At 66.1% G+C, this 91,385-nt stretch carries 87 protein-coding genes and 1 pseudogene; 48 read left to right on the top strand and 40 right to left on the bottom strand.

Annotated elements, in window-relative coordinates:
* Positions 1-284 precede the first annotated feature (284 nt).
* From gcvA to AC1DGP_RS28625, 7 genes are all read left to right on the top strand, one after another.
* Entirely contained in the window at positions 285-1,220 is a 936-nt protein-coding gene (gene gcvA / locus AC1DGP_RS28655; protein WP_476770911.1) for a transcriptional regulator GcvA, read from the top strand.
* Between the two features lie 148 nt (positions 1,221-1,368).
* The gene (locus AC1DGP_RS28650) at positions 1,369-2,961 is read left to right on the top strand and encodes an ABC transporter substrate-binding protein (RefSeq protein WP_476832796.1); all 1,593 of its coding nucleotides are present in this window, start codon (positions 1,369-1,371) and stop codon (positions 2,959-2,961) included.
* A 103-nt stretch (positions 2,962-3,064) separates the two neighbouring features.
* The gene (locus tag AC1DGP_RS28645) at positions 3,065-4,012 is read left to right on the top strand and encodes an ABC transporter permease (protein ID WP_476823848.1); all 948 of its coding nucleotides are present in this window, start codon (positions 3,065-3,067) and stop codon (positions 4,010-4,012) included.
* A complete protein-coding gene (locus tag AC1DGP_RS28640) occupies positions 4,009-4,884 on the top strand; it encodes an ABC transporter permease (RefSeq protein ID WP_476832795.1) in 876 nt (291 codons plus the stop codon). The genes AC1DGP_RS28645 and AC1DGP_RS28640 overlap by 4 nt, the downstream gene beginning before the upstream one ends.
* Positions 4,881-5,885: an ABC transporter ATP-binding protein gene (locus AC1DGP_RS28635; protein WP_476823850.1), complete on the top strand. Its 1,005-nt coding sequence runs from the start codon at positions 4,881-4,883 to the stop codon at positions 5,883-5,885. The genes AC1DGP_RS28640 and AC1DGP_RS28635 overlap by 4 nt, the downstream gene beginning before the upstream one ends.
* Positions 5,882-6,982, top strand: a complete 1,101-nt coding sequence (locus tag AC1DGP_RS28630; RefSeq protein ID WP_476832794.1) for an ABC transporter ATP-binding protein — start codon at positions 5,882-5,884, stop codon at positions 6,980-6,982. Before AC1DGP_RS28635 ends, AC1DGP_RS28630 begins: the two co-directional genes overlap by 4 nt.
* Positions 6,983-6,984: 2 nt before the next feature.
* Positions 6,985-8,055: a peptidase C39 family protein gene (locus AC1DGP_RS28625; protein ID WP_476832793.1), complete on the top strand. Its 1,071-nt coding sequence runs from the start codon at positions 6,985-6,987 to the stop codon at positions 8,053-8,055.
* Positions 8,056-8,079: 24 nt separating this feature from the next.
* On the opposite strand, the gene AC1DGP_RS28620 is transcribed toward AC1DGP_RS28625, so the two are convergent.
* From AC1DGP_RS28620 to AC1DGP_RS28610, 3 genes are all read right to left on the bottom strand, one after another.
* On the bottom strand, positions 8,080-8,955 hold the full coding sequence (locus tag AC1DGP_RS28620) for a DUF4118 domain-containing protein (RefSeq protein WP_476832792.1): 876 nt from the start codon (positions 8,953-8,955) through the stop codon (positions 8,080-8,082).
* A gap of 100 nt (positions 8,956-9,055) precedes the next feature.
* The gene (locus tag AC1DGP_RS28615; RefSeq protein ID WP_476832791.1) at positions 9,056-9,226 is read right to left on the bottom strand and encodes a hypothetical protein; all 171 of its coding nucleotides are present in this window, start codon (positions 9,224-9,226) and stop codon (positions 9,056-9,058) included.
* A 243-nt stretch (positions 9,227-9,469) separates the two neighbouring features.
* Complete coding sequence (locus AC1DGP_RS28610; protein WP_441492367.1) at positions 9,470-10,390, bottom strand: dihydrodipicolinate synthase family protein; 921 nt, start codon at positions 10,388-10,390, stop codon at positions 9,470-9,472.
* A gap of 367 nt (positions 10,391-10,757) precedes the next feature.
* Here AC1DGP_RS28610 and AC1DGP_RS28605 point away from each other — a divergent pair, with 367 nt between their 5' ends.
* Positions 10,758-10,979, top strand: a complete 222-nt coding sequence (locus AC1DGP_RS28605) for a hypothetical protein (protein WP_476832790.1) — start codon at positions 10,758-10,760, stop codon at positions 10,977-10,979.
* Between the two features lie 22 nt (positions 10,980-11,001).
* On the opposite strand, the gene AC1DGP_RS28600 is transcribed toward AC1DGP_RS28605, so the two are convergent.
* Complete coding sequence (locus tag AC1DGP_RS28600) at positions 11,002-11,760, bottom strand: IclR family transcriptional regulator (protein WP_441508138.1); 759 nt, start codon at positions 11,758-11,760, stop codon at positions 11,002-11,004.
* A gap of 107 nt (positions 11,761-11,867) precedes the next feature.
* Here AC1DGP_RS28600 and AC1DGP_RS28595 point away from each other — a divergent pair, with 107 nt between their 5' ends.
* The 5 genes from AC1DGP_RS28595 (at position 11,868) to AC1DGP_RS28575 (ending at position 16,678) form a co-directional block, all read left to right on the top strand.
* The gene (locus AC1DGP_RS28595) at positions 11,868-12,839 is read left to right on the top strand and encodes a succinylglutamate desuccinylase/aspartoacylase family protein (protein ID WP_441508139.1); all 972 of its coding nucleotides are present in this window, start codon (positions 11,868-11,870) and stop codon (positions 12,837-12,839) included.
* Positions 12,840-12,907: 68 nt separating this feature from the next.
* Complete coding sequence (locus tag AC1DGP_RS28590) at positions 12,908-13,945, top strand: extracellular solute-binding protein (protein WP_441508140.1); 1,038 nt, start codon at positions 12,908-12,910, stop codon at positions 13,943-13,945.
* Positions 13,942-14,811 carry an ABC transporter permease gene (locus AC1DGP_RS28585; protein WP_441492362.1) on the top strand — a complete coding sequence of 290 codons (870 nt, stop codon included), beginning with the start codon at positions 13,942-13,944 and terminating at the stop codon, positions 14,809-14,811. Before AC1DGP_RS28590 ends, AC1DGP_RS28585 begins: the two co-directional genes overlap by 4 nt.
* Positions 14,808-15,608, top strand: coding sequence for an ABC transporter permease (locus AC1DGP_RS28580; RefSeq protein ID WP_441508141.1), 801 nt, complete (start codon positions 14,808-14,810; stop codon positions 15,606-15,608). Before AC1DGP_RS28585 ends, AC1DGP_RS28580 begins: the two co-directional genes overlap by 4 nt.
* A 2-nt stretch (positions 15,609-15,610) precedes the next feature.
* On the top strand, positions 15,611-16,678 hold the full coding sequence (locus AC1DGP_RS28575; protein WP_476832789.1) for an ABC transporter ATP-binding protein: 1,068 nt from the start codon (positions 15,611-15,613) through the stop codon (positions 16,676-16,678).
* 102 nt (positions 16,679-16,780) lie between these two features.
* Here the strand turns inward: AC1DGP_RS28575 and AC1DGP_RS28570 are convergent, their stop codons facing one another.
* Positions 16,781-17,134 carry a hypothetical protein gene (locus AC1DGP_RS28570; protein WP_441492359.1) on the bottom strand — a complete coding sequence of 118 codons (354 nt, stop codon included), beginning with the start codon at positions 17,132-17,134 and terminating at the stop codon, positions 16,781-16,783.
* 564 nt (positions 17,135-17,698) lie between these two features.
* On the opposite strand from AC1DGP_RS28570, the gene AC1DGP_RS28565 reads away from it, so the two are divergent.
* From AC1DGP_RS28565 to AC1DGP_RS28555, 3 genes are all read left to right on the top strand, one after another.
* Positions 17,699-17,908 carry a cold-shock protein gene (locus AC1DGP_RS28565; RefSeq protein WP_113518820.1) on the top strand — a complete coding sequence of 70 codons (210 nt, stop codon included), beginning with the start codon at positions 17,699-17,701 and terminating at the stop codon, positions 17,906-17,908.
* Positions 17,909-18,248: 340 nt separating this feature from the next.
* Complete coding sequence (locus AC1DGP_RS28560) at positions 18,249-19,847, top strand: alpha-amylase family glycosyl hydrolase (RefSeq protein ID WP_476832788.1); 1,599 nt, start codon at positions 18,249-18,251, stop codon at positions 19,845-19,847.
* A gap of 25 nt (positions 19,848-19,872) precedes the next feature.
* Positions 19,873-20,883: a glycosyltransferase family 4 protein gene (locus AC1DGP_RS28555; protein ID WP_476832787.1), complete on the top strand. Its 1,011-nt coding sequence runs from the start codon at positions 19,873-19,875 to the stop codon at positions 20,881-20,883.
* Between the two features lie 218 nt (positions 20,884-21,101).
* Here the strand turns inward: AC1DGP_RS28555 and AC1DGP_RS28550 are convergent, their stop codons facing one another.
* Entirely contained in the window at positions 21,102-21,740 is a 639-nt protein-coding gene (locus AC1DGP_RS28550; RefSeq protein ID WP_441492356.1) for a CGNR zinc finger domain-containing protein, read from the bottom strand.
* Between the two features lie 88 nt (positions 21,741-21,828).
* Here AC1DGP_RS28550 and AC1DGP_RS28545 point away from each other — a divergent pair, with 88 nt between their 5' ends.
* From AC1DGP_RS28545 to AC1DGP_RS28530, 4 genes are all read left to right on the top strand, one after another.
* The gene (locus AC1DGP_RS28545; protein WP_441492355.1) at positions 21,829-22,551 is read left to right on the top strand and encodes an AzlC family ABC transporter permease; all 723 of its coding nucleotides are present in this window, start codon (positions 21,829-21,831) and stop codon (positions 22,549-22,551) included.
* Positions 22,548-22,850, top strand: a complete 303-nt coding sequence (locus AC1DGP_RS28540) for an AzlD family protein (protein WP_476826956.1) — start codon at positions 22,548-22,550, stop codon at positions 22,848-22,850. Before AC1DGP_RS28545 ends, AC1DGP_RS28540 begins: the two co-directional genes overlap by 4 nt.
* A gap of 211 nt (positions 22,851-23,061) precedes the next feature.
* A complete protein-coding gene (locus tag AC1DGP_RS28535) occupies positions 23,062-24,069 on the top strand; it encodes an SDR family NAD(P)-dependent oxidoreductase (RefSeq protein WP_441508146.1) in 1,008 nt (335 codons plus the stop codon).
* 62 nt (positions 24,070-24,131) lie between these two features.
* On the top strand, positions 24,132-24,758 hold the full coding sequence (locus AC1DGP_RS28530; RefSeq protein WP_441492352.1) for an HAD family hydrolase: 627 nt from the start codon (positions 24,132-24,134) through the stop codon (positions 24,756-24,758).
* A 135-nt stretch (positions 24,759-24,893) separates the two neighbouring features.
* Here the strand turns inward: AC1DGP_RS28530 and AC1DGP_RS28525 are convergent, their stop codons facing one another.
* On the bottom strand, positions 24,894-25,340 hold the full coding sequence (locus tag AC1DGP_RS28525) for a CBS domain-containing protein (protein ID WP_441508147.1): 447 nt from the start codon (positions 25,338-25,340) through the stop codon (positions 24,894-24,896).
* Between the two features lie 350 nt (positions 25,341-25,690).
* Here AC1DGP_RS28525 and AC1DGP_RS28520 point away from each other — a divergent pair, with 350 nt between their 5' ends.
* Positions 25,691-26,023, top strand: coding sequence for a hypothetical protein (locus AC1DGP_RS28520; protein ID WP_441508148.1), 333 nt, complete (start codon positions 25,691-25,693; stop codon positions 26,021-26,023).
* Between the two features lie 60 nt (positions 26,024-26,083).
* Here AC1DGP_RS28520 and AC1DGP_RS28515 read toward each other — a convergent pair whose 3' ends face one another.
* Positions 26,084-26,728, bottom strand: a complete 645-nt coding sequence (locus AC1DGP_RS28515; RefSeq protein WP_476832786.1) for a hypothetical protein — start codon at positions 26,726-26,728, stop codon at positions 26,084-26,086.
* Positions 26,729-27,128: 400 nt separating this feature from the next.
* Between AC1DGP_RS28515 and AC1DGP_RS28510 the strand changes: the two genes are divergently transcribed.
* On the top strand, positions 27,129-28,472 hold the full coding sequence (locus AC1DGP_RS28510) for a DUF1214 domain-containing protein (RefSeq protein ID WP_476832785.1): 1,344 nt from the start codon (positions 27,129-27,131) through the stop codon (positions 28,470-28,472).
* 180 nt (positions 28,473-28,652) lie between these two features.
* The gene (locus AC1DGP_RS28505; RefSeq protein ID WP_441508151.1) at positions 28,653-28,871 is read left to right on the top strand and encodes a hypothetical protein; all 219 of its coding nucleotides are present in this window, start codon (positions 28,653-28,655) and stop codon (positions 28,869-28,871) included.
* A 43-nt stretch (positions 28,872-28,914) separates the two neighbouring features.
* On the opposite strand, the gene AC1DGP_RS28500 is transcribed toward AC1DGP_RS28505, so the two are convergent.
* Positions 28,915-29,127 carry a hypothetical protein gene (locus AC1DGP_RS28500; protein WP_441492347.1) on the bottom strand — a complete coding sequence of 71 codons (213 nt, stop codon included), beginning with the start codon at positions 29,125-29,127 and terminating at the stop codon, positions 28,915-28,917.
* Positions 29,128-29,674: 547 nt separating this feature from the next.
* On the opposite strand from AC1DGP_RS28500, the gene ccoN reads away from it, so the two are divergent.
* The 8 genes from ccoN to ccoS are packed head-to-tail and all read left to right on the top strand — an operon-like array spanning position 29,675 to position 36,637.
* Entirely contained in the window at positions 29,675-31,336 is a 1,662-nt protein-coding gene (ccoN, locus tag AC1DGP_RS28495; protein ID WP_476832784.1) for a cytochrome-c oxidase, cbb3-type subunit I, read from the top strand.
* Positions 31,337-31,340: 4 nt separating this feature from the next.
* Entirely contained in the window at positions 31,341-32,075 is a 735-nt protein-coding gene (ccoO, locus tag AC1DGP_RS28490; RefSeq protein ID WP_441508152.1) for a cytochrome-c oxidase, cbb3-type subunit II, read from the top strand.
* 4 nt (positions 32,076-32,079) lie between these two features.
* Positions 32,080-32,250 (top strand): cbb3-type cytochrome c oxidase subunit 3, encoded by a 171-nt coding sequence (locus tag AC1DGP_RS28485; RefSeq protein ID WP_441508153.1) that lies wholly within the window; start codon positions 32,080-32,082, stop codon positions 32,248-32,250.
* A 3-nt stretch (positions 32,251-32,253) separates the two neighbouring features.
* A complete protein-coding gene (gene ccoP, locus AC1DGP_RS28480) occupies positions 32,254-33,132 on the top strand; it encodes a cytochrome-c oxidase, cbb3-type subunit III (protein ID WP_476832783.1) in 879 nt (292 codons plus the stop codon).
* Positions 33,129-33,335, top strand: a complete 207-nt coding sequence (locus tag AC1DGP_RS28475) for a hypothetical protein (RefSeq protein ID WP_441508155.1) — start codon at positions 33,129-33,131, stop codon at positions 33,333-33,335. The genes ccoP and AC1DGP_RS28475 overlap by 4 nt, the downstream gene beginning before the upstream one ends.
* 25 nt (positions 33,336-33,360) lie before the next feature.
* Entirely contained in the window at positions 33,361-34,152 is a 792-nt protein-coding gene (locus AC1DGP_RS28470) for a DUF2189 domain-containing protein (protein WP_476832797.1), read from the top strand.
* The gene (locus AC1DGP_RS28465; protein ID WP_476832782.1) at positions 34,149-36,404 is read left to right on the top strand and encodes a cation-translocating P-type ATPase; all 2,256 of its coding nucleotides are present in this window, start codon (positions 34,149-34,151) and stop codon (positions 36,402-36,404) included. The genes AC1DGP_RS28470 and AC1DGP_RS28465 overlap by 4 nt, the downstream gene beginning before the upstream one ends.
* Positions 36,401-36,637, top strand: a complete 237-nt coding sequence (ccoS, locus tag AC1DGP_RS28460) for a cbb3-type cytochrome oxidase assembly protein CcoS (protein ID WP_441508337.1) — start codon at positions 36,401-36,403, stop codon at positions 36,635-36,637. The genes AC1DGP_RS28465 and ccoS overlap by 4 nt, the downstream gene beginning before the upstream one ends.
* On the opposite strand, the gene AC1DGP_RS28455 is transcribed toward ccoS, so the two are convergent.
* The 3 genes from AC1DGP_RS28455 to AC1DGP_RS28445 are packed head-to-tail and all read right to left on the bottom strand — an operon-like array spanning position 36,634 to position 40,998.
* Positions 36,634-38,688 carry a DUF2809 domain-containing protein gene (locus tag AC1DGP_RS28455; protein WP_476832781.1) on the bottom strand — a complete coding sequence of 685 codons (2,055 nt, stop codon included), beginning with the start codon at positions 38,686-38,688 and terminating at the stop codon, positions 36,634-36,636. The two genes, ccoS and AC1DGP_RS28455, sit on opposite strands and share 4 nt — an antisense overlap.
* Positions 38,685-39,389 carry a response regulator gene (locus tag AC1DGP_RS28450; RefSeq protein ID WP_476768738.1) on the bottom strand — a complete coding sequence of 235 codons (705 nt, stop codon included), beginning with the start codon at positions 39,387-39,389 and terminating at the stop codon, positions 38,685-38,687. The genes AC1DGP_RS28455 and AC1DGP_RS28450 overlap by 4 nt, the downstream gene beginning before the upstream one ends.
* A gap of 13 nt (positions 39,390-39,402) precedes the next feature.
* Positions 39,403-40,998, bottom strand: a complete 1,596-nt coding sequence (locus AC1DGP_RS28445; protein ID WP_476768725.1) for a DUF4153 domain-containing protein — start codon at positions 40,996-40,998, stop codon at positions 39,403-39,405.
* 535 nt (positions 40,999-41,533) lie between these two features.
* Here AC1DGP_RS28445 and AC1DGP_RS28440 point away from each other — a divergent pair.
* The gene (locus AC1DGP_RS28440) at positions 41,534-42,268 is read left to right on the top strand and encodes an SDR family oxidoreductase (RefSeq protein WP_441508334.1); all 735 of its coding nucleotides are present in this window, start codon (positions 41,534-41,536) and stop codon (positions 42,266-42,268) included.
* Here the strand turns inward: AC1DGP_RS28440 and AC1DGP_RS28435 are convergent.
* The 7 genes from AC1DGP_RS28435 to AC1DGP_RS28405 all read right to left on the bottom strand — a co-directional run bounded on the left by AC1DGP_RS28435 (position 42,219) and on the right by AC1DGP_RS28405 (position 47,634).
* Positions 42,219-43,145, bottom strand: a complete 927-nt coding sequence (locus AC1DGP_RS28435; RefSeq protein WP_441508333.1) for a LysR family transcriptional regulator — start codon at positions 43,143-43,145, stop codon at positions 42,219-42,221. The two genes, AC1DGP_RS28440 and AC1DGP_RS28435, sit on opposite strands and share 50 nt — an antisense overlap.
* A gap of 168 nt (positions 43,146-43,313) precedes the next feature.
* Entirely contained in the window at positions 43,314-43,841 is a 528-nt protein-coding gene (locus AC1DGP_RS28430; protein ID WP_441508332.1) for a 2'-5' RNA ligase family protein, read from the bottom strand.
* Between the two features lie 314 nt (positions 43,842-44,155).
* A complete protein-coding gene (locus AC1DGP_RS28425) occupies positions 44,156-44,545 on the bottom strand; it encodes a c-type cytochrome (RefSeq protein WP_441508331.1) in 390 nt (129 codons plus the stop codon).
* Positions 44,546-44,557: 12 nt separating this feature from the next.
* Positions 44,558-44,905, bottom strand: a complete 348-nt coding sequence (locus AC1DGP_RS28420) for a hypothetical protein (RefSeq protein ID WP_441508330.1) — start codon at positions 44,903-44,905, stop codon at positions 44,558-44,560.
* 2 nt (positions 44,906-44,907) lie between these two features.
* Complete coding sequence (locus AC1DGP_RS28415) at positions 44,908-46,236, bottom strand: sulfite oxidase (protein WP_441508329.1); 1,329 nt, start codon at positions 46,234-46,236, stop codon at positions 44,908-44,910.
* Positions 46,237-46,337: 101 nt separating this feature from the next.
* Complete coding sequence (locus AC1DGP_RS28410) at positions 46,338-47,135, bottom strand: anti-sigma factor family protein (RefSeq protein WP_476832780.1); 798 nt, start codon at positions 47,133-47,135, stop codon at positions 46,338-46,340.
* A 1-nt stretch (position 47,136) separates the two neighbouring features.
* Positions 47,137-47,634, bottom strand: a complete 498-nt coding sequence (locus AC1DGP_RS28405) for an RNA polymerase sigma factor (RefSeq protein ID WP_441508339.1) — start codon at positions 47,632-47,634, stop codon at positions 47,137-47,139.
* Positions 47,635-48,393: 759 nt separating this feature from the next.
* On the opposite strand from AC1DGP_RS28405, the gene AC1DGP_RS28400 reads away from it, so the two are divergent.
* Positions 48,394-49,050 carry a GGDEF domain-containing protein gene (locus AC1DGP_RS28400; RefSeq protein ID WP_476832779.1) on the top strand — a complete coding sequence of 219 codons (657 nt, stop codon included), beginning with the start codon at positions 48,394-48,396 and terminating at the stop codon, positions 49,048-49,050.
* Between the two features lie 150 nt (positions 49,051-49,200).
* On the opposite strand, the gene AC1DGP_RS28395 is transcribed toward AC1DGP_RS28400, so the two are convergent.
* The 4 genes from AC1DGP_RS28395 to kynU form a co-directional block, all read right to left on the bottom strand.
* Complete coding sequence (locus AC1DGP_RS28395; RefSeq protein ID WP_441508326.1) at positions 49,201-50,247, bottom strand: amino acid ABC transporter permease; 1,047 nt, start codon at positions 50,245-50,247, stop codon at positions 49,201-49,203.
* On the bottom strand, positions 50,244-51,419 hold the full coding sequence (locus AC1DGP_RS28390; RefSeq protein WP_476832778.1) for an amino acid ABC transporter permease: 1,176 nt from the start codon (positions 51,417-51,419) through the stop codon (positions 50,244-50,246). The genes AC1DGP_RS28395 and AC1DGP_RS28390 overlap by 4 nt, the downstream gene beginning before the upstream one ends.
* Position 51,420: 1 nt before the next feature.
* Entirely contained in the window at positions 51,421-52,482 is a 1,062-nt protein-coding gene (locus AC1DGP_RS28385) for an amino acid ABC transporter substrate-binding protein (protein ID WP_476777321.1), read from the bottom strand.
* A 125-nt stretch (positions 52,483-52,607) separates the two neighbouring features.
* A complete protein-coding gene (kynU, locus tag AC1DGP_RS28380; RefSeq protein WP_476768730.1) occupies positions 52,608-53,870 on the bottom strand; it encodes a kynureninase in 1,263 nt (420 codons plus the stop codon).
* A gap of 71 nt (positions 53,871-53,941) precedes the next feature.
* Here kynU and AC1DGP_RS28375 point away from each other — a divergent pair, with 71 nt between their 5' ends.
* The 4 genes from AC1DGP_RS28375 to AC1DGP_RS28360 all read left to right on the top strand — a co-directional run bounded on the left by AC1DGP_RS28375 (position 53,942) and on the right by AC1DGP_RS28360 (position 58,375).
* Positions 53,942-54,760 (top strand): GntR family transcriptional regulator, encoded by an 819-nt coding sequence (locus AC1DGP_RS28375; RefSeq protein ID WP_476768731.1) that lies wholly within the window; start codon positions 53,942-53,944, stop codon positions 54,758-54,760.
* Between the two features lie 88 nt (positions 54,761-54,848).
* A complete protein-coding gene (locus AC1DGP_RS28370; protein ID WP_476768732.1) occupies positions 54,849-56,540 on the top strand; it encodes an amidohydrolase in 1,692 nt (563 codons plus the stop codon).
* Positions 56,541-56,551: 11 nt separating this feature from the next.
* Positions 56,552-57,412 carry an alpha/beta hydrolase gene (locus AC1DGP_RS28365; RefSeq protein ID WP_441508320.1) on the top strand — a complete coding sequence of 287 codons (861 nt, stop codon included), beginning with the start codon at positions 56,552-56,554 and terminating at the stop codon, positions 57,410-57,412.
* 357 nt (positions 57,413-57,769) lie between these two features.
* Positions 57,770-58,375 carry a GGDEF domain-containing protein gene (locus tag AC1DGP_RS28360; protein ID WP_476777324.1) on the top strand — a complete coding sequence of 202 codons (606 nt, stop codon included), beginning with the start codon at positions 57,770-57,772 and terminating at the stop codon, positions 58,373-58,375.
* Between the two features lie 96 nt (positions 58,376-58,471).
* Here the strand turns inward: AC1DGP_RS28360 and AC1DGP_RS28355 are convergent, their stop codons facing one another.
* The 5 genes from AC1DGP_RS28355 to AC1DGP_RS28335 all read right to left on the bottom strand — a co-directional run bounded on the left by AC1DGP_RS28355 (position 58,472) and on the right by AC1DGP_RS28335 (position 65,985).
* Positions 58,472-59,359 (bottom strand): hypothetical protein, encoded by an 888-nt coding sequence (locus AC1DGP_RS28355; protein WP_476832777.1) that lies wholly within the window; start codon positions 59,357-59,359, stop codon positions 58,472-58,474.
* 89 nt (positions 59,360-59,448) lie between these two features.
* A complete protein-coding gene (locus tag AC1DGP_RS28350; RefSeq protein WP_476832776.1) occupies positions 59,449-61,332 on the bottom strand; it encodes a UvrD-helicase domain-containing protein in 1,884 nt (627 codons plus the stop codon).
* On the bottom strand, positions 61,329-63,650 hold the full coding sequence (locus AC1DGP_RS28345; protein ID WP_476832775.1) for an AAA family ATPase: 2,322 nt from the start codon (positions 63,648-63,650) through the stop codon (positions 61,329-61,331). The genes AC1DGP_RS28350 and AC1DGP_RS28345 overlap by 4 nt, the downstream gene beginning before the upstream one ends.
* Positions 63,651-63,859: 209 nt before the next feature.
* Positions 63,860-64,567, bottom strand: a complete 708-nt coding sequence (locus AC1DGP_RS28340; protein ID WP_476777230.1) for a GntR family transcriptional regulator — start codon at positions 64,565-64,567, stop codon at positions 63,860-63,862.
* A gap of 89 nt (positions 64,568-64,656) precedes the next feature.
* The gene (locus tag AC1DGP_RS28335) at positions 64,657-65,985 is read right to left on the bottom strand and encodes an MFS transporter (RefSeq protein WP_476832774.1); all 1,329 of its coding nucleotides are present in this window, start codon (positions 65,983-65,985) and stop codon (positions 64,657-64,659) included.
* A gap of 232 nt (positions 65,986-66,217) precedes the next feature.
* Between AC1DGP_RS28335 and AC1DGP_RS28330 the strand changes: the two genes are divergently transcribed.
* Entirely contained in the window at positions 66,218-67,294 is a 1,077-nt protein-coding gene (locus AC1DGP_RS28330; RefSeq protein ID WP_476832773.1) for a CapA family protein, read from the top strand.
* Between the two features lie 24 nt (positions 67,295-67,318).
* On the opposite strand, the gene AC1DGP_RS28325 is transcribed toward AC1DGP_RS28330, so the two are convergent.
* A complete protein-coding gene (locus tag AC1DGP_RS28325; RefSeq protein ID WP_476832772.1) occupies positions 67,319-68,992 on the bottom strand; it encodes an ABC transporter permease in 1,674 nt (557 codons plus the stop codon).
* A complete protein-coding gene (locus tag AC1DGP_RS28320) occupies positions 68,989-70,044 on the bottom strand; it encodes an ABC transporter ATP-binding protein (protein WP_476832771.1) in 1,056 nt (351 codons plus the stop codon). The genes AC1DGP_RS28325 and AC1DGP_RS28320 overlap by 4 nt, the downstream gene beginning before the upstream one ends.
* 108 nt (positions 70,045-70,152) lie before the next feature.
* Between AC1DGP_RS28320 and AC1DGP_RS28315 the strand changes: the two genes are divergently transcribed.
* On the top strand, positions 70,153-71,154 hold the full coding sequence (locus AC1DGP_RS28315) for an extracellular solute-binding protein (RefSeq protein ID WP_476832770.1): 1,002 nt from the start codon (positions 70,153-70,155) through the stop codon (positions 71,152-71,154).
* Positions 71,155-71,199: 45 nt separating this feature from the next.
* Positions 71,200-72,210, top strand: a complete 1,011-nt coding sequence (locus AC1DGP_RS28310; protein WP_476832769.1) for a hypothetical protein — start codon at positions 71,200-71,202, stop codon at positions 72,208-72,210.
* Between the two features lie 19 nt (positions 72,211-72,229).
* On the opposite strand, the gene AC1DGP_RS28305 is transcribed toward AC1DGP_RS28310, so the two are convergent.
* Positions 72,230-72,925 carry a GntR family transcriptional regulator gene (locus AC1DGP_RS28305; protein ID WP_441508311.1) on the bottom strand — a complete coding sequence of 232 codons (696 nt, stop codon included), beginning with the start codon at positions 72,923-72,925 and terminating at the stop codon, positions 72,230-72,232.
* Positions 72,926-73,161: 236 nt separating this feature from the next.
* On the opposite strand from AC1DGP_RS28305, the gene AC1DGP_RS28300 reads away from it, so the two are divergent.
* The 5 genes from AC1DGP_RS28300 to minE all read left to right on the top strand — a co-directional run bounded on the left by AC1DGP_RS28300 (position 73,162) and on the right by minE (position 77,827).
* Positions 73,162-74,142, top strand: a complete 981-nt coding sequence (locus tag AC1DGP_RS28300) for a glycosylasparaginase (RefSeq protein ID WP_476832768.1) — start codon at positions 73,162-73,164, stop codon at positions 74,140-74,142.
* A gap of 143 nt (positions 74,143-74,285) precedes the next feature.
* The gene (locus tag AC1DGP_RS28295; protein WP_476832767.1) at positions 74,286-75,308 is read left to right on the top strand and encodes an amino acid ABC transporter substrate-binding protein; all 1,023 of its coding nucleotides are present in this window, start codon (positions 74,286-74,288) and stop codon (positions 75,306-75,308) included.
* A 655-nt stretch (positions 75,309-75,963) separates the two neighbouring features.
* On the top strand, positions 75,964-76,704 hold the full coding sequence (minC, locus tag AC1DGP_RS28290) for a septum site-determining protein MinC (RefSeq protein WP_069881279.1): 741 nt from the start codon (positions 75,964-75,966) through the stop codon (positions 76,702-76,704).
* Positions 76,705-76,739: 35 nt separating this feature from the next.
* Positions 76,740-77,555, top strand: coding sequence for a septum site-determining protein MinD (gene minD, locus AC1DGP_RS28285; protein WP_113516688.1), 816 nt, complete (start codon positions 76,740-76,742; stop codon positions 77,553-77,555).
* Positions 77,552-77,827, top strand: coding sequence for a cell division topological specificity factor MinE (minE, locus tag AC1DGP_RS28280; RefSeq protein WP_441492312.1), 276 nt, complete (start codon positions 77,552-77,554; stop codon positions 77,825-77,827). The genes minD and minE overlap by 4 nt, the downstream gene beginning before the upstream one ends.
* Positions 77,828-77,953: 126 nt before the next feature.
* Here minE and AC1DGP_RS28275 read toward each other — a convergent pair whose 3' ends face one another.
* From AC1DGP_RS28275 to AC1DGP_RS28245, 7 genes are all read right to left on the bottom strand, one after another.
* The gene (locus AC1DGP_RS28275; protein WP_476832766.1) at positions 77,954-79,252 is read right to left on the bottom strand and encodes an MGH1-like glycoside hydrolase domain-containing protein; all 1,299 of its coding nucleotides are present in this window, start codon (positions 79,250-79,252) and stop codon (positions 77,954-77,956) included.
* 3 nt (positions 79,253-79,255) lie between these two features.
* Positions 79,256-80,302 (bottom strand): ABC transporter ATP-binding protein, encoded by a 1,047-nt coding sequence (locus AC1DGP_RS28270; protein WP_476832765.1) that lies wholly within the window; start codon positions 80,300-80,302, stop codon positions 79,256-79,258.
* An 11-nt stretch (positions 80,303-80,313) separates the two neighbouring features.
* On the bottom strand, positions 80,314-81,120 hold the full coding sequence (locus AC1DGP_RS28265; RefSeq protein WP_476832764.1) for a carbohydrate ABC transporter permease: 807 nt from the start codon (positions 81,118-81,120) through the stop codon (positions 80,314-80,316).
* Entirely contained in the window at positions 81,117-81,965 is an 849-nt protein-coding gene (locus AC1DGP_RS28260) for a carbohydrate ABC transporter permease (protein WP_476777220.1), read from the bottom strand. Before AC1DGP_RS28260 ends, AC1DGP_RS28265 begins: the two co-directional genes overlap by 4 nt.
* 73 nt (positions 81,966-82,038) lie before the next feature.
* Positions 82,039-83,322: an extracellular solute-binding protein gene (locus AC1DGP_RS28255; RefSeq protein ID WP_476832763.1), complete on the bottom strand. Its 1,284-nt coding sequence runs from the start codon at positions 83,320-83,322 to the stop codon at positions 82,039-82,041.
* 79 nt (positions 83,323-83,401) lie between these two features.
* Positions 83,402-84,409: a LacI family DNA-binding transcriptional regulator gene (locus AC1DGP_RS28250; RefSeq protein WP_476832762.1), complete on the bottom strand. Its 1,008-nt coding sequence runs from the start codon at positions 84,407-84,409 to the stop codon at positions 83,402-83,404.
* A 143-nt stretch (positions 84,410-84,552) separates the two neighbouring features.
* A complete protein-coding gene (locus AC1DGP_RS28245; protein ID WP_441508301.1) occupies positions 84,553-85,458 on the bottom strand; it encodes a hydrogen peroxide-inducible genes activator in 906 nt (301 codons plus the stop codon).
* A gap of 91 nt (positions 85,459-85,549) precedes the next feature.
* Here AC1DGP_RS28245 and AC1DGP_RS28240 point away from each other — a divergent pair, with 91 nt between their 5' ends.
* The 3 genes from AC1DGP_RS28240 (at position 85,550) to htpG (ending at position 90,023) form a co-directional block, all read left to right on the top strand.
* Positions 85,550-85,684, top strand: coding sequence for a hypothetical protein (locus tag AC1DGP_RS28240; protein WP_441492304.1), 135 nt, complete (start codon positions 85,550-85,552; stop codon positions 85,682-85,684).
* A gap of 79 nt (positions 85,685-85,763) precedes the next feature.
* Positions 85,764-87,941, top strand: a complete 2,178-nt coding sequence (gene katG / locus AC1DGP_RS28235) for a catalase/peroxidase HPI (RefSeq protein ID WP_441508300.1) — start codon at positions 85,764-85,766, stop codon at positions 87,939-87,941.
* Between the two features lie 201 nt (positions 87,942-88,142).
* Positions 88,143-90,023: a molecular chaperone HtpG gene (gene htpG / locus AC1DGP_RS28230; protein WP_476832761.1), complete on the top strand. Its 1,881-nt coding sequence runs from the start codon at positions 88,143-88,145 to the stop codon at positions 90,021-90,023.
* A gap of 176 nt (positions 90,024-90,199) precedes the next feature.
* Here the strand turns inward: htpG and AC1DGP_RS28225 are convergent, their stop codons facing one another.
* The gene (locus AC1DGP_RS28225) at positions 90,200-90,832 is read right to left on the bottom strand and encodes an HAD-IA family hydrolase (RefSeq protein WP_441492301.1); all 633 of its coding nucleotides are present in this window, start codon (positions 90,830-90,832) and stop codon (positions 90,200-90,202) included.
* A gap of 260 nt (positions 90,833-91,092) precedes the next feature.
* A pseudogene (locus AC1DGP_RS28220) lies at positions 91,093-91,385 on the bottom strand (outer membrane protein); the annotation flags it as partial.

Genomic DNA, 91,385 nt, shown 5'->3' with positions numbered 1-91,385 from the left:
GCCTCGGTCGCCGCAATCACTCGCTCACGCAAATCCTGGCTGTAAGCCCGTGCCATCCCGGCCTCCCGCGTCAGACAAGGAAGGAATCGCACTGTTCGCGGCGCTTGGGAATCCCGGCAGAATCGGAAAACCATGAACCTGCTCTAGCAGCTGGCCCTTCGGAACGGAGGCTCGAACTGCCGGAGACGCAGGGCAAATGCGCTCTGTCCGCGGGCGAATTGCCGTATCCAACCCAACGGCCCATCGCTATTGAACGGTCCTTGTCGATCCGCCCGGAACCCATCGTGCGCCGCGTCCTGCCGTCTCTGCCTTCGTTGACGATCTTTGAGGCGTCGGCGCGCCATTCGAGCTTCACCCGCGCGGCCGAGGAACTGAATCTCTCGCAGAGCGCGGTCAGCAAACAGGTTCAGTCGCTGGAGGCCTTCCTGGGCCTGCGCCTGTTCGAGCGCGTGAGACAGCGCATTGTCCTGACCGAAGCGGGACAGCTCTATCTCGCCAGGGTGCGCGAGGCCCTCGAGATCATGGAATCGGCAACCATGGAAGCGCTCGCCTTCCAGGGCGGCGGCGGAATACTCAACATCGCCACCCTTCCCACCTTCGGTGCGCGCTGGCTTGCCCCGAGGATCGGCGGTTTCCGGGCTCTGCATCCGCGTTTCGCCCTCAGCCTGACCGTTCGGGCCTGGCCCTTCGACCTCGTCGAGGAGAACATCGATATCGCTGTCTATTTCGGCGAGAAGCCCTGGCCCGGCGGTCCATCCGACCTGCTGATGGAGGAAGAGATCATTCCTGTCTGCGCTCCGTCGCTGCTGGCTCCCCACGGGCCCGTCAGCACGGTCGCGGATCTCGATCGGCTCGCCCTGCTCCATCACCGCGCACGGCCGCGAGCCTGGAAGGACTGGCTGCAGCTGGCCGGCGCGAGCGAGGTCAACCCGTTCCACGGCGTTCGCTTCGAGCAGTTCGAAATGATCATCCAGGCTGCGATCAGCGGCATGGGAATGGCGATCGTGCCGCGCTTCATGATCGAAGCCGAACTGGCCGACGGAAGGCTGGTCGCACCATTCGCCCGCGCGATGAAGAGCGCGGAATCCTACTACCTCGTCTGCCCCGAGCGGAAACGAGATCTGCCGGCAGTCCAGGCGTTCCGACGCTGGGTCCTCGATGAGGTGAGCGTGTTCCGGCAGCGCCAGCGCGACGAAAACCGGCTCGCACCGAAGGGCTGAAACTTCATTCCCCGAAGGAATGAAGTGACGCGATCTTATCGTTATGGCCGGCGCTGGCAGCCACCTTACTATGCCGTTCGCGACCACCAGAACCGGGTTTCCGGGATCTGGCAGGGAGAGCGGCTCAATCGCACGGGAGCGGGTTTTGTTGGATTCTTTCGGGTCACGCGCGGCGAGCCTTGCTTTCGCGCTTCTTCTCGTCGCGCCGGCTGCTGCTCTGGCGCAAGAGAGCACGTTGACGGCCCTGCGAACGAGCGACGCCGATCGCTACGACCCCCAACGCACCACGACGCTCGCCGCAGCAGAAGTGCTGTACATGGTCGGCGAAACGCTGGTCACGCTCGACCGCGACCTGAAGACCGTTCGCCCCGGCCTGGCGGAACGCTGGGAGGTCAGCCCGGACGGCCGGACCTATACGTTCCATCTCCGCCGCGACGTGAGCTTCTGCGACGGCAAGCGCTTTACCGCTGCGGCTGTCGTGGGCACGGTCGAGCGCTGGCTCAATCCGGACTTCGCCGGCGTCAGCAAATGGAAGGCGGGCAAGGTCGAGAGCATCAAGGCGCTCGACGACTACACCGTGGAGTATCGTCTCAAGGAACCCTACTCCGAACTGCTCTATCAGATGACGCAGTTCAACTTCGTCATCATCGACCCGGAACAAGCTGCGGCGCTGAAGGATAATTTCGGCATTTCCGCATTCAATGGGACCGGTCCTTTCTGCTTCCGCTCCTGGAAGCCGAGGACGGAGACCGTGCTGACCCGGCACGACGCCTATCGCTGGGGGCCGGCCTTCATGGAGAATGCGGGGCCGGCAGGTGTCGCCCGCTTCGTCTGGAAGATCGTGCCGGAGGCCGCGACGCTCGTCGCCGCCCTGCAGACCGGCGAAGGCGACCTCTCCTATTCGGTTCCGGCCTGGGCCGTCGCCGAGGTGCAGGCGAACCCGAAGATCCGGCTCCTCAATCCCGACCTGGCCTTCCGCACCCATTATGTCGGCATGAAGATCACGCGCCCGCATCTGGCGGACAAGCGCATCCGCGAAGCCATCAGCCTCGCCATCGACGAAGGCGCGATCGCCGATGCCATCTTCTTCGGCGAAGCCGAGGCGGCGAACGCCTATTTCTCCAAGGCGACCCTCGACTTCAATCCCGGGATGAAGCTCGGCGCCTTCCGCTACGATCCGGTCCGGGCCAAGGCACTACTCGACGAGGCCGGCTGGGTCGCGGGCCCCAAGGGCGTCCGCATGAAGGACGGCAAGCCGCTCTCGCTGAATTTCTACGGTTTCACGGGCGACGCCAATCGCCAGATGGCCGAGGCCATCCAAGGGGATCTGCGCAAGATCGGCATCGATCTCAAGGTCGAGCTCTACGACGCGACAATCGTCTGGGGCAAATTGCGGACCCAGGATTTCGATCTCTACCAGATGAACTACCCCTATCTGAGCGCCGGCGAGGCGATGAACCTCTACTTCCTCTCCAGCAACATGCCGACGCCCAACCGGATGAACTGGAACGACCCGGATACCGATCGCCTGATCGAGGAGGGCAACCGCGCGACCTCGCCGGAAGCACGTTACAGCGCCTTCGCCCAGGCCGAGGCTATCGTCCATGAGGCCGTGCTCTGGAAACCGCTGGTGAACGAGAAACTGACCGTCGTCTCGCGGACCACCCTCAAGCCGTTCAAGCCGCACGGCATCAGCGGAGCGGCGCTCTACAACGGGTTGGACCTCATGCCGGCGAAGTAACGGCGAGCAAGCCGCCTGCGCCGCTCGGCGCGCCGGATGTGGAACAGGCGACGGCAAGGGGCACCTGGATGCCCGGAAGCCGTGCGCCCAGGGACGAATCGACGTGACGCGACAGCTGTTTTGGCGCCTCCTGAGCTCGCTACCGATCCTGCTGGGGGTGCTCTTCGCCGGGTTCCTGCTCTTGCAGGTCATTCCCACCGACCCGGCAACCATCATCGCTGGCCCCACGGGGACGGCGGCCGAAATCGATGCTATCCGGCGCCAGCTCGGTCTCGACGCCCCGATCCTGGTGCAGTTCTGGCTGTACATCCTGCGGGTCGCCCAGGGCGATCTTGGCCGCTCGATCATCAACAACGCCCCGGTGCTCGACGAGCTTGCATCGGCACTGGGCCCCACCGTCGAGCTCATGGTGGCGAGCCTGAGCTGGGCGGTGCCGCTCGGCATCCTGTTCGGCACGCTTGCCGCCACACGGCGCGGAAAAGCGTTCGATCGCGCGGTCATGGCGCTGTCGGTGGCCGGCGTGTCGGTACCGGCCTTCTGGGTCGGGCTGCTGCTGCTGCAATTTGCGGCCTATCGCTGGCAGCTGTTTCCGCTCCAGGGCCGTGGCGGACCGCTCTGGACATTGCGGGGCCTGCATCACGTCGCACTGCCGGCACTGATGCTCGGCGTCATTTTCATCGGCCCGGTCGCACGGATGACGCGGACGGCGGTGGTCGAGGTGCTGGGTGCCGATTTCATCCGTACCGCGCGGGCCAAGGGCGCGTCCGAGTTCCAGGTCGTCACGCGCCATGCGCTGCGGACGGCGCTGATCCCGGTCGTGACGCTGATCGGCCTTCAGATCGGATCGCTGCTCGGCGGCGCAGTCATCGCCGAGACGATCTTCTCCTGGCCGGGCGTCGGCCGGCTCGCGGTGGGCGCTATCGTGTCGAGCGATTTCCCGATGGCGCAAGGCGCCATTCTCGTGATCGCCTGCGGCTTCATCGTCGTGAACCTGATCGTCGATACGCTCTACGGCCTGCTCGATCCGCGCATCCGGAGTGCCCTGCGATGAGCGCCCAGGGTCCCGCATCGACCGTAACAGCTGCTCGCCCGTCCCGGCCGGGCATGTTCCAGCGCCTCAGGAGCGACAAGGTCGCGCTCGCTGCGCTGATCCTCCTTCTCGTCATCGTCGCGGCAGCCGTGTTTGCGCCACTTCTGACGCCGTTCGACCCCTATCATACCAATCTCCGGCTGCGGCTGCGTCCTCCCGGCGGCGCTCACCTCCTCGGAACGGATTCTCAGGGCCGCGACCTGTTGACCCGCTTGCTCTACGGCACGAGGACGACCCTGATCCTGGGCTTCGCCGGGGTCGCCATCGGCACCTTGATCGGTGGCAGCATCGGGCTCCTGGCGGCGTTCTATCGCCGGCTCGAAGGGCCGTTGATGCGCATCGTCGATGTCCTGCTCTCGTTTCCCTCGATCCTGTTCGGCCTCGCGCTCGCAGCGATGCTCGGCATCGGGATGGACAGTCTCGTGATCGCGCTGGGGCTATCGGCCTCGCCCCGGATTGCCCGCGTCACCCGCGCGGCGGCGGCCACGGTCATGCAGGCGGAGTATATGGAGGCCGGCCGCGTGATCGGGCTTTCCGACGCGACGCTGATCCATCGCTACCTCCTGCGCAATTGCGCGGCCTCGATCGTCGTCTACTGCACGCTGCAATTCGGCGAGACGATCCTGCTCGCAGCGGCTCTCGGCTTTCTCGGCCTCGGCCTGCAGCCGCCGACCGCGGAACTCGGCAGCATCGCGGCCGAGGGGCGGAGCTTCATCTTCCTGGCGCCGCATGTGTCGACCGCCGCCAGCCTGCTGATCTTCGTGATCGTGCTGTCCTGTAACGTTCTCGGGGACGCCTTCCGCGACCTCACGGATCCGAAATTGCGCCGATGACGACTGAGACACCCGTGATCGAGGTCCGCGGACTGCGCGTCTGCTTCAACACCGCTGCCGGCAAGGTGATGGCGGTCGACGCGGTCGACTTCGCCGTCGGCGCCGGCGAGACGCTCGCCATCGTCGGAGAATCCGGCTCGGGCAAGAGCATCATGTCGCTCTCGTTGCTGAGGCTCGTGCCTGCGCCGGGCGAGATCGCGGCGGGGCAAATCCTGTTTCGCGGCGAGGACCTCGTCGCCAAGCCCGCCCATGCCATGCGCGACATTCGCGGCGGCCAGATCGGCATGATCTTCCAGGAGCCCAACACGTCGCTCAATCCCGTTCAGACGATCGGCGACCAGATCATCGAAGCGATCCAACTGCATGAGCCGGCGAGCCGTGCCCAGGCGCATGCAAGGGCGATCGAAGTACTGCAGCTGACCGGCATTCCGTCACCGGAGACGCGGGTCAAGGCCTATCCGCATGAACTCAGCGGCGGCATGCGCCAGCGGGCGATGATCGCAATGGCGCTGGCCTGCCGTCCCAGGCTGCTCATCGCCGACGAGCCGACAACGGCGCTCGACGTGACCGTGCAGGCCCAGATTCTCGACCTGATGCGGGAGCTGAAGGCCACGACCGGAGCCGCCATCATCCTCATCACTCATGACCTCGGGGTCGTCGCGGAGATGGCCGACCGTGTCGCGGTGATGTATGCGGGGCGCATCGTCGAGACCGCTCCGGTCGGGGCTTTGTTCGACAGCCCCGAGCATCCCTATACCGTCGGCCTCCTCAGCTCGATGCCGGCGATCGATGGCGACGAGGAGCCCCTCACGCCGATCGAGGGCGGCCCGCCCGATCCATTGGCCCTGCCTCCCGGCTGCGGGTTCCAGCCCCGCTGCCCGTTCGCCATTGCGCGGTGCAGCACGCAGGTCCCACCACTCCGCACAGTCAGGCCGGGGCATTCCTCCGCCTGCTGGCGCACACCGCTTCTGGAAACCCTCATGCAGGAAGGGCAGGCATGATGCCGGCTGCGGATGCCGCCACCACGCTTCTCACCGTCGACGGGCTGAGCAAGCAGTTCAGCGTCGCAGGCACATGGCCGTGGCAAAGGCGCAGGCTGAGCGCCGTCAACGACATCAGCTTCTCGATCGCGCCGGGCGAAACCCTGTCGCTCGTCGGCGAAAGCGGCTGCGGAAAGTCCACGGCGGGGCGAATGCTGGTCGGGCTGACGGCCCCCAGCAGCGGACGCATCCTGTTCGAGGGGCGAGATATCGCGACCCTGTCGTCAAGCGAGCGGCGCGCCCTGCACCGCAATGTTCAGCTGATCTTCCAGGACCCTTACGGCTCGCTCAATCCCCGCATGACGGTCGGCGAGCTGATTGCCGAGCCTGCCCTGCTCTTCGGCCTCGCCGACAGGCACAGCGTTGCCGCCCGGGTCTCCGAGCTGCTCGGCCTGGTCGGCCTCGCCGACAGACATGCAGATCGCTACCCGCACGAGTTCTCCGGCGGACAGCGCCAGCGCATCGGGATCGCGCGTGCGCTGGCCGTCGAGCCGCGGCTGATCGTCTGCGACGAGCCGGTCTCTGCGCTCGACGTCTCGGTCCAGGCCCAGATCGTCAATCTGTTGCGGAGCCTGCAGGAACGGCTCGGACTGAGCTATCTCTTCATTTCGCACGGGCTGTCCGTCGTCCGGCACCTGAGCCACCGCGTCGCCGTGATGTATCTCGGCAATATCGTCGAGATCGGCCCGAAGGACGCGATCTTCGCCCACCCGGCGCATCCCTATACGCAGGCGCTTCTGGCCGCCGCGCCGGTTGCGCGACCTGGCGCACGCCGAAGCCGCGCCGTGCTGTCCGGAGACATGCCGAGCCCGCTCAATCCGCCGTCCGGCTGCCGCTTCCATCCGCGCTGCCCATTCGCCGTCGCGCTTTGTCAGCGCGAAGTGCCTGCGCTCACACCGGGCGATGACGGGCGCTCGGTTGCCTGCCACCGCTGGCGCGAGCTCGCATCGACTCCGGCCGCGGCGCAAACCCTGCGGCATGCGCCGCGCACCGCCCAGCTGCTGTCGCTCTATCGCAGTGCTGCGGCCCCCTCCGGCTCTCGCATCGGGACCAACTGACCATGCCAGCAATCGAGGTCACGCGCATTCCCGGCGGCCAGGACGCGCCGCACGGCTTGCCGGCGGAGGTCACCAGCCGCCTGGGCCCTCTTCTGTCCGCACCCGGGCAGCTCATTCTCGTCGCAAGACAACGGTCCGTGATTGTCGGAGTTCTCGCCGGGCTTCGCCGCCGGACGACCGCGATGCTGCGCATCGTCAGGTTCTGGGTCGATCCAGCGGACGCGAATGGCGCCGGCGAGGAGATTGGCCGCGCGCTGGTCGCCGCGCTTGAACTGATCTCGCTCGAGGCCGATATCCTGACCTGGCGGATTGCCAGTGCGACCGGAGATGACGAGCTGCCGCCGGCCCTGCGGAGGCTGACCGGTATTGCGGCTGCCGAACAGGGCTCCGTCTACACCGAGCGCAAGCTGCGCAACGCGCAGCGGCCGCCGAAGCCGGTCGCACCGCTCTACCCGCAATCGACCGGCTTCACCTGCGGCCCCGCTTCACTTGCCATGGCCTTTGCAGGCCTCGAGCCCGCGGTCGTTCCCGATCGCCAGCTCGAAATCGCCCTGTGGCGCGAAGCCACGACGGTCATCGGGCTGACGGGTCCGGGCGGCTGCGACCCGTATGGGCTCGCACTGGCCGTTGCCGCGCGCGGCTATGCGCTCCGGCTGTTCATGAGCGCTTCGGAGCCGGTCCTGCTTGACCGCGGCAACACGGAGGCCAAGCGCGAGCTGATGACCTTCGTCCAGGCCGACTTCAAGAGCCGGGTGCTCGCCTCCGGCATCGATGTCGAACATCGCGCCTTCGAGAGCTGGGAGCTGCGCGACGCCATCGCCGAGGGTGCCATTGCCGTCGTTCTGATCGACCAGATGGAAACGCACGGCCGGACAGCGCCCCACTGGGTTGTCGTCCACGCCGTCCATGACGACCTGTTCCTGCTGAATGATCCCTGGATCGAGACGGACGCACTGGAAACGGAGGCCGACGTGCTCGACCTTCCCATCCATATCTCAGTCCTGGAGCGCATGGCCCGGTATGGCGAACCGAGCTACCGGGCAGCGCTGCTGATCGGACGGAGTTCCTCGTAGGCGTCCACAACGGCAGGGGAAGGCCTAGGATGCCCCCTGCCCGTCCGCGACGCTGTCCGACCCGGTCCGGAGATGCTGACGATCGAGGGCCAGGGCGAGAAGGCTTGCGATGATTTCGACAAGGGTGCCGGGCTGCGGCGGGCGCTCTTCGGGATCGAACGCCAGCCCGATGACGGCGCGGCTTCCTACTGACGTCATCACCGGCCAGAAATCGAAGCGCGAGCCGTTGAAGGGATAGACGTCGGCCACCGAAACCGTGCCGGTGGTCAGCGACGAGCGCGCCGCGTCGATGTCGACCTCGCGAGGCTCGATGGCGCCGCGTCTCTCGACGAAATCGCCCAGGGGCTCGGACATCAGCATCACGATGACCGGGACCTGAAACAGGGTTTCGAGCGCATTGGCGGTGCGGGAGAAGACCGCCCTGGGTTCGCCGGCCGCGACGATGTCCCGGCTGTAGGACTGCACCAGCGCAGCCTGCCGCCGCGCCAGCGCCGCATCGTCTGCCCTGCGGCGGGCGGTCGAGGCCACGGCGCTTGTGATCAGTCCGACGACAAAGAGCAGCCCGATCGCCCAGATGCTGGCGGGGTCGTCGACGCGCAGCGTGAAACGCGGCTCGGTCAGGAAGAAATTATAGGACAGCGCCCCGAGGACAGCCGCGCAGAGCGAGGGTCCCAGCCCGAAGAAAACCGCCGCGATCACCACCGGGACGACAAAGACGAGCGACAGGTTCGGGATCGTCACCGCGTTGTCGAGCCCGACCGCCACCACGGTTGCGATGACGGTCATCGCGACCGCCAGGACATAGCGAACCACCATCGGAGCCTTGAAGAGCTGCAAGGCCGTCAGCGTATCGGGGTCCGGCAGAAGCTCGAACTCACCCGGAGACCTGAGGGTGCTCATGGCATCTCCCTGATGCCGGTGGGCATGCCCACCATATGGTGGGCATGCCCACCATATGGTGCGCCAATCCTGCATCGGCAGCCGCGCTTCCGGCCTGCGCCTAGTGCGGTGCCGTAAAATTGATCCGGACCGCCAGGATGCAGGCCAAGAGCAGCAGCAGGACAAGGGACTGCAACAGGTCGCGCGCGATCCCGCCAAACGGCTGATGGCGGCGAGCGGCGCGATAGACTGCTTCGCGTCGCCGCCTCAGGGATGTCTCATAGGTGACCATGTTCGCCTCCGTCATGCGAAAGGTGGATGATCGACCTTCTCCCCGTAATCTCGCTATGCGAGCTGTCATCCAGCGGCATAAGGCAGGCGTAAGGGGCATCACCGGCACGGTGGTCCCTTCAGAGGCAGGGCTGGGTTCCGCGCCCAAAGCATCGGCCCGAAAAGTGGATTGCGGTTTTCGGGAAAGGCGATGCAAACACAAAGGGTTAGATCATCGGGCCGGAAGCGATTTCGGGCCGATGATCTAGGCGGCGGAAAGCCGATGGACCGCGCGGCCGTTGATCGGCCGGGGCAGATCATCGAGCGCATACGTCAGGTCCTCGACGAGCGACGCGGCCGCCGTGACAAGGGGCAACCGACAGGCGGGGCTGATGCCGGGATGCTGGAGCGACAATGCCAGTTTGATGGCGACGGGGTCCGGCTCCCGGGCGGTGAGGCCGAGGAGCGGAACCAGGCGGCGCTGCAGGATCTGCGCCTGCTCGAAGGAGCCGATGCGGCAGGCCTCCCTGATCCGGCCCAGCAGACGCGGCGCAAGATTGCCGATGCTGGTGATCGCACCGCAGCCGCCGGAGGCAAGATAGGCTGGGATGGTGTCGCCGGCACCGGTCAGGCGCATGAAATGCCGGCTGCAGCTGCGCATGATCCGGTCGCAGCGCGCGACGTCGCCGCGACGCTCGAGCACGCCCATGATGGTCGGCGTCGCCGCCAGTTCGGCCAGGGTTTCGGGCGCGAGCTCGACCGCACAGCGCTCGGGATCATTGTCGATGATCAGCGGCAAGGGGGTCGCAGCGGCAACCGACAGGATGTGCTGGACGAGACCGGCCTGGGTCGGCCTGTTGTAATAGGGCAGACGCAGCAGGATCGCATTGGCTCCCGCCGCGGTGGCGTTGCGGACATCTGCGATGCTCTGCGCCGTCGCGTTCGACCCGGCCGCCGCGATGATGGGATAGACCGGCCCCGCGGCGGCCCGCGCCAGCCTGAGCAAGCGCATGCGCTCCTCGTCCGTGAGCGTCGAGCCTTCGCCGCTGGCAGAGCCGAGAACGATGCCGTCCGCCCCCTCCTGGATCTGCCAATCCACCAGCCGCAGGAAGGCTGGTTCGTCCAGGCTATTGCCGCTGAAGGGCGTCACCAACGGGGTGAACATCCCGCGAAGCCAGTGATCCATCGGAAACCTCACCCTGTCAGACCATCGATCGTGGCGCGTCGCTGCGGGCCATCGTCCCGGCAGGCATGTCCCGCTCGGGAGGATGGTCAGGCGCGACCACCGTCACAGTCTCGGCTGGTTCGGCATAAGGATTCGATGCGGATCGGCATGGGCCTCACGTAAGGGCGCCGCTTGTCCGGGAGCGCCCGGCCGGGCTCGCATCGACAAGCCCAAACCCTACTGACATGCCGGGCGCAGAACGGCCCGGCGGGTGGCTTATGGAGCGTTTATGGCGCGCTCTGCAGAAGCACATCGCAAGCAGAATGACGCGCAATATCTGTCAGGTACATCCCGTGAAGAGATGCGCACCGACAGAATGCGTGCCGTCATGTTGCAGCGTACCCTCAAACTCCTGGCCCTGCTCCATTCCCTCGCCAAACGCTTCGACGCTCATCTCACGCGCGGCGTGGAGCGGCATGGCCGCTTCCTGGCGGGCCTGACGCCCCCCAATCCGCCCCGCCATCGCGGTCGCGGTGCCTCGAAGCGCAGACCAGCCGCGCCCAATCCGGCCCGGACCATGCCCCCTCGCGCCCAGGGCGGGGCTCGCTGAAACGCCCCGCCGGCCGCTCCGGTCAGTCCCCCTGCAACCAGACCGGATCGCGCATGCGCAGGCCGATCGCCTGCGCATGCCTTGCGACGCTCAAAGCGATGCGGTCCTGGATCGCCGCATCGGCCGCAATCGTCGGAAACGACAGGCACAGGCCCATGATCTCGTTGCGGCCGGGATCGGCAATGGCTGCGCCGATCGAGGAGATGCCCGGCGTGATCAGGCTCGATGAGCGGGCGATCCGGTCCTTGCGGATGGCGGCGAACTCGGCCCTGACATCGTCGTCGCTCATGCTGGCGCGGATGCCGAGCTTGCCCTGGGCATCGAGCTGCGCCATCGCCTGCGCGTCATCGAGGCGAGCCAGGATCGCCCGTCCGATGATCGAATCGAAGGCTGGCTTGCGCTCGGCGACCGAGCCGGTGTGCTGCAGCGCATAGGTGCCCTGCTGCGCGACGAGCAGCACGCGCTCGTGACCCGCGACGATGCCGGCATGGCCGGTGAAGCCGAATTCGCGAACCAGATCGTCGATAGCGACCCGCACGAGATCGAGCAGGTTGTGCCGCGCGAGATAGAGCGCGGCCAGATCCAGCGCCTTTCCACCGACCACATAGCCCTGGTCACGCTCCTCGCGCTCCAGCAGGCCGGCCTCGGAGAGCGTCTTGAGCAGCCGCGAGACCGAGGCCTTCGGCATGTCGAGTTCGCGACAAACCTCGCCCACACGCAACACGGGTCGCTCCTCTCTGACGAGGGAGAGAATGCGCAGTCCATTTTCGAGCGAGCTCATTGCTGTTCCATTAGAGATAACAGTGTTGACATATATGGGACGACTCAGGATACATAACAACAGCGAGCACGTACTGCACAGCCGCGAACGAGAGAGCGGAGCCAATGATGATCGGGACAGCCAAACCGGCCAAGGGGGAGATCACCCGCGGCCATGTCGAGCTTGGCTCTTATCCGGATGGCGCGATCTACTCGCCGGTCCTGATCGCCGAAGGGCGCAAGGACGGCCCGACGCTCTGGCTCCAGGCCTGCATCCATGGCCCGGAAGTGGTTGGCCCGCTCGCGATCCAGCGCTTCCTGAAGACGGTGGACCTGAACGAGCTCTCCGGCCGGGTGGTCTGCCTGATGCTGGCCAATCCGCTCGGCTTCCGCGGCTACAACCGGCTCACCCCACAGGACGGCTACAACCTCAACCGCGTCTTCCCCGGCGATCCGCGCGGCCACCACACCTATCAGCTCGCCCACCGGCTGCTCGATCTGTCGCTGGCCCATTCCGACGCGATGCTGGACCTGCATTCGGGCGGCGATCTCACGATCACCTGCCATTACACGCTGTTCCACAATAACGGCACGCCCGAGGGCATCGAGTCCGAGCGGCTGGGACGCGCCTGCGGCGCGCCGAATGTCTGGAACTCGCTGGAAGAAGGCCTGTCGGGCTGCCATTTCACGCATTACACTAGGAGCGGCAAGCCCTCGCTCATCGTCGAGAGCGGCGGCGGCGCCCGCGTGACCGCCGAGGATCTCGATCGCCTCACCCTGGCGATCTTCAATGTCTGCAAGGCGCGCGGCATGCTGCCGGGCGCGCCGGTCCTGCCGGCGCAGTTCCGCCTCGGCGGCGACGCGATCCATCACAAGGCGATCAAGGGCGGCCTGTTCATTCCAAAGGTCGGGCCTGGCGACGACGTGGTGAAGGACCAGCATCTCGCCGATATCGTCGATCTCTTCGGAGATGTCGTCGAGGAGGTGCGCTGCCCGGTTGAGAAGGCCTGGGTCGGCTCGATCCGCCGCCCGCATATGCCGATCTACAATGGCGACCAGGTTTTCGAGCTGGTCGGGACCAAGGGATATGACGCGGCCTGAGCCTTGCACTTGAACTCGGTAATTCCAGACCGGGTTCGGATGCCCGGTCCAACAAACAGGGGATCGTGATGGGTACCAGCTCTCTTGACCGGCGCCAGCTTCTTGCAGCGCTCGCCGCCTCGACGGCATTGCCGTTTGCCTCGGGCCAGGCCCAGGCTCAAGCCTTCGCCGGCCGCAAGCTGGTGAGCTCCGGCTTCGGCGGCTCGACCATGGACATCATCCAGTCGGCCGTCTTCACCCCCTTCGACAAGGCGACCGGCGCCTCGTCGACGCAAGTGCCGATGCAGTCGGCGGCTGCGCTCGCCCGCATGAAGGCCGAGGCCGGCAACCCGCAGATCGACCTGTTCCAGTTCTCGGGCGGCCAGGAAGCCTTCGCCAAGAGCGAGGGCTTGAGCCAGCCGCTCTCGGGCGTCTCCCGGCTTGGACAGATCCCGGCGGGGCTGAAGGATCCGGACGGCCATTGGGTGACCTGGGCAGTGATCGCCGAAGGAATCGTCTACCGCAAGGACAAGATTCCCACTCCGCCAACGAGTTACAAGGACTTCCTGAAGCCGGAATACAAGGGTCACATCGCCTTTCCGGCGATCACCAACGGTTATGGTGTCGATTTCCTCGTCATGCTCGCCAAGGCCTTTGGCGGCAGCGAGGACAATATCGAGCCCGGCTTCGAGGCGATGAAGCAGATCAAGGGCGAGACGATCTTCAAGGCGGCTTCCGACCTGCCGACGCTGTTCGGCCAGGGCGATATCTGGATCATGCCCTACGACACCGGCAATACGTTCAAGCTGCAGCAGGCCGGCCTGCCGGTCGCCTTTGCGACGCCGAAGGAAGGCAGCCCGGCGGTCTTCATCACAGCCTGCGTCGCCAAGGGCGCCAAGAATGCCGACATCGCCAATGCCGCGATCGACGCGATGCTGAAGCCTGAGGCACAAATCGAAATCGCCCGCACGATGCGCTGGACCGCCTCGAACCCCGAGACCAAGCTCCCGGCCGATCTGACCGGCGAGGTTCCCTCGGTGGACAAGCTCGCGCAGCTCGACCGCGACAAGATCAACGCCAAGCGCGCCTCCTGGATCGAGCGCTGGAACCGGGAAATCGCACGGTGACCAAGGCAGCGACGCGCAGCAGCGGGCCGCGGTGGGCGCTCTTCGCGCCCGTCCTCCTGTTTGCTCCCTGCGCCTTCGTCTACGCGGTCTTCTTCATCTGGCCGCAGGCGTCGCTGCTGGCGATCAGCGCGAGCGACGCAACCGGCATCACGCTCGCGCATTATCAGCGCTTTGCCGGGGATTCCTATTACTGGGAAATCCTGGGGCGCACCCTCGGGCTCGGTGCGGCCGTGACCGCGATCACGCTGGTGCTCGGCGTGCCCACCGCCTATCTGCTCGCCCGCGCACAGTCGCGCTGGGCGGGCTTTCTCCTGCTGCTCACGACCTTCCCCCTGCTGGTCAGCGCCGTGGTGCGCTCCTTCGGCTGGATGGTGCTCTTCTTCCGCGACGGGCTCCTCAGCCACGGCCTGATGGCGCTTGGGCTCGCCGACCGGCCGGTGCAGACGATGTATACGATGTCCGGCGTCATCATCGCGCTGGCGCAGGTGCTGCTGCCCCTGATGATCCTGACGCTGCACGGCGTCTTCAAGTCGATCGACCGCGATCTGGAATATGCCGCGATGAGCCTCGGCGCCCGGCCAAGCGTCGCGCTCGGCCTCGTCACGCTGCGGCTTGCGAGCGGCGGCATCGTCGCCGGCTCGCTCCTGGTCTTCTCGCTGGCGATCAGCGCGTTTGCGACCCCGAGCCTGGTCGGCGGCGCGCGGGCCAATGTGATGGCGACGGCGATCTACGAACAGGCGATCGAGCTGCTCGACTGGCCCTTTGCCGCGGCGCTGGCGACCATCCTGCTGGTCACCGTGCTCGCGCTGTCCCTGGCCTATGGCGCCCTGCTCGAAGGCCGTGGCGAACGCGAGGCGGCGCGATGACGATCTCCTTCCGTTCACCGCTCGGCTTCGTGCTGCTGCTGCTGGCCGTACTCGCCTTCGTCTACCTGCTGCTGCCGATCCTCGTCGTCGTCGCCGCACCGCTCGGCGATACCGGCTACCTCGCCTTCCCGCCCCGGGGACTGACGTTCAAATGGTACGCCGCCGCGCTGCATGACACGCGCTATCTCTCGGCGCTCGCCGTCAGCCTGCGCATTGCGCTCGTCAGCGCGCTGATCGCCTGCACCATTGGCGTCGCGGCGGCCTATGCGCTGACCCGCTTCAGCTTTCCCGGCCGGCGGCTGCTCGAAGCCATCTTCCTCTCGCCGCTCATCCTGCCGACCCTGGTGCTCGCCGTCGGGCTCACGCTGTTCTTCACGCGCACCGGCCTTCTTGCCGGTTCCTGGAAGCTCGTTGCCGCGCATGTGATCGTCTGCACACCCTATGTGCTGCGCGTCTCGCTGCCGGTGCTGCGCCGCTTCGACCGCAGCCTCGAGGAGGCCGCGCGCAATCTCGGGGCCTCGCCGGTCGCCGCCTTCTTCCTGGTCGTTCTGCCGGTGGTCCGGCCCGGCATCGTCGCCGGCACGGTTCTCGCCTTCATCACCTCCTTCGACGAGGTGGTGCTGGCGCTGTTCCTGGCGGAGCCCGGGGCTCCGACGCTGCCGGTTATGATCTACTCGGCGGTCCAGCTCGGCTTCGAGCCATCCGTTGCAGCGGTCTCTGGCCTGCTCGTCCTGGCGACGCTCGGCCTGATGATCCTCTATCACCTGCTGGGCACCTTCGGAGGCCGCCGGAACTGACCATGGACATCCAGCTTCAAAACCTGCGCAAGACCTATGGCTCGGCGGTCGCCGTCGCCGACATGAGCGCAAAAATCCCGCAAGGCCGCATGCTCGCGCTGCTCGGCCCTTCCGGCTGCGGCAAGACGACGACGCTGCGGATGGTGGCGGGCTTCATCGCGCCGACATCCGGCTCGATCCGCGTCGGCGACAGCGACATCACGACCCTTCCGGCGCATAAGCGCGACACCGGCCTCGTGTTTCAGAACTACGCCCTGTTCCCGCATCTGAGCGCCGCCGAGAACATCGCCTTCGGATTGCGCCGACGCGGCGTGGCGCGCGCCGAGCGCGAACAGCGCGTGACGGCGATGCTGGGCAAGCTGAAGCTGTMGGGCCTCGCAGACAGGCTTCCACGCCAGCTCTCGGGCGGCCAGCAGCAGCGTGTGGCGGTCGCCCGCGCGCTCGTCATCAACCCGTCGATCCTGCTTCTCGACGAGCCCTTCTCCAATCTCGATGCCAAGCTGCGCGAGAGCACAGGCCTCGAAATGTCGCGTCTGCAGCGCGAGTTCGGGCTGACCTCGATCTTCGTGACGCATGACCAGACCGAAGCCATGAGCATCGCCGACACGATCGCGGTGATGAAGGACGGCCAGCTGCAGCAGATCGGCTCGGCCAGCGAGATCTACGAACGGCCGGCCAATCGCTTCGTCGCGGATTTCATCGGCAGGGCGAACTTCCTCGCTGGCCGGATCCTGCGCCGTGAGGGACAGGACGCCGTCGCGGAGCTTGCGGCCGGGCTGGAGATGCGCCTGCTCGATCCCGGCGCCGCCGCGGTACCCGGTGCCCAGGGCGAAGCCCTTCTGCGGCCGGAGGCGATCGCGCTTGCCGATCACGCCTCCCCGGGCAGCCTCAAGGCCACCGTCGAGCAGATCTCCTATCAGGGCGCGATCGCCAATCTCCATGCCCGGCTCGGCGACGGCAGCGCGATCGTCGCCAGCGTTCCGCCCGAGGATGCCAGGGGATTGGAGCCCGGCAAGCCAATCGGCCTTATCCCGAAGCCGGCCGGGCTGATCTGGTTTCCGAAGGCCTGAAGGGACAATCCGCTATCGCGCGCGGCTGGGCATCGAAAGCCGCCCATCCGCGGACGAAGACAAGGGGCCACCCGCAAGCGGCCACCCGACGCCGGAGTGACCTCAGGTCTTGGTCAGCCCGAGCGCGATGGCGCAAGCTTTGGCGACATCGGAATCGGGTGACGAGCTACCCGGCATTGTCGCCCATCCCCCCTTCGCGATGAACTCGCCCTGCTGCCACGAGCCGATCTTCTTCAGCTCGACAAGTTGTTCGGTCGCGTTGGCCTGCTGCTGGAACCTGACCACGCAGATCGGCGAGAGGGCGGAGATCACCGCCGTGCTGGAACGCGCCGCGGCGTCGCGCTCCGCCCTACCCTGCGTGACCCAGCCGCCCCAGCTGAAGCCGATAATTGCAAGCGCGACAGCTCCACCGACGGCGCCCCAGGCGGCCGGCTTCAGTTCTGCTGGGATTTTCATGATTTTATCTTTCCTCATCGGAATAGAATTGTCCGATGACCAACAGTATCATCTTTTTCGATTGAGCACTTTCTTTTCCCCGCATTGCCCTTCTCTGCTGCTTTTGTAATTTACACTGGGGTCTCTTCAGCCCACGGCTCAGCCCGCGCTCCTCATCAGCGAGCGCCGCGGCACAAATGGGCGCTCGGTCAGCCTCAGAACATCGTGCCCATCCTTGATGCGGGCTCTCAACTTTCCGGGCTTCCTCGGCAATTTCGGCATCATCGGCATCGATATTTCACGTCATGACAAACGGACATCGCTGAACAGGGTGAATTCTTTCGCGAGAATCTTGAATTTCGTCGAAAAATTATTGGAGCCGGGCACCCTGTTCTTTGATTTCTTCCGCAATGAAACTTGTTGTTTACTTTTTCGATAATTCGTTTACTGTCTGATTGTCGATAATTTGTTGGCTGTTTTCTCCGCGTGTTTATGCGCGCCTGACGAACCCCCTTCGAAAATCGTGGTGAACCCATCGGGCATTCGCTCGGTGGCCGACAAGTATTGCCAGAAGGAGAGTTCGTGATGAGCACCGGCACAGTAAAATGGTTCAATTCCACCAAGGGCTTCGGCTTCATTCAGCCAGATGACGGAAGCCAGGACGTCTTCGTCCATATCTCCGCCATCGAACGCGCTGGTATGCGCGAGATCGTCGAAGGCCAGAAGCTTGGCTATGAAGCGGTCCGCGACGCCAAATCCGGCAAGATGGCCGCCGAGCAGCTGCAAGCCGCGTAATCGCCATTCAGCCTCACCGATAGCCACGGATGTACTGGTGTCGGTCATGAGGTTGGAAGGAAGGGCCAGGTTCAACGCCTGGCCTTTTTCATATCCGCCGGTGGTATTGGCTTAGCGCCGATCGGGAGAAGCCGCTGTCCGAAAAAACCAGAGCCCGCGCCCAGGCGGAAGCCGCATCCCTCAAGACGCAAACCCGATCCCTGTCGCGCAACCGGATCAGCTCAGAGACTGAGGCCATCATTCAAACCCGCGACGCCAACTCCGCCAGGTTCAAGGATCAGCGGCTGAACAAGGAGGCGCTCGACCGCGCCGTTGCGGCTGCTCCTGGCATCCCGCTCCCATGACCGCGCCTTGGTGGCAGAGCGGCGTGATCTACCAGATCTATCCCCGCTCCTTTCAGGATGGGAATGGCGATGGCATGGGCGATCTCAGGGGTATCGGGCAACGGCTCGACTATCTCGCCGGCCTCGGGATCGACGCGATCTGGATTTCCCCGATCTATCCCTCGCCGATGGTCGATTTCGGGTATGACGTTGCCGATTACTGCGACATCGATCCGCGTTTCGGCACGCTCGCCGATTTCGACGATCTGCTCGCCCAGGCCCATGCGCGCGGGATCAAGATCCTGCTCGATTTCGTCCCGAACCACACCTCCGACCGGCATCCCTGGTTCGTCGAGAGCCGCTCCTCGCACGATAATCCGAAACGCGACTGGTATCTCTGGCGCGATGCCGCTCCCGATGGCGGGCCGCCCAATAACTGGGTGAGCGATTTCGGCGGTTCGGCCTGGGAATGGGACGAAGCCACCGGCCAATATTACTACCACGCCTTCCTGAAGCAGCAGCCGGACCTCAACTGGCGCAGCCCCGCCGTCCAGGCTGCGATGTACGACGTGATGCGTTTCTGGTTCGACCGTGGCGTGGACGGTTTCCGTATCGACGTACTCTGGCACCTGATCAAGGCAGGGAGCTTCCCGGACAATCCGCCGAACCCGGCCTATCACCCCGCGCTCGCCGAGATGCACCGCGTGCTCCAGCTCCATTCGACCGACCAGGCGGAAGTCCATGTGATCGCTGCCGAGATGCGGGCGATTGCCGACGGGTACGGCGCGGCCGGGCGCGGTGAGCGCGTGCTGATCGGCGAGATCTATCTGCCGGTCGATCGCCTGATGCACTATTACGGACGTGAACGGCCGGAAATGCATCTGCCTTTCAACTTCCAACTGATCGAGGCCGTCTGGGACGCGCGCGCGATGGCTGCGCTCATCGCCACTTACGAGGCGGCACTTCCGCCGGGCGGTTGGCCGAATTGGGTGCTTGGCAATCATGACAGGCCCCGCGTCGCCACCAGGCTTGGACAGGCTCAAGCCCGCGTCGCGGCGATGCTGCTTCTGACGCTGCGGGGCGCTCCGACGCTTTACTACGGGGACGAACTCGGTCTGAGCGATGTCCCAATCCCGCCCGAACAGCTGCACGACCCGCGCGGCCTGCGTGAACCCGGGCTCGGCCTGGGCCGCGATCCGGTGCGTACGCCGATGCCGTGGGATGGAAGCGCCCATGCGGGCTTCAGCACGGCCCAGTCCTGGTTGCCACTCAATGCGGACTGGCCGACGCGGAATGTCGCGCGGATGATGCCGGAGCCTGCCTCGATCCTCCGGCTCTATCACCAGCTGCTGGCACTCAGGCGCGACCATCCGGCCTTGGCGGTCGGCGCCTTCGCGCTGCTGGAATCCGACGGCGACGTCCTTGCCTATGAGCGGCGCGAGGGCGCTCAGCGGCTGATCATCGCGCTCAATCTCGGCGGACAGCCGCAGCGCCTGGCGTTACCCAGGGACACAACCGGTTGCCGTTTGCTGCTTTCGACGCTCGCCGCGGCGCCCCTCATCGAGAACGATGTGCTGCTGCTCCGGCCAGACGAAGGCGTCATCCTTGCCGCTTGATCCTGAACGAGGAAAGGCCGATCGCTTGCGCATCGCCATGCTGGCGCCGATATCCTGGCGGACGCCGCCCCGCCATTACGGTCCATGGGAACTGGTGACCAGCCTCCTGACTGAGGCCCTGGTGGAGCGCGGCGTCGATGTCACGCTTTTTGCCACCAGGGACAGCCTGACCTCCGGCACGCTCGCGGGTCTTTGCCCGGCGCCCTATTCCGAGAACCCTGCCATCGACGCCAAGGCCTGGGAGATGCTGCATGTTGCCCATGTCTTCGAGCGCGCAGGCGAGTTCGACCTCCTCCACAATCAGGCGGATTTCGTGCCGCTCGCATTCTCCAGACTGGTCGAGACGCCGGTCGTGACGACGATCCACGGCTTCTCGTCGGACCGCATCCTGCCCGTCTTCAAGACCTATGAGGATCGCGTCCATTATGTCGCGATCAGCGAGGCCGATCGCCATCGGGACCTGCGCTATGCTGCCGTGATTCATCATGGCATCCGGCTCGAGGACTTTCCCTTCGACCCTGATGGCAGCCAGGACCTGCTCTTCTTTGGTCGCATCCACCCCGATAAGGGCGCGGCGGAAGCGATCGCGACGGCGCGGCGGGCGGGTCGGCGGCTGGTCATGGCCGGCATCGTCCAGGATGAGGGCTACCACGCGGCGCAGGTGGTTCCCGCACTCGACGATCGTTCGGTCGTCTATCTCGGCCCGGTTGGCGGGGCGCTACGCACGAAAACCCTGGGCTCGGCGCGCGCGCTGCTTCACCTCATCAGTTTCGAGGAGCCTTTCGGATTATCCGTCGTCGAAGCACTTGCCTGCGGCACGCCGGTCATCGCCTTCAACCGCGGCTCGATGCCGGAGTTGATCGAGCATGGCGTTACGGGCTTCCTGGTCGACAGCGTCGATGAAGCCGTCGCGGCTGTCGACCGTATCGGAGAGATCGATCGCGCAGCCTGCCGGGCGTCAGTCGCCGCGCGCTTCACGGTTGAGCGGATGGCCGACCGGTACTTGAGCTTGTACCGATCCCTCCTCGGCCACTGACGCCGGATGCGGCGGCGCCCGACAGGGCGACCGCGGTCGACGAGAGCGGGAATGGCAGCGCGCCTTCGCCTTTGAATGGCGCGCCGAATGGTCAGACCACTGCCGCGCTATCGCCCGAGCGCCGGCCTCAGTCCGACGATCCTGTCGGAATTCCAGGCCCGATGGCTTGAACGACGCGCCGGAAGGATCGGACTGACAAGCCCATCGTCCGTCGAGCCTCACCCGCGCGCCTTGCGGCGCGCGTAGTGGGCGCGCGCCTTCGCGCGGTTGCCGCAGCCCTCCATCGAGCACCATTGGCGTGACTGGTTGCGCGTTTCGTCCAGGAAGACCCAGCCGCAGCTCGGATCGGCGCAGCGGCGCAGATGATATCGCCTGCGCGACGCCGCCAGTTCCAGCACCGAGACCGCGACCGGCAGCAGCGGCAGCCGCAGATCCGGCGGTGATCCGCTGGGGTGCCAGTGATGGATGCGGGCTGCACCAGTGTCGACGAGCTGCCCCACGCGTTCGATGTCGCGCAGCAACGCTTCGACCTCGACAAGCCGCGCCAGACCGGCATGCGCCGGATCGAGGGCCTGTTCGATCTCTCCCCGCAATCGCAGCGCCAAACCGTGGACCTGCTCTGCTGCCCGGACTTTCGCCTCGGCCTCATCCAAAAGCAGCGCGGCGGAGCGCGTGTCGATGAGTTCCAGCCCGGTGGCCCAATGCACCAGTTCGGCATAGTCGTGCAGCCGCTCTGCGCTTCGCGCCGGGTCGCCCCGCCAGGCCGTCGTGTTGATGAAGTCGAGACAAAGCGCTCCCCCCAACGCTAGCGGGGGATGGGTCGCATAGGAGCGCGGGTCGGTGGCCGGCTGGATCAAACCAGATTTCCCTTCTTGCCGGACGTACTTGACAGCTGCGATGGCTGCTCGACAATACTAACCTTGTAAAAGGTTAGAAAGAGTTGACATGGCATCGGGTGCGCGATCGCCTTTCACCCTCTCCGGCTTCAAGCACGGCTTCGTCCGCGCCCAGGCATTGGCTCCCGGCGTGCTCCTCTACGGCGTCGTGTTCGGCATCCTGGCAACGGAGGCACGGCTTTCCGCGCTCGAATCCGTCCTGACCAGCATCTTCATCTATTCCGGTTCGGCGCAGATGGCGGCTCTTCAGGTCTGGCGGGACGGGGCGCAGCTGCTGCCATTATTCGCCGCTATCGTGCTGATGAACGCGCGCTACGTGCTCTATGGCGCGGCACTGCGCCCCTGGCTCGCGGGAGCGCCGCCGCTCGCAAGCTACGGAACCCTGTTCTTCCTCGGCGATGGCAACTGGGCGCTGGCGATGGCCGAGCGGGAACACGGTCAGGACGATGCGGCCTTCGTGCTGGGTTCGGGGATCGCGATGTTCGCGCCCTGGATTTTCGGCACCTTGATCGGCCGCCTCAGCGGCGGCCTGATCGGCGACCCGGCGCGCTACGGCCTGGACTTCATGCTGATCGCCTTTTCAGCAGCGCTCCTCATCGGGATGTGGAAGGGCAAGGCCGATCTCGGACCGGTGCTCGCTGCCGGCCTTGCGGCTGTGATGCTCGCTCCCTTCGTCTCCAGCGGCTGGATCATCGTCGCCGGCGGACTTGCCGCAGCCGCAGCCGGCGCCCTGCTCTTCCGCAATCCGGCCCCGAGCGAGGCCCTGCCGTGAGCCTCGACCAGCGCTTCGCGATCGCGCTCGTGGTGATGGCGACGGCCTCCTATCTCTGCCGCGCCGGCGGGTTCTTCTTCATGCGCTTCGTTGCTTTGACGCCCAGGCGCGAAGCGGCGCTGCGAGCCCTCCCCATCGGCGTCATGACGGGCATCATGGCGCCGGTCGTACTCCAGGGACGCGTCCCGGAATGCGCAGGTCTCGCCGCGGCCATCCTGGTCATGAAAGCGAGCGGCAGCGACCTTGCGGCAGCGCTCGCCGGGGTCGCCGTCGTCGCGCTGCTGAGACAATGCCTCTAGTAGAAGTTGCGTCCATGCCGGTACAGCCTCGCCTTTCCCAGGTCGCGCTGCGTCGGATACAATCGTCGATCTGAGCAAAAGCCTGTTCCCGCTGCGGGAGGTCGCTGCCCATGGTCATGTCGCCGCCCCCGGCAGTCCCGAGGCGGCCGCCGTTCGTCCCGACGCATTGCCACTGTCCGCCGTGCCGCCCAGAACCGGAAGGGACCGATCGATGGAACGCCGAGATCTGCTGAAGGCCATCGCGCTCGCCTCCTCCGCCGGCGCAGCCGGCGGGCTCTCGCTTGCCGCGGAAGCCCAGGCCCAGACGGGCAAGCGCGGCATCGGTACCAGGGACGTCGCGCCGCTCAGCCCGGATTACTTCATCCCCGAGCGCTTCAAGGGCAAGACGCTCATCGTCACCGGCTGCGCGCGCGGCATGGGCGCGCTCGCGGCCCAGCGTGCCGCCCGCGAGGGCGCCAATGTCGTCGGTGCCGACTGGTTGCAGGAACAGGGCTCCGAACACATGAACGCCATCGCGAAGGCAGGCGGAAAGGCGGAGTTCGTCTTCGGCGATATCTCCGACACCGAGACCTGCGAGCAGATGGTGAAGGTCGCGGTCGCTCGCTTCGGCCGGCTCGATTACGCCATCAACAATGCCGGCGTCATGGACGGCGTCTATTCCGGCGCGCCGATCGAATACGAGCGGCAAAAACACCTGCTCTTCGCGCCGATCCATGAGGCCACGGACGCCTACTGGGACAATGTCTTGCGCACCAATGCGACCGGCGTGTTCAAGTCGATGCGCGCCGAGCTCAAGCAGATGGTGAAACAGAATCTCGGCGGCGCCATCGTCAATGTCGGCTCGGTCACCGGGCTAACCGGGTTCGGCGGAAATCCGGCCTATGTCGCCAGCAAGCACGCGGTGACCGGCCTCACCCGCTCGGCCGCGATCGACTATGCCGCCTATGGGATCCGCATCAACTCGGTGAACATGGCCCAGACCGCAACCCCGATGGTCGAGCGCGCGCTGGAGCTCGTGACCAGGAAGCTGCAGGACACAGGCGGCGGCCCGAGCATGAGCATGCTGAAGGCCGACAGCCTGCTGCAGGCGGCCGATTCCCATAAGCGCGACGCGACGCCGGCGGAACAGGTCGCGATCATGCTCTTCCTGCTCTCGGACGAAGCCTCAAACCTCACCGGCGGCACCTACGCGACCGATGGCGGCTGGACGGCGTATTAGAGTGGTGGCGACGCCGCACGCTGCTCCCGCCAGGGGCGATTCCGGCTCTTCTCACGAGCAGGATGCCCGCCTATCCTGACGCGATGCGCTTCAAGGCGGTGATGGTCGATGTCGACGGCGTGCTGATCGTACATCCCGATCCAAGGGGATGGGCGGCTCATCTCGAACGTGATCTCGGTCTCTCCAGGGAGACCTTGCAGGCGGAGTTCTTCGCCCCGCATTGGCCCGACATCATCCATGGCCGTGCTGATCTCCATGCGCGACTTGAGCCCGCATTGGCGAAAATGGGCGCGACAGTGAATGCGGGCACCCTCGTCCGATACTGGTTCGAACAGGATTCCCACGTCGATCGGGACCTGCTGGGACAATTGGCGGAGCTGCGAGCGCACGGCCTGGAATTGCATCTCGCGACAGTCCAGGAGCATGAGCGTGCACGATATCTCTGGCACACGCTCGGCTTCGAGCGCCATTTCGACGCCATCCACTATGCGGCGGCGCTGGGCTGGGCGAAGCCCGCTCAGGGCTTCTTCGCCGCCATTGAGGCGCGAACAGGTTTTGAGCCGCACGAGCTGTTCCTGATCGACGACGCCCCGGCGAATGTTGAGGCCGCAATCGCGCGGGGCTGGAGCGCGGCTCTGTGGACTGGGCAAAGCCGGCTTGCCGACCTGCTGATGGAGTCCGGTTCGTAGGTTGGCATGGGCGTCGAACCGGCAGGGGCAGCATGCTGGCCCTGCCATCCCGGCGTCTCCGGGCCAGGAGGCGGAGCTTTGCAACCCCAGCCTCTCGGCCCAGCCCCGGATGAAAAACCGTCCGGGCTTGGACAGCTAGTGGGCCATGGGTTCGGAAGCGTGCCGCGATGCGTCGCGGGCAACAAGCCGTGTGACCTCGCCGAACAAATCCTTCGGCGCTCTCAGCGCCAAATCGGACAGAGAGAGAATGCCAGTCATCCGCTTCTGCGTGTTCATCACCGGCATGTGATGGATCTCCTTGTCCGTCATGCGGCGCGTCGCATCCCTGATGTCATCGTCCTCGAAGCACCAGGTGATACCCGCCGTCATGACCTTTCTCGCTTTTGTCGTGTTGGGATCGGCCCCTTCGGCGCAGCCACGGCAGGCAAGGTCTCTATCCGTGATCATTCCGATGAGACGATCATTTTCTCCCACGGGGAGGCATCCGATATCCGCGTCGCGCATCTTGCGCGCGACCTCGGTCAGCGAGATGTCCGGAGAGATCCATTCCGCATGCGCGGTCATAGCGTCACGAACGAGCATGGCTACCTCCTGCTCTGCGCGGTTTCAGATCCGAGGCATGTCACTCGCCGTGGGATTGCTTGGTGGTCTCCCTGTCGCGCCGGAATGCGCTGCGACCAGCCGAATACGCTTGCGGGAATACTGCTTCGCGCGCCGAAAGCATGGTCTGGGAGAGGGCTTTGGCGAAGACCCGCCCCAGAGAGCGGCATGCCCGTGGATGATACCGGATCATCGCGGGGCCGGCCAGCATCCTGTGCTGGTTGGCCGGAGTTCAGGCGCCGCGCAGCCGCTTAAGTGGTGTTCAAACGCGCGCATAGCGCCTCCTGCTGGGCTATGATGCAGATGATGGGTCCGACCAGCAGGAGCGGAGCATGATCCACGCGACGTGCCACACAGCCGATGAGGCGATGCGGGCGGAGTTCGACGCCACCCCCTGGTTCGAGGAGGCCGATCCGGCCAGCATTGCGCTTCTCGCCAAACGGGGCTGGTCGACGCCCTGGATCGCCGACGCCCTCGAGGGCCGGCCCGGATATGAAACGCTCCGCGAGCTGATCCGCTATGCCCGAGACCGGCTGGAGATCGAGTCGCGAGAGGACCCGTCCTGGCCGACCTTCGAGTGCCGCGTCGATGGCGCCGAGGCGACCGCATGGCTCGACCGGCACCGATCCGATATCGCTGCGGACGTTCGCCGCGCCGCTTCCTAGATTGGCATTGGCGTCCGCCGCCGAGATCTGGCGCGACGGTCCATCATCGCAAACGGAGCTTCATTCCGGGTTTGGCGCGGCCCGGTCGCGCCAACTGAGCCGCGCCAGCTCAAGGCTCACGAAGACGAGCAGGACAACGACCACAATCCTGAGAGAGACGGAATTCAGCAGGAACGCAAAATTGAACGGCGCTATATACTCCCCATTGAAAATAACAGTCCATCTTATGGCCCTCTCACCAAAGTTGATGAACTGATCGTTGCTCAATGACCATACGATCCACCAGATCGTAAATACAGCACAAGCCGCACTTCCGATCGCTATCTCCAGACGGTTGCTGTTGCCTGGGCGCAGCACATCTCCGGACAAGATCCCGGATTGCGCGACCAGAAGGACTGCGAGCACGGCCGTGGCGGCGAACGCAACAAGGCCGGCCGTCGTGAGGTCGGTGTGCAAGGCTGCGAAACACTCCGAAGACAACCGTCGCAAGGTCTGCACATCGCGCCACGCTGCGGGGAAATAAGCCTCCAACCAGCTTTCGCTCGTCGCACGATCCCATGGCAAACCGAGGCCGCAGCGCTGCTGCTCAAATGCTCGCCGCGCCTTGATTCCAAAGACGCTCGTGAACACAAACGAGACGAGGATCGGGATAGCCAAAGCCCATCCAAAGCGGGCCCTTGCCTTACTCTTGGTCGTCTCGCGCATGAAGCAGTGCTGCCATAAGCGGAACCCGGCGCCAAGAGCTCTGGGCATCGCGCTTTCCGCTGTGCGTCAGCCGATGACCAGGTTGGCGTCGAGAGCCTCCTTCCCTGAGTCCCAGGAGCACTGACCCTGCCCTGCACTGCCGATGCGATTGCCCTGCGTGTTGCCGGCTTGACCGCAACTCGCGATTGCAGGACGGTCGGATCGACCGATGGTGATCGGGCCGGCGGAGTTGCATTTTTGAGACCTGCACTTTTGCCGCACGTTTGTGGCGCCCTTACCTTTCCGGCTCCGTCCGCGATCCCCTCGATCCTCCGTCCTGTCACCGTCGCTGCCGGCCCCGTGCCGATCGTTTGGCGCGATGGACGGCCTGAGTGATCACGAAGCCTCGAAGGGCGCGCCAATGACCCTGCACCGCAGACATGTGGCGACGCTGCTCGCCTTCCTGGCGTTCAGCCCCCTGCTGAACGGGCCGGGCCTCGCGCAAGCCCCGGCGCGCACGGCGGAGCCGGACGAGAAGACGATCGCGGACGCCTATGTCTATCTGCTCGGCCGGGCCTTCGTGATCCGGCAGGAACATCTCGACCGGAAGGGGCCGGGCTTCGCCTATAACGCGATCAAGTATAACCCGCTGGGCTCCGCCGATTTCGTCAATCCCAATTTCGACGTCGCCTATCTCGAGGCCTGGTTCGCCGTCGACGACAAGACGCCCGTCCTGCTCCAGGTGCCCGAGGTCAAGGGACGCTACTACACCGCCGAGATTCTCGATGAATGGGGCGAGGTGATCGTCAACATCAACGAGCGCTCCTTCCCCTCAAAACCCTTCGGCACGTTTGCGCTGGTCAAACCCGGCTCGACGGCGAAGATTCCGGCCGGTGCGGGGCGCATCGAGCTGCATTCCGGCAAGGCCAAGATGCTGGCGCGGGTCGAGCTCAAGGGCGATCCCGAAGGGGCTGTGAAGCTTCAGCGCCAGTTCAAGGTCAGGTCCCTCGGCAAGCCGGTGATCCAGCCGCCGCCGGCCATGCCCCTGTTCGAGAACAAGGACCTGATCGGCGTCGAGATCTTCGACAATGTCGATGCCAGGCTCGCAAGCGCGCTCGATGTCGCGCCGAACGCCGCCGAGATGCAGCAGAAGGTCCGGGTCGTCGCAGCCTATGCCGCATCCGGCAAGGAGGCGCGCGCCGCCATCGACACGCAGCTGCGCAAGGTCATTCCCGCCTTCCAGGAATACGCCCTGACCAGGAGCGCGCCCTATCGCAATCACTGGATCGGCGCCGGCCAGGCGGGCAATTACGGCAAGGATTTCTGGCTGCGTACCTCGGTCAATTTTGCCGGCATCTGGGCCAACACACCAGATGAAGCGGTCTACCTGATCGCCACCCGCGATGCCGACGAGAAGCCGCTCAACGGCAGCAACAGTTATGTCATGCACTTCCCCGCCGACAAGCTTCCGCAATCCGTGGTCGATGCCTATTGGTCGGTGATCCTGGTCGGCGTGCCGGATTACCGCGTGGTGGCAAACCAGCTCAATCGCTTCAACTTCAACACCAATTCAAGCCTAGCGAAGGAGCCAGACGGTTCGCTGAAGATCGGGATCGGCCCCAAGCCCGTCGCCGGTGTTCCGGACTCGAACTGGCTTCCGGCCCCCGACAGCAAGCCGTTCTCGCTGACCTTCCGAACCTATGTCCCGAAGGACGTGGTGAAGCGCGGCGAGTGGCAGCCGGCACCGGTCACCAAGGTCGATTGAGCGCTCCCGCGCCGCGAGAGGCGCGCCGGGTCAGGTCCCTACCGTCGCGCCATGCATTCTCCGTTCGGCGCGGCCCGGCATCGAGAGCGTTCCTTGCCGGGCAATCGCTCAAATGCGAGCGGTCCCATTTACAAAACGCTCGTCCTTTGGCGCGACCCTCTCGCTGCAAGGGAGGCGGCCATGAGCACCAATTACCCACTGGCCCGGGCCTATCTGATCAACGCCTTCCTGACGCTGGACGGGGACAACCCCGAGGATGACCGACTTCGGCGCGCCGTCGAGTTGCTCCTCGAAGCGGTTGCCCGCGCTCAACGCAGCAGCACGCACTCCAACGTCGTGCGCTTTCCAGGTGCAGAGCCTGTCGTCGCTGGCGGCCCGCCGCCACGACCGGCGTCGTAAGGCAGCGGGCGAAACGCGGGCTTGAGCCTGCGACGCCCCGATCTCAGCCGCTGCGGCCCGCCTTGGCCTCGGGGGCCGTTGCGGACTGGTTGCCGGTCGCGCGATCGAGGCACTCGGCCATCTCCGAAGTGCCCCATTTGTGCTTGGAACACTGCGCCGTCCCCTGTGTCAGGTCGCGGGCGACGCCCCGGGGTTGCGGGGAGCCGCTGCAGCCCAGCAGTGAAAGAGCGACAAGGGCGAGCATCATCGATCGCATCTGGTTCCTCCATTGAACGCGCCAGACCGGATCACGCCGGTTGGGCAAGAATGTGAGGAAGGCGCAAGACGGGTCAATCGGCGGGGGATATTGGCCAATGGCGGCCCTCGCGGCATCAGCGCTGCGTCGATTGGCCTTTCGGACATGAACCCGGCGGATGTTCGCGACGGCAAACGGCGGGCGCCCAGACCATTTTCCGGCTGAGTTTCGTCAATGGACGACGCCGATTCGACCGGCCTGATGGCGGACTGCAGGTGACTGGTGCTGAGCCATGGGCGCGGGTTAGGCCCTAGTACGCCAAGTGGTATTCTGATGCCGCGCAGACGCCCGGCCGTCACTCAACCGGCCCGCATGCGCGGAGCGAGTGCGTTCGGCGGCGGGGCGGTCATTGCCTATCTCGCCGAATGGGTATCTTCTTGACAATGCCGGCCACCAATCTGGCGGCTCTCGACAAGTATTCACTGGCTGACGCGGTCCGGATTTCGACCTTCCGGTCCCTCTCTCGAGCACCGCGAGCCGCGCTGTGTGATGACCGGGGGGAGAGCGAATGGTTGCCGGGCTGACTGTCGCAGAACGCCAGAGTGCCATCACGATATCAGCGCTTGTCGCCTTCTGCGGGCTCGTGATGGCGATCGCCGGGCACGACGACCTCATGGGGGTTCATGGCGTCATCGTCCTTCTCTGCGGGCTCGGCGGCGTCTTCCTGGTCCTGTCGAAGTATTTCGAGCCGGAGCCATCCGATGAGCGCCTGGCGCACTACTATGATGACCCGACCAAGGTTGGCATCGTGCTTGCCCTCGCCTGGGGCGTCGTCGGCATGTTTTTCGGGGTCTGGGTTGCCGCGCTCCTCGCCTGGCCCGACCTGACCTTCGACGCCGCCTGGGCGAGTTTCGGTCGCATTCGGCCCGTCCATACCTCAGGCGTGATCTTCGGCTTCGGCGGCAACGCGCTGATCGCCACCTCCTTCCATGTGCTGCAGCGCACCACGAGGGCCCGCCTGCCCGATCAGATCAGCCCGTGGTTCGTGCTGCTCGGCTACAACCTGTTCTGCGTGATCGCCGCCAGCGGCTATCTGATGGGGCTGACCCAGTCCAAGGAATATGCCGAGCCCGAATGGTATGCCGACATCTGGCTGGTCGTCGTCTGGGTCGTCTACTTCCTGATCTATATCCGCACCCTGCAGCGGCGGAAGGAGCCGCATATCTACGTCGCCAACTGGTACTACATGGCCTTCATCCTGGTCGTGGCGGTGCTGCACATCGTCAACAACCTGGCCGTGCCGGTCTCGTTCGGCCATGCGAAAAGCTATTCGCTGTTCTCCGGCGTGCAGGATGCGATGACGCAGTGGTGGTACGGCCACAACGCGGTCGCCTTCTTCCTGACCTCGGGCTTCCTCGGGATGATGTACTACTACCTGCCCAAGCGGGCGGACCGGCCGATCTTCTCCTACCGGCTGTCGATCATCAGCTTCTGGGGCATCACCTTCATGTATATGTGGGCGGGCTCGCACCACCTGCACTACACCGCCCTGCCGCAATGGGTGCAGACGCTGGGCATGACCTTCTCGGTCGTGCTGCTGGTGCCATCCTGGGCCTCGGCCGGCAATGCACTGGCGACCCTCAACGGTGCCTGGCATAAGGTTCGCGACGATGCGACGCTGCGCTTCATGATGGTCGCCGCCGTCTTCTACGGCCTGTCGACCTTCGAAGGCTCGTTCATGGCGATCCGGGCCGTCAATTCGCTGTCGCACTACACCGACTGGACGGTCGGCCATGTCCATGCCGGCGCGCTCGGCTGGGTGGCGATGATCACCTTCGGCTCGCTCTACGCGCTGGTGCCGTGGATGTGGAAGGTCGATCAGATCTATTCGCCCAAGCTGGTCGAGGTCCATTTCTGGCTCGCACTGTCGGGAACCGTCATCTACGTCTTCTCGATGTGGAACTCGGGCATCATCCAGGGCCTGATGTGGCGCACCTATAACTCCAGCGGCACGCTCGCCTTTTCCTTCATCGACAGCGTCGTCGCGATGCATCCCTACTACATCGCGCGAACGGTCGGAGGCCTGCTGTTCCTGCTCGGGGCGATCGTCGCCTCCTACAATGTCGGAATGACAATCCGGATGGCGCGCGCGCGGACTGCGCCGCAAGCGGCCGATCCCGACCAGCCTGCCCTGCCAGTGGCCGGGCCGGCGCTGCAGCCGGGGGAGTGAGACCATGGCCGAGTTCTTCCATCGCAGGCTCGAACGCAGCGCCATCGGCTTCGTGCTGGCCATCATCGGCGTCTCGGCGATCGGCGGCTTCGTCGAGATCGCGCCGCTCTTCACCATCCACGAGACGGTCGAGACCGCGCCCGAGATGCGCGTCTACACACCGCTCGAAACGGCCGGGCGCAACATCTATATCCGCGAGGGCTGCTATGCCTGCCACAGCCAGATGATCCGCACGCTGCGCGACGAGGTCGAACGCTATGGACCCTATTCGCTCGCGGTCGAGTCGAAATACGATCATCCGATGCTGTGGGGCTCGAAGCGCACCGGCCCGGACCTGGCGCGGCTCGGCGGCAAATACTCCGACGCCTGGCATGTCGCGCATCTGATCAATCCGCGCGAGGTGGTGCCGCAATCGGTCATGCCGAAATATGGCTGGCTGATGCGCAACGAGTTGCGGACCGAGGATCTCGGCCAGCACCTCGCCGCACTGCGCGTTGTCGGCGTGCCCTATACCGATGCGATGATCGCGAATGCGAGCGCCGATGCCTATGGCCAGGCCCACCCCGACAGCCCCTATGCCAGCGGCGTCAGCGAGCGCTACGGCGAGGCCACGACCATGCGGGCGTTCGACGGGCAGCCAGGCCGCCTGACGGAGATGGACGCGGTGGTTGCTTATCTCCAGGTCCTGGGCCGGCTGACCGATGCGGCGCATCGGCAGACGGCGGCCACGGCAAGGTGAGGCGATGGACATCGATCATCAATCGCTCGTCGGCTTCGCCAAGAGCTGGGGGCTTTTCTACCTGATCGCGCTGGCGGCGGGCGTGCTGATCTATGCTCTGTGGCCCTCGAACCGGGCCCGCTTCGACCGCGCCAAGAAGAGCATTCTCGACAAGGACGACAGGCCGGGGGACTGAAACATGGACCAGGCGAAGCGGGACCCCGTCACGGGACAGTTGACGACCGGTCACGAGTGGAACGGCATCGAGGAACTCGACACGCCGATCCCGCGCGTGGTGCTGTTCTTCCTGGCGGCCTCGACGCTGTTTGCTGTGGTCTATTGGCTGCTGATGCCGGCCTGGCCGCTCGGCTGGACCTATACGAAGGGTCTGCTCGGCAACGACCAGCGCCAGATCGTGGCCCGCCAGGTCCAGGATGCGGCAGCCGAGCGCGCCGGCTGGACCCAGCGCATCGCCAACGCCTCGTTCGCGGAGATCGCCGCCGACCCCGCGCTGATGCGCCATGTGCGCGACACCGGGCGGGCCCTGTTCGGCGACAACTGCGCCGTCTGTCACGGCAGCGATGGCAAGGGCGGACCAGGCTTCCCCAATCTCGCCGCGGGCTCGTGGCTCTGGGGCGGCGAGCCCGAGGCGATCGCCGAGACCATCCGCGTCGGAATCAATGGAACAAGCGGGCAGACGCGCGCCGCGCAGATGATGGCCTTCGGCCGCGATGGCATGCTCGACCGCGAGCAGTTGTCAAACGTCGTCGCGTATGTCCTCTCGCTTTCCGGGCAGCCGCTCTCGGAAGCGGACCAGGCGCGTGTGCCCGCCGGCAAGCAGGTGTTTGCAACGACCTGCATCGCCTGCCACGGCGAGGACGGCAAGGGGCGGCACGATCTCGGCGCGCCGGACCTGACCGACGCCAACTGGATCTATGGCAGCGATCCGCAATCGGTCTTCGACAGTGTCCATAACGGGCGCCAGGGCCATATGCCGAGCTGGGAAGGCCGCCTCTCGCCGACCGACATCAAGTTGCTTGCGCTCTATGTCGGCACGCTGCGGGACGGCGCACGATGAGCCCCGCAACCAACGGGCAAGCGCGGCGGCCCGGCAGCCGGCGGGCGCTCTGGCTGGCGCTGCTGATTGCAGGAGCCGCGCTCGTCGCCTTCGCCAATGCGCATCTGGTCTATGTCGCCATCGGTTCGCAGCCGGACTGCGTGCCGCATGCGAAATCGGCGGGCGAAGCAGGCACGTTTCGTGCCGCCCGCCCGGCCTGCTGAAGCGGGGAGGAGCATCGTGGGCACGATCAAAGACGGCCAGATCGAAAACGGCCAGGACATCCCGCTGCCCCTCGCCGCACAGCGACGGCGCAACCTGCCGGCAGGCGCGGCCCTGGCCTGGCTCGGAGCAGGCTGGCGCGATCTCTGCCACAGCCCCGTGCCGAGCCTGCTCTATGGAGCGGCGGTATTCCTGGTGTCGCTCGGCATCGTCTGGGGGCTGTTCCGCTACGAACTCGACTACATCCTGCTGCCCGCTCTCGCCGGCTTCATGGTGGTCGGGCCAATCCTGGCGATCGGCCTCTACCAGAAGAGCCGCGACATCGAGGCCGGCCGCGCCGTCAGCCTCGCGCGCATGATCTTCGTCAAGCCGGCCTCCGGCGGCCAGGTCTGGTATACCGGCGCCATCCTGTGCCTGCTGATGCTGGTCTGGATGCGGGCCGCGGTAATCATCTATGCGCTGTTCTTCGGCTTGCGGCCTTTCCCCGGTCTCAAGGATGTCCTCGCCATGCTGGTCTCGACGCCAGAGGGCTGGGCGATGCTGCTGGTAGGCACGGTGGCGGGCGGCCTGTTCGCGGCCTTCTCCTTCGCCATCAGCACCTTCGCGATCCCGATGCTGCTCGACGAGAGGGTCGACGCCTTCACCGCGATGGGCACCAGCATCTCGCTGGTCTGGAACAACCTGCMGGTGATGCTCGCCTGGGGCGCGATCGTGCTCGCGCTCTTCCTCCTGAGTGTGGCGACCGGGCTGCTCGGGCTGATCATCGTCTTCCCGCTGCTCGGCCACGCGACCTGGCATAGCTATCGGGCGATCAGATGAGCTGCTGCGCGCCGCCGTTCGACGTCTCCGGCACGTTCGACGGTTCCGCGGCCCGGCAGGAAATCCGGCTCGCCAGCCGCGAGCTGGGCGACGGCCTCAGGCAGGCCGATCTCTCCGTTCCCGATGTTCACTGCGCGGCCTGCATCCGGACGATCGAGACCGGCCTGATGCAGGTTGCCGGTGTCGAGCACGTCCGGGTCAACCTGTCGACCCGGCGCGTCGCCGTGAAGTGGCGCGGCGAGGAGGCCCCCGACCTGCTCGTGGCGCTGGCCCGGCTCGGCCATCCCGGCCACCTCTTCGAGAGCGAGGCGGACCGGTCCGATCCGGAACGCGCCCGCCTGATCCGGGCGCTGGCAGTCGCCGGCTTCTGTTCGATGAACATCATGCTGCTTTCGGTCTCGGTCTGGTCCGGCGCCGAACCGGAGACCCGCAGCGCCTTCCACTGGATTTCGGCCGCGCTGGCCCTGCCCTGCCTCATCTATTCCGGCCGCGTCTTCTTCGACTCGGCCTGGTCGGCGCTGCGCCACGGCCGCACCAATATGGACGTGCCGATCTCGATCGGCATCTGCCTCGCTTTCGGTCTCAGCCTTTACGACACGCTGCATGACGGCCCGCATGCCTATTTCGACGCTGCGACCTCGCTGATCTTCTTCCTGCTGATCGGGCGGACCCTTGACCATCTCATGCGCGAGAAGGCGCGTGCCGCGGTGCGTGGCCTGATGCGCCTGTCGCCGCGCGGCGCAACGGTGCTGCGGGCCGATGGCAGCCGCGACTATCTTCCGCTTGCCGAGATCGTGGCGGGCATGCGCGTCGCGCTCAGTGCGGGCGATCGCATTCCCGTCGATGGCGTGGTCGTGGAGGGAACATCCGAACTGGATTGCGCCATTGTCAGCGGCGAGAGCGCGCCGCGCACCGTGGCCATGGGTGCACCTGTGCGCGGGGGAACGCTCAACCTCTCCGGTCCGCTGACCATTGCCGCAACCGCCGGGGCCGAGACCTCCTTCCTCGCCGAGATGATCCGGCTGATGGAGGCTGCCGAGGGCGGGCGCGCCGGCTATCGACGCATCGCCGACCGGGCCGCCGCGCTCTATTCGCCGGTGGTTCACGCCACGGCCTTCCTCACCTTTCTCGGCTGGATGTTGGCAACCGGCGACTGGCACCGTGCGATCACCATCGCCATCGCCGTGCTGATCATCACCTGTCCCTGCGCGCTCGGGCTCGCCGTGCCGATCGTGCAGGTGATGGCGTCGCGGCGCCTGTTCGAGAATGGCATCATGGTCAAGGACGGCTCGGCGATCGAGCGCATGGCCGAGATCGACATGGCAGCCTTCGACAAGACCGGCACCCTGACGCTCGGACAGCCACGCCTCGTCAATGGCGGCGCCATTGTCCCGGCGGATCTGGCGATCGCGGCCGAGATCGCCCGCCGCTCCAGCCATCCGCTCTCGCGCGCGATTGCCGCTGCAGCGCCGGCCGGCGGCCCCGCGCTGTCGGACCTTCGGGAATATCCCGGTTTCGGCATCGAAGGGTGGCTGCAGGGACAACTCTACCGCCTCGGTCGGGCCGAATGGGCGCTTGCCGCAGGCGCTGGCAGCCAGGAGGCTGGCACTGTGCTCAGCCGCGACGGCACGTTGCTCGCCAGCTTCGTGTTCGAGGAGACGTTGCGTCCGCAGGCGCAGGCCGCAATCGCTGCGTTGCGCAACGAGGACATCGCAATCGCACTGCTCTCCGGCGATACGCAAGCCGCCGTGCACAGCATTGCCGCCAGGGTCGGCATCGGCACGGTCGCCGCGGGGTTGCTGCCGGCGCAGAAGGTCGAGCGGCTCGCCGCCCTCGCGGCCCAGGGCCGCAAGGTGCTGATGATCGGCGATGGCCTCAACGATGCACCCGCGCTCGCCGCGGCGCATGTCTCGATTGCGCCGGCCTCGGCCGCCGATATCGGCCGCAATGCAGCCGATTTCGTCTTCCTGCATGACGGGCTCGACGCGATCCCGACCACACTCAAGCTCGCGCGCGGCTCCGCCCTGCTGGTGCGGCAGAATTTTGCGCTCGCGATCCTCTACAATGCCGTCGCATTGCCGATCGCGATTGCGGGCTATGTCACCCCGCTGATCGCGGCGCTCGCCATGTCGCTTTCCTCCGTCCTCGTCGTCGCCAATGCGCTGCGTCTCAAAGTGGATAAGGCCGGATCCCCTCGCCCGGCCGACGCGATGCCGGCAGAGCCGAGGCTGGCCGCGGAGCCGGGCCAATGAGCAGCCTCGTCTTCCTCGTGCCCCTGGCCCTCCTGCTCGGCGCCTCAGCGCTCGCCGCTTTCCTCTGGTCCCTCAAGAGCGGCCAGTATGAGGATCTCGACGGAGCGGCCGAGCGCATTCTGCTCGATGACAAGGACGACCGGATCGCGACGGGGGAGCGCGACGGCGCCGCTCGGCCCGAGCCCTCGGCGCCCCCCATGAAAGGAAGGGATGAGGCGGTGTCGAGGCGCTAAAGGCGCGCCCGTGCAATGAGGCGGTCCGTCGCCCAGCCCAACGCGATACCGGCGCCATAGGCCGCCAGGTTCCAGGGCGAGAAGACGCGCCCGAGCAGCAGCGCGCCGKGCGTCGTCAGCCTGAAGGCATCGAGCCAGGGCGTGTGATAGAGGCGGCTGAGCTCGACGCAGAGCGCGATCAGCGCGGCAAGGATCGCAAGCCGGGATGCCGGCTGACGCCGAGCGATGATGGTCAGCAGAAGGTAGACCATCGTCCCCCAGAGCAGCGAGCCGCCATATTTCACGACGCCGAACGGCAGCCCGAGCCCCATCCCGAAACGGCGCAGGAGCAGCCCCGCGGCGATCGTTGCGAGGCAAAGGGCGATCATCATCCCGCGCGAGCGCAGGCCCGTCTCGGACTCGCTTGTCTCAGACACATTCGTCTCGACATGGGTTTCCGCCCCGGGCGCCCGTTGAAAGGCCAGTGCGAAGGTGGTGCCGGGCTCGTCGTCGAGAAGCGCGATCGCGCCGCCATGGGCGTTCAGCATGGCGCGGACGATGGACAATCCCATGCCGGTGCCGCCGCTGTCGCGGCGCGTGGTGAAGAAGCTGTCGAAGATCCGCGCCCGGTTGTTCGGGGACACGCCGCTGCCATTGTCGCGCAGGGTGAGGCAGAGCCGGTCCGCCTCCGTGGCCGCGACGATGTCGAGCTCGCTCGCGCCATGACGCAGCGCATTGTCGGTGAGATGGCTGAGGATGATGCGCAGGTTCTCGGCCGAAATGCGGATGGCGCTGTCGAGCGCCCCCTCGGCGCGAATCCGGATGCCGGGGAAATCCCGCTGCAGATCGGCGATTGCCGGAGACAGGCTGGTCGTGCCGCCGGTCGGCGTGCTTTCGGCGCGGGCAAGTTCCCGCAGGCGGTTGGTGATCGCGGTCAGGCGATGCGTGTCGGCGATGATGTTGCCGAGGAAGTGCCGGCGCTTCGCCTCGCTCATCGCAGGGCCGTCACCGGCGCCATCGTCACGCAGCAGCTCGGCCGCGCCCTCGATCGAGGTCAGCGGCGATTTCAGCTCATGCGAGACATGGGCCGCGAAGGTCGCGATGAAATCGGAGCGGTTGTTCAGGCTGCCGGCCATGTCCAGGAAGCTCTGCGACAGGCGCGCGAACTCGGCGGTGCCGTGGTTCGTCAGCGGGCGCATGGCGCTGCGGTCGCCATGACCGATGGCGGTCGTACGCGCGATCAGCTCATGCACCGGCCGGGTGATGGTGCGGTGAAAGGCAAGCCCGATCAGCAGGGTGAGCGCTGCGACGGAGAGGCCGGCCAGCACGACCTTGCCGCGCTCCTCATAGAGATGGCGGAAGACATTGCTCGGCGTGCGCGAGGCATAGAGCACGCCGGCGACGCGATCCCCCAGGATGATCGGCGTCGCCGTGAAGATGCGGATGCTGGTGCCGCGGCTGAGCGAGTAGAGCGGCGGCGGCGCATGGCTCGAGACGCGCTGCCGCAAGGTCGCGGCGAACGAGCCCTGCAGCGCCTTGGCGACCTCCTCGACATGGGCGAGCGACAGGCCGATCTCGTCTCGGCCCGCGATCACCACGCCATGGGGGTCGAGCAGGCGGAAACCGGCGAGCGTGATTGTCTGCGTATCCAGGAGCAGCGGCGAAAGCCGCTCGCCGGCAGCCTTGAAGGTTGCGCCGGCGGGCTCGGGCGCGGGTTTCGCGTCCGGCCTGCGGCCCAGCAGGTTGTCGCGCGTCAGGTCGAGGCTGGGCAGGATCGGCCTGAACGGCTCGTCCGCCGACGAGGACGGCGTTGCCGGAACGTGAGCACCCAGCGCGGCGTCGGCCGGCAGGTTGCTCTCGAAATCGCGCCGGATGGCGGCTGAGAGGGCCACGCTCTGGGCGATCAGCTCGGCCTCGGTCTGGTGGACGAGCTGGTTCTCGTAGATCCGGAAGAAGAATAGCCCGACGAGCGGCAAGGCCAGCACCGCCGTCAGCATCAGGAAGACGATAAGGCTGAGATTGGGCCGCCATTTCGCGGCGACCTGGGCCGGGAACGGGGCAGAGGCCGTCACGTCCCGGCCTCGCAGCGTCCAAGGCGGAAGCCGACGCCGTGCACGGTGTCGATGGCGCTGCCGCAGCCCGATGCCGCGAGCTTGGCGCGGATGTTGCGGATATGGCTGTCGATCGTCCTGTCGGCGACATGGATCGCGCCGCCATAGGCGCTTTCCAGGATCTGCTCGCGGCTGAAGACCTGGCGGGGACGGGCCGCAAAGGTCTTCAGGATCGCGAACTCGATCCCCGTCAGCGGCAGCGCCCTGCCCGCGAAGCTGGCAAGATGCGACTCGGGGTCGAGCCGCAATGCGCCCCAGGAAAGCGGCTCCACCGACGCGGCCCCGACCGAGCGGCCGGTGCGCGTGCGCCTGAGGATGACGGTGACGCGCGCCACCAGTTCGCGCGGGCTGAACGGCTTGGTGACATAGTCGTCGCCACCGATCTCGAGGCCGAGTACCCGGTCGATCTCCTCGTCCCGCGCCGAGAGGAAGAGGATCGGCGCGTCGGAGGATTTGCGCAGCTGGCGGCAGACCTCGAGCCCGTCCATCTCGGGCATGCCGATATCGAGAATGACGAGATCGGCCGGCTGCCGCCGAAAACTCTCCAGGGCCTGCACGCCATCGCGGGCGATTGACGTGGCCATGCCGGCCTTTTCGAGTGCGAAACAGATGACCTCGCGGATATGACTGTCGTCATCGACCACAAGAATGCGGGGCGCCATCGTCACGTGCCTGTCACTGGTCGGCTGGGGCCGGGCTGCTCTTGCCCCCGAGCGGGGCATGGGGAGTGTTAGCCAAGTAGCGCGACAGGCGCCACGCGCGAAAGCCCCAGGCCCGCCAATCCGCCTGTTCCCTGTGGTGGCGATCGGCCATGTACCCACGGTTGCCCGGCAGCCTGTTGGGGTTCCAGGACCAGGTCGAATTGGGGACTGTGCGACCAACTGCGGCGACGCGCGGCGTGTAGCGATCGAAGGCCGGGATCACCTGGGGACCGAGCGATGTCAGATAGGCGGCATCGAGTCGCGAGCCCGTGCCGCGCAGCTCCTGGGAATGGCGGAAATTGTAGTTGGCGATCACCGCCGGCGTGTTGACGAAGCAGAAGGCGTAGAGCGCCAGCGCCAGCGCGGCGGCATTGGCCGAGACGAGCCAGTTGACCGATTTCCGCCCGACGATCTGGACGATGATCAGCACCAGGCCGAGCGCGACGAGCAGCATCCAGATGAAGGCGACGAGCCGGAGCCAGGTCAGCGAATAAGCTTCGACATAGAGATCGAGCCGCAGCAGCGTCGAGACCATCAGCATGATGTTCTGGCCGACCCAGGCGAGAACCAGCGGCCGGACGAGGCGGTGGCGCTCGGAGGCGCCGGCCGGCCGCATCGCGACCAAGACGAAGACGGCCGCCAGCAGCGCCGTGACGACGAGCGGATAGGCGCCGCGATGGGCGTAAGCGGCATAGCTCATGCCGTCCGGCAGTGCGACGCCACCCCAGAGATAGGCGATGTCGAGCAGGGTCTGCACGGCAAAGTGCGCGTTGAACAGGACGAGCGAACGCAGGATCGCCGTGTCGCCGAGGAGCCCGTGGCGATCGGGCGTGAGGGGCGCCGCAGGGTTCGCCTTCGCCTGGCGCTTGCGGGCGAGCCGGACATGCAGCATCGGCCAGACCAGGCAAAGCATCATCAGCCAGAAGGCGGCGCGCCAGGGCGAGAGCAGATCAAGCAACAGCCTGAGGTCGATGCGGTTCAGCCAGATCTCGACGAGCGGATTGGCGGAGGCAAACAGGGTTGCGAACACGCCGACGAGGACCAGCGGCACGACCCAGCCGATGAGCCAGGCGCTGCCGGAGGATGCGCGCCGACGCCGTGCCGAGAGGCGGCCGACACGGCCGATATCCCGCCTTAGCCCGCCGGCGCCGGACAGCAGCATCAGCCTCGCCTGCCGCAGCAGCTCCTGCCAGCGCGCCTGCTGCTGGCTGAGAATGACGGCAAAGGCCGCCGTGCAGAGGATCGCAACGAAGGAAGACAGCAGGCTGACCTCCTCGGCGATGGCGAGCAGCCCCGCCCCCAGCACCGCGAGCGCCAGGATGCGCCTGCCGGCGCCGGCGCGGATTGGGTTCGCCCAGAGCGAAGCGATGGCAAGCGCCGCCAGGAAATAGGCGAGCGAGATGCCGAGCCAATGGCCGTAGAACAGGAAATCGGCGAGCAGCACCAGGCCGGCGGCGAGCCCGAGCCGGGTCGCGAGCCAGCGCGTCGCGCGGCTCGCGAACGGCGATGCCGTCAGCTCCGCTGGCAGGGAGGATATCGGCTCTAGGGGTTCTGCTGAAAGGGAGGACATGGGCATGGGGCTTCGCTGATCGAGGATTCGGGCGCGCGGGGGCCGCGCGGCGGAGCGGGAAAGGCCAGGATGGCGGTCTCGGCAGGGAGCGGTCCGGCCACGAGCCACCAGCCATCGCGGGCCAGCCGGCGCGGCAGCCTTGATGTGAGGGAACGGGGAGCGACGATCTCTGCCATGCCGCAGAGATGCCGCAGCCGATTGCAGCGCCGGTCCTGAGAATGCTCAGGATCTCAGGATTGTTGTGCAGTTTTCGTGCAGGAAACGGCCCCTCCGCGGGAAGCGGCCGTTCGTCGACCCTGATGACCGGCAGTGTCGCCTAAAGCATCGGCCCGAAAAGTGGATTGCGGTTTTCGGGAAAGCCGATGCAAAGACAAAGGGTTAGATCACCGGACTGGATACGATATCCGGTCCGGTGATCTAGCAGGGCCAAGCATCGGTGCTTCCGATACCACGATCGGTTTATTCCGCTTCAAAGGCTCCGCCCGGCCTGCGACGTCTGCCGACGACGTTTCAAAACCCGAAGGGATCGATCATCATGGATAAGGCGCTCGCGCATAAGAAGGTTCTCATCGCCGGAGGCGCATCCGGGATGGGTCTGGCCCTGGCGCGGCACTGCCTCGACGCCGGCGCCGAAGTCATCATCGTCGGACGCAATGAAGCCCGGTTGCGGGCTGCCGAAGAGGCTCTCCGCTTTCCCGCGGCGCTCGCCGCCGTCGTTGCCGATGTCTCCCGCGAAGAGCAGATGGTGACGCTCTTCGAGCGCGTCGGCGCGCTCGACCATGTCGTCTGCACGGTGGCTGACATCGAGGGCGCTTACGAACTCCTGCCCGCACTCGACCTGAAGGCCGTCCAGAGAGCCGTGGACAGCAAGATCTATGCGCCACTGCTGCTGGCCAAGCATGGCGTCTCGAAGATCGGTCGCGATGGCTCGCTCACCTTCACCTCCGGTATCGCCGCCTACAGGCCCTCGGCCCGCGGGGCTGCGGTGGCGGCCGTGAACGCGGCGCTGGAAGGGCTGGTCCGGGCGCTTGCGGTCGAACTGGCGCCGATCCGCGTCAATGCGGTGTCGCCGGGCTGGGTCGACACGCCGATCTGGGCTTTCGTCGCCGGAGACCGCAAGGACGAGGTGCTGGGCGCCATGGCCGAGCGCCTGCCGGTTGGGCGGATCGGTCAGCCCGATGACATTGCGGACGCTGTTCGGTTCCTGATGGGCAACGGGTTCACGACGGGGACGGTATTGCATGTCGAGGGCGGACACCGGCTGATCTGACCGGTTCGAAACTGTCGCTGGCGGCCAGCACATGCTTGAGCGCCGCGGGCTGGATGCGGCGGCGCCGCCATATCATCGAGAGCGAGGGCGGCGGTCCGGGCCATGGTGCGTCCGCGACCTCGCCGCGCTCCAGGGCCTCGGTGACGGCGAAGCGCGGGACGAGGCCGAGGCCCGCCCCGCTCGCGACCAGGCGCACGATCATGGCGATGCTGCCGACCTCGGCTGCGGGGCTCGGGCGTGCGAGGCCCGCCTGAGCGAAAGCCTCGTCGAACAGCCGCCGATAGACGCATCCAACTTCGGTGACGATGAAGCGCGCGCCGGCGAATGCAGCAAGATCCCCGGGGAGCGCGCTGCGATTGTCGGGGGACCCGATGATGACGAGGGGCGCCGTCGCTATCGCACGCCTGGCCAGACGTTCATCGAGATCCGGCTGGTCGAAACGGAAGGCGACATCGATGTCTCCATCCACCAGTTGCCTCAATAGTTCTCCGCTGCTCCCGATCTTGATCGTGAGCGTGATCTCGGGATGCTTGCGCGAAAAGCCTGCAAGCCATTGCGGGAGCTTCGCCGACGCGATGGTCTCCAACGCGCCGATGGTGACGGATCCGGCAGGGTGCGCCGCGATCGCGCTCATCGCCGCCCGCGCTTCATCCGCCAGTTGCGTCAGCTCCTCGGCATAGGGCTGGAGAACTTTTCCGGCAGGCGTCAGCTCCAGACCGAGCCTCGAACGCGTGAAAAGGCCAACCCCGAGTTCAGTTTCCAGGGCCTGGATCTGGTCGCTCACGCTCGACTGCGCGAGATGAACCTCTTCGGCGGCGCGGGTGAAATTCAGCGTTCGCGCCACGGTCAGGAAGGTCTTGAGCGATCTTGAGAGCATGGCGATGCAGTCCGCGATTGTGCATCGATATGCTACGCGGCCGGCCGCCTGCTGACCACCCGCCGCGCCCTTCCGATCACCCGCAAACGGGCAGGCTGCACCGCTCTTCCCCGTGCAGCGAGGACCGCCGCAGGCGGGCCCGAGCATCCGATTCAATCCACGCGATTGCTAAGCCGGCTCTTGGTCCAGCGTTCGCGTCTGCAGGATGCTGACCGGCGGCCAGGACAGGCAATCCGCGACATCGAAGGTCAGCGTGAACGGCGCAAACGGCCGCTTGGCGAAGTCGAAAGCAGACTCCCGCTGTGTCCCACCGATCGCCATCGCGATCGTCAGATGCGGCCTCCAGTGCTCCGCGAGGTAATGCGGGTCGCAGAGTGCGGGATCGACACGTGCATGCAACCTTGCGTGAGCCTCGATCAGGCGCTGATCGAGGCTGGGATTCAGCCAGAGCACCAGCGGCTCGGTATCGAAGAATTCAATCCGCTCGAAGGTCAGCGCGAAGGCCGGTTCGCCCGCGAGCGCCTCCGCGGCGGCGGCGAGGCTGGATGTCCCGATCGCCGGGCAGCGCGCCAGCGTGATGTGGGGGAAATAGCCGAGCGCGCGGATCGAGGGCGCGGTCTCGAAGGCCGAGGCCTTGTCGACCAGCGCCCAGAAGGGCTTTGCAGGGTCCTGCGTGCGCAGGGTGATGCCGAACATGCTGCAGCCTGTGTGCCCCGCCTCGCCCCTTCCTGCAACTGCAGAAGCGGGACGGAGAGACCGCAAGGCTTCGAGCGTCATGCCCGCCACGGCCCGGCGACCGTGCCTTGCCCTACCCCGGCCAGCCCGAGGCGCGCGCCGATCCAGCCGTCATCGTCACGAAGCGCTGCAACCTGCGCGGCCGGGCTAGATCATAGGACAGGAAATCCTATCCGGTCAGATGATCTAACCCTTTGTATTTGCGCCGGCTCTGTCCCGAAAACCGCAATCCACGTTTCGGGCCGATGCTTTAGAGGGCACCGGGGCGCGCTCCGTCACCCACCCTTCTTTCCGCTCGCATCGAACTGCTTGAGGAAAGCCAGCAGATCGGCGATGCGCTTCTCGTCCTTCAGTCCGGCATAGATCATCTTGGTGCCCGGCACCTTTGTGCGCGGGTTCTGGATGTAGTTGGCGAAGGTGGCGTCGTCCCAGGTCAGCCCGGAATCCTTCATCGCGGCGCTGTAGCCATAGCCTTCGCGGGTTCCGGCCTTCTGGCCGATCACGCCGTTGAGGATCGGCCCGACCGTGTTCTTGGCGGTCTCGCCGAGCTGATGGCAGGCGCGGCACTGGGCATAGACCTTCTCGCCGGCGGCGGCATCCTGGGCACGGGCGGGCTGGGCGGCGGCCGCGAGCAGCGCGGCCCCCAGCAGTGAGGCAAGCTTCATATCGTTGGAGTCCTATGGTTTGGGCGCGAAGGGACTGACCCAACCGCCGCTCTGGGCCGGAGCCTTCGGCGGAAAAGCCTGGGCGAGATAGTCGAGCAGGATCGCGCGCATCTCCGGATCGGGCGCCGACATGCTGTGCTTCTCGGTCATCCAGTTCAGGGTTTCGTCCCAGCGGACGCGATCCATGCCCTGGCGGCCGACGACCTTCATCGAATGGCAGCCGATGCAGTAGCCAAAGGTTTCGTCGCGGCCGCGGAAATCCGGCAGCGACTCGGGCGTCTCCTCCTGGGCAAAACTGCCGGCGGGGGCGAGGAGGATGGCCGCAAGAGCGGCCATCCGGAGCGAGTGAAGCGCGGCCATCGTCAACCGACCAGGATCGCGGTGCGGTGGAACGGGTTGGAGCCGTAGCCCTGCGGGTTCCAGTTGGTCGCGACATGCGGCTGGGCAACCCCGCGGGAATCCGTGGCGCGGACCCAGAGCTCGAAATAGCCCTCGCTCGGCAGGGTCACCGCGCCGGTCCAGCGCACCCAGTCATAGCGGTTCTTCGGCTTCGCCAGCGTCATGGCCTGCCAGCGCTGGCCGGCATCGAAGGAGACCTCGACCTTGGCGACATCGTGATCGCCGGCCCAGGCGGCACCGCGCAGGGCGACCTCGCGGGTAGTAGCCGGCAGGCGCGTGCCATTGGCGGGCGCGGTGATGATCGAGCGCACCGGCATCGAGGTCATGTCGGTGAAATTGGTCTTGCCGTCGGCATTCGACCCGGGAATGAGCGGCACGGTCGGGATGCGGTAGGAGGTTCCGCCCATGCCCTGCCCGTCATGCGGGGTTGCGCGCACCAGGATGCGGTTCAGCCATTTCGACGAGAGTGAGGCCGGCCAGCCCGGGACGAGCAGGCGCAACGGGCCGCCATGGATATGCGGCAGCGGCTCTCCGTTCATGGCCCAGACGATCAGCGAATGCGGCTCGAGCGCCTTCTCGATCGGCATGCCGCGCGAGATCGCATCGCGGGTGGTGTCGCCGGAGAGATGCGGATCGGCGCCGAAATGGCCGGTGAACCTGGCGCCGGCTTTGAGACCCGCGGCCTTCAGCACATCGGCGAGGCGCACCCCGGTCCATTCGGCGCAACCGGCGCCGCCATTGGTCCATTGGTTGCCGCGCCCGGCTGGCTGGTAGAAGGAACGGCCATTGCCGCCGCATTCCAGCACCATCCGGAAGGTCTGTGCCGCGAAGCGAGATTTCAGCTCGGCCAGAGTCAGGGTCAGCGGCTCCTCGACCTCGCCCTCGATCTTGAGCTGCCAGGTCTCGGCATTCGCCACCGGCTCGGGGATCTGACCGTTATTGCGAATGAAGAATTTTGAGATCGGCGTGGTGTCGTCATTGAGCAGGCTTTCCGGCGTCTCGGCGACGAGTGGCCGATCGCCCAGAAGCACCAGGCCCTTGTCCTTGCCCGGAAAATCGAAGGGCTGCGGCCCCTTTGGCGGGGCGGCTGCGGGCGCGGCAGCAGGAGCGCCCTGCGCGGCAGCCGACGATACGATCGAGAGGCGCGGCAGGCCGCCAAGCGAGGCGCCGAGCGCTGCCAGGCTGCCGCCGAGCAGGAGGCGTCGCGATGCGCGTGGGGCGGTGGAGCGTTCGGAGACTGAATCGTGATGCGGTTCGGCGGCGGCATCCCGCGCCTGGACGTCTTCCAACATGGTGTTTTCTCCCGAGGACATGTTCCTCGCTGGAGACGACGCCGGGCCGATGCGATTTATTCCAGGTCGAGAAAAATATTCTGGCGGAGCGAAAAAATCCGTCAGCCGACGCAAGCGGGCCGGAGGCTGCGCGCCTCGGCCAGCGCCGCGATCTGTTCGCGCGGGATGCTGCGTTCATCCTCGGTCAGCCTCGCGACGAGGGCGGCAATGCCGTCGAGGCGGGCGGGATCGATGCCCTGCCCGATCAGGGCGTAGCTCGCGTGGTGGCCGTGCCAGGCGCGGATCGCAAAACCCTCGCGATCCTGTACGGCTGGCCGCGCCGGAAGGCTGTCGTCGATCGGCGCGATCCACAGGCCGACGCGACAGCCATTGGGTCCGACATAGCCGGCAAGCACGCCGCCGCCGCGCCGCACGGCGGGGTCGAGCGAGAGATGCACGAGGCGCAGCGAAGCGAGCGACAGATCCGGCAGGGCGTCGACATCGGCGCCTGCCAACTCGACGCCGAGACGCTGCGCCTGGGCGGCGGGCACCTGGGCGAGCCAGAGCCGATGCGCGGCAACGGCCGCGGTCAGCGGTGATTCTGCGGGGTCCGTGCGATACAGGCCGAACCAGGCGACGCCGAGCCCGCAGGCGATGAGCAGCGCGGCCGCCACCTGCAGCCATGGCCGGGGCTTCAGTCGCGTTGGCGGCGGGGGTTCCGGCAAGGCGAAGGGCGGCGCCTCTTCCTGCGGCGGCAGCGCGCGTATGGTGGCGCGCAGATGCGTCAGCGTCGCGACCTTGGCGGCGATCTCGCGATCGGCCGCGATCGCAGCTGCGACCTTGGCCGCCTCGCCCGGCTCCATCTCGCCATCGACATAGGCGTTGAGCAGATCCCAGGAGATGGTTTCGCGCCCGGTCATGTCAGCCACCCGCCTGGCGGCGCCGTGCGGGCAGGACGCGGAGATTGCCGCCCTCGATCGCCTCCAGCAGCGCTGCCCGCGCCCGGCTGATCCGGCTCATCACGGTCCCCGTGGGAATGCCGAGAATCTCGGCCGCCTCGCCATAGCGAAACCCGGCGAGATCGATCAGCTCGAGGATGTCGCGATGCGACGGATCGAGACGTTCGAGCGCCTGGCGCACGGTGATCTCGGCGATCAGGCTGTCATGATGGCGCCAAAATGCGCCCTCGGGCGCTTCCGCCTCGGTGGCGGCAAGCACAGAGGCCTGCCCGCGGCGATGCTCGTCGATCCAGAGATTGCGCAGGATCGTGAAGAGCCAGGGCCGGAGACGCTCGTCCTCCTCGGGGGGCGACGCGGCCAGCGCCTTCATCGCGCAGGATTGCAGCAGATCGGCCGCCGCGTCCCGGCTGCCGCTCAGCCGCAGCGCATAGAAGAACAGGCGGTCCCAGTTCCGGCGCAGGGCACGCTCGACGACGATACGCAGGATGAGCCCCTCCGCGATGGCTTTCAGGCCTCATCCTATCGCAGAGGCTCCCGGGCTTCTCAAGGCTCGGGCAGGTTTCCGGCTCGGACGATGACGCGAGGTGCGCCGTCAAGCTCAACAAATGTTAATTCCTTTCTCGCACATGAAAGGAGTGACGCTGCCATAAAGGACCCTCCCGACCTCGCCTGACGTGCCTGAGGCCAGGTCCCAATGACGCGATGAACATGGACCTTCCGACCCTCTGGTACTTGACCGTTGGAACATCGCTGGTCGCCGCAGCGATGACGCTCTGGGAGCGCAAGGCGCATGCCCAGCGCTCGCGCCCACTCGGAATATGGGCCGCCGGCTATGTCGCTTTCGCCATTGGCTGCCTGCTGGCCATGAGGCGCGAGGCGTTTCCCGGCATCACCGGCCCAGCCCTCACCAATATCGTCATGGTTCTCGGCTACCTCCTGGTTCTCCAGGGCGTCAGATGCCTCGACGAGCGCGTACGCATCGGCCGCTGCGCCGCAGTGCTCATTGTCCTGGCCGCTGCCTGGGCCATCGGCGGCGAAGAGTTTCCGGTGTTCTTCTGGACCTATGTCGGCTCGCTGCCGATCGCCGCGATCTGCGGCCTGACGGCGCTTGTCCTGTTGCGCAGCCGCGCTGTGAAGCCCCTGCGATCCCGGCCGATCGCGGTCGGGGTCTTCGTCTGCCACGGCCTGTTCTATTTTCCTGCGCGCGACTGTCGCGCCTGTGCTCGTCACAACCTACGGGGAGAGCCTGCTGCCGGTTCTCGCCAAGGTCACGATGTACGAGGCTGTGCTGTTCACTGTCGCGATGCCGATGGCCTTGATGGCTCTGATCCGCGAGGAATATCAGGCGCAGCTCCTGGCCGATTCCCGCACCGATTTCCTCACCGGGCTGCGCAACCGCCAGGGCTTTTTCGAACATGGCGCGAGGGCGCTGCGGGATGGGGCGGCGCAGCGGCCGGTCTCAATGCTCGCCTTCGACCTCGATCACTTCAAGGCGATCAATGACCGCTACGGGCATGACGCCGGCGATGCGGTGCTAAGGCTCTTCGCCGCCGTGTCGCGCGACATCGCCGGCGCGAACGGGGTCATCGGCCGCCTGGGCGGGGAAGAGTTCGCGATCCTGCTGCCGGGCCTGGACAGCATGGCAGCCAGCCGGATCGGCGAGACTGTGGCCAGGGAATTTGCCGAACGTGCCGCGAGAAGCGATGGCTTGCAGATGACGGCAACCGTCAGCATCGGGCTGGCCGAAGCCGCATCGAACGCAACCGCCCTCGCCGAACTGCTCTCGGCCGCCGACCTCGCGCTCTACAAGGCAAAAGCGCTCGGAAGGAACCGCATCCAGATCGCCGCGGCGAAGGGCGTCTCCGAAGCGGCCTGACGCCGATCGAATGCCCCGATCGCGACAAGCCCCACCGCCCTCCGGATGGCCAGGCGGAAGGGCGAGACATGACCTGAGCGGACGGCGGCTGCCGTCGCAGAAGCAGCCTCGAATGGCCGCTCCGTCCGCTTTGCCGCGGCTTGCTGGAACTCACACAGCCTGGCGTTGCAGGCGCCTCTCCAACGCGCGGCTGTAATGCGAGATGAAGGAGCAGAACGCGACATAGAGCAGAGCGACGAAGAGATAGCCTTCGAGCGAGAAGCTGCGCCATTGCGGATCGCCCAGCGCCTGCTTGGTTGCGAGCAGGAGGTCGGTCAGGCCGACGATGCCGACGAGGGACGTATCCTTGAACAGGCCGATGAACAGGTTGGCGATCGCCGGAACGGCAAGGCGCAGCGCCTGCGGCACGACAACCAGCAACGATGTCTGCCAATAGCCGAGCCCGAGCGCCTTGGCCGCCTGCTCCTGCCCGGCGGGCACGGCCTGCAGGCCGCCGCGGATGGCTTCCGCCAGATAGGCCGCGCTGAACAGCGTGATGGCGATGAGGGCACGCAGCAGAGCATCGACCTGCAGCTTTCCCGGCAGGAAGAGCGGAATCATGAACGAGGCCATGAACAGCACGCTGACCAGCGGGACGCCGCGGACCATCTCGATGAACATGACGCAGACGCCCCTGATGATGCCGAGCTGCGAGCGCCGTCCGAGTGCCAGCGCAATGGCGAGCGGGAATGCGCCGAGGATGCCGCCGACCGCGAGGAAAACCGTCAGCGGCAGCCCGCCCCATAGATCGGTCGCCACAAAGGACAGGCCGAGCACGCCGCCGCGCATCAGGACGATCACGGCGGGGATCCCCAGCAGCCAGCCCGCGATGACGGCCCGCCCCCCAAAGCGCAGCGAGCAGCTCGCCAGCACCAGCGCGATGGTCAGCAGCAAGGCAGCGAAAGGTCGCCACTGCTCTTCGAACGGGTAGCGGCCGAACAGGATCAGCCGCAATTTCTCGTGGACGAAGGCCCAGCAGGCCCCGCCCATGGCGCGGCAGGTCGCCGGAGACGCCGCCCACCAGGTTGCATCGAACACGGCCCAGCGCAGCAGCGACGGGACGTAGGTGACGAAGAGGCCGAGCATCACGACCGTCAGCAGCGTGTTGCCGACGCTGCCGAACAGGCGTTCCCGCACTGAAGGGGCGGCGGCGCTCATGACGCCCCCTTGAGCGCGACGCGGCTATTGTACCAGTTCATGAAGCCCGAGATCGCGAGGCTGAGCGCGAGGTACACGCTCATCAGGATCGCGATGACCTCGACCGCCTGGCCGGTCTGGTTGATGATCGTGTTCCCGATCGACATCAGGTCGGGATAGCCGATCGCGATGGCGRGCGAGGTGTTCTTGGCCAGATTGAGATACTGGCTGGCGAGCGGCGGCACGGCGACCTTCATCGCCTGCGGGATCACCACCAGGCGCAGCGCCTGGCCCTGCGTCAGCCCCAGCGCAGCAGCGGCCTCGCGCTGGCCGCGGCTGACCGACAAGATCCCGGCACGCAGGATCTCGCCGATGAAGGCGGCGTTATAGAGCGACAGCCCGATCAGGAGCGCCGTCAGTTCCGGCGTGATCATGCCGCCGCCGGAGAAGCCGAAGCGGGTCGGCCGCGGCATGTCGAAGGAGGTCGTCGCGGCGAGATCGAGCGCCACGGTGGCAAGCGGCAGCAGGAGCAGCAGCAATCCGGGCCAGAGCTTCGCCGGCGCGCCCGTCAGCTCCGCCCGGCGCCGGGCCCACAGGCCATGACCGGCGAAGGCGACGAGGCCGACGATCACCGCCACCAGGATGAGGTCGGCGCCATGCTGCAGCACCGGGAAATGCAGGCCGCTCTTGGCGAGATAGACACCGGGAAGCAGCTGCGGCGCAGCCGAAGCGGCCGGCAGCATCTGGGTCAGCACCGCATACCAGAGATAGAGCTGCAGCAGCAGCGGCGTGTTGCGGACGAGCTCGACATAGAGCCTGGCCAGCGGGCTGACGAGGGGATTGCGCGACAGGCTGGCAATGCCGACGACGAAGCCGGCAAGCGTCGACAGCACGATCCCGAGCACGGCAACCACGAGCGTGTTGAGCAGACCGACCAACAGCGCCCGGCCGAAACTCGCGCTGGCGCTGTAGGCGATGAAGCTCTGGCCGATCTCGAAGCCGGCCGCCTGCCAGACGAAGCCGAAGCCCGTCCGGATCGAGCGCGCCTCCAGATTGCCGACGAGGTTCGTGGCKAGGAAGGCGATGGTGCCGGCCAGCACGGCCAGCACGATCACCTGCGTCGCCAGGGCCCGAAAGGACGGGTCGTTCCAGCCTCTCGCCAGGCGCGTCGGCGCGATCGCGACGGCGCTCATCTCAGCGCGTCGGCATGGCGTACATCTGCCCGCCCTTTGTCCAGAGCGCGTTGGCACCGCGCTCCATGCGCAGAGCCGTCCTGGGGCCGACATTACGTTCGAAGATCTCGCCGTAATTGCCGACCCGCTTGATCGCGCGATAGGCCCAACCCGGGTCGAGGCCGAGTCTCTGGCCCATATCGCCGGTGACGCCGAGCAGGCGCTTGATCTCCGGGTTCGCGCTCTCCTTCATCTGGTCGACATTGGCGGCGGTGATGCCCTTCTCCTCCGCCTCGATCAGCGCCATCAGGACCCATTTGACGGCGGTGAACCATTCCAGGTCGTTGCGGCCGACGACCGGCCCGAGCGGCTCCTTCGAGATCATGTCCGGCAGGATCTGCCATTCGTCGGGATTGGGTGCGTCGGAAGCCCTGACCGAGGACAGATAGGACATGTCGGCAGAGAAGGCCTGGCAGCGGCCACTGAAAAAGGCGGCCCGCGCCTCGTTCTGGGCCTCGAACACGACCGGCGTGAATTTCTTGCCGTTGGCCCGGAAATAATCGGCGAGATTGAGCTCGCTCGTCGTGCCGGTGGCGGTGCAGATGCTGGCGCCGTCCAGTTCGAGCGCACTCTTCAGGCCGAGCGATTTCGGCACCAGGAAACCCTGGCCGTCGTAGAAATAGACGCCGGCATAGAGCAGGCCGAGCGAGGCGTCGCGTGTCAGCGTCCAGGTCGCGACGGTGGTGAGCATGTCGATCTCGCCCGATTGCAGGGCCGTGAAGCGCTGCTGCGGGCTGAGCGGGACGAACTTCTCCCGTGCGGCATCGCCGAGCACCGCCGCCGAGACCGCCCGGCAGAAATCGGTCGTCAGCCCGGTCCAGCGGCCCGAACTGTCGGCGATCGAGAAGCCGCCGATGCCGGTGCTGACCCCGCAGGTGACTTCGCCGCGCTTGCGGATGGCATCGAGCGTCGGCCCGGCCTGGGCCGCAGCGGAAAATGTCGCGGCCGCCGCCAACGCGGCTGCAGCGAGGCCAGACTTCATGAGTCCTGCCTTGACGAATCCTGCCTTGAACAGAGTCTTCACGTGTCCCTCCCCTGGAACCGCCGCTCGCCGCTGCAAACGGCTTGCGGACTTGCGCTCATTTTTTGACCGGCGCATGCGCGGGGTTCGCCGGCTGCGCTCTTGCTGTTGGCCGTATCGCGGCGCCGTCAGGTCACGGCGCGCCGTTTGGCGAAACGCTCGTCGCGCCAGATCCCCGAGGTCATGACGTCGTTGAAGGCATGGGCGGCGCGCTCGATATCGGCATAGCCGAGATAGGCGGGTGCGAAGCCGAAGCGCATCATGTCCGGGGCCCGGAAATCGCCGATCACGCCGCGCGCGATCAGGGCCTGTACGACGGCATAGCCGTTGTCTGAGGTGATCGAGACCTGGCTGCCGCGCGCCGCATGAGCGCGCGGCGTGACGATGGCGGCGCCATGGGCGTGGCAGACCGGCTCGACCAGCTCCATGAACAGATCGGTCAGCGCGAGGCTCTTGGCCCGCAGTGCGGACATCTCGACATCCTCGATCGCGGCGAGGCCGGCGTCGACGACGCGCATGGACAGGATCGGCTGCGTTCCGCACAGCAGGCGCTGGATGCCACCTGCCGGCCGGTAGCCGCGCTCGAAGGCGAAGGGGGCGGCATGGCCCCACCAGCCGGAGAGCGGCTGCGACAGGGCATCGTGATGACGCGCCGCCGCATAGATGAAGGCCGGGGCGCCCGGACCGCAGTTCAGGTATTTGTAGGTGCAGCCGATCGCGAGATCGGCTCCCGCGCCGTCGAGATCGACCGGCACGACGCCGGCGCTGTGGCAGAGGTCCCAGACCGCGACGGCGCCCTTGGCGTGGATCAGCCGGTTGAGCGCCGCCATGTCGCGCAGTTCGCCGGTCTTGTAGTCGACATGGTTGACCAGCACGACCGCGGTGCGCTCGTCGACCAGATCCTCGATCCGCGGGGCGTCGACGCCCTCGAGCTTCAGGACGAGATCGGGCCGCCCGGCCGCCACGCCTTCGGCGACATAGAGATCGGTGGGGAAGCTGCCGCCTTCGGCGACGATGACATTGCGATCGGGGCGCAGCGCGAGCGCGGCATGCAGCGCCTTGTAGACATTCACCGAGACGGAATCGCACACCACCGTCTGCCCTGGCGCCGCGCCGATCAGACGCCCCAGACGGTCGCCCAGCGTATTGACCAGGGCGAACCAGCCGGCATCGTTCCAGCTGCGCACCAGCCCTTCCGCCCATTCCTCGCGCATGGCGACCACCATGTCGCTGAAGGCAGCCACCGGCGCCGGGCCGAGCGAATTGCCGGCCAGATAGATCGCGCCCGCAGGCAGATGGAAACGGGCGCGCAGGTGCCCCAGCGGATCGGCGCCGTCGCGCCGCGCGATCTCGGACGCCACCCCTGCCCTGTCCAGCGATGCCAGGTTCATCTCGCCTCCACTCATGGCCGATGCCGCCAGCGCGGCCCATCTGTCGGGGACTATCGAGACCGATATCGAAGATGTCAATTGATATATATAATTTTGCCAATCGCGTCATATTATATATATTGCCGGTAGCATGCGAGGATCCAATGGACGAAACCGACGTCGCCACCAAGACCGAAACCGCCTACCGGACGCTGCGCCAGGAGATCCTCGAAACGCGGCTGCGGCCGGGTGCGCCGCTGAAGCTCGGCGCCATGCGGGAGGCCTACGGCATCGGCTGGACCCCGTTGCGCGAGGCCTTGTCGCGCCTTGAGGCCGAGCGCCTGGTCACCTCCAGCGCCAACAAGGGTTACGCGGTCGCGCCCGTCTCGCTGGAGGAGTTGAGCGACCTGACCAGGGCCCGGCGCCTGGTCGAGCTGCCGATGCTGGCGGAATCCATCGCCAATGGCGACGAGGCGTGGGAGACCGCGCTGGTCGCCGCCCATTTCCGGCTCTCGCGCTGCACGCCGCCGGTGGAAAAGCCGGAAGAGCTGGTCATCAGCGATTGGGAAGAGCGGCACGAGGCGTTCCATCTGGCCCTGCTGGCCGCCTGCACGTCGCGCTGGCTGATGCGCTTCTACGTGCAGATCAAGGATCAGCTGCGCCGGCATCACCGCATCCTGTCGATCGCGCCCGCGCTTTCGCACAGCGCGGCGGGCACGCCATGGCAGGACAGCCCCGCCTTCGCGGCCTTGCGCGATGCGCTGGCGCTCGAGCCGCATACCGCCTTGATGAATGCGGCCCTGGACCATGACGTCGATCGCGCCGTCAGGCTGCTCGACGAGCATATCGAATTCACCCGCAAGGTCTTCGTCGCCTCCGATCTCGACGGCGCCCCCGGCCCCGCTTCCTGACCCCTTCGCGCTTTCGCGTCCGTCCCGCCCGTCCTTCCCGCCCGTCGCCGGTCACACCGGGCCCAGACAAGCCTTGATGAGGATATCCATGCCGTCCGTTCTCCCCGGCACCAGCCCGTCGCTCGTTCTGGTCAATGGCCGGATTCTCAGTGAGGCGGGGCCCTGCGAGGCCCTGGCCATCGCGGGAAACCGTATCGTCGCACTTGGGAGCTCCAGCGAGATCGCCGCCCTTGCCTCGGCCGAGACGGAGCATGTCGATCTCGCCGGCAAGACCGTCACCGCCGGCCTCATCGATGGCCATGCCCATCTCGACCGCGAAGGCCTGAAGAGCGTGCTGCCCTCGCTCGCCGATTGCCGTTCGATCGAGGACATCGTCGCGCGCATCGCCGAGATCGCCCGAACGAAGAAGCCGGGCGAGTGGATCATCACCATGCCGATCGGCATTCCCCCCAGCTATGAGAGCGTGCTGGCGGGAATCGCGGAACATCGCTTCCCCGACCGCTGGGACCTTGACCGCGCCGCGCCTGACAACCCGGTCTATATCCGCTCGATCTGGGGCTACTGGCGCTCGACCCTGCCACTGGTTTCGATCGCCAACAGCCGCGCCCTGCGGCTGGCCGGCATCGATGCCTCGACGGTGGCGCCGGCCGCGTCCATCGAGATCTGCCGCGATGCCGCAGGCGAGCCGAACGGCATCTTCGTCGAGACCAACAAGATGCCGGTGGTCGAGATGAGCCTGATGCGCCGGGCGCCGCATTTCTCCGCCAGCGAGCGGGCCGGCGCGCTCGCGGCATCGATGAAACTCTACAACCGGGCGGGCACCACCAGCGTGTTCGAGGGCCACGGCATTGCCGCCGAGGTGCTGGACGCCTATCGGCAGGTCCGGTCCGAGGGGCGCCAGACCGTGCGGGCATCGATGATCTTCAGCCCGGCCTGGCCCTCGACCTCGGCGGAGGATTGCCGGGCCCTGCTCAAGTCCTGGGGACATTGGCTCGCCGGCCGGGGACTGGGCGACGCCTGGCTCGGTATGGCCGGGCTCTACGGCGAGATCGACGATTCCGTGGAGCGGGAGCTGCGCAGCGCAGCCTTTCCGCAGACAGGCTGGGCCGGCTTCCACTATAATTCGTCGCTGCCGCGCGATGCCCTGAAGACGGTGCTGATCGAAGCCGCGCGCAACGGCATCCGGGCGGTCGGCATCCTGCCCAATATGCTCGACCTCTTCGCCGAGGTGGACAACGTCACCCCGCTCGCCGGCCAGGGCTGGGTGCTCGGCCATGTCGTCAGCCTGACGCCGGACCAGGTGAAGCGGGTTGCCGATCTCGGGCTGGCGGTGACCACGCATCTGACCGCCTATATCTACAAGCGCGGCAGCGAGCTGGTCGAAAAGCTCGGGCGCGAGCGGGCTGGCGAGATCGTGCCGCTGCGCTCCCTGCGCGAGGCCGGCGTGCCGATTTCGTTCGGCAGCGACAACGCACCGCTCAGCCTGTTCCACTCGATCGCCCATGCGGTCAACCGACGCGACCGGACCGGCGCCGTCATCTCCCCCGAACAGGCCCTGACACGCGAAGAGGCGCTGGAATGCGCGACGCTCGGCGGCGCGAAGCTGACCTTCGCGGAGGGCGAGAGGGGCAGCATCGCCATCGGAAAGCTCGCGGATCTGGCCGTGCTCTCGGCCGACCCGCTCCGCTGCGCGCCCGACGAGCTCGCCCGGATCGAGTCGCTGCTGACCGTCGTCGACGGGCAGATCGTCTATCGCGCGGACGCCGGCGGCGGGCGCTGAGGGAGGCCGCCATGACCGAACTGCCGACGAAAGCCGTCTTTCTCGACTATGATCAGGCCCGGCTCGACCTGAACTACAATCAGGGCGCCTGGGCCGCCAATGCCGACGAGATCATCGCCTGGTACCGCGAGGCGAGCCTTGCTGCGCATCGCAACCTCACCTGCCGCCCGCTCGCCTATGGCGAGGGGCCGGCCGAGCGGATCGACCTGTTCCCGGCGGCCTCAAAGCGGGCGCCGCTCGTCATCTATGTCCATGGCGGCGCCTGGCGCATGCTCGACCGGATGGACAGCGCCTTTGCGGCGGAAGCCTTCGTGGCCGCCGGAATGAACTTCGCCGTGCTCGACTTCGCCAGCATTCCCGCGGTCCGGCTGCCCGAGATGGTGATGCAGGTCCAGCGCGGCATCGGCTGGCTCGCCCAGCACGCCAGCGAGTTGGGCTATAACCCCGAACGCCTGTTCGTGATCGGCCACTCCTCGGGGGCGCATCTCGTCGCGGCCGCGCTCACCGCCGAGACGCCGCATCGCATCGCGCCTGGCATGGTCGCCGGGGCGCTTTGCGCCAGCGGCGCCTATGATCTGGAAGGGCCGATGCTCAGCGCGCGGGGGCGCTATCTCGGCCTGACGGCAGCCGAGATCGCGGCATTCAGCCCGATCCGCCATGTCGAAGCGCTGACCTGCCCCGTTCTCGTCGCTTATGGCGAGGCTGAAACCGACGAGTACCGGCGCCACGCCACGACGTTCCACGCAAGCCTGGAGAAGGCGGGAAAGGCAACGCAGCTGCTTCGCGCCGAAGGGCAGAACCATTTCGAGGTCAGCCGCATGCTGGCTGCGCAGGATAGCCCGATCTTCGACGCGGTCATGAAAGCCGTCTGATGTCTTGCGTCTCCAGGTCGCATTCCCGGCCTGCGCGAACCGGACCGGTCAAGCGGCTTGCCCTGCGCAGGCTGCTGGCGGGGCGCGCGTTGAAGCGCTCCCTGCCAACAAGCCAGCGTGGCTGACAGGTCTTCAGCCGCGGTGCCTGCGCTCTGTCAGCGCCCCTTCCGGTGCAGGACAGCGCGCAGATATCGCGTGGCGCAAAATAGCAAGCCGGACACCAAGTCTCCGGGCAGGGTCCCGACCTCACCGTCAGGAATGGCGCTTCCGGCTCCCCGACTTCAGCATTGTCCCTGACGCGTCACGTCGTAAGCTGCCTGGCTTCTGATCGCTTGCCTCCTTCGACTGGAGGCCACGATGTACGAGGCCGTCCGCTTCATGATGGCCATGCCGATGGCCTTGTTGGCGCTGATCCGCGAGGAATACCAGGCTCAGCTCCTGGCGGATTCCCGGACGGATTTCCTGACCGGACTGCGCAACCGGCAGGGGTTTTTCGAGCATGGCGCCAGGGCGTTGCGGGATGGGGTGGCGCAGCGGCCGGTTTGCCTGCTCGCCTTCGATCTCGACCACTTCAAGGCGATCAATGACCGCTACGGCCATGACGCGGGGGATGAGGTGCTAAAACTCTTCGCCACGGTGGCGCGCGAGATCGCCGGCGCGGACGCGATCCTCGGCCGGTTGGGCGGGGAAGAGTTCGCGCTCCTGCTACCCGGCCGGGACAGCAAGACGGCAAGCCAGATCGGCAAAGCCGTCGCCAGGGCATTCGCCGAACGCGCAGCGCGAGGCGATGGCTTGAACCTGACGGCGGCCGTCAGCATMGGGCTGGCCGAAGCGCAATCGAACGCGACCGAACTGGCCGCGCTGCTCTCGGCCGCCGACCTCGCGCTCTACAAGGCCAAAGCCCTCCTCGGGCGGAACCGCATTCAGGTCGCCGGGTCGACGAGGATTTCCGAGGCGGCTTGAGGCGGATGGGGCTGAATGGCGACAAGCCTGCCAGCTGCTTTCAGCGCCGCGGTGCCTGCCACCGGTTGTCATCGCGCAGCGGCAACACTGGTCAGCTCAAGCGGGCGCATCCGCTGGGTGTCCGTACAGACGCGCCCACTGCTCCGCGTCGCGCTGCTTTAGGACTTCGAACGCATCAACGATACGGTCCAGCACCGTTACTTTACGCATCTGACCTACAGCCCAGATTGCCAAGCCTCGTTCGTTGTCGATTAGCCCCACGTTGCATTGATGGACCAGTTCCAAGGCTTCATCGTCACTGACTACCCTAGCCATTTGAGCGCAGAGATAGAGGTATGTTGCTGGATGTCGCTGACGCAGCTCGTCCCAGATCTCTGCCGTCGTATCTCCGCATCTCCTTATAGCCTTCGCGATAATCCAACCTTCCTCACACCGAGCAACCAGCTCTGGAATGATCGCTTCCAAGAATTCAGGCTTGGCCTGATAAGCCAGCGCTTTAGCTGCCCGAAAATCTCCCGAGGCGCGCCAATAACCAAGAGCTATAGGGGCCTCAAAGTGGCTTTCGTGCGCTTTCACCGCCTTGATCCAGCGCGCCATAGCGCCGCGACCGCCGCGATCTACCCATCGCTCCAGGAGCATTTGCTGTGAGTTTAGAGGCAGGTATGCGAAAACCTCGCTGTGAAGCGCGTCTGCAGCGCGCCTCAAGTTGCGGGCACTGTCCGAAGCTACGGCTGTGTATTCGACTAGATCGACCACGGGCGCGGCGTCATCGAGCCCGTTCGCAAGAAGGCGCAGCAGACGTCGGCGAAGCGCTAGCCGCACAAGGAGCGGCGCATCGAGTGATGCAGAGATGGCCATACATAAATCTGGAAAGCTTAGACACGCGATATACGCGCGCACCAAGCTCCGCCKATCAGTCTGGTAAAAATCGTCCGTAACCAGAGTCTGGACGCGCTCCAAAACAATATTCACGTCCGGATGCATTGCGACCCTCTGCACTCTAGGGAACGTCCATCACAAGAATTGAGCTGTCTTGACTGCTGGTAGAGATTAGCCCGGCATCCAATCGGCTCTCAGGAGGCAATGGTCTCAACCTCGTCGTCGGCGAACCAGCCACGTTCTAGCAGGGCCGTGCGCGCCAGGTTGGGATTGTCGGAATAATAGACGATCGCCAGGCTCTCCTCAGCACGACTGCAGGTCACATAGAAGAGACGACGGGTGCGTTCGATACTGGTGTCGTTACCCGCCGCCTCATTTTCGAGGTCGGTTTTAGACTTCTCCTTGGTCCCCATGATCTTGCCGTAGCTAAACAGGAAGCCGCGCGCTTCGTCGTCGCTAATCACCACCATCACGCGCGGAAACTCGCGCCCCTTCACGCCCTGATGGGTATCGAATTGAGATACGCCGCGGACGTAGCGATCATATCTCTCGATCTCGCGAAATGGCGCGTCGAGCGCCCGACGCCAGGCGCCCGCTTCGGTGCTCTCGTCCTCCTCCTGCTCGGCCGCCGCCGTGTCCGCAGGCACCTCAGGAACGAACGGCTGCAGAACGTCGGGAACAACGAACAACTCGGTAGCGGCCACGTAGCGCAGCACGACGCGCAGAGATGGCGGATCTCCGGCCAGCAGTAGCGCCCGAAGCCCGTCGCACGCGGCCCTGGCACGCACCAACTCCTCCTGCTGCTTCTCCCCGGCTTCCGCCAGCCGCTGCCGACAGAGCAGCGGCGAAGTCTGGCGGATCGCCGCTGCGATCGCAAATCGGTCGCCTACCGCCAGAGCATTTGCCAGTGGGAGCAACTCGCGGGTGAAGAAGCCGAGACCGCGGCCAGTGCCGTCGAGCAGCCCAGTCCGCATCGGCTCATAGGCATAGAGCGACCCGAAAAAACGTTCGAACCCGAACCGGCGCGCCGACATCATATGCTCGAGCGCGAGGGTTTTCACTCTGTTACGTCCGGGGAGCCAGCCTTCATCGTCGGTCAGCTCGGCCATTCTCGTCGCTGCGGTCGCTTCGACATCCCTTTTACTGGCGACCGTCTCAGGCGCAAGGAACAGCCGGACGGTCCCTTCCGGTGCGTCGCTCCGCGGCTGTTGCTCTTGTTTATCATCATCGGCGCGAATCTTGTTGATGAGCGCAATCACGCGCTTGGGGCACCGATGGTTCATCGCTTTGCGCGGCCTCGCCCACGCTTCAGGGATCGCTTCGGCGAGGCCGACCTTACCATCGGCGTAGATACGCTGCATGGTGTCGCCGAACAGCCCCAGGCAGAACTGCGCGGGGAATGCCGCCTGGACATCAAGCAGCGCGTCCATGAGGCGCTTTGCGGTATCCTGGCTCTCGTCGATCAACAGGATGGGATAGCGGGCAATGAGGAGCCGGCGCAGGCCCGACTTCGCGTTAAGGAATGCCGCGGTCATAGCGATGACCTCGGCGTGATTAAGGGAATCGCGCGTGCGATTGTCTCCGGTCGGGCTGTAGATGAACCGCATGATCTCGCGGAGTTTCTCGCGGCGTCGGGCCTTGCTCTCGATCGATTGCGCGCGCTCGATCGCAGCCTTGCCACCCCGGCCCTTCGCCTGCTTTTCTTCAAGCTCCGCAATCTCGGCGAGCAAGTTCGCGTCGACCCACTTGCGTATGTCGGCGTCATAGCCGCGGATCAACGACCAGGCGAAGGCGTGTATGGTGGAAACGTCGACCCGGGGATCGAATTCGAGACGCTGCACGATCTCGTCGCAGGCGGCGTTGGTGTAGGTAATGACCGCAATCTTCTGGCCAGTCAGCGTCATCTGGCGGCCTTGGCGCTCACAAAGGTCGCGCACTGCACGGACCAAAGACCGGGTCTTGCCCGAGCCGGCGCCTGCGTAGAGGAAGAAGCTTCGCGGCGCGGCGAGATCGAGGCAGTCGCGAATGGTCTCGTCTGCCACTGCATCGATCAGATCGTCGGTGCTCACGGCGGTCATGCCGCCCCTCCCTCAATCGCCGGCAATATTTCGATCTGCTTCTTCTTGAGCCGTTCCTGCAGCCAGGCCAGCCCTTCGGCGATGTAGCGCGGCACCGTCAGGGTTTCGAACATCTCGGCATCAAGCACGTCGAGCGCGAACTCGGCCTTCTTGCCGGTCTTGAGCGCATCGAACATCGCCGCGCCAACCGCGACCGCCCCCCCGCCCCCGGCGATCGCCTCGCGGAACTTGGTGACCAGCCCGGAGCCCGGAAGTGCGGCGAAGAAGGCGAGGTTCTCGAATGCGAGCGCATCCTCGAACGTGTAAGGATAAGCTGTCTCGCTCGCGACAGCGCCCGGAAGCGTCACTTCGACAGGCAGCTGATAGGCGGCGCGCACCGCGAATAGTGGGTCCTCTGCGGGCTCAAGTATTCGCTCCGCCGGCGTCGCTTTCCATAGCGCGTCGACGTCGGCTTGCGCCGGCACCCATTGCCGCAGTGTCGTGTTGTTGGTGGTCTGCCCGGCACCCGGGGTGGGTGGCGCTGATGTGATCGTGCCGGCCGCTTGGCTGTCGATATCGGTGATGATTAGAGTCAAAAGGCCGAGATGGTCGATCAGCGGGCGAAGGCGATGGGCGTGGCTGCCGCCAATCTCGAGCAAGGTGATGTAGCTCTTGCTGAGCACCTCGAACTTGTGACGGATGAAGTTCGGCACGATCATGCGTTCCGCGGGCCCTTCGACCAGGATGGCGGCATCGGCGAAGAACAGGTCGGCGTGTTGAGCACGCAGATATCGCGTCACGAACCGGGCCGTTTCGTTGCCCGTGCCGAACACCTGCGAGAGGTTAATCACCGTAGAGACCGGTATCCGCGACACCATGCCGGCGGGCAAGCGCCGGAAGTAGCGCAGGCATTCGAACGATACCTCATGCGCGACATGGCTCGAATGCGTGCTGACCAGGAGTTGTGTGCGCCGCAGTTTGGTGCCGTCGAGGTCGGGATGGGCGCGAAGCACCTCGTAGGCCTTATTGATAAACACCTGCTGGACCTGCGCATGGAGGTGCGCCTCGGGCTCCTCGACGAGGACGAGATGCAGTGGCTCGATCACGGCGGCGGGATTAGTGCTCGCAGCCTTACCTACACGCATCCACGAATCCCGGAAGCTCATCAATCGGAAGATCATCGAGATGAGGTTCTGATAGCCGAGCCCATTGTTGTTCTCGGGCAGGCGGAGCACCGGCACCGCCGCCTCTCCCTCCGCCGGCTTCACGTCGACCACGAAGGTCACCGCTGAGGAGTGGTTGAGGCCGTCGATCGCCTTGAGCCGCGTCGACACCTTCGGCTTGGGGTCGGTGACGCCGGGATAGCCCATGCCCTCGACTTCGCTGAACGCCGCTTCAAAGCTCTCGGTGAGCTTCTGATCGAACGCGTCCTGCGCTGCTTCGATTGCCTGCAACGCCCCCAAATCCTTGACGTTCGGCCCCTTTGTTGGATCGAGGTGCTTCGAGTAATAGCTGCGCAGCTGATCAGAAAGCCGACTGCCAGGCGATCCGGCCGGCGCCTCCTCGTCATCGTCACGCGGCACTTCTTCGCCGAAACCGCGCTGCGCCGGAATATCGTGAATTCGCACCAGCCCCTTTAGCGGTTCGCCATCGAGGCTGAGCGAGGCGGCCGGGAGTGATTGCGGGCGCGCTTGGCCATTCAGCGGTGTCTGGACTTGTGCTGGGTCGAGGGTGAATGCGCGGATAATGAAGCTCTTGGACAGCCGCCGGCTCAAGTAATCGACGAGCGTCGACGGCCATATCGTGAGCTTGGGCTCGGGTATCTCTTGACCCTCGGCCGCGATCTTCTCGGCGTGCGCCTGCTTCGCGGCAGCGCGCAACGCCTCGGCATCGGCGACCGCGGCCAGGAAATCCCTGTAGAGGTCGCTGAGATTGGTCGGCTCGTAACGGAGCCGCACGCCGAGCAGCCCGCCTTCCCAATCAAGCGTCGGAATCAGGTCGCGAACGTGATGCATCTCCCCGGCGTCTACGTCGAGCCAGAGATCTAGTGTGGGGAGCAGCGGCAGCCACGGCTCAAGCGTAAGCTCGACCATCTCATTGGCCCGCTTCGCATCGACCCAACTCTGGCCGATGCGATCGATCGCCGGCCAATGACACAGCGTAACATCGTGAACCTCAAATGGGCAGCGTCGCGGTACGAGGAAGCGCCGCAAGGCCAGCATTGCTGAACTCTTACCGCTGTTGTTGGCGCCAACGAACAGAGTCTGCTTCTCGGCGAGGTCGACACGTACGGATAGCAGCTTACGAAAGTTAGCTATCTCGACAAACTTGATAAGCACGTCGCCCCCCCAGAATAGGCATCACTAGTACTCCGGCCCATACATGTTCTTGCCGCGCAAGGGCAAAATCAAAACGGATAGGAAAACTGCCCTCAACCTTTGATCGTAGCCCGAGTACGAGCGAGACCAGGCAAGACACTTCCAATCGAATCCGGGAGCGTTTCTCCAGTCCGGTAATCCCGACCTGACGCGCCCCAGCACCCCAAGTCTCACCCGCTGAACACCGACCTCTCCGCAAATCCCGTATGCCGCCGCATCATCCGGCCCACCACCCGGTCGCGCGAGATGCGGATGTGGCGTGCCACCGCCTCGCGGGCCGCGGCTGCGTCCCGGCGGGCCAGCGCCTCGATGATCTCGTCATGGTCGTGGCGGACCTCTTCGCCGTCTTCGGCCGCGCCGAGATCGGCGAAGAGCAGGCGCTGCATCTCGTCCATGGTCTGGCCGATGCCGCGCAGGAGGCGGGCGTTGTCGGCGATGGTGGCGATCGCCTCGTGAAAATCCTGGTTGGCGCGCATGAAGGCGCGGTAGCTCGCCTGGTCGCCGATGCGCAGCTCGACGGAAGATAGCCGGCGCATCATCGCGACATGGCTGTCGGTGATGCGCGGGGCGGCGAGTTCGGCCGCTGCGCATTCGAGGATCAGGCGCATCTGGATCAGCTCGTGGAAATCGCGGAGCGAAAGCTCGGTGACGCTGTAGCCGCGGCGCGGAATGACGCGGACCAGCCCGTCCTGCCTGAGCCGCGACAGGGCCTCGCGCAAGGGCGAGGTGCTGACCTTGAAGCGCGCGACGAGATCGGATTCGTTGAAGACCGCACCTTGCGCGATCTCCCCAAAAATGATCGCGGCGCGGAGCTCCTGATAGACGCGCTCGGCCAGCGAGAGCTTGGCATCCTGTCCTGCTTCGGCCTTGGCCGGCATTGTTCTTAGCCCTTCGTGAAAAGGGTCGCGGCGCCTGATGCRCCGCGACCGCTCCCTGCCCTATTGGTCGGCGGGTTCGGCAGGCCCCGTCAAGCCCGGCGCCCGGCGAAGAAGCGCTGGACGACGACGAGGATGATGAGGGCAGCGAGCGCCTCGACAAGCGCAACCGCAATCAGGCCGGGCGCGATCTGGCCCGTGGCGTCCTTCAGCAGGCCAAGGCCATAGGGGGCGAGGAAGCCGCCGAGATTGCCGAAGGAGTTGATGATCGCGATGCCGGCGGCGGCAGCGGTGCCGGCGAAGAGCCGGTTGGGCAACTGCCAGAACACCGGAATCGCGCCATAGGCCCCGGCGAGCGCCAGAGAAAACAGCACGACGACCATCTGCGGCGAGCCGTGCAGGGCGAAAGCGACGCCGGCCAGGCCGAGCGCGCCGACGATCAGCGAGCCGACGCATTGCAAGAGCGGGCGTCCGGTCCGGTCAGCCATCAGGCCGTTGCCGATCATCACCGCGGAACCGACGAGCGAGGCGCCCGAGACCAGCCAGCCAATGGTCGCGACATTGCCGAAACCGGCCTCGCGCATGATGGTCGGGCCCCAGAAGGCGACGGTGGCGTTGGCGACGATGATGCAGAAATAGACCAGCGTGAAGATCCAGAGCCGCGGATCGCGCAGCACCGTCGACAAGCCGTGCTCACGCGGGCCGAGCGCCCTTGCATCGCGCTCGAGATCGTCGCGGACCGCGCTGCGCTCAGCATCCGAGAGCCAATGCGCCTGTTCCAGTCGGTCGGTCAGCCAGGCCAGCGCAAAAAGCCCGATCAGGATCGTCGGAATGCCCTCGACGATGAACAGCCATTGCCAGCCCGACAGGCCGCCCATGCCCTGCATCCCGGTCATGATCTGCCCGGCAAGCGGGCCGCCGATGACGCCGGACAGCGCGACCGACGACATGAAGATGCCAAAAACCCTGGCCCGGCGCTCGCTCGGGAACCATTGCGTCAGGAACAGGATGACGCCCGGGAAGAACCCTGCCTCGAAGGCACCGAGCAGGAAGCGCAGGATGTAGAAAGTCGCGGGCGTCGTCGCATAGGACATCAGCGCGCAGATCGTGCCCCAGCCGATGGCGATGCGGGCGATGGTCTTGCGCGCGCCGATGCGCTGCAGCAGCAGGTTGCTCGGCACTTCGAACAGGAGATAGCCGATATAGAAGATGCCGGCGCCGAGCCCGTAGACGGCCTCGGAGAAACGCAGCTCGTCGGCCATCTGCAGCTTGGCGAAGCTGATATTGACGCGGTCGACCCAGGCCAGCACCCAGAGAACCATCAGGATCGGGATCAGGCGCCAGAAGATCCGGCGATAGGCGGCGTCGAGCAGCGTCGTGGCCGCGCGGGCGGCCGCGCCCGGTAGCGATGTGTCGGTCATGTCAAAATCCCCTCGGCGGCCTTCGGCAGCATGCGCGATGTCGTGGCCGGATTTGTGATGCATCAATAAAACATCATAAACAAATCGCGGCTGTCAACAGGCACGCCTGAGCCCATGGCGATACCGATCGGTTGAACGCACCCTCCCCTGCGATCCCAGCACGGACCTCTTGACCGCCGGCACACATTGCGAGCAGTAATTGAAACATCAACAAAACATTTAAGGGATGACCATGTCCATTCTGACGCTCGGCGCTGCCGGAGATATCGTAGTCCGCGAGCGGCTTTATGCCGGCGATGCGCTGATCGACGAGGGTTATGGCGAGACGCTCGCCTATCTCCGGCAGAGCGATCTGGTCTGGGGTTCCTGCGAGGTGCAGTTCGCCCGCCAGGGCTATCGCAGTGATGCGCCGATCGCCTATCTCGTCGACCCGACGGTGGCCGCCGATCTCGGCCGGTCCGGGTTCGGGCTGATGACGGTTGCGACGAATCACACCTGCGATTTCGGACCCCAGGCCTTCCTGGAGACACTGCGCCACCTGCAAGCGGCCGGCGTCGAGACGGTCGGCGGCGGCAAGGACCTCGCGGCCTCGCTCGTGCCGGACCGGCGCGTGATCAATGGCTGCAGGCTCGGCACCATCGCGGTCTCCTGCCTGCTGCCGCCGGATTATGCGGCAACGGAGACCCGGCCGGGCATCGCGCCGCTCGCGATCGAGCAATGGCCGGAAATTAACCCGGTCCTGCTCGCGACCGAGCCCGGCGCACCAATGCGAATGCGCAGCCGGGTCCGCGAGAGCGATCTCGCACGGCTGCGCGGGCAGATCGCCAGCTTGCGCCCTGAAGTCGACGTGCTGATCGTCAGCGTGCATTGGGGCTATGGCCGCGGCGACCCGCTGGCCGAATACCAGCGCCCGCTGGGACAGGCGCTGATCGATGCCGGCGCCGACATGGTTCTCGGCAACCACGCCCACAGCCCCGCCGGCGTCGAGACCTATCGGGGCAAGCCGATCCTCTACAGCCTCGGCAACCACATCGCCCAGCAGGACTGGGACAATGCCACGCCCGACCAGAAGATGATCTTCTCGCAGATCGATTCCTGGTCGCTGGTCTGCCGCATCGGCATCGGCCAGGGCGGCGTCGAGACGATCGAATTCCGCGCGACCGAGTGCAACAGAAGCGGGATGCCGGTGCTGATCCAGGAGCCGACCCGCGCCCTGCCCGTACTCGACCGCTTCGACCGGCTGTCACGCGGCATGGGCACGCAAGCCGAGATCGACGGCCTGAACCTGACCGTCCGGTTCGGTGGGTGAACGCGCCCCCGAGTGCGCCTTGGCTTACAGCAAGGCGCGCTCGTCGCGCCCCAACAGACGGAAGGCGAGATAGATCGCCCCGGCGCTGAGCACGAGCAGGATCGTCGAGAGCGAGGCGGCCGTGCCGTAATCGCCATCATTGATCGCGATATAGATCTTGACCGGCATGGTGATGGTGCCGCCGACATAGAGCACGAGCGACGAGGAGAGTTCGTTCACCGCCGTGACGAAGGAGAGCATCGCGCCTGCGATGATGCCGGGCAGGATCAGAGGGATGGTGACGCGCAAAAAGGCCTCGACCGGGCTGTAGCCGAGCGAGATCGCCGCCTCCTCCATGCTCGGCCCGACCTGGCGCAGCGCGGCGGCCGAGGAGCGCACCGCATAGGGCAAGCGCCGGATGAAGACGGAGAGGATGATGATCGCCGCCGTGCCGGTCATCACCAGCGGCGGCGTGTTGAAGGCCGCGATGAAGGCGACGCCGACGACGATGCCGGGCATGACATAGGGCACCATCAAGGTGGCATCGAGCAGCGAGGTCTGGGCGGTGTTGCGCCGCGCGACGAGGCAGCCGATCAGCGTGCCGATGACCACGATCATCAGCACGGAGGCGCCGGAGAACAGCAGCGAATTCCACACGACATCGCCGAGTGTGGCGACGATGCGGCGGTAGCTGTCGAGGCCGAAGCCCGGCTGGAACACCGGCCCGTTCGTCTTCCTGACCGAATAGATCGCCGCGATGATCGCCGGCATCGCGCCGCCGAGCGCGATGAAATAGACCGCGGCATGGGCCGCGACATTGGCAAACCCGCGCAGCCTGATCTTCTCCGGGCGGTTGATCAGGTTGCTGTGATAGACGTTTTTCCGCGACATGAAGCGCTGGATGAAGACGAAGACCATCGACATCAGGATCAGCGCCAGGCTGAGCGTCGTCGCCATGCCGAGATTGGAGCCGATCTCGGCGGAATAGGCGGTATAGGCCTCGGTAGCCAGCACATTGAAGCCACGCCCGAGCAGCCGCGGCGTGCCGAAATCGGCGATGGCATGGATCAGCGCCAAGAGCCCGCCGGCCGAGAGCGCCGGCAGGACCAGCGGGAACGAGATCTTCAGCACGCGCTGGAACGGCGTCAGCCCGAGATTCTCCGCCGCCTCCTCCAGCGAGCGGTTGACATTGGCGAGCGCGCCCGAGGTCAGCAGGTAGACATACGGATAGAACTTGAAGGCGAAGACGATGAGGATGCCCCAGACGCCGTAGATCGGCGGCATGAAGACGCCCCAGGACATCAGCGTCTGGCGCACGATGCCGCCCGAGCCGAACAGCACGATCCAGGAATAGGCGCCGATAAAGGGCGGCGAGACCAAGGCCAGGATCGCCAACATCGAGACGAAGCGGCCGCCCGCGATCTCGATGCGCGCCATGCAGAAGGCCATGACCGAGCCGAGCAGCAATGCACCCGCCAGGCCGCCGAAGCCGATGATCAAGGTGTTGATGAAGGCGTTGAAATAGCGCGTGCTGCCGAACAGCCTTTGCCAGTTGGCGAGCGTCAGCACCCCGCTCTCGTCGCGGAAGCTGGAGACCAGCACGAGCCCGAGCGGGATCAGCAGCAGGACGATCAGGATCGCCCAGGCCCCGACCGCGACCAGCGTCCAGAAATCCGGACGCCAGCTGCGGCGCGTGGCTGAAACCGCGATGGCGCTCATGCGGTAAGCTCCGCCGGGACACGCCGTCCCTTAGCGTCGAAGCCATGGAGATCGGCAGGGTCGAAGCTCAGGCGGATCTGCCGGCCGGCCTCGATCGCGAGATCGGGCGGCGGCGCGCCGATCTGGGCTACGAGCCTGTGCCCCTGCGCCTGGACGGTGAGATGCGCCTCACGGCCGAGATAGGAGAAATGCTCGACCGTACCGGCGATGCTGGCGGCGCCGTTTCCACTTCCCCCTTCGCTGCCCCCCGCCTCGGCGAGGCGCAGGCGCTCCGGCCGCAACGCCCATTGCGCCACGTCCTTCACCTCCGGCAGGCCGAAGGCGGCGGGCGCGAGCAGGTTCATCGTCCCGACGAAGGAGGCGACGAAACGCGTCGCCGGCTTCCCGTAGATCTGCTGCGGCGTGCCGATCTGCTCGACGCAGCCATGGTCCATCACGCAGATCCGGTCGGAAATGGCGAGCGCCTCCTCCTGGTCATGCGTCACATAGATCGCGGCGATGCCGATCGTGCGCTGGATCGCGCGGATCTCGTCGCGCAGGTCGAGCCGGAGCTTGGCGTCGAGATTGGAAAGCGGCTCGTCCATCAAGAGCAGGCGTGGCTTCACCACCATCGCCCGGGCAATGCCGATGCGCTGCTGCTGGCCGCCCGACAGTGCGGCGGGCAGGCGCTCGGCAAGCGCCGTCAGCCGGACGGTCGCCAGCGCCTCGGCGACGCGCTCGCGGATCTCGGAGGCCGCGACCTTGCGGGCTTTCAGGCCGAAGGCGACGTTCTCGGCGACCGTCAGATGCGGGAAGATCGCATAATCCTGGAAGACCATGCCGATATCGCGCTTATGCGGCGGCACCGAAAGCAGGTCGTGGCCGGCGAGATCCACCCTGCCCTCGGTGAGCTGCGAGAAACCGGCGATCGAGCGCAGCAAGGTGGTCTTGCCGCAGCCCGATGGGCCGAGCAGCGTGAAGAACTCGCCCTTCGCGACCGAGAAGGACACACCGTTCAAGGCCGTCGTGGCCCCATAGCGCTTGATCGCGCCGTCGACAGTCAGATACGCCATGCCGGCAAAGCACTCCCGTCCCTTCCCTAGTTGCGCATGGCCGCGATTGGACGGCAAGATGGAGAAACTGCGCCGGCGCAGATCGGTGTGACAGGGATGGGGATGAGCATGACAGCGAACGGAAACATGTCGCGCAGGACCTGGATCGGGCATCTCGTGCTGACGGCTGGGCTGCTTGGCGTGGCCGGCGGGGCCTCCGCGGCCGACAACAAGGTCGTGCTCTACACCGCCCATAAATCCTCGATCGTGCAGAAGATGATCCCGCTCTTCGAGGCCGAGACCGGAATCAAGGCCGAGGTCGTACAGCTCGGGTCCGGCGATGTCTTCCGCCGCGCCCGCGCCGAGGCCAGCGCGCCCAAGGCCGATGTGATCTGGAGCGTCACCGGCTCGCTGCTCAGCGAAAACGCCGATCTGCTCACGCCCTATACGCCCAACGAACAGGCGGCGATCGACGAGCGTTTCGTCGCGAGCCCGGCCTGGACGCCCTATACGACCGTGATCTACGTGCTGATGGTCAACAACAAGATGGTCAAGGACGCCGAGATCCCGAAGACCTGGGCCGAGCTGTCCGATCCGAAATGGAAGGGCAAGGTCGCCTCGGCCCGCGTCGACAATTCCGGCTCGGCCTTCCAGCAGATGACGACCGTGCTGACCGCCGGCGGCGACAAGGGCTGGGAGGTCTATGGCAAGCTCGCCAAGAACTTCATCTTCTCCGACAGCTCCGGCGCCGTGCCGCGCTATGTCGCCGATGGCGAGGCGCCGCTCGGCCTGACGCTCGAGGACAATGCGCTCGAATATGTCGCCGGCGGCGCGCCGGTGAAGATTGCCTATATCGCGGACGGCACGACGACCTCGCCCGACGGCGTGGGGCTGGTGAAGGGCGCGCCCAATCCCGAACCGGCGAAGCGCTTCATCGACTGGGCCTTGTCGAAGAAGACGCAGGAAGCTCTGGTGAAGGAAGCCGGCCGCCGCTCGGTGCGCAAGGATGTCGCCGCGCCGGGCGATGTCAAGCCGCTGGCCGAGCTGACCCTTGTCAAGCTCAAAACCGTCGAGGAACTCGGCGGCACCAAGGCGATGATAGAAAAGTGGAGGCAGGCGACCGGCCAGTGATGGCTTGAACGAGCCGGCTGAAGCCGCCTCGCGCCGATATCCACCATGCAGATTGAAAGCTTCAGCCTCGGCAAGCGCTTCGCCAGCCCTGAGGAGAACGAAGACAGCGTCGTCATCCTGCCCGGCCGCGGCTATGCCGTGATCGACGGCGTAACCGACCGCAGCGGCCGACGCTTCGGGACGATGCGGGCCGGGCGCTTCGCCTCGGCCCGGGTCGCGACCGAAGTCGCCCGCTTCCTCCTCAGCGAAGACCTGAGCGTGCGCGGCGGCGATGCGCGTGTGCGCCGGCTGGTCCTGGCGCTCAGCGACACGCTGCGGGACGGCTATGCGGCGCATGGACTGTCGGAACGGGCGGAGACCGATGCGACAACGCGGATCGGCTGCACGCTGGCGCTGGGCTATCACGACGGCCCGGCCCTGCAGCTGGTCTCGATCGGCGATTCCGGCATCCGCTTGAGCGCGAAAGGCCTGGGGACAGTCCGCCATGTCGAGGCGAAGCCCCTCGACCGCGTGACCGCGCTGATCCGGCGGGAATGCTGGGCCTATCTCGGCAGAATGCGGGCCGATCCCCTGCATCAGCGCACGATCTCGGACGATGCCGTCTGGAACGGGTTGCGCGTGCCGCCGGCAGGCCTGAGCGCCGAGGCCAGCGCCGAAGTCAGGGCCCATGTGCTGCATCTTTGCAGCGAGGAGATGCCGACTATCGCGCGCACCGAGATCGAGCGGCTGCTCGACAGCGGCATCAGCGGCCAGCGCGTCTTCGCCAATCATCCGACCAGCGATCTGGGTTACGGCGTGCTCGACGGTTTCGCCATCGCCGAGCGGCATGTCTTCACCGCCGACTATGCCGCAGACGAGGTCACGCGGCTCGAATTGTTCAGCGACGGCTATTTCGCCGAGCCAGAGGCCTTTGGCGTCGCGGCCTGGGAGGCGAGTTTCGCCGAGGTCGAGCGGCTCGACCCCGACAAGATCGGCCCCTATGCCAGCGTGAAGGGCTCCGGCCCCGATGGCTGGACCGACGACCGGACCTATCTGGGGATCGCGTTCGATCGCTGAACGGGGCGGTGCCGCCCCCCTATTCGGGCGCGCCCTCGCGCCGCCGGAGCGCCTTCAGCCGGCTGATCAGATGGCGCGCGCCCATCAGGATATGCTGCTCCAGATGGTCCTTGGCGCGCTCGATATCGCCCGCTCTGCAGAGATCGAGCAGGAGCTGGTGCTCGCGGTTCATGCGCTCGCGCCCGCCCGTCAGCCGGATCGGCAGCGGGAAATGGCGATAGGCGTTCAGATAGAGCTTTCGGATCAGCGCCAGCGTCTGCGGGCGGTTGGCCGGTGCATAGAGCGCGGCATGGAAAGCCCAGTTCAGGCTCGACCAGTTCTCATCCTGCTGGTCTTCCGCGATCTGCGCCAGGATCTCTTCGGCCCTTTGATAGTGCTGCGCCGTCATCAGCGGCATCGAGAGTTCGAGAAGCCAGGTCTCGAGCCGGGCCCGGATCTCGTAGGTTTCCTCGAGATCGTCGATCGACAGCCCTGAGACCACCGCGCCCTTGTGGGATTCCTGCCGGACCAGGCCCTCGGCCTCGAGTTGATGCAGGGCTTCGCGGATCGGCACCCGGCTGACGCCAAGCTCGGCCGCCAGCTTTTCCTGACGCAGCTGGATGCCCTCGGGCAAGGCGCCCGACAGGATCTGGTCGCGCAGCAGGTCGACGACACGCGCGGTCGTCGTCTTGCGCTGAAGCGCGGGAGGATTGTTCGACAGGATGGAAGCCGTCATCGCCTGCTCACGCGTCTCCTGCTCTGGCGCCCGGAGCCAATCCCTGCCCTGAAGCGCAGTTCATTTCAATCCGGGCGGCGGCCATAGGCAGGGATAACCGGTTTTGTATCCAATCCCGGCGCGCGATTGGAGGGGTCCCCAAACGATATATCACGCAATTCCGCCCCCTCTTGCGTCAGGCCTAGCGGCATCGTAATGGCAATTGGATCCAATATCCAATCTTGTTGAGAACACCCGTGATCGCGATCAGCAACAATGAAGGGGCCTGCGGCATTCCCGCGACCGCCCGCGCACTCGCCAAGGGCGAAGCGGCTCTCGACGCGATCGAGGCGGGCATCAGGCTTGTCGAAGCCAGTGAGAGCGTCCGCACCGTCGGCCGCGGCGGCTGGCCCAATCTCCTGGGCGAGGTCGAGCTCGATGCCTCCGTGATGGACGGCACCAGCCTGCGCAGCGGAGCCGTGGGCGCACTGACCGGCTATCTGCATCCGGTCAGCATTGCCCGCCAGGTGCTCGAACGCCTGCCGCATGAGCTATTGGTCGGCGAAGGCGCCAGGCGCTTCGCCGCCGAGATCAGCGCGGAGGCCGGCGAACTCCTGATGCCGCATGCCCGGACCGCCTGGGAGCGCTGGTTCCGGGACGAGGTCAGCGAAGCCGACCGCGCGAACTGGCCGGACGTGCCGATGGCGGAGCTCTGCGCCCAGGCGATCGACCCGGAAACCGGCCGCGACACCACGGTCTTCCTGGCTCAGGACGCGCAGACCCATATCGGGGCGGGCACCAGCACCTCCGGCTGGGGCTGGAAATATCCGGGGCGTCTCGGCGACAGCCCGATCATCGGCGCCGGTTCCTATGCCGATACGCGTTACGGCGCCTGCGCCTGCACCGGCGTCGGCGAAATGAGCATCCGGGCCGGCACCTCGCGCGCGGTCGTGCTCTACATGAAGATGGGCATGGGCGTCGAAGATGCGGTCTACGAGGCCGTTGCCGACATGCGCGCGCTGAAGGGCGGGCTGATCGGCCGGGTGACGATCCACGCCATCGACGCAGCGGGCGGCCACAAGGTCGTGGCCGTGAACGGCCTGCCGGAAAACCACTACTGGCTCTGGCGCGGCGGCGAGGCGGCGCCTTCGAGCCACCCTTGCGAGATCATCGCGATCAGCGAGGACCCCGCCCCCAAGCCAACCGCCCATCGCCGCTATGAGGCGATGGGGCTTTGACCTCCTGCCCTGGATCATCGGATCCGGAAACCTATCCGGTCCGATGATCCAACCCTTTGTGTTTGCATCGGCGTTGCCCCCAAAACCGCAATCCATCTTTCGGGCCGATGCGCGAGTTCCATCGATCATCAGGGATAATGACCATGGCCCATTCCGGAAAAATCGTTCTGTCTGCGCTGGCAGGCCTGTTGCTCGCCGGCACCGCCGCCCGTGCCGAGGGCACGCTCGATCGCATCAAGCAACGCGGGCAGTTGATCTGCGGCACGAGCACCGGCATTGCCGGGTTCAGCATGGCCGATGCGCAGGGCAGCTGGAGCGGGCTCGATGTCGATATCTGCCGGGCGCTCGCAGCCGCGATCTTCGACGACCCTTCGAAGATCAAGTTCGTTCCGCTGGCCAGCAAGGACCGCCTGACCGCGTTGCAGAGCGGCGAGATCGACGTGCTGCCGCGCACCACGACCTGGACGCTGAGCCGCGACGCCGGCCAGGGCCTGAACTTCACCGCCGTGAACTATTATGACGGCCAGGGCTTCCAGGTGCGCGCCAAGGCCGGGATCAAGTCGGTGAAGGAGCTGGATGGGGCCTCGATCTGCACCGTGCAGGGCACGACCAATGAGCTGAATCTCGCGGACTATTTCCGCGTCAACAAGATGAAATACGAGGTCGTCGCCTTCCAGGGCATCGATGAGACGGTGAAGGCCTATGAGAGCGGTCGCTGCGACGCAATCTCGACTGATATCTCGCAGCTCGTCTCCTATCGCCTGAAGATGTCGGACCCGGCCGAGCATGTCCTGCTGCCGGACGTGATCTCGAAGGAGCCGATCGGCCCCTATGTCCGCCAGGGCGACGACGAATGGTTCGACATCGTGCGCTGGACGGTCTTTGCGCTGATCAATGCCGAGGAGCTCGGCGTCACCCAGGCCAATCTCGCCGAGATGCTGAAATCCGAGAATCCGGAGATCCGCCGACTGCTCGGCGTCGAAGGCAAATTTGGCGTGGGGCTGGGCCTGACGCCCGACTGGATCGCCCGGATCATCCGGCATGTCGGCAATTACGGCGAAAGCTACGAGCGCAATCTCGGCACCGGCAGCCGCATCGGCCTGCCGCGCGGGTTGAACAATCTCTGGTCCAAGGGTGGCATCCAGTTTGCACCGCCCGTGCGCTGATCCAGAGCTTTCCAGGGGACGCCGCAAGCTCCCTGGATTGCGTCGCGGACAGCCTCTGAAAGCGGCGTCGTGGGCTCTCCTACGGCGCCGCTTTTATCATTCGCGGCGGGGCGCCGCGCATCCCCGCCGGGCGCCAATGGCCCAGCGCTGCGACATAGCCGACGCAACAGGCCAGGCTGCGAAGCTGGGCGATGTCGGAGCCCCTCGCTTGAACAGCCTCCCACCTGCACCGATTCCCTGGCTGATCGAATCGTCCGCGCAGGACTCACCGCTCCGGATCGACGGAATCAGCGAGTCCCTGTCCGCCCCGTCCCGCATGGCGAGCACTGAGCTACCTGAGACAATACGCTGCAACGCGCTGGCGTCTCAGGAGCGACCGAGTAGCCGAGGCGCAAACGCGTGTGCTGCGGGCGGCGGGACCGCTGCCAGCAGCGCTGTGGAACGGCCCCCGCGCGAGGCCGCCGGTCACGCAGGCCCTCGGGAGCCACACAGCTCTCCACACACATCATCCCCCGCATTCAACCGATTGGCAGAAAAAGCGTTTCCTGCCTTTCAGCACATTTCCGAGGGTTGCATTCCGGTAGGTGAAGGGCCGGATTTTTACGACTCGTTAACCATTCCATTCCTAGATCATGGCAACTGAAAATTTACCAAGATGACTGACGTGTTAACTCAACCTAGGCCGATCCGCCTCAAGGGGCGCTCCTATCTTGCTCTCACGCTGACCCCGGAGCTTCCCTTCGAGGATTGGCTGACGCGGCTCGACGAACTGGCTGGTCTGTCTGCCGGATTTTTCCTGCGGCGGCCGGTGGTGGTCGATGTCGAGGGCCTGAATATCGACCGGCCGCAGCTGCGCGACCTCGTCGGCCAGCTCGGCAAGCGCAATGTGCGGATCATGGGCATCGAGGGCGCACCACCCTCGCTGCTTGGCGCGGACCTGCCGCCGGCGATGTCGGGCGGGCGCGCGGCCTCGGATATCGAAGCCCCGACCGCCGAACAGGCCCCGCAGGCCGAGGTCGCCGAGAGCGTGCAGCCTCCCGCCCCTGCCCCGCAGCCGGTCAAGGCGACGCCATCGATCATCGTGACCGAGCCGGTGCGCTCGGGGCAGTCGCTGATCTTCACCGAAGGCGACGTCACCGTCATCGGCTCGGTCGCATCGGGCGCCGAGATCGTCGCCGGCGGCTCGATCCATGTCTACGGCACGCTCAGGGGCCGGGCGATCGCCGGCGCGATGGGCAATGCCTCTGCGCGCATCTTCTGCCGCAAGCTCGAGGCGGAGCTGCTCGCGATCGACGGCTTCTACAAGACGGCCGAGGACCTCGGACCCGACATGCGCGGCAAGGCCGTCCAGATCTGGCTCGAAGGCGAAACATTCAAGGTTGGATCACTCGCCTGAAACGACGGCGTATCCACAGAAAGCGGGAGAGTGCAATGGGCAAGGTCATCGTAGTCACATCGGGCAAGGGCGGCGTCGGCAAGACGACATCGTCCGCCGCATTGGGGGCAGCGCTTGCGCATAATGGCGACAAGGTCGTGGTCGTCGATTTCGACGTCGGGCTGCGCAATCTCGACCTCGTCATGGGCGCGGAACGACGGGTGGTCTATGACATCGTCAACGTCATCCAGGGCGAAGCGAAGCTGACGCAGGCGCTGATCCGCGACAAGCGGCTGGAATCGCTCTACCTGCTGCCGGCCTCGCAGACCCGCGACAAGGACAATCTCACGCCTGAAGGCGTCGAGAAGGTGATTGCCGCCCTGAAATCGGCCTTCGACTGGGTCATCTGCGACAGCCCGGCCGGCATCGAGCGCGGCGCGACGCTCGCCATGCGCCATGCCGATGTCGCGATCGTGGTGACCAATCCGGAAGTCTCCTCGGTGCGCGATTCCGACCGGATCATCGGGCTGCTCGATTCCAAGACGCTCAAGGCCGAGCAAGGCGAGCGGATGGAGAAACACCTGCTGCTGACCCGCTACGACCCGATCCGGGCCGAGCGCGGCGACATGCTGAAGGTCGACGACGTCCTCGAGATCCTGTCGATCCCGCTGCTCGGCATCATCCCGGAAAGCATGGACGTGCTGCGCGCCTCCAATGTCGGCTCGCCGGTCACCCTGGCCGATGGCCGCAGTGCGCCGGCGATCGCCTATTTCGAGGCTGCGCGCCGCCTCAAGGGCGAAAACCTGCCGGTAACTATTCCTGGTGAAAAGAAGGGCTTCTTCGGCAAGATTTTCGGAAGGAAAGCGGCATGAACTTCCTTCGTATTTTCACCCGCTCCCAGTCGTCGGCCCCCGCCGCCCGCGAGCGCCTGCAGGTGCTGCTCGCCCATGAGCGCGCCTCGGTCGGGGATTCCGACCTCGTCACCAAGCTGCGCGACGAAATCCTGCGTGCGATCTCGAAGCATATGCAGATCGATGACGACCGGGTCAGCGTCAAGATGGAGCGCGGCGCCAAGGTCTCGACGCTCGCCGTCGATATCGAGATCCCGTTCGACGCAGAGAAGAAGACGAAGAAGGCGGCCTGACGGCCGCCCCGCCCTCTCATCGGGAGCATCAGCCATGCTGGATCATCCGGCCGGAGCTCGTATCCGGTCAGATGATCCAGCATTTTGCGTTTGCACGCATCGAACAGGCCTGCGCCAGGGCTTGGCTCAGAGCGCGGTCAAGGCCTGACGATCGTCCTGCAATCCCGCCCAGCTGAGCCACATGGCAGCAGTCCAGGAGAAGTCGGGGCCGCCGCATCCTGTGCCGTCTCGCGGGTCGAAATACTCCCAGAAGCCGTTCTGCCGGACGAGATCGCCGCTGTCGCGCCGGAGCAGGCCGGCCTCCTCGGTCAGACCATAGGCAGAAAAGCCGTCGGCGATCATCCGGTTCATCATCAGCCAGACCGGGCCGCGCCAATAGCGCGTCGCATCGAAACGCCGATCGCGCGGATCGCTGCTGGCGACGGAGAAGCCGGCTGCGGCCCGGCTTGCCGCGAGATGGCGCTTGAGCGCGAGCGCATCCTCCTGGCTCGCCATGCGCGCGTAAAGCGGGAGATAGGCGGCGCAGGTGACGGCCTCGCTGAGACGCCCGCTGCGCAGGTCGAGCGACCGATACAACCCGTCGGGCCCCTTGAGCCGCGACATCGCCGTCTCGCTGCGTGCGATCCAGCCTTGCAGGGCAGCGGCCTCGGTGGTGAAGCCCAGTTCTTCCGCCAGCTTCAGAAGATCGCGATCGGCGCGCAGCAGGATCGACTGGATGCCGAGATCGCAGACCCGGAAGGAAAGCCCGCGCGCCACGGCCACCCCGTCCCAGCGCAGGGCCTTGGCTTCCTCGACCAGGGTCATAACCCGGTTGTAGAAATCATGCGTCGGGCGGTGGGACGCATCGACATGGCCGAGATCCTTGCGCAGATGCGCGACATCGACCTGTGGCACGACATTGGCGAGCGGCTCGTCCCAGTCCGGCGAATTGTCCCGCCCCGATTCCCAGGGGTGGACCATGGTGACGAGCCCGGTGCCGTCCGGGTCGCGGGTCTCGTGCCACCAGCGATGCGAGGCGAAGAGTTTTGGGACGAGAGCCCGGATCCGCGTGGCATCGCGGCCGGACAGCCCGTGCAGCACCCGCGCCGCGGTCGCTGCGACGGGGGGCTGCGAGATTCCCGACGTCAGCGGCTGGCGCTGGATGCCCCAGGCCTCGGGGCCGGGATAATAGCCGTCTGCCGGGGCGCGGAACACGATATGCGGCACCATGCCGTCCTCCCACTGGCCCTCGAACAGGGTTTCCAGCTCGCGCCAGGCGCGGTCGAGATCGAAGGTGGCGAAGCCGAGCGCGACGAAGGCCGAATCCCAGTTCCACTGGAACGGGTAGACGCGGCCATTGGGAACGGTGAAGCCGCCACGGTCATTGCGGCGCAGCACGGCGCGCGCCGCCTCGTCGCGGTCGGAGGGAGGTGTGGTCGACAGCATGGCTCAAGCTCCGGGATGAGTGCGGCCCGTTTCCGGGTCGATCCAGACAATGCGGGTAGGGTCGAGCGCCAGACCGAGCGTTTCGCCCGCCGCGATCCGGGCGGCGGGGGGCGCAACGACACGGGCAAGGTCATCGCCGATCCTGCCGGTGAGCAGGAGATGCGAGCCCATCGGCTCCGCGACCCGCACGGTGAAGGGCACGCCGCCGGCGGTCTCGGTCAGCTTCGCATCCTCGCCGCGAAAGCCGAGGACGATCGGCCCGTCGGCAGGCGATGCCAATGTCAGCCCGCCGAGCCGGGCCTGGCCGGAGGTTGCGACCGTGTTGACGAAATTCATCGGCGGCGAGCCGACGAAGCCGCCCACGAAGCGGGTCGCGGGCCGCGAATAGACCTCGGTCGGCGTGCCGATCTGCACGATATGGCCGCCATGCATCACCGCGATCCGATCGGCCAGGCCCATGGCCTCGGTCTGATCATGCGTGACGTAGATCGTGGTCGTTCCGGCCTCGCGCAGGACGCTGCGCAGCTCCGCCCGCATCTCCAGCCTGAGCAGCGCGTCGAGATTGGAGAGCGGCTCGTCCATCAGGAGCACGGCCGGCTCGACCGCGAGCGCACGCGCCACCGCGACGCGCTGGCGCTGGCCGCCCGAGAGCTTGGCCGGAAAGCGCTCCAGATACTGCTCGATATGCAGCAGCTCGGCCGCCTTGCGCACCTTCGCCTCGACACGCGCCTGGTCGGCGCCCTTCATGCGCAGACCGAAGGCGACATTCTCGAACACCGTCATATGCGGGAAGACGGCATAGTTCTGGAACACCATGGCAAGGCCGCGCTGGGCCGGCTTCAGAGAGGAGACGTCGCGTTCGCCGATCATGACCTTGCCGGCGCTCTGCACCTCCAGCCCGGCGATGATGCGCAGCAGCGTGGTCTTGCCGCAGCCGGAGGGGCCGAGCAGCGCGACGAATTCGCCATCCTCGACGGTGAGCGAAATCTCCTGCAGGGCAACCGCATTGCCGAACTGCTTGGCAACCTTGTTGATCAGGATCCCGGCCAACGGTCTCCTCCCTATTTGCTCGAGACGCCCCACATCGCGAACAGGTATTTCCTGACCGCGAAGATGAAGAGCACCGAGGGAATGATGAGAATGAAACCGCCGGCGAAGCGGTAATGCAGCGGCGACTCGGAGAGGACCGTCAGGAGATAGGCGGTGAGCGTGCGCTCGCGCACCGTCAGGACCGAGGCAGCGAAGACCTCGTTCCAGGAGATGACGAAGGCGAAGATCGCCGCAGCTGCGATGCCGGGAAGCGCCAGCGGCAACACCACCTTGCGGAAGGCCTGCCGGCGCGTACAGCCGAAGACCCAGGCCGCCTCCTCGTATTCGCGGGGGATGCCCATGAAGAGCGACGAGGTCACGAGAGCGGCGAAGGGCAGCGCCAGCGCCGTATGGATCAGCGAGACGCCAAACGGCGTGTCGTAGAGCCCGACCCGGATGAAAATGACGGTCAGCGGCAGGGCAAGGATCGCCAGCGGAAAGGCGCGCGTCAGCAGCACCAGCAGACGAAAGGCGCTCTGCCCCCGGAAGGAAAAACGCGCCAGGGCATAGCCTGCGGGTGCGCCGAGCAGGATCGAGAACAGCATGGTCAGCGATGCGGCGATGAGCGAGTTCAGGGCCGCGTTCCAGACGCCTTCGATCCTGAGGAAGGTGGCGAGCGCCGCGAAACCGGCCTCGCCGGGGGCGAAGGATTTCGGCCATTTGAACACGGCGAGCCGCCCGCCCATGGCGCCGAGCCCGATCAGGTAGATCGGCACCAGCACCCAGGCGCAGAGCGCCAGGACGCCCGTGACATAAAGCCATTTGCGGGGCGCGCTCATGCTTGCGTCTCCGGATCGACGCGCAGCGCCTTGAGGTAGATGATCGTCGCCGCGAGCGAGATCACCATCACGAGCACGGCATAGGCAGCCGCGACGCCGTAATTCTGGTTCTCGTTCTGCCAGGTGTAGGCCTCGCCGACGATGATCGGGAAATTGCGCCCGCCGAGCGCGTAGACCACCGCAAAGACCTCGAAGGCGAGGACCGTGCGCAGGATCAGCGCCGATTGCAGGCTGGGCTTCAGCAGCGGCAGGGTGATCTTGCGGAACTTGGTCCAGGGGGTGGCGCCGAAGATGTCGGCGGCCTCGCCGAATTCCTTCGGTATGAGCTGGATGCCGGCGACGAGAATGATCAGGACGATCGCGGTCGCACGCCAGATTTCGGCCAGGACGACGGCGAAGAACAGCGCGACCGGCGTCTCGCTGTTGAGATAGGCGGTCGGGCCGCTGATCACGCCGATCTGGAACAGCAGTGTGTTGAGATAGCCGGAATCCTGCAGGATCGCGAGCCAGACAAGGCCGGCTGCAAGATCCGAGACGCCGAGCGGGATCGTCCAGATCCAGAGCACGAGCTCGCGCCCGCGCGTCATCCTCTGCAGCATCAGCCCCATGACGAGCGCGAGCGCCACCTGCAGCGGGATCACCACCGCGACGAGGGCGAAGGTGTTGCGCAGCGCCGTGGGAAAATTGAGGTCCCCCGCCATGCGGGCATAGTTGGCGAGCGAAAACCCCTGCCCGCCATCGAAGGAGAGCAGGATGGTCTGGCCGAGCGGTACCAGGAAGAAGGCTGCAAGAAAGGCGACCGAGGGCGCGATCAGCAGATAGGGCAGCCAGCGCGGCTGGAGCATGGTCGAAGGCCTCTGCAAGGCGCTCCCGGAGGCTGCGCTTCGGTCGGGGACCGGAGCGCAGCTCGTCCTGAGCTCAGGTGACCGGGCAGGCGCCCTGGCTCGGCTTGTCGGGCGCCCAGCAGGGCGCAGCGGTCTGGACCATCAGGCTGCGCAGGATCTCGGCCTGGGCGTCGAGAACCGCGCGGATCGGCTCGTTGCGCAGCACGATGCGCTGGAACGTGTCGAAATAGACCTTGTTGAACTCGCCGCCCTTGTCGCCGAGGCCGATCGGCAGGAGGGCGACGATCGCGTCCTTCGCGCCCTGCGTCTTCGCCACGCCGTCGGCGAGCAGCTTGACGCCGGCCGGCAAGTCGGGCGGCAGGGGCGCATCCACGACCGGGAAGAAGCCGACCTCCTGCGCCGCGGCAAGCTGTGTCGCAGGCTTCAACAGATGCTCGATCACGGCTGCGGCCTGGGCCCGGTTCGGCGCATCCTTGGCGATGGAGAGCCCGGCAATGACGGGCATATAGGCGCGCCCCTTGGCGCCGGCTGGAGGCGCCACGACGAGATACTGGTCAGGCTCGGCAGTCAGGGCGTCCTTGACGCGGGCGATATGGTCCCAGGCGATCCAGATCTCGCCGGCCATCAGCGGCTCCTGCATGAAATTATAGTTGTTGGCGTTGGGGTTCACCGTCGCCCAGAGCGCCTTGAAATCGGCCCAGCCCTTCTCGGCCGCGGCCGAGCGGAACTCGGTCACCATCGAGCCGGTATAGGAGGGCACGAGATTGCCCTGCACGAAGCGGGCGAACAGGCCCTTCGGCCCGGCCGGGAAGCCGATGCGGCGCTGGCCGGTCTTCTCCTGGATCGCCTTGCCCCAGGCGGCGAGCTGCTCATAGGTCAGCGCGTTGACATCGGCGCCAGCCGGCAGGAAGGGCAGCGCCGCCTTCTTGATGACGAGGACATAGGTCGCCTGCATCCAGGGGATGTATTGCTGATTGGGCGTGCCGAGCTTGCCGAGTTCCATCAGTCCGGCTGGAATGCCGCTCGCGCCGAGTTTCGCCGCGATATCGTCGACCGCGTCGAGAGAGCCTGCCGGCACGAGCGGCTGCAATTCGCCATGCAGCGCGCCCATCAGGCTGATCGTGCGCTTGCCTGCCGCCTGTTCCGCTTTCATGCGCACGGCAAATTGCGGCGGCTCCTCGACCACATAGGTGGTTTTCGGCGCGCCCTTGAGCAGGACCTCGCGCACCTTCTGCGCCTCGTCGATCGGGCGCAGCTGCGTCGAGAGGAAGACGAGGTCCTGCGCCTTCGCAACGGGTGCAACAAGCATGGCCCCCGCCGCGACGGCGGCGCATGCCAGATGGTTTAGCGTCTTCATATCGTCCTCCCTGCCTCGCTTGTTCTGGTTTGCGTGGGATAAGGCCGGTTGCGAGCGCCTGGCCGTTTCCGTGATCGGATCAGCGACGCGCCTCCCCCAGCGAGGCGCGTGCAATGAACTCGACCGAATTGATCTCGGTCAGATCGCGGGGATCGGCTCCGCCGATGCGCGCCAGCGCCATCTCCGCGAGGCGGCGGCCGGTCGCGGCGATCGGCAGCTCCATCGTCGCGAGCGCGGGGTCCGAGAAGGCGGAGGCAGGAATGTTGTCATGGCCGATGATCGCGATGTCGCGCCCGACGACGAGACCGCGCTCGCGGATGGCGCGCATCGCGCCCAGCGCCATGCTGTCGGTCGCACAGAGCAGCGCGGTGGGCTGCGCCGGCTGCGCCAGGAGCAGCCCCGCCGCACGATAGCCGCCGGCCTCGTCGGCGCTGCCCTCGATGATCGCGCCGAAAATGCCAGCCTGGCGAAGGGCCCGCGCGAAGCCGCTGCGGCGCAGATGCGCGAAGGTGAAGGCCGAGGGCGCCGCAAGATGGCCGATCCGGCGGTGGCCGAGGGCGGCCAGGCGCAGCACGGCATCGTGGAACGCGGCCTCGCCATCCCCGTCGACAAAGGCATAGGGCTCTGGAAAATCGCTACGCCCCATCGCGACGAAGGGAAAGCCGGCATCTGTGAGGTAGCGCAGGCGAGCATCCTCGCGGCGGGTGCGGACGACGATGATGGCGTCGGTGCGGCGGCCGTCGACAAGGCGGCGATAGGTCTTGAGCTCGTCGGGGCCGGGCAGCGCGGCGATTAAGGTCAGATCATAGCCCTGCTCCGCCAGCCGTTCGCCGATCGAGCCCAGCAGCTCTAGATAGAGCGGCTCGTTGAAATGGCCCGGCCCGGCCGGAAGCACCATCGTGACGATCTCGGTCAGCCCGCGACGCAACCGCCGGGCTGCGGAATTGGGCCGGTAACCGGCCGCCTCCGCCGCTGCCCGCACGCGGTCTCGCGTGGCGAGCGCAACATCGTCATAGCCGTCGAGCGCCCGCGAGACGGTGGTGATCGACAATCCCAGCGTTTGCGCCAGCGCGCGCAACGAGCTCATCGGCATCTCAATGGTTGGACGATCGGCGCCTCACGTTCAGGATAACCCGATCCAAAACGTTTTGGGAAGTCGATTCAAGTTTGGCATGCGTCACGCCTTGCGGCGACGGCGCGGCGCGCTTTCGGGCTTGAGGTTGCTCGCGCCTAGGCCCGGCGGGCTGCGGCCGAGAGGCGCACGGCCTCGGCAATCTGTGCAAACTGCTTGGCGAGCGGGCTCGTCTTGCGCCAGACCATGCCGATCGTGCGCGATGGCTGGGGGTCCTTGAAGCGCGTGACGCAGACCGAGGCCGAGCGTGTCTCGACCGCGACTGCCATCTCCGGAATCAGGGTCACGCCCATGCCGGCATCGACCATCTGCACCAGGGTCGAGAGCGAGCTTGCATCCAGCAGGTCGCGCGGGTGCATGGTGCGCGGGTTCTTGTTGCAGAACGAGAGGGCCTGCTCGCGAAAGCAATGCCCCTCCTCCAGCAACAGCAACCGCATTTCGTGGAGATCCTCGCGATTGGGGGCTGGCTTCCCCTCGTCCTCGCGTGACCGGACGAGGACGAAGCTTTCCGTGAAGAGCGCGGCCTCGGTCAGCGAAGGCTCGGAAACCGGCAGCGCCACGACCGCCATGTCGAGCCGGCCTTCATTCAGCTCCTGCACGAGTTTCGGCGTCAGCGTCTCGCGGACATGGAGGTCCAGCCCGTCATGGAGGCCGGTCAGGTCGGCGATCAGGCCGGGCAGCAGATAGGGCGCGACCGTGGGAATCACACCGATGCGCAGCCTGGCGACGAGCCCGCCGCGCGAGCTGCGCGCATAGTCCTCGAGCTCGTCGACCGAGCGCAGGATGTCCTTGGTGCGCAGCGCGATCTCTTCGCCGAAACTCGTCAGCCGGACCTGGCGCCGGTCCCTTTCGAAGAGTTCGGCGCCGAGTTCCTCCTCAAAGGCCTTGATCTGCATCGACAGGGCCGGCTGGGAGATGGCGCAACTCTCCGCCGCGCGTCCGAAGTGGCGCTGGCGGGCCAGCGCCTCGAAATAACGCAGCTGTTTCAGTGTCAGGTTCGTCATAATCTTAGCTTATCGACGCAATCAGAAAATCGGAATTAATATAATGAAACCCTTTTGCTAAGAGGCTCCTTGCGACGATGAGGAGCAGGCAATGCCGAGACCGCCCCGCATGATCAAGACCGGTGGCGTTCCGCTCGTGGCCGACCTGGCCCAGTCCAGCCGCCGGCACCCGTCGATGTCCCTGTTTCCAGCCGCCCGGCTGGCAGGCCTGCCAGGCAGGCCATGAAAGCGGATCGCCTGCCCCGGCACCGACCCGCCTGTGATCGAGAAACGCGCAATCAGCGTAACGTGAATTGGAGAGAATCATGAATGCGAAGACTGAGGGGGGAGCCGGGAAATGCCCGGTCGCTCACGGGACCAGCGGCACCCAGAGCCGCGACTGGTGGCCCAACCAACTGCGCGTCGACCTGCTGAACCAGCACTCGTCCAAGTCCGATCCGCTGGACCAGGCCTTCGATTACCGGCAGGAATTCAGCAAGCTCGACTATGAAGAGCTGAAGAACGATCTGCGCAAGCTGATGACCGACTCGCAGGACTGGTGGCCGGCCGATTTCGGCCATTACGGCCCGCAATTCGTCCGCATGTCCTGGCACGCCGCCGGCACCTATCGCCTGAGTGACGGCCGTGGCGGCGGTGGCCGCGGCCAGCAGCGCTTCGCCCCGCTCAACAGCTGGCCGGACAACGTCAATATCGACAAGTCGCGCCGCCTGCTCTGGCCGATCAAGCAGAAATACGGCCAGCGGATCTCCTGGGCCGACCTGATGATCCTCACCGGCAATGTCGCGCTGGAGACCATGGGCTTCCGCACCTTCGGCTTCGCCGCCGGCCGCGCCGATACCTGGGAGCCGGATCTCGACGTCAACTGGGGTGCCGAGACCGCCTGGCTGACGCATCGCCCGCTCGATGCGTTCGACGCTCCGCTCAGCGCCACCGAAATGGGCCTGATCTACGTCAACCCGGAAGGCCCCGGCGCCAATGGCGACCCGCTCTCGGCGGCCCATTTCATCCGTGAGACCTTCGCCCGCATGGCGATGAACGACGAGGAGACCGTCGCGCTGATCGGCGGCGGCCATACCTTCGGCAAGACCCATGGCGCAGCGCCCGAATCCCACAAGGGACCGGAACCCGAAGGCGCAGGCCTCGAGGCGCAGGGCCTGGGCTGGGCCAGCAATTATGGCAGCGGCTTTGGCGCGGATGCCGTCGGCAGCGGCATCGAGGTCACCTGGACGCAGACGCCGGCGCAGTGGAGCAACCACTTCTTCGAGAACCTGTTCAAATACGAATGGGTGCAGACCCGCAGCCCCGGCGGCGCCATCCAATGGGAGGCGAAGGACGCGGAGGACGTCATCCCCGACGCCCATGATCCGTCGAAGAAGCGCAAACCGACCATGCTGACGACCGACCTGTCGCTGCGCGTCGACCCCGCTTACGAGAAGATATCGCGCCGCTTCCTGCAGAATCCGCAGGCCTTCGCGGAGGCCTTCGCCCGGGCCTGGTTCAAGCTGACCCATCGCGATCTCGGCCCGCGTTCGCGCTATCTCGGACCGGAAGTGCCCCGGGAAGAGCTGACCTGGCAGGATCCGGTGCCGGCCGTCGAGCATCCCCTGATCAATGACGAGGATGCGGCTGCGCTGAAGGCCAAGGTCCTGGCCTCGGGCCTGAGCGTCTCCGAGCTCGTCGGCACCGCCTGGGCCTCGGCCTCCACCTTCCGCGGCGGCGACAAGCGCGGCGGCGCCAACGGCGCGCGCGTTCGCCTCGCGCCGCAGAAGGACTGGGAGGTCAACCAGCCCCTGCAGCTCGCCAATGTGCTCAAGGTCCTCAAGGGCATCCAGTCGGAGTTCAACCTGGCCGCGACCGGCGGCAAGGAGGTCTCGCTGGCCGACCTGATCGTGCTGGCGGGCAATGCCGGCGTCGAGCAGGCGGCGAAGGCTGCCGGCCAGAATGTCACCGTCCCGTTCGCTCCGGGCCGCACCGATGCCTCGCAGGGACAGACGGACATCCATGCCTTCAACGTCATGGAGCCGCAGGCGGACGGCTTCCGCAACTACCAGAAGGCGGCGCTCAAGGTGCCGGCCGAGGTGGCCCTGATCGACAAGGCGCAGCTGCTGACGCTGACCGCACCCGAGATGACCGTGCTGGTCGGTGGACTGCGCGCGATCAACATCAATGTCGATGGCACGAGCCACGGCGTCCTGACCGACCGTCCCGGCGCGCTGACGAACGACTTCTTCGTCAACCTGCTGGACATGGGCACGCAGTGGAAGGCGAAGCCTGACTCCAAGGACGTGTTCGAGGGCACCGACCGCAAGAGCGGCGCGCCGAAATGGACCGGCACCCGCGTCGATCTCGTGTTCGGGTCGAACTCGGTGCTGCGTGCGCTGGCGGAGGTCTATGCCAGCTCGGACGCGCAGGCGAAGTTCGTGAAGGACTTCGTTGCGGCCTGGACCAAGGTGACGAACCTCGATCGCTTCGATCTGGTCTGATCCAGACGAATAATACCTTCAGCGGCCGCTCCCGGGCGGCTGCTGAAGCTCTGTCCTTGCCCGTGAGCCAGGCTCGACTTCGGGCCAGGGGTCAGTGAGAGCCCGGCGCCCCTGACGTCGATGGCCCCTGCCCCGTCTTGCAAGATCCGGCTATTCCAGCCATCTGATGGGCCGCGTTCCCCAGCCAGACAGCATGCAGCCATGACAACCCAGACCGCCGAAAGCCGAAGCTTCGAAGCCGATGTCTCCCGCCTGCTCCATATGATGGTGCACTCGGTCTATTCGGACCGGGACGTCTTCCTGCGGGAGCTGATTTCCAACGCCGCCGACGCCAGCGAGAAGCTGCGCTACGAGGCCATCGCCCGGCCGGAGCTTCTCGGCGACGACCTCAAGCTCGCGATCACGATCGCGGCCGATCCCGAGGCCGGCACGCTCGTCATTGCCGATAACGGCATCGGCATGAGCCGCAACGAGATGATCGAGGCGCTCGGMACCATCGCCCGCTCCGGCACGCGCGGCTTCATGGAGCGCATCGCGACCGCCGAGGGCAAGGAAGGCGCACAGCTCATCGGCCAGTTTGGCGTCGGTTTCTACTCAGCCTTCATGGTCGCCGACAAGGTCGAGGTCGTCAGCCGCCGCGCCCGCAGCGACGAGGCCTGGCTCTGGTCGTCGGACGGCAAGGGCGAGTTCACCGTCGCCCCCGTTGGGCTGGATGATGCCCCTCTGCGCGGTACGCGCGTGACGCTGCATCTGATGGAGGATGCCAAATCCTATGCGGAGCGCTGGACGCTGGAGCGCATCGTCAGGGAACAATCCGGCCATGTGCCGGTGCCGATCTCGCTGATCGAGAAGCCGGGCGCGGAGGCAACCACGCTGGCCGACGGCGCGGCGCTGTGGGCCAAGCCCAAGAACGAGATCAGCGCGCAGGACTACACGGATTTCTATCGCAGCGTCGCCGCGCAATATGACGAGCCCGCCACGACGGTCCATTTCCGGGCCGAGGGCCGCCATGAATACACCGCGCTGCTCTTCGTGCCGGGCGGGCGTCCGTTCGACCTGTTCGACGCCGATCGCAAGGGCCGCATCAAGCTCTATGTGAAGCGCGTCTTCATCACCGACGAGGCGGAGTTCCTGCCGCGCTATCTGCGCTTCGTGCGCGGCATCGTCGACACCGCCGATCTGCCGCTGAACGTCTCGCGCGAGATGATCCAGAACAGCCCGCTGCTGAGCGCGATCAAGAAGGGCGTGACCAGCCGCGTCCTCTCCGAGTTGTCGAAGCTCGCCGAACAGGACGGCGATAGCTTCGCCAAGATCTGGGAGAATTTCGGCGCGGTCATCAAGGAGGGGATCTACGAGGATTTCGAGCGTCGCGCCCAATTGCTCGGCCTCGCCCGCTTCAAGACGACAGCCGCAAGCGACGGCCGACGCAGCCTGAAGGACTATGTCGCAGCGCTCAGGGAGAACCAGACGGCGATCTACTATATCGCCGGCGACGACGCAGACCGGATCGCGAACTCCCCGCAGCTCGAAGGTTTTAGGGCGCGCGGCATCGAGGTGCTGCTGCTCAGCGACCCCGTTGACAGCTTCTGGGTCTCGGGAGCGCCGGAATTCGAGGGCAAGCCGTTCAAGTCGGTGACGCAGGGCGCAGCCGATCTCAGCCTGATCCCCCTGCTCGACGATGCGACGCCGCCCTCCGCCGAGACGAGCGAGGCGGTGCAGGCCTTGCTCGCGGCGATGAAGGAGATTCTCGCGGGTGAGGTCGCCGATGTCAGGGCCTCCGACCGGCTGACCGACAGCGCGGTCTGCCTGGTCGCGGCGGAAGACGGGCCGGATCGCCAGTTCGAGCGGCTCTTGACCGCGGGCGGGCGCATCGAGCGCGCAAGCAAGCCGATCCTCGAGGTCAATCCGCGGCACGCGATGATCCAGGGACTGGCCGGCGTGCAGAACGAGGCCGTGCGCAGCGATGTCGCAAACCTCCTGCTCGATACAGCCCGCGTGCTCGACGGCGAGCGCCCCACCGATGCCAAGGCGTTCTCCGAGCGCCTGAGCCGGCTGGTCGCGCTTGGCCTTGCGGCCTCGTAGGAACCGGATGCAGCGTGCGTGCCGGTTCGGCGCGCACGCCCTCTCGGCTCCAGGCGAAAGGCGCCGGCGACGCTTCCGCGTCAGGCGATTTTTGGGCGCAAAACCAAGGCGTTGCTAGCGAATTCTGCGACTTTGAATCGCCTGGGTTGACCTGCCTCTCACGGGAGGCATGAGCCTCAGGCGCTGGTGAGCTGCGCCTGCAGATCGGCGAAATCCGTGAACACCAGATCCGGCCATTGGGCGAGCAACGCGGCAGGGGCGTTGTAGCCGAAGGTCACCGCCCCGCAGGCCATCCCGGCCTTGCGGGCGGCCTCGATGTCGCGGAGCTCATCGCCGATCGCGATCGCGCGCTCCCGGGGGACGCCCAGCCGCTTCGCAACAGCCTTGAACTTGGCGCTCTTTCCCCAGAGCGAGGCGCCGCAGTCGAAGGCGCTGACATGCTCCGCAGCCCGGCCCAGCGTTCGCCGGATCGTCTCCTCCGCATTGGAGCTGACGACGGCGATCCTGATGCCGTGACGGGCGAGGTTTGCGAGCGCCTGTTCGACACCGTCGAAGAGGCGAACCTCGCCCTGGCTCTGCGCATTGAGCTGGCGCATATGCGCGGCGATCGCGGGGATCTTCCACAGGGGAACACCGAGATGGGCCACAATCTCGCGGCTACCGAGGGCACGCAGATCGTCCCTCTCCTGCTCCAGGACCTCGCGAAAGCCAAATCGCCGGGCGGTCTCGTTCAGCACCGAACAGAACCATGGAAAGCTATCGGCCAGCGTTCCGTCGAAATCGAAGATGGCGAGCGCGTAGCGAGGCATGGCTGAGCGTGGAGTGTGAGAGGTTTGCGGGGATAACCCGAACTGCGGCGGCGGAGGACATTCATTCGAATGAGACGCCGCTTGTCCGGTATCGCTTCGTGGTCGTGGATGACAGAGGCATTATCGCAATGTCCGGGTTCTGTGCATGGCCCATCGCTGTTGCGGGTCCGATCCGGAGCCCCGCGGCAGAGCAGAGCGAACTCACTTCTCCGCCGCGAACCGGCGGCGGCGGGAGGCGCGACGTGGCTTTCTGGCGGCAGCTATTTCGGGAACAGGAACTGGAGCTGGGCCCTGAGCTGCCAGTCGGCGCCACCGCTGGGCTTTGCGACGTTGTAATAGGCTGCGAGCTGCGCGTTGACCGGCTGATGGCCGATCTTGAAGACGCGTCCGAAGCCGCCGCCGACCGGCACCGTCCAGCGGTCGCCATGGCCGGCCTCCCAGTCGGCGGTGATGATCGGGGACGAGGTCAGGTACCAGCCGCCGTGGAAATTGTAGTTCACGAAGGGCTGCAGCGTCATCGCGTTGACCGCGCTGCGGTTGCTCTTGCCCGCGA

This window comes from Allobosea sp. 05T433 (assembly GCF_056396065.1).
This window is presented reverse-complemented; position numbering and strand designations above follow the sequence as displayed.

Coding starts and splice junctions, on each gene's coding strand:
- AC1DGP_RS28260 (WP_476777220.1), bottom strand. CDS start 81,965: ATGCTCCAGCCGCGCTGGCTGCCCTATCTGCTGATCGCGCCCTCGGTC.
- AC1DGP_RS28395 (WP_441508326.1), bottom strand. CDS start 50,247: ATGAGCGCCGCCGCCCCTTCAGTGCGGGAACGCCTGTTCGGCAGCGTC.
- AC1DGP_RS28615 (WP_476832791.1), bottom strand. CDS start 9,226: ATGGTCACCTATGAGACATCCCTGAGGCGGCGACGCGAAGCAGTCTAT.
- AC1DGP_RS28625 (WP_476832793.1), top strand. CDS start 6,985: ATGCCAGCAATCGAGGTCACGCGCATTCCCGGCGGCCAGGACGCGCCG.
- AC1DGP_RS28530 (WP_441492352.1), top strand. CDS start 24,132: ATGCCCGCCTATCCTGACGCGATGCGCTTCAAGGCGGTGATGGTCGAT.
- AC1DGP_RS28310 (WP_476832769.1), top strand. CDS start 71,200: ATGCAGATTGAAAGCTTCAGCCTCGGCAAGCGCTTCGCCAGCCCTGAG.
- kynU (WP_476768730.1), bottom strand. CDS start 53,870: ATGAACCTGGCATCGCTGGACAGGGCAGGGGTGGCGTCCGAGATCGCG.
- AC1DGP_RS28570 (WP_441492359.1), bottom strand. CDS start 17,134: ATGAAAATCCCAGCAGAACTGAAGCCGGCCGCCTGGGGCGCCGTCGGT.
- AC1DGP_RS28565 (WP_113518820.1), top strand. CDS start 17,699: ATGAGCACCGGCACAGTAAAATGGTTCAATTCCACCAAGGGCTTCGGC.
- AC1DGP_RS28560 (WP_476832788.1), top strand. CDS start 18,249: ATGACCGCGCCTTGGTGGCAGAGCGGCGTGATCTACCAGATCTATCCC.
- AC1DGP_RS28590 (WP_441508140.1), top strand. CDS start 12,908: ATGGGTACCAGCTCTCTTGACCGGCGCCAGCTTCTTGCAGCGCTCGCC.
- AC1DGP_RS28350 (WP_476832776.1), bottom strand. CDS start 61,332: ATGACCGCCGTGAGCACCGACGATCTGATCGATGCAGTGGCAGACGAG.
- minE (WP_441492312.1), top strand. CDS start 77,552: ATGAACTTCCTTCGTATTTTCACCCGCTCCCAGTCGTCGGCCCCCGCC.
- AC1DGP_RS28445 (WP_476768725.1), bottom strand. CDS start 40,998: ATGTCCTCCCTTTCAGCAGAACCCCTAGAGCCGATATCCTCCCTGCCA.
- AC1DGP_RS28255 (WP_476832763.1), bottom strand. CDS start 83,322: ATGAAGACGCTAAACCATCTGGCATGCGCCGCCGTCGCGGCGGGGGCC.
- AC1DGP_RS28515 (WP_476832786.1), bottom strand. CDS start 26,728: ATGCGCGAGACGACCAAGAGTAAGGCAAGGGCCCGCTTTGGATGGGCT.
- AC1DGP_RS28605 (WP_476832790.1), top strand. CDS start 10,758: ATGTTGCAGCGTACCCTCAAACTCCTGGCCCTGCTCCATTCCCTCGCC.
- katG (WP_441508300.1), top strand. CDS start 85,764: ATGAATGCGAAGACTGAGGGGGGAGCCGGGAAATGCCCGGTCGCTCAC.
- AC1DGP_RS28265 (WP_476832764.1), bottom strand. CDS start 81,120: ATGAGCGCGCCCCGCAAATGGCTTTATGTCACGGGCGTCCTGGCGCTC.
- AC1DGP_RS28320 (WP_476832771.1), bottom strand. CDS start 70,044: ATGGCGTATCTGACTGTCGACGGCGCGATCAAGCGCTATGGGGCCACG.
- AC1DGP_RS28635 (WP_476823850.1), top strand. CDS start 4,881: ATGACGACTGAGACACCCGTGATCGAGGTCCGCGGACTGCGCGTCTGC.
- AC1DGP_RS28375 (WP_476768731.1), top strand. CDS start 53,942: ATGTCAATTGATATATATAATTTTGCCAATCGCGTCATATTATATATA.
- AC1DGP_RS28295 (WP_476832767.1), top strand. CDS start 74,286: ATGGCCCATTCCGGAAAAATCGTTCTGTCTGCGCTGGCAGGCCTGTTG.
- AC1DGP_RS28330 (WP_476832773.1), top strand. CDS start 66,218: ATGTCCATTCTGACGCTCGGCGCTGCCGGAGATATCGTAGTCCGCGAG.
- AC1DGP_RS28410 (WP_476832780.1), bottom strand. CDS start 47,135: ATGACCGGGCGCGAAACCATCTCCTGGGATCTGCTCAACGCCTATGTC.
- ccoP (WP_476832783.1), top strand. CDS start 32,254: ATGGACCAGGCGAAGCGGGACCCCGTCACGGGACAGTTGACGACCGGT.
- AC1DGP_RS28245 (WP_441508301.1), bottom strand. CDS start 85,458: ATGACGAACCTGACACTGAAACAGCTGCGTTATTTCGAGGCGCTGGCC.
- AC1DGP_RS28305 (WP_441508311.1), bottom strand. CDS start 72,925: ATGACGGCTTCCATCCTGTCGAACAATCCTCCCGCGCTTCAGCGCAAG.
- AC1DGP_RS28420 (WP_441508330.1), bottom strand. CDS start 44,905: ATGGCCGCGCTTCACTCGCTCCGGATGGCCGCTCTTGCGGCCATCCTC.
- AC1DGP_RS28465 (WP_476832782.1), top strand. CDS start 34,149: ATGAGCTGCTGCGCGCCGCCGTTCGACGTCTCCGGCACGTTCGACGGT.
- AC1DGP_RS28500 (WP_441492347.1), bottom strand. CDS start 29,127: ATGCGATCGATGATGCTCGCCCTTGTCGCTCTTTCACTGCTGGGCTGC.
- AC1DGP_RS28535 (WP_441508146.1), top strand. CDS start 23,062: ATGGAACGCCGAGATCTGCTGAAGGCCATCGCGCTCGCCTCCTCCGCC.
- AC1DGP_RS28525 (WP_441508147.1), bottom strand. CDS start 25,340: ATGCTCGTTCGTGACGCTATGACCGCGCATGCGGAATGGATCTCTCCG.
- ccoS (WP_441508337.1), top strand. CDS start 36,401: ATGAGCAGCCTCGTCTTCCTCGTGCCCCTGGCCCTCCTGCTCGGCGCC.
- AC1DGP_RS28370 (WP_476768732.1), top strand. CDS start 54,849: ATGCCGTCCGTTCTCCCCGGCACCAGCCCGTCGCTCGTTCTGGTCAAT.
- AC1DGP_RS28315 (WP_476832770.1), top strand. CDS start 70,153: ATGACAGCGAACGGAAACATGTCGCGCAGGACCTGGATCGGGCATCTC.
- AC1DGP_RS28580 (WP_441508141.1), top strand. CDS start 14,808: ATGACGATCTCCTTCCGTTCACCGCTCGGCTTCGTGCTGCTGCTGCTG.
- AC1DGP_RS28640 (WP_476832795.1), top strand. CDS start 4,009: ATGAGCGCCCAGGGTCCCGCATCGACCGTAACAGCTGCTCGCCCGTCC.
- AC1DGP_RS28450 (WP_476768738.1), bottom strand. CDS start 39,389: ATGGCGCCCCGCATTCTTGTGGTCGATGACGACAGTCATATCCGCGAG.
- AC1DGP_RS28485 (WP_441508153.1), top strand. CDS start 32,080: ATGGACATCGATCATCAATCGCTCGTCGGCTTCGCCAAGAGCTGGGGG.
- AC1DGP_RS28240 (WP_441492304.1), top strand. CDS start 85,550: ATGCCGAGACCGCCCCGCATGATCAAGACCGGTGGCGTTCCGCTCGTG.
- AC1DGP_RS28250 (WP_476832762.1), bottom strand. CDS start 84,409: ATGAGCTCGTTGCGCGCGCTGGCGCAAACGCTGGGATTGTCGATCACC.
- AC1DGP_RS28335 (WP_476832774.1), bottom strand. CDS start 65,985: ATGACCGACACATCGCTACCGGGCGCGGCCGCCCGCGCGGCCACGACG.
- minD (WP_113516688.1), top strand. CDS start 76,740: ATGGGCAAGGTCATCGTAGTCACATCGGGCAAGGGCGGCGTCGGCAAG.
- AC1DGP_RS28545 (WP_441492355.1), top strand. CDS start 21,829: ATGGCATCGGGTGCGCGATCGCCTTTCACCCTCTCCGGCTTCAAGCAC.
- minC (WP_069881279.1), top strand. CDS start 75,964: ATGACTGACGTGTTAACTCAACCTAGGCCGATCCGCCTCAAGGGGCGC.
- ccoN (WP_476832784.1), top strand. CDS start 29,675: ATGGTTGCCGGGCTGACTGTCGCAGAACGCCAGAGTGCCATCACGATA.
- ccoO (WP_441508152.1), top strand. CDS start 31,341: ATGGCCGAGTTCTTCCATCGCAGGCTCGAACGCAGCGCCATCGGCTTC.
- AC1DGP_RS28620 (WP_476832792.1), bottom strand. CDS start 8,955: ATGAGCACCCTCAGGTCTCCGGGTGAGTTCGAGCTTCTGCCGGACCCC.
- AC1DGP_RS28595 (WP_441508139.1), top strand. CDS start 11,868: ATGATCGGGACAGCCAAACCGGCCAAGGGGGAGATCACCCGCGGCCAT.
- AC1DGP_RS28510 (WP_476832785.1), top strand. CDS start 27,129: ATGACCCTGCACCGCAGACATGTGGCGACGCTGCTCGCCTTCCTGGCG.
- AC1DGP_RS28340 (WP_476777230.1), bottom strand. CDS start 64,567: ATGCCGGCCAAGGCCGAAGCAGGACAGGATGCCAAGCTCTCGCTGGCC.
- AC1DGP_RS28520 (WP_441508148.1), top strand. CDS start 25,691: ATGATCCACGCGACGTGCCACACAGCCGATGAGGCGATGCGGGCGGAG.
- AC1DGP_RS28430 (WP_441508332.1), bottom strand. CDS start 43,841: ATGTTCGGCATCACCCTGCGCACGCAGGACCCTGCAAAGCCCTTCTGG.
- AC1DGP_RS28600 (WP_441508138.1), bottom strand. CDS start 11,760: ATGAGCTCGCTCGAAAATGGACTGCGCATTCTCTCCCTCGTCAGAGAG.
- AC1DGP_RS28610 (WP_441492367.1), bottom strand. CDS start 10,390: ATGGATCACTGGCTTCGCGGGATGTTCACCCCGTTGGTGACGCCCTTC.
- AC1DGP_RS28435 (WP_441508333.1), bottom strand. CDS start 43,145: ATGCTCTCAAGATCGCTCAAGACCTTCCTGACCGTGGCGCGAACGCTG.
- AC1DGP_RS28365 (WP_441508320.1), top strand. CDS start 56,552: ATGACCGAACTGCCGACGAAAGCCGTCTTTCTCGACTATGATCAGGCC.
- AC1DGP_RS28630 (WP_476832794.1), top strand. CDS start 5,882: ATGATGCCGGCTGCGGATGCCGCCACCACGCTTCTCACCGTCGACGGG.
- AC1DGP_RS28505 (WP_441508151.1), top strand. CDS start 28,653: ATGAGCACCAATTACCCACTGGCCCGGGCCTATCTGATCAACGCCTTC.
- AC1DGP_RS28440 (WP_441508334.1), top strand. CDS start 41,534: ATGGATAAGGCGCTCGCGCATAAGAAGGTTCTCATCGCCGGAGGCGCA.
- AC1DGP_RS28425 (WP_441508331.1), bottom strand. CDS start 44,545: ATGAAGCTTGCCTCACTGCTGGGGGCCGCGCTGCTCGCGGCCGCCGCC.
- AC1DGP_RS28225 (WP_441492301.1), bottom strand. CDS start 90,832: ATGCCTCGCTACGCGCTCGCCATCTTCGATTTCGACGGAACGCTGGCC.
- AC1DGP_RS28475 (WP_441508155.1), top strand. CDS start 33,129: ATGAGCCCCGCAACCAACGGGCAAGCGCGGCGGCCCGGCAGCCGGCGG.
- AC1DGP_RS28275 (WP_476832766.1), bottom strand. CDS start 79,252: ATGCTGTCGACCACACCTCCCTCCGACCGCGACGAGGCGGCGCGCGCC.
- AC1DGP_RS28325 (WP_476832772.1), bottom strand. CDS start 68,992: ATGAGCGCCATCGCGGTTTCAGCCACGCGCCGCAGCTGGCGTCCGGAT.
- AC1DGP_RS28415 (WP_441508329.1), bottom strand. CDS start 46,236: ATGTTGGAAGACGTCCAGGCGCGGGATGCCGCCGCCGAACCGCATCAC.